This is a genomic window from Subtercola boreus (genome assembly GCF_006716115.1).
In the GTDB taxonomy this organism is placed as follows: domain Bacteria; phylum Actinomycetota; class Actinomycetes; order Actinomycetales; family Microbacteriaceae; genus Subtercola; species Subtercola boreus.
Window position 1 is genome coordinate 1,025,729 of record NZ_VFOO01000001.1, and the last position, 115,343, is coordinate 1,141,071.

Annotated in this window: 99 protein-coding genes, 5 tRNA genes and 1 other RNA gene (2 of these 105 running past the window's edge); 73 read left to right on the forward strand and 32 right to left on the reverse strand. The window is 67.8% G+C overall.

Features of this window, described 5'->3' with window-relative positions; translation table 11 throughout:
* Positions 1-2,505, reverse strand: the 5' portion of a protein-coding gene (gene aceE / locus FB464_RS04800; RefSeq protein WP_116416586.1) for a pyruvate dehydrogenase (acetyl-transferring), homodimeric type. Its footprint begins 225 nt before the window's first position; only the first 2,505 of its 2,730 coding nucleotides appear in the window; its start codon is at positions 2,503-2,505; its stop codon lies beyond the left edge, outside the window.
* Positions 2,506-2,703: 198 nt separating this feature from the next.
* Between aceE and FB464_RS04805 the strand changes: the two genes are divergently transcribed.
* Complete coding sequence (locus FB464_RS04805) at positions 2,704-3,177, forward strand: peroxiredoxin (protein WP_116414867.1); 474 nt, start codon at positions 2,704-2,706, stop codon at positions 3,175-3,177.
* 32 nt (positions 3,178-3,209) lie between these two features.
* Positions 3,210-3,282, forward strand: a tRNA-Val gene (locus FB464_RS04810).
* Here the strand turns inward: FB464_RS04810 and FB464_RS20565 are convergent.
* On the reverse strand, positions 3,242-4,288 hold the full coding sequence (locus FB464_RS20565; protein ID WP_211327470.1) for a DUF418 domain-containing protein: 1,047 nt from the start codon (positions 4,286-4,288) through the stop codon (positions 3,242-3,244). The two genes, FB464_RS04810 and FB464_RS20565, sit on opposite strands and share 41 nt — an antisense overlap.
* Positions 4,289-4,381: 93 nt before the next feature.
* Between FB464_RS20565 and FB464_RS04820 the strand changes: the two genes are divergently transcribed.
* The 6 genes from FB464_RS04820 to rnpB all read left to right on the forward strand — a co-directional run bounded on the left by FB464_RS04820 (position 4,382) and on the right by rnpB (position 9,362).
* Positions 4,382-5,560, forward strand: a complete 1,179-nt coding sequence (locus FB464_RS04820) for a class I SAM-dependent methyltransferase (RefSeq protein WP_116414866.1) — start codon at positions 4,382-4,384, stop codon at positions 5,558-5,560.
* A 103-nt stretch (positions 5,561-5,663) separates the two neighbouring features.
* Positions 5,664-6,326, forward strand: coding sequence for a SatD family protein (locus FB464_RS04825; RefSeq protein ID WP_211327369.1), 663 nt, complete (start codon positions 5,664-5,666; stop codon positions 6,324-6,326).
* Positions 6,320-7,126, forward strand: coding sequence for a hypothetical protein (locus tag FB464_RS04830; protein WP_116414865.1), 807 nt, complete (start codon positions 6,320-6,322; stop codon positions 7,124-7,126). Before FB464_RS04825 ends, FB464_RS04830 begins: the two co-directional genes overlap by 7 nt.
* A gap of 92 nt (positions 7,127-7,218) precedes the next feature.
* Positions 7,219-8,064: a Nif3-like dinuclear metal center hexameric protein gene (locus tag FB464_RS04835; RefSeq protein ID WP_116414864.1), complete on the forward strand. Its 846-nt coding sequence runs from the start codon at positions 7,219-7,221 to the stop codon at positions 8,062-8,064.
* A 67-nt stretch (positions 8,065-8,131) separates the two neighbouring features.
* Positions 8,132-8,866 carry a zinc ribbon domain-containing protein gene (locus FB464_RS04840; protein WP_116414863.1) on the forward strand — a complete coding sequence of 245 codons (735 nt, stop codon included), beginning with the start codon at positions 8,132-8,134 and terminating at the stop codon, positions 8,864-8,866.
* 92 nt (positions 8,867-8,958) lie between these two features.
* An RNA gene (rnpB, locus tag FB464_RS04845) (RNase P RNA component class A) lies at positions 8,959-9,362 on the forward strand.
* 15 nt (positions 9,363-9,377) lie between these two features.
* Here the strand turns inward: rnpB and ppgK are convergent.
* On the reverse strand, positions 9,378-10,205 hold the full coding sequence (ppgK, locus tag FB464_RS04850; RefSeq protein ID WP_116414862.1) for a polyphosphate--glucose phosphotransferase: 828 nt from the start codon (positions 10,203-10,205) through the stop codon (positions 9,378-9,380).
* A 52-nt stretch (positions 10,206-10,257) separates the two neighbouring features.
* On the reverse strand, positions 10,258-11,136 hold the full coding sequence (map, locus tag FB464_RS04855; protein ID WP_142206607.1) for a type I methionyl aminopeptidase: 879 nt from the start codon (positions 11,134-11,136) through the stop codon (positions 10,258-10,260).
* Positions 11,137-11,229: 93 nt separating this feature from the next.
* Here map and FB464_RS04860 point away from each other — a divergent pair, with 93 nt between their 5' ends.
* Positions 11,230-11,415, forward strand: a complete 186-nt coding sequence (locus tag FB464_RS04860) for an SPOR domain-containing protein (protein ID WP_116411417.1) — start codon at positions 11,230-11,232, stop codon at positions 11,413-11,415.
* Positions 11,416-11,502: 87 nt separating this feature from the next.
* Here the strand turns inward: FB464_RS04860 and panB are convergent, their stop codons facing one another.
* Both panB and FB464_RS04870 read right to left on the reverse strand, forming a co-directional pair.
* The gene (gene panB, locus FB464_RS04865; RefSeq protein WP_142206608.1) at positions 11,503-12,321 is read right to left on the reverse strand and encodes a 3-methyl-2-oxobutanoate hydroxymethyltransferase; all 819 of its coding nucleotides are present in this window, start codon (positions 12,319-12,321) and stop codon (positions 11,503-11,505) included.
* Positions 12,322-12,339: 18 nt separating this feature from the next.
* Entirely contained in the window at positions 12,340-14,088 is a 1,749-nt protein-coding gene (locus tag FB464_RS04870; RefSeq protein ID WP_142206609.1) for an NAD+ synthase, read from the reverse strand.
* 55 nt (positions 14,089-14,143) lie between these two features.
* Between FB464_RS04870 and FB464_RS04875 the strand changes: the two genes are divergently transcribed.
* The 4 genes from FB464_RS04875 to FB464_RS04890 all read left to right on the forward strand — a co-directional run bounded on the left by FB464_RS04875 (position 14,144) and on the right by FB464_RS04890 (position 20,014).
* Complete coding sequence (locus FB464_RS04875) at positions 14,144-15,481, forward strand: glutamine synthetase family protein (RefSeq protein WP_142206610.1); 1,338 nt, start codon at positions 14,144-14,146, stop codon at positions 15,479-15,481.
* A gap of 10 nt (positions 15,482-15,491) precedes the next feature.
* Complete coding sequence (locus tag FB464_RS04880; protein WP_116414861.1) at positions 15,492-18,533, forward strand: bifunctional [glutamine synthetase] adenylyltransferase/[glutamine synthetase]-adenylyl-L-tyrosine phosphorylase; 3,042 nt, start codon at positions 15,492-15,494, stop codon at positions 18,531-18,533.
* 36 nt (positions 18,534-18,569) lie between these two features.
* A complete protein-coding gene (locus FB464_RS04885) occupies positions 18,570-19,742 on the forward strand; it encodes a heavy metal-binding domain-containing protein (RefSeq protein WP_116414860.1) in 1,173 nt (390 codons plus the stop codon).
* 65 nt (positions 19,743-19,807) lie between these two features.
* Positions 19,808-20,014 carry a hypothetical protein gene (locus tag FB464_RS04890; protein WP_116414859.1) on the forward strand — a complete coding sequence of 69 codons (207 nt, stop codon included), beginning with the start codon at positions 19,808-19,810 and terminating at the stop codon, positions 20,012-20,014.
* Positions 20,015-20,109: 95 nt separating this feature from the next.
* Here the strand turns inward: FB464_RS04890 and glnA are convergent, their stop codons facing one another.
* A complete protein-coding gene (glnA, locus tag FB464_RS04895) occupies positions 20,110-21,534 on the reverse strand; it encodes a type I glutamate--ammonia ligase (RefSeq protein WP_116414858.1) in 1,425 nt (474 codons plus the stop codon).
* A gap of 162 nt (positions 21,535-21,696) precedes the next feature.
* Here glnA and FB464_RS04900 point away from each other — a divergent pair, with 162 nt between their 5' ends.
* A complete protein-coding gene (locus FB464_RS04900; RefSeq protein ID WP_116414857.1) occupies positions 21,697-22,122 on the forward strand; it encodes an RDD family protein in 426 nt (141 codons plus the stop codon).
* A gap of 16 nt (positions 22,123-22,138) precedes the next feature.
* Here the strand turns inward: FB464_RS04900 and FB464_RS04905 are convergent, their stop codons facing one another.
* Together FB464_RS04905 and FB464_RS04910 are read right to left on the reverse strand one after the other, a co-directional pair.
* Positions 22,139-24,313 (reverse strand): glutamine synthetase III family protein, encoded by a 2,175-nt coding sequence (locus tag FB464_RS04905; RefSeq protein WP_116414856.1) that lies wholly within the window; start codon positions 24,311-24,313, stop codon positions 22,139-22,141.
* A 169-nt stretch (positions 24,314-24,482) separates the two neighbouring features.
* On the reverse strand, positions 24,483-25,205 hold the full coding sequence (locus FB464_RS04910; protein ID WP_116414855.1) for a DUF4191 domain-containing protein: 723 nt from the start codon (positions 25,203-25,205) through the stop codon (positions 24,483-24,485).
* 143 nt (positions 25,206-25,348) lie between these two features.
* On the opposite strand from FB464_RS04910, the gene FB464_RS19705 reads away from it, so the two are divergent.
* Positions 25,349-26,830, forward strand: coding sequence for a hypothetical protein (locus tag FB464_RS19705; RefSeq protein WP_170151910.1), 1,482 nt, complete (start codon positions 25,349-25,351; stop codon positions 26,828-26,830).
* Positions 26,831-26,845: 15 nt separating this feature from the next.
* Here the strand turns inward: FB464_RS19705 and sucB are convergent, their stop codons facing one another.
* The 3 genes from sucB to FB464_RS04935 all read right to left on the reverse strand — a co-directional run bounded on the left by sucB (position 26,846) and on the right by FB464_RS04935 (position 31,451).
* Positions 26,846-28,345, reverse strand: coding sequence for a 2-oxoglutarate dehydrogenase, E2 component, dihydrolipoamide succinyltransferase (gene sucB / locus FB464_RS04925; RefSeq protein WP_116414853.1), 1,500 nt, complete (start codon positions 28,343-28,345; stop codon positions 26,846-26,848).
* Between the two features lie 125 nt (positions 28,346-28,470).
* Entirely contained in the window at positions 28,471-29,844 is a 1,374-nt protein-coding gene (lpdA, locus tag FB464_RS04930) for a dihydrolipoyl dehydrogenase (RefSeq protein ID WP_116414852.1), read from the reverse strand.
* Between the two features lie 101 nt (positions 29,845-29,945).
* Positions 29,946-31,451 carry a leucyl aminopeptidase gene (locus FB464_RS04935; RefSeq protein WP_116414851.1) on the reverse strand — a complete coding sequence of 502 codons (1,506 nt, stop codon included), beginning with the start codon at positions 31,449-31,451 and terminating at the stop codon, positions 29,946-29,948.
* Between the two features lie 105 nt (positions 31,452-31,556).
* On the opposite strand from FB464_RS04935, the gene FB464_RS04940 reads away from it, so the two are divergent.
* The 5 genes from FB464_RS04940 to FB464_RS04960 all read left to right on the forward strand — a co-directional run bounded on the left by FB464_RS04940 (position 31,557) and on the right by FB464_RS04960 (position 37,515).
* Positions 31,557-32,492, forward strand: coding sequence for a proteasome assembly chaperone family protein (locus FB464_RS04940; protein ID WP_116414850.1), 936 nt, complete (start codon positions 31,557-31,559; stop codon positions 32,490-32,492).
* 40 nt (positions 32,493-32,532) lie between these two features.
* The gene (locus FB464_RS04945) at positions 32,533-33,846 is read left to right on the forward strand and encodes an MFS transporter (RefSeq protein ID WP_116414849.1); all 1,314 of its coding nucleotides are present in this window, start codon (positions 32,533-32,535) and stop codon (positions 33,844-33,846) included.
* A 214-nt stretch (positions 33,847-34,060) separates the two neighbouring features.
* Positions 34,061-35,374 carry an RNA polymerase sigma factor gene (locus FB464_RS04950; protein WP_116414848.1) on the forward strand — a complete coding sequence of 438 codons (1,314 nt, stop codon included), beginning with the start codon at positions 34,061-34,063 and terminating at the stop codon, positions 35,372-35,374.
* Positions 35,375-35,377: 3 nt separating this feature from the next.
* Positions 35,378-36,661 (forward strand): MurT ligase domain-containing protein, encoded by a 1,284-nt coding sequence (locus tag FB464_RS04955; RefSeq protein WP_116414847.1) that lies wholly within the window; start codon positions 35,378-35,380, stop codon positions 36,659-36,661.
* Positions 36,658-37,515, forward strand: coding sequence for a type 1 glutamine amidotransferase (locus tag FB464_RS04960; protein ID WP_116414846.1), 858 nt, complete (start codon positions 36,658-36,660; stop codon positions 37,513-37,515). The genes FB464_RS04955 and FB464_RS04960 overlap by 4 nt, the downstream gene beginning before the upstream one ends.
* Before the next feature lie 133 nt (positions 37,516-37,648).
* Here the strand turns inward: FB464_RS04960 and FB464_RS04965 are convergent, their stop codons facing one another.
* Entirely contained in the window at positions 37,649-39,736 is a 2,088-nt protein-coding gene (locus FB464_RS04965; protein WP_116414845.1) for a DNA gyrase/topoisomerase IV subunit B, read from the reverse strand.
* Between the two features lie 229 nt (positions 39,737-39,965).
* Between FB464_RS04965 and FB464_RS04970 the strand changes: the two genes are divergently transcribed.
* Positions 39,966-40,196 carry a DUF7455 domain-containing protein gene (locus FB464_RS04970; protein WP_116414844.1) on the forward strand — a complete coding sequence of 77 codons (231 nt, stop codon included), beginning with the start codon at positions 39,966-39,968 and terminating at the stop codon, positions 40,194-40,196.
* Positions 40,197-40,287: 91 nt separating this feature from the next.
* Here FB464_RS04970 and FB464_RS04975 read toward each other — a convergent pair whose 3' ends face one another.
* Complete coding sequence (locus FB464_RS04975) at positions 40,288-42,891, reverse strand: DNA gyrase/topoisomerase IV subunit A (RefSeq protein WP_116414843.1); 2,604 nt, start codon at positions 42,889-42,891, stop codon at positions 40,288-40,290.
* A 27-nt stretch (positions 42,892-42,918) separates the two neighbouring features.
* Between FB464_RS04975 and FB464_RS04980 the strand changes: the two genes are divergently transcribed.
* On the forward strand, positions 42,919-44,067 hold the full coding sequence (locus FB464_RS04980) for an alkaline phosphatase family protein (protein WP_116414842.1): 1,149 nt from the start codon (positions 42,919-42,921) through the stop codon (positions 44,065-44,067).
* Here FB464_RS04980 and FB464_RS04985 read toward each other — a convergent pair.
* Together FB464_RS04985 and sepH are read right to left on the reverse strand one after the other, a co-directional pair.
* Positions 44,064-44,576, reverse strand: a complete 513-nt coding sequence (locus FB464_RS04985) for a GNAT family N-acetyltransferase (RefSeq protein ID WP_246092937.1) — start codon at positions 44,574-44,576, stop codon at positions 44,064-44,066. The genes FB464_RS04980 and FB464_RS04985 overlap by 4 nt on opposite strands.
* 47 nt (positions 44,577-44,623) lie before the next feature.
* Entirely contained in the window at positions 44,624-46,105 is a 1,482-nt protein-coding gene (gene sepH / locus FB464_RS20140; RefSeq protein WP_116414841.1) for a septation protein SepH, read from the reverse strand.
* A 202-nt stretch (positions 46,106-46,307) separates the two neighbouring features.
* On the opposite strand from sepH, the gene FB464_RS04995 reads away from it, so the two are divergent.
* Positions 46,308-46,601 (forward strand): DUF4193 domain-containing protein, encoded by a 294-nt coding sequence (locus tag FB464_RS04995; RefSeq protein ID WP_104244106.1) that lies wholly within the window; start codon positions 46,308-46,310, stop codon positions 46,599-46,601.
* Positions 46,602-46,611: 10 nt separating this feature from the next.
* On the opposite strand, the gene FB464_RS05000 is transcribed toward FB464_RS04995, so the two are convergent.
* Complete coding sequence (locus tag FB464_RS05000; protein WP_116414840.1) at positions 46,612-47,064, reverse strand: DUF3093 domain-containing protein; 453 nt, start codon at positions 47,062-47,064, stop codon at positions 46,612-46,614.
* A 51-nt stretch (positions 47,065-47,115) separates the two neighbouring features.
* Between FB464_RS05000 and dut the strand changes: the two genes are divergently transcribed.
* The 5 genes from dut to acnA all read left to right on the forward strand — a co-directional run bounded on the left by dut (position 47,116) and on the right by acnA (position 54,498).
* A complete protein-coding gene (gene dut / locus FB464_RS05005) occupies positions 47,116-47,568 on the forward strand; it encodes a dUTP diphosphatase (RefSeq protein ID WP_116414839.1) in 453 nt (150 codons plus the stop codon).
* 78 nt (positions 47,569-47,646) lie between these two features.
* The gene (locus FB464_RS05010) at positions 47,647-48,303 is read left to right on the forward strand and encodes a DUF3710 domain-containing protein (protein WP_116416581.1); all 657 of its coding nucleotides are present in this window, start codon (positions 47,647-47,649) and stop codon (positions 48,301-48,303) included.
* Positions 48,304-48,311: 8 nt separating this feature from the next.
* Complete coding sequence (locus FB464_RS05015; protein WP_116414838.1) at positions 48,312-49,142, forward strand: DUF3159 domain-containing protein; 831 nt, start codon at positions 48,312-48,314, stop codon at positions 49,140-49,142.
* Between the two features lie 22 nt (positions 49,143-49,164).
* A complete protein-coding gene (locus tag FB464_RS05020) occupies positions 49,165-51,564 on the forward strand; it encodes an HAD-IC family P-type ATPase (protein WP_116414837.1) in 2,400 nt (799 codons plus the stop codon).
* A 111-nt stretch (positions 51,565-51,675) separates the two neighbouring features.
* Complete coding sequence (acnA, locus tag FB464_RS05025) at positions 51,676-54,498, forward strand: aconitate hydratase AcnA (protein ID WP_116414836.1); 2,823 nt, start codon at positions 51,676-51,678, stop codon at positions 54,496-54,498.
* Between the two features lie 253 nt (positions 54,499-54,751).
* Here the strand turns inward: acnA and FB464_RS05030 are convergent, their stop codons facing one another.
* Entirely contained in the window at positions 54,752-56,452 is a 1,701-nt protein-coding gene (locus FB464_RS05030; protein WP_142206612.1) for a YncE family protein, read from the reverse strand.
* A gap of 145 nt (positions 56,453-56,597) precedes the next feature.
* On the opposite strand from FB464_RS05030, the gene FB464_RS05035 reads away from it, so the two are divergent.
* The gene (locus FB464_RS05035; RefSeq protein WP_116414834.1) at positions 56,598-57,872 is read left to right on the forward strand and encodes a virginiamycin B lyase family protein; all 1,275 of its coding nucleotides are present in this window, start codon (positions 56,598-56,600) and stop codon (positions 57,870-57,872) included.
* Positions 57,873-58,002: 130 nt separating this feature from the next.
* Positions 58,003-59,946: a 1-deoxy-D-xylulose-5-phosphate synthase gene (gene dxs, locus FB464_RS05040; RefSeq protein WP_142206613.1), complete on the forward strand. Its 1,944-nt coding sequence runs from the start codon at positions 58,003-58,005 to the stop codon at positions 59,944-59,946.
* A gap of 77 nt (positions 59,947-60,023) precedes the next feature.
* Here dxs and FB464_RS05045 read toward each other — a convergent pair whose 3' ends face one another.
* The 4 genes from FB464_RS05045 to FB464_RS05060 form a co-directional block, all read right to left on the reverse strand.
* Entirely contained in the window at positions 60,024-62,159 is a 2,136-nt protein-coding gene (locus FB464_RS05045; protein ID WP_116414833.1) for a 3-hydroxyacyl-CoA dehydrogenase NAD-binding domain-containing protein, read from the reverse strand.
* 16 nt (positions 62,160-62,175) lie between these two features.
* Positions 62,176-63,384, reverse strand: coding sequence for a thiolase family protein (locus FB464_RS05050; protein ID WP_116414832.1), 1,209 nt, complete (start codon positions 63,382-63,384; stop codon positions 62,176-62,178).
* A gap of 79 nt (positions 63,385-63,463) precedes the next feature.
* Complete coding sequence (locus tag FB464_RS05055; RefSeq protein ID WP_116414831.1) at positions 63,464-64,705, reverse strand: HRDC domain-containing protein; 1,242 nt, start codon at positions 64,703-64,705, stop codon at positions 63,464-63,466.
* Entirely contained in the window at positions 64,698-65,309 is a 612-nt protein-coding gene (locus FB464_RS05060; RefSeq protein WP_116414830.1) for a DUF3000 domain-containing protein, read from the reverse strand. Before FB464_RS05060 ends, FB464_RS05055 begins: the two co-directional genes overlap by 8 nt.
* Positions 65,310-65,396: 87 nt before the next feature.
* On the opposite strand from FB464_RS05060, the gene FB464_RS05065 reads away from it, so the two are divergent.
* The gene (locus FB464_RS05065) at positions 65,397-66,662 is read left to right on the forward strand and encodes an alpha/beta hydrolase family protein (RefSeq protein WP_116414829.1); all 1,266 of its coding nucleotides are present in this window, start codon (positions 65,397-65,399) and stop codon (positions 66,660-66,662) included.
* 119 nt (positions 66,663-66,781) lie between these two features.
* Here the strand turns inward: FB464_RS05065 and FB464_RS05070 are convergent, their stop codons facing one another.
* Both FB464_RS05070 and FB464_RS05075 read right to left on the reverse strand, forming a co-directional pair.
* Entirely contained in the window at positions 66,782-67,228 is a 447-nt protein-coding gene (locus FB464_RS05070) for a SufE family protein (RefSeq protein ID WP_116414828.1), read from the reverse strand.
* On the reverse strand, positions 67,225-68,130 hold the full coding sequence (locus tag FB464_RS05075; protein WP_116414827.1) for a sulfurtransferase: 906 nt from the start codon (positions 68,128-68,130) through the stop codon (positions 67,225-67,227). The genes FB464_RS05070 and FB464_RS05075 overlap by 4 nt, the downstream gene beginning before the upstream one ends.
* A 62-nt stretch (positions 68,131-68,192) precedes the next feature.
* Between FB464_RS05075 and zapE the strand changes: the two genes are divergently transcribed.
* Both zapE and FB464_RS05085 read left to right on the forward strand, forming a co-directional pair.
* Entirely contained in the window at positions 68,193-69,230 is a 1,038-nt protein-coding gene (gene zapE, locus FB464_RS05080) for a cell division protein ZapE (protein WP_116414826.1), read from the forward strand.
* Between the two features lie 235 nt (positions 69,231-69,465).
* Positions 69,466-70,773: an ammonium transporter gene (locus FB464_RS05085; protein WP_116414825.1), complete on the forward strand. Its 1,308-nt coding sequence runs from the start codon at positions 69,466-69,468 to the stop codon at positions 70,771-70,773.
* A 114-nt stretch (positions 70,774-70,887) separates the two neighbouring features.
* On the opposite strand, the gene FB464_RS05090 is transcribed toward FB464_RS05085, so the two are convergent.
* Positions 70,888-72,576: a long-chain-fatty-acid--CoA ligase gene (locus tag FB464_RS05090; RefSeq protein ID WP_116414824.1), complete on the reverse strand. Its 1,689-nt coding sequence runs from the start codon at positions 72,574-72,576 to the stop codon at positions 70,888-70,890.
* A gap of 165 nt (positions 72,577-72,741) precedes the next feature.
* Between FB464_RS05090 and FB464_RS05095 the strand changes: the two genes are divergently transcribed.
* From FB464_RS05095 to FB464_RS05105, 3 genes are all read left to right on the forward strand, one after another.
* Positions 72,742-72,936: a hypothetical protein gene (locus tag FB464_RS05095; protein ID WP_116414823.1), complete on the forward strand. Its 195-nt coding sequence runs from the start codon at positions 72,742-72,744 to the stop codon at positions 72,934-72,936.
* 117 nt (positions 72,937-73,053) lie between these two features.
* A complete protein-coding gene (locus FB464_RS05100) occupies positions 73,054-73,326 on the forward strand; it encodes a DUF3072 domain-containing protein (RefSeq protein ID WP_116414822.1) in 273 nt (90 codons plus the stop codon).
* Between the two features lie 36 nt (positions 73,327-73,362).
* On the forward strand, positions 73,363-73,926 hold the full coding sequence (locus FB464_RS05105) for a type II toxin-antitoxin system PemK/MazF family toxin (protein ID WP_246092939.1): 564 nt from the start codon (positions 73,363-73,365) through the stop codon (positions 73,924-73,926).
* Between the two features lie 28 nt (positions 73,927-73,954).
* Here FB464_RS05105 and FB464_RS05110 read toward each other — a convergent pair whose 3' ends face one another.
* Complete coding sequence (locus FB464_RS05110) at positions 73,955-75,118, reverse strand: type III PLP-dependent enzyme domain-containing protein (RefSeq protein WP_116414821.1); 1,164 nt, start codon at positions 75,116-75,118, stop codon at positions 73,955-73,957.
* An 88-nt stretch (positions 75,119-75,206) separates the two neighbouring features.
* A tRNA-Val gene (locus FB464_RS05115) sits at positions 75,207-75,279 on the reverse strand.
* A gap of 176 nt (positions 75,280-75,455) precedes the next feature.
* On the opposite strand from FB464_RS05115, the gene FB464_RS05120 reads away from it, so the two are divergent.
* The 4 genes from FB464_RS05120 (at position 75,456) to FB464_RS05135 (ending at position 76,157) form a co-directional block, all read left to right on the forward strand.
* Positions 75,456-75,527 (forward strand) — tRNA-Gly (locus FB464_RS05120).
* A 36-nt stretch (positions 75,528-75,563) separates the two neighbouring features.
* Positions 75,564-75,637: transfer RNA gene (locus FB464_RS05125), tRNA-Cys, on the forward strand.
* Positions 75,638-75,662: 25 nt separating this feature from the next.
* Positions 75,663-75,734: transfer RNA gene (locus FB464_RS05130), tRNA-Val, on the forward strand.
* 132 nt (positions 75,735-75,866) lie between these two features.
* Positions 75,867-76,157, forward strand: a complete 291-nt coding sequence (locus FB464_RS05135) for a putative quinol monooxygenase (protein ID WP_116414820.1) — start codon at positions 75,867-75,869, stop codon at positions 76,155-76,157.
* 19 nt (positions 76,158-76,176) lie between these two features.
* Here FB464_RS05135 and FB464_RS05140 read toward each other — a convergent pair whose 3' ends face one another.
* Positions 76,177-76,959 (reverse strand): pyrimidine reductase family protein, encoded by a 783-nt coding sequence (locus FB464_RS05140; protein WP_116414819.1) that lies wholly within the window; start codon positions 76,957-76,959, stop codon positions 76,177-76,179.
* A 31-nt stretch (positions 76,960-76,990) separates the two neighbouring features.
* Positions 76,991-77,890: a dihydropteroate synthase gene (gene folP / locus FB464_RS05145; RefSeq protein WP_116416579.1), complete on the reverse strand. Its 900-nt coding sequence runs from the start codon at positions 77,888-77,890 to the stop codon at positions 76,991-76,993.
* A gap of 146 nt (positions 77,891-78,036) precedes the next feature.
* On the opposite strand from folP, the gene thrS reads away from it, so the two are divergent.
* The 12 genes from thrS to FB464_RS05205 all read left to right on the forward strand — a co-directional run bounded on the left by thrS (position 78,037) and on the right by FB464_RS05205 (position 91,110).
* Positions 78,037-79,959, forward strand: coding sequence for a threonine--tRNA ligase (gene thrS / locus FB464_RS05150; RefSeq protein WP_246093163.1), 1,923 nt, complete (start codon positions 78,037-78,039; stop codon positions 79,957-79,959).
* The gene (locus FB464_RS05155) at positions 79,959-80,531 is read left to right on the forward strand and encodes an HIT family protein (RefSeq protein WP_116414817.1); all 573 of its coding nucleotides are present in this window, start codon (positions 79,959-79,961) and stop codon (positions 80,529-80,531) included. The genes thrS and FB464_RS05155 overlap by 1 nt, the downstream gene beginning before the upstream one ends.
* 85 nt (positions 80,532-80,616) lie before the next feature.
* Positions 80,617-81,516: a pyridoxal 5'-phosphate synthase lyase subunit PdxS gene (gene pdxS, locus FB464_RS05160; protein ID WP_116414816.1), complete on the forward strand. Its 900-nt coding sequence runs from the start codon at positions 80,617-80,619 to the stop codon at positions 81,514-81,516.
* Positions 81,506-82,147, forward strand: coding sequence for a pyridoxal 5'-phosphate synthase glutaminase subunit PdxT (gene pdxT / locus FB464_RS05165; protein ID WP_116414815.1), 642 nt, complete (start codon positions 81,506-81,508; stop codon positions 82,145-82,147). Before pdxS ends, pdxT begins: the two co-directional genes overlap by 11 nt.
* Before the next feature lie 67 nt (positions 82,148-82,214).
* Entirely contained in the window at positions 82,215-82,973 is a 759-nt protein-coding gene (locus tag FB464_RS05170) for a YebC/PmpR family DNA-binding transcriptional regulator (RefSeq protein ID WP_116414814.1), read from the forward strand.
* Positions 82,974-82,985: 12 nt separating this feature from the next.
* A complete protein-coding gene (ruvC, locus tag FB464_RS05175) occupies positions 82,986-83,636 on the forward strand; it encodes a crossover junction endodeoxyribonuclease RuvC (protein ID WP_116414813.1) in 651 nt (216 codons plus the stop codon).
* Positions 83,637-83,701: 65 nt separating this feature from the next.
* Positions 83,702-84,337 (forward strand): Holliday junction branch migration protein RuvA, encoded by a 636-nt coding sequence (gene ruvA, locus FB464_RS05180; RefSeq protein WP_116414812.1) that lies wholly within the window; start codon positions 83,702-83,704, stop codon positions 84,335-84,337.
* Positions 84,334-85,395 (forward strand): Holliday junction branch migration DNA helicase RuvB, encoded by a 1,062-nt coding sequence (gene ruvB / locus FB464_RS05185; protein WP_142206614.1) that lies wholly within the window; start codon positions 84,334-84,336, stop codon positions 85,393-85,395. Before ruvA ends, ruvB begins: the two co-directional genes overlap by 4 nt.
* Before the next feature lie 79 nt (positions 85,396-85,474).
* Positions 85,475-85,900: a preprotein translocase subunit YajC gene (locus tag FB464_RS05190; RefSeq protein WP_246092940.1), complete on the forward strand. Its 426-nt coding sequence runs from the start codon at positions 85,475-85,477 to the stop codon at positions 85,898-85,900.
* Positions 85,901-86,029: 129 nt separating this feature from the next.
* On the forward strand, positions 86,030-87,784 hold the full coding sequence (secD, locus tag FB464_RS05195) for a protein translocase subunit SecD (protein ID WP_116414810.1): 1,755 nt from the start codon (positions 86,030-86,032) through the stop codon (positions 87,782-87,784).
* The gene (secF, locus tag FB464_RS05200; protein WP_116414809.1) at positions 87,784-88,806 is read left to right on the forward strand and encodes a protein translocase subunit SecF; all 1,023 of its coding nucleotides are present in this window, start codon (positions 87,784-87,786) and stop codon (positions 88,804-88,806) included. The genes secD and secF overlap by 1 nt, the downstream gene beginning before the upstream one ends.
* Before the next feature lie 51 nt (positions 88,807-88,857).
* Entirely contained in the window at positions 88,858-91,110 is a 2,253-nt protein-coding gene (locus tag FB464_RS05205) for a RelA/SpoT family protein (RefSeq protein ID WP_142206615.1), read from the forward strand.
* Between the two features lie 60 nt (positions 91,111-91,170).
* Here the strand turns inward: FB464_RS05205 and FB464_RS05210 are convergent, their stop codons facing one another.
* From FB464_RS05210 to FB464_RS05220, 3 genes are all read right to left on the reverse strand, one after another.
* Entirely contained in the window at positions 91,171-91,725 is a 555-nt protein-coding gene (locus FB464_RS05210) for a hypothetical protein (protein WP_116414808.1), read from the reverse strand.
* Between the two features lie 165 nt (positions 91,726-91,890).
* Complete coding sequence (locus tag FB464_RS05215; RefSeq protein ID WP_425472399.1) at positions 91,891-93,120, reverse strand: DUF349 domain-containing protein; 1,230 nt, start codon at positions 93,118-93,120, stop codon at positions 91,891-91,893.
* Between the two features lie 26 nt (positions 93,121-93,146).
* On the reverse strand, positions 93,147-93,950 hold the full coding sequence (locus FB464_RS05220) for a peptidylprolyl isomerase (RefSeq protein ID WP_116414806.1): 804 nt from the start codon (positions 93,948-93,950) through the stop codon (positions 93,147-93,149).
* Positions 93,951-94,082: 132 nt separating this feature from the next.
* On the opposite strand from FB464_RS05220, the gene FB464_RS05225 reads away from it, so the two are divergent.
* The 21 genes from FB464_RS05225 to pyrF all read left to right on the forward strand — a co-directional run.
* Positions 94,083-95,417 (forward strand): replication-associated recombination protein A, encoded by a 1,335-nt coding sequence (locus FB464_RS05225; protein WP_116414805.1) that lies wholly within the window; start codon positions 94,083-94,085, stop codon positions 95,415-95,417.
* Positions 95,418-95,607: 190 nt separating this feature from the next.
* Positions 95,608-96,243 (forward strand): 30S ribosomal protein S4, encoded by a 636-nt coding sequence (gene rpsD / locus FB464_RS05230; RefSeq protein WP_211327368.1) that lies wholly within the window; start codon positions 95,608-95,610, stop codon positions 96,241-96,243.
* Between the two features lie 87 nt (positions 96,244-96,330).
* Positions 96,331-96,771, forward strand: coding sequence for a DUF948 domain-containing protein (locus FB464_RS05235; RefSeq protein ID WP_116414803.1), 441 nt, complete (start codon positions 96,331-96,333; stop codon positions 96,769-96,771).
* 53 nt (positions 96,772-96,824) lie between these two features.
* Positions 96,825-97,046, forward strand: a complete 222-nt coding sequence (locus FB464_RS05240; protein WP_116414802.1) for a hypothetical protein — start codon at positions 96,825-96,827, stop codon at positions 97,044-97,046.
* On the forward strand, positions 97,046-99,712 hold the full coding sequence (gene alaS / locus FB464_RS05245; RefSeq protein ID WP_116414801.1) for an alanine--tRNA ligase: 2,667 nt from the start codon (positions 97,046-97,048) through the stop codon (positions 99,710-99,712). Before FB464_RS05240 ends, alaS begins: the two co-directional genes overlap by 1 nt.
* A 34-nt stretch (positions 99,713-99,746) precedes the next feature.
* Positions 99,747-100,226, forward strand: a complete 480-nt coding sequence (gene ruvX / locus FB464_RS05250; protein ID WP_116414800.1) for a Holliday junction resolvase RuvX — start codon at positions 99,747-99,749, stop codon at positions 100,224-100,226.
* Positions 100,219-101,421, forward strand: a complete 1,203-nt coding sequence (gene mltG, locus FB464_RS05255) for an endolytic transglycosylase MltG (protein ID WP_246092941.1) — start codon at positions 100,219-100,221, stop codon at positions 101,419-101,421. Before ruvX ends, mltG begins: the two co-directional genes overlap by 8 nt.
* A complete protein-coding gene (locus FB464_RS05260; protein ID WP_116414799.1) occupies positions 101,418-102,305 on the forward strand; it encodes a shikimate dehydrogenase family protein in 888 nt (295 codons plus the stop codon). Before mltG ends, FB464_RS05260 begins: the two co-directional genes overlap by 4 nt.
* A 43-nt stretch (positions 102,306-102,348) precedes the next feature.
* Positions 102,349-103,734: a chorismate synthase gene (aroC, locus tag FB464_RS05265; RefSeq protein WP_116414798.1), complete on the forward strand. Its 1,386-nt coding sequence runs from the start codon at positions 102,349-102,351 to the stop codon at positions 103,732-103,734.
* Positions 103,731-104,231 (forward strand): shikimate kinase, encoded by a 501-nt coding sequence (locus FB464_RS05270; protein ID WP_116414797.1) that lies wholly within the window; start codon positions 103,731-103,733, stop codon positions 104,229-104,231. Before aroC ends, FB464_RS05270 begins: the two co-directional genes overlap by 4 nt.
* Positions 104,228-105,367 carry a 3-dehydroquinate synthase gene (gene aroB / locus FB464_RS05275; protein ID WP_116414796.1) on the forward strand — a complete coding sequence of 380 codons (1,140 nt, stop codon included), beginning with the start codon at positions 104,228-104,230 and terminating at the stop codon, positions 105,365-105,367. Before FB464_RS05270 ends, aroB begins: the two co-directional genes overlap by 4 nt.
* On the forward strand, positions 105,364-105,810 hold the full coding sequence (locus FB464_RS05280) for a type II 3-dehydroquinate dehydratase (protein WP_116414795.1): 447 nt from the start codon (positions 105,364-105,366) through the stop codon (positions 105,808-105,810). Before aroB ends, FB464_RS05280 begins: the two co-directional genes overlap by 4 nt.
* Positions 105,811-105,891: 81 nt before the next feature.
* Positions 105,892-106,455, forward strand: coding sequence for an elongation factor P (efp, locus tag FB464_RS05285; RefSeq protein ID WP_116283170.1), 564 nt, complete (start codon positions 105,892-105,894; stop codon positions 106,453-106,455).
* Between the two features lie 14 nt (positions 106,456-106,469).
* Complete coding sequence (gene nusB, locus FB464_RS05290) at positions 106,470-106,892, forward strand: transcription antitermination factor NusB (RefSeq protein WP_116414794.1); 423 nt, start codon at positions 106,470-106,472, stop codon at positions 106,890-106,892.
* Positions 106,893-107,083: 191 nt separating this feature from the next.
* The gene (gene pyrR, locus FB464_RS05295) at positions 107,084-107,713 is read left to right on the forward strand and encodes a bifunctional pyr operon transcriptional regulator/uracil phosphoribosyltransferase PyrR (RefSeq protein ID WP_116414793.1); all 630 of its coding nucleotides are present in this window, start codon (positions 107,084-107,086) and stop codon (positions 107,711-107,713) included.
* Positions 107,710-108,708: an aspartate carbamoyltransferase catalytic subunit gene (locus tag FB464_RS05300; RefSeq protein ID WP_116414792.1), complete on the forward strand. Its 999-nt coding sequence runs from the start codon at positions 107,710-107,712 to the stop codon at positions 108,706-108,708. The genes pyrR and FB464_RS05300 overlap by 4 nt, the downstream gene beginning before the upstream one ends.
* Entirely contained in the window at positions 108,705-110,060 is a 1,356-nt protein-coding gene (locus FB464_RS05305; RefSeq protein ID WP_116414791.1) for a dihydroorotase, read from the forward strand. The genes FB464_RS05300 and FB464_RS05305 overlap by 4 nt, the downstream gene beginning before the upstream one ends.
* Positions 110,057-110,701 (forward strand): PH-like domain-containing protein, encoded by a 645-nt coding sequence (locus FB464_RS05310; RefSeq protein ID WP_116414790.1) that lies wholly within the window; start codon positions 110,057-110,059, stop codon positions 110,699-110,701. Before FB464_RS05305 ends, FB464_RS05310 begins: the two co-directional genes overlap by 4 nt.
* On the forward strand, positions 110,698-111,867 hold the full coding sequence (carA, locus tag FB464_RS05315; RefSeq protein ID WP_246092942.1) for a glutamine-hydrolyzing carbamoyl-phosphate synthase small subunit: 1,170 nt from the start codon (positions 110,698-110,700) through the stop codon (positions 111,865-111,867). Before FB464_RS05310 ends, carA begins: the two co-directional genes overlap by 4 nt.
* Complete coding sequence (gene carB, locus FB464_RS05320; RefSeq protein ID WP_116414789.1) at positions 111,867-115,205, forward strand: carbamoyl-phosphate synthase large subunit; 3,339 nt, start codon at positions 111,867-111,869, stop codon at positions 115,203-115,205. The genes carA and carB overlap by 1 nt, the downstream gene beginning before the upstream one ends.
* Positions 115,202-115,343, forward strand: partial view of an orotidine-5'-phosphate decarboxylase gene (gene pyrF / locus FB464_RS05325; RefSeq protein ID WP_246092943.1) — the start only. Its footprint extends 755 nt past the window's final position; only the first 142 of its 897 coding nucleotides appear in the window; it begins with the start codon at positions 115,202-115,204; its stop codon lies beyond the right edge, outside the window. The genes carB and pyrF overlap by 4 nt, the downstream gene beginning before the upstream one ends.

A 115,343-nucleotide genomic window follows, 5' to 3' on the forward strand; every position in this document is an offset into this window, starting at 1 on the left:
GGGCACGAACTGCCGGATCTGGTCGGGGATCGCGTGCATGTAGTCGCTGACGGCGACGAACGGCCCGGCTGCGCCCGACAGCTTGTCGGTCAGGTACGGAACCTGCGGCTGCTCGCTCGGGTTCAGGAAGTTGTGCTCCTCAGCCCTGAGACCGTCACGGCGGAGCTCGGTCCAACTGGTGACCGACCAGACATCGGCGGAGACGCCCCAGTCGTCGGCGAGCAGCTGCTGGGCCTCGAGCGCCCACGGAACACCGACGCCCGACGCGAGCACGTTGGCCCGTGGGCCCCCGTCGACCCAGCCGGACTTCAGGTGGTGGATGCCCTTGACGATGCCCTCGACGTCGACGTTCTCCGGCTCGGCCGGCATCACCATGGGCTCGTTGTAGAGAGTGATGTAGTACATGACGTTCGGGTCGGTGTGGGTTCCGCCGTACATCCGCTCGAGGCCCGCGCGCACGATGTGCCCGATCTCGTAGCCGTACGCGGGGTCGTACGACACCACGGCCGGGTTCGTCGACGCCAGCAGGTGGCTGTGACCATCCGCGTGCTGCAGGCCCTCGCCGGTGAGCGTGGTGCGACCGGCGGTGGCGCCCATCACGAAACCACGCGCCATCTGGTCGCCGGCGGCCCAGAGGGCGTCGCCGGTGCGCTGGAAGCCGAACATCGAGTAGAAGACGTAGACCGGGATGAGCGGCTCGCCCTGCGTCGAATACGAGGTGCCGGCCGCGGTGAACGCCGCGAGGGCGCCCGCCTCGTTGATGCCGACATGCACGATCTGGCCCTGCGGGCTCTCCTTGTAGGCGAGCAGCAGGTCGCGGTCGACGCTCGTGTAGTGCTGGCCGTTCGGGTTGTAGATCTTCGCGCTCGGGAAGAACGCGTCCATGCCGAACGTGCGCGCCTCGTCGGGGATGACCGGAACCACCCGGTTGCCGAAGTCCTTCGACCGCGTCATCTCCTTCAGCAGGCGCACGAACGCCATGGTGGTGGCGATCTCCTGCGTTCCGGAGCCCTTCTTCATGATCGCGTAGGCGGAATCCTCCGGCAGCGTGATCGCGGTGTGCTTCGTGCGGCGCTCGGGCAGGTACCCACCCAGCGCGCGGCGGCGCTCGTGCATGTACTCGATCGCCTCGTCGCCCTCACCCGGGTTGTAGTACGGGGGAAGGTACGGGTTCTCCTCGAGCTTGGCGTTCGTGATCGGGATGTGCATCTCGTCGCGGAACTGCTTGAGGTTGTCGAGCGTCATCTTCTTCATCTGGTGGGTCGCGTTCCGACCCTCGAAGCTCTTGCCGAGACCGTAGCCCTTGATGGTGTGGGCGAGGATGACCGTGGGCTGGCCCTTGTGCTCACTCGCAGCCTTGAACGCCGCGTACACCTTGCGGTAGTCGTGGCCGCCGCGCTTCAGGCCCCAGACCTGGTCGTCGCTGTAGTTCTCGATCAGCTTCAGGGCGCGCGGGTCGCGGCCGAAGAAGTTGTCGCGCACGTACCCGCCGTCTTCGGTCTTGTACGTCTGGAAATCGCCATCCGGAGTCGTGTTCATCAGGTTCAGCAGGGCGCCGTCGGTGTCGTTCTCGAGCAGCGAGTCCCACTCGCGACCCCAGATGACCTTGATGACGTTCCAGCCGGCGCCGCGGAAGAAGCTCTCGAGCTCCTGGATGATCTTGCCGTTGCCGCGCACCGGGCCGTCGAGGCGCTGCAGGTTGCAGTTGATCACGAAGTTGAGGTTGTCGAGGCCCTCGTTGGCAGCGACCTGCAGCTGCCCGCGGCTCTCGACCTCGTCCATCTCGCCGTCGCCGAGGAAGGCCCAGACCTGCTGGTCGCTGGCGTCCTTGATGCCGCGGTTGGTGAGGTACTTGTTCGACTGCGCCTGGTAGATCGCGTTGATCGGGCCGAGGCCCATCGAGACGGTCGGGAACTGCCAGAACTCCGGCATGAGGCGCGGGTGCGGGTAGGAGCTGAGCCCGCCACCGGCGTGCGACTTCTCCTGGCGGAAGCCGTCGAGCTTGTTCTCGTCGAGCCGGCCCTCGAGGAAGGCCCGGGCGTAGGTGCCGGGGGAGGCGTGGCCCTGGATGAAGATCTGGTCTCCGCCGCCCGGGTGGTCCTGGCCGCGGAAGAAGTGGTTGAAGCCGACCTCGTAGAGGCTGGCGCTCGACGCGTACGTCGAGATGTGGCCGCCGACGGCGATGCCGGGGCGCTGGGCGCGATGCACCAGCATTGCGGCGTTCCAGCGGATCCAGGCACGGTACCGGCGCTCGATGTCCTCGTTGCCCGGGAAGTCCGGTTCGTTCTCCGCGGCGATCGTGTTGATGTAGTCGGTGGTCGGAACCATCGGAACACCGAGGTGGAGCTCCTTGCTGCGCTTCAGCAGGCTGAGCATGATCTCCCTGGCGCGACCGTGGCCGCGAGCCGCGACCAGTGCATCGAGGGATTCCGACCATTCGGCGGTTTCATCGGGATCTGCATCGATGTTGGTCACCGAATACGGGTCTTGATCGTTGACAGTCAACGTCAACCTCTCTCTTCTGGGTTGTAGAGATCATTCAGAGGCGCTGGCTCCGGTTCACGGAATCCACACCGTCCTCAAGCCTACTGAATCCCGACCGGCCCACACGCCCTCGCCTGGGGGTTGCAGGCGGATTGGAGGGAATAGACTGGTGGACTGGGTCTGGCAGGCAAATTACCCGCCACCGGAAGGATCGCCGTCATGGCACTCGAAAACGACACATTCGCTCCCGACTTCGAACTGTCGAACCAGTTCGGCGAGAAGGTGCGTCTGAGCCAGTTCCGCGGTGTGAAGCCCGTGGTGATCGTGTTCTTCCCCCTCGCCTACTCGGGTGTCTGCACCAGCGAGCTCTGCACGCTGGAGGACAACATCGCGATGTTCCGCGACAACAGCGTCGAGCTGCTCGGCATCTCGGTCGACTCGAAGTCGGCACTCCGCGCGTGGAGCGAGGAGAAGGGGTTCGACTTCAACCTCCTCGCCGACTTCTGGCCGCACGGCGAGGTCGCCAAGGAGTACGGAGTCTTCCTCGAGGGCAAGGGCTTCTCGAACAGGGCCACCTTCGTGATCGACACCCACGGCATCATCCGTGCCAGCTTCATCACCGCTCCCGGCGAGGCCCGCTCGATCGAGGCCTACCGTGCTGCGTTGGAGGAGCTCGAGCCTGCCGGAGTGTAGGCTCGCCGAACCCTGTAGGATTTTGGCACCACGCGCCTTTAGCTCAGCTGGTAGAGCGCCACGTTTACACCGTGGATGTCATCGGTTCGATCCCGGTAGGGCGCACATTCTTCTGTCTGCTCCCGTCGAGCGCCCGTAGTGCGCGCTCCAGGGGCCCCTGCCCGAGCAGCAGGCGCCAGAGCGTCGCGAAGACGAGACTGCCGAGCGTCAGCAGGATCCATACCGTCTGGTCCTTGACCGGTTGCGTCGGGTCGAGCGCGTAGCGGAGCGCGAGGATGAGCACGTGCCCGGTGTAGATCGTGAGCGGCATCATCCCGACCGAGCCGAGCGGATACAGGATGATCGACACGACCTTCGACGCACTGATGAGGCAGAGCCCGCCGACGAGCGCGACAGCGACTCCGATCGCGGAGAGGTGGGCCGAGATCTCGGCCGCGAACGACGGGGCTCCGAACAGGGCTTTGAGGGCCAGTTGCGCGGCGACGGCGACGACGAGACCGCTGCCGAGCATCCAGAGCTGTGTGCGGCGTGCGGTGATGTCGAGGCGGCCCAGCACATAGCCGACCCCGAGGAAGGACACCCAGATCAGCAGGGGGTAGCTTCCCCAGACGAACCAGTCGAGCGGCTGCACGAAGAGGGTGTTCGGCAGGCGGAGGAGAGGGCTCCAGGTGTCGCTCGAGCGCTCGAGAGCCACGCCGACGGGAAGCGCAACGGCGGCGAGACCGATGAGCCAGCGGGACGGCACACGAAGGAGAGGGACGAAGAAGAGGAACAGCAGGCCCCAGGTGTCGAGCACGATCGAGACTCCGCTGTACATCGTCTGGAGGAAGAGGCCGAGAGCGACGAGCGCGACGCCGCGCACAGCGACGGTGCGGCGGATGCGCACGGCGTCGGCGTCCGTGCGCCGGGCGAGGCTCCGGACGAAGAGCGCCAGGGAGATGCCGCCGACGACCGCAAACAGGGTGCGGGGGCGTTCGCCGTTGGCCAGCCCGACCAGGATGTGGGAGAACGCCGTGTCGGACGAGGGCCAGGCGTGGGCGACGAACATGCCGAGCACCGCGATTCCCCGCGCGATGTCGAGGCCGGCGAGCCGGCCGGATCGATCTGCCATGTGCTGTCCCCCCGAGGTCGAGTCTGACGACGATACCCCACCCGGGCGGCCGGCGGGGAGGCAGGGTCGGTGGTGTGGGCCAGACTGGGAGGCATGGACGAACTGTTCGGCACGCTTCGGCGGGCCCCCGACATCGAGGCGCCGAACCTCTTCGCGAGCGACGCGAGCGACCGGCTTGTGCTTGACGAGGCCGCCGAGGTGCTGGCGGACTCCGGCAGCGGCGACGTGGTCGTGATCGGCGACCGCTACGGAGCGCTCACCCTCGGTGCAGCCGCGCGATTCGGGCTGGCGGGCATCCGGAGCCACCAGGACAGGCTGGTCGGCGAGCAGGCGCTCGCCCGGAATGCCGCCACGCTGGGGCTGGTCGACCGGTACGTCTCGCTTCCGCTGTCGGCAGAGCTCCTGGCGGGCGCACGCGTGGTGCTTCTGCAGGTGTCGCGGGGGCTCGCGGAGCTCGACGAGATCGCCGACGCGATCGCCCGGTATGCCGATGAGAACGTTGTCGTCTTCGGCGGCGGGCGCATCAAACACCTGTCGCGTGCCATGAATGAGACGCTCGGCGCGCACTTCTCCGAGGTGCGCGCGTCGCTCGCCCGGCAGAAGTCGCGCGTGCTGGTGGCGCGCGGTCCGCTCCGGCCGACGGATGCTCCGCCCTACCCGAAGCTCGACCGGAATGCCGAACTGGGGCTGACGATCGCCGCGCACGGGGGTGTGTTCGCGGGCTCCGGGCTCGACATCGGCACCCGGTTCGTGCTGGAGTACCTCGACCACGCTGTCGGGGAGGCCGAGGCGGGCACGGTGGATTCTCGGCCCGCGGGCGGTGCGGGTGCGGCCCTCTCGGCCATCGACCTCGGCTGCGGCACCGGGATCATCGCGGCCGCGCTCGCGCGGAGCTTCCCGCTGCTCGTGGTGACCGCGACAGACCAGTCGGCAGCGGCGTGCGCATCGGCGCGGGCGACGATGCGAGCCAACGGATTCGATGACGTGCGGGTGGTGCGCGACGACGGACTGTCGCTGCAGCCGGATTCTTCCGCAGACCTGATTGTCTGCAACCCGCCGTTCCATGTCGGCAGTTCGGTGCACACCGGTGTGGCCCTGGGACTCTTCCGTGACGCGGGGCGGGTTCTCCGCCCGGGCGGAGTGCTGCTCACGGTCTTCAACTCGCCGCTCGCCTACCAACCCGACCTGCGGCGACTGGTCGGTCCCACCCGGGTGTGGGGGCAGAACGCGAAGTTCACGGTGACGGCCAGCACGAAGCCGGTGGACCGGTGACGTCGTCGGGCGGGCGACGAGAAGATCATCAGCAGGGGGCTTATATTCGCCGAATATCAGCCAGATGCTTATATTTACAAAATATCAGCCGTAGGCTTATGCAATGACATCCGAGATGAGAGTGGCAGTGATCGTGGATCTGGTCGACTCACGTCGGATCGCCGATCGAGCCGCCGTCCAGCACCTGCTCGAACGAGCCTTCGCAACCGTGAACAGGGCCGTCGGCCACGTCGAGCCCTTCGCCGCGACCCTGGGGGACGAGTTCCAGGCCGTCTTCGCCTCGGTGACCGACGCCCTGGAGGCGACACTGCTCGCCCGGCTCGCGATGCCCGAGGGGCTCGACTGCCGGTTCGGTCTCGGGCGTGGTGAGATCCGGGCGGTCGGCACGGGTCTCACCGGTGTGCTGCAGGACGGTTCCGCCTGGTGGGCCGCACGTGCGGCGATCGACGAGGCGCACCGCCGGGCAGACGGCCAGACCGTGACCCTTCGAAGCTGGTACCGGGGCGACGGCGAGACGTCCTTCACGGACGCGGCCATCAACGCCTACCTGCTCGGCCGCGACTACATCGTCGGCGGAATGAGCGACCGTGAGCGGCGGTTGGCGCTCGGGAGCTGGCTCGGCCGGTCACAGTCTGTGCTCGCGGAGCAGGAGCAGATCTCGCAGTCGGCTGTGTCGCAGTCTCTCCGGCGTGCCGGTGTCACCGCCCTCCGGGCCGGTATCGGGGAGTTCCGCGAAGCCGCGACGCAGTCGGGAGTGCCATGCTGACCGCCATCCTGCTGGCCGCCATCGGCTCGGCAGACCTGCTGCGACGGCAGTTCCGGGCACGTGCCGGGCGTCGTCCGACGCTCGGCGCCGTCCTGTCGGTCGCCGTGGGCTGGTTGCTGCTCGCGGTGCTGGCCACCACCGGCCTCGGTGTTCCGCCCGGCTGGGTCGCACTCTGCCTTGTGGCGGCCGGTGCCTGGCTCGCCCTGACGACATCGCACGAACACGCGACGGGGCCGGCCGGCCGCGCGGCGGTCGTCGGTCTCATCGTTGCGGTGGTCGTGCTGCTGCTCTCCGACCGCACGGCGCTGGATCTGTCGGGCTACCTCGTCGACGGGCACCGGGATGCCGCGGCGGCAGCCGTCCGCGACACGCCGTTGCCCGTGGTGGTGCTCTTCATCGGCGTCGGGCTGTTCCTCGTCGAGAGCGCGAACATCGTCGTACGCATTGCGCTGCAGACGCGGGTGGAGGTGCCGGAGCTTCCTGAGCAGTCGGACGACGTCGAAACCTCTGAGCCAACAGATGAGGCTCGCACCGATCTCACCCGTTCCGACCTCAAGGGCGGCCGACTGATCGGCCCGCTCGAACGGCTGCTCATCGTCGCCATCGTGCTGGCCGGGCTCTCACCCATCGCGGCCGCCCTGGTCGCCGCCAAAGGCATCGTCCGCTTCCCGGAGATCGCTGAAGATGTGAAGGGCGGCGACGGTCTCTCGGGCACCAAAGCCGAGTACTTCCTCGTCGGCAGCCTGGTGAGCTGGGCGACCGCTGCCGCCGCCATCGCCCTGTTGGTGGCTGCGCGCTGACCATCCGTCCAGGGCTGACATTCGGCGAGGAGAAGCCCCGGGCTTCCGTCCGGATCGGGGCGCCCGGTGACGGTGGCCGTACAATCGTTCCCGTGGTCACCCCGGTTCCCCCCTTCACCCTCCAGCAGGCCAACGCCGTCATCGAGGGTCTCTGGCCGCTGGCGAACGCCGAGAGTTGGGATGCACCGGGGCTGCTGAGCGGTGCCGTCGAGGCGGAGGTCACGAGCATCCACCTCGCCGTCGACGCCGTCGCCGAGACCGTCGACGAAGCGCTCAGCCTCGGGGCCGACCTGCTGCTCGTGCACCACCCGCTGCTGCTCCGCGGGGTGACGACGGTCGCCGAGACCACCTACAAGGGTGCTCTGCTCGCCCGGCTCATCCGCGGCGGCTGTGCGCTCGTGGCCGCGCACACGAACGCCGACATCGTCGAGAACGGCGTCTCGGCGGTCATCGCCCAGCGCCTGGGGCTTCCGGATGCCGTGGCCATCGTTCCGGCCAGCGGACCCTCGGCCGTGCCGGGCACCGGCATCGGGCGCGTCGGCACGCTCGCCGAGCCGACCACGCTCGGTCGCCTTGCCCGCCAGCTCGCGGAACTGCTGCCCGCGACCGCGACGGGAATCCGGGTCGCGGGGGCCTACGACCAGCCCGTCTCGCGCATCGCCCTCTGCGGCGGGGCGGGCGACTCGCTGCTCAGGGAACCCGCCGTACGGGGCGCCGACGTCTACATCACGTCGGATCTCCGGCACCATCCCGCGTCGGAGGCGAGGGAACAGGCCACGCTCGGAACCGGCCCCGCACTCATCGACGTGTCACACTGGGCGAGCGAGTGGTTGTGGCTCGACGTCGCGGCAGCCCAGCTGCGGAGCGCCCTGCCGGGTGTCACCGTCACGGTGAGCGACCTCCGCACCGACCCGTGGGACTTCGTCGTGACGCAGTAGGCCCCGGCGGGCATCCACTCACGGGACATTTCGCAGAACTCCATACAGAACCGAAGGAACACCCCACATGAAAGCACCTGTCTCAGAGCAACGGTCGCTGCTCGACCTGCAGGCCGCCGACACGCGCCTCAGCCAGCTCGGGCACCAGGCGAAGACCCTCCCGGAACTGAAACGGCTCGCTGAGCTCACCAACGACATCGGAACCGTCTCGCACCGGCTCGCCTCGGTTCGCGGCGAGCTCGAAGACGCCGAGCTCGAGATCTCCCGGGTCGAATCGGACGTGCAGATCGTGACGACGCGCATGGAACGGGACCGCACCCGCCTGCAGACCAGCACCTCGACGAAGGACATCTCAGGCCTCGAACACGAGATCGCCTCGCTGCTGAAGCGCCGGAGTGATCTCGAAGACATCGAGCTCGCCGTGATGGAGCGCATCGAGGAGATCAACGGTCGCCTCGCGGTGGTCACCGAGGAGATGGGTGCGCTGACGGCGGAACAGGATGCCCTCCGCACCAGTCGCGACGCGTCGCTGCTGACGCTCGACTCCGAGCGGAAGGGCGTGCAGCTGAACCGCGACCTGATCGCGGGGGCGATCGGCGACGAACTGCTCGCGCTCTACGACCGGCAGCGGGCCCGCTACGGCATCGGCGCGGCCCTGCTCACCCGCGGTGTGTCGATGGGCAGCAACGTGAAGCTGCACGAGAGCGACCTCGCCAAGATCCGCCTGGCGGCCCCCGACGACGTCGTGCTCGACCCCGACAGCTCGTGCATCCTCGTGCGCACGGAGGAGTCCGGCCTCTGACCGGATCGACTCGGGAGTCACGGTCGCTCAGGGGCCGGCGAAGCGACGGAAACTCCCGAGTCGATCGGGCGCGATAGAGTGGGGCCTGCGAAAGGGTCGGCAAGACGGTCGCGTCGGCTCGAGCATCCGTTCTGCGGATGCGACAGCCGCCGAGGAACGTCCGGGCTCCGTAGAGCAGGGCGGTGGGTAACACCCACCCGGGGCAACCCGAGAGAACAGTGCCACAGAGAACAGACCGCCACGGGCGCCGCATGCGGGGCCCGCGGCAAGGGTGAAACGGTGGTGTAAGAGACCACCAGCAGCCATGGTGACATGGCCGGCTCGGTAAACCTCGCCCGGAGCAAGGTCAGACAGAAGGCGATACGGCTGCTCGCCGTGCCTTCGGGTAGACCGCTGGAGGCGTGCGGCAACGTACGTCGTAGATAGATGGCCGTCCATGGGTCGAGCCGCGAGGCCCGACCCAAGACAGAACCCGGCGTAGTAGTCGGCCCTTTCGCGCTCAGCCTCGCGCTTACGTCAGAGAGACGGCACTCTCGCCGGGCTCGCCGACCAGCTGGTTCGCGTTCGGCAGCACCTTCGGCTCGAGGGCCAGCGAGGCGGCGCCCAGGATCCCCGCGTTGTTGCGGAGGGTCGCCGGAACCATCGGGGTGTTGATCGAGATCTTCGGCAGGAACTCCTGGTAGCTCTTCGACACTCCGCCGCCGACGATGAACAGGTCGGGCCAGAGCAGCTTCTCGAGCTCTGCGTAGTACGTCTGCAAGCGTGCAGCCCACTGCACCCAGTTGAGGTCGTCGCGCTCCTTGGCCGCATACGAGGCCTTGTGCTCGTAGTCGCCGCCGTCGATCTGGATGTGCCCGAGTTCAGCGTTCGGGATGAGCACACCGTTGTAGATGATGGCTGTTCCGATGCCCGTGCCGAGCGTCGTCATGATGATGAGGCCGTTCTTGCCCTTGGCGGCGCCGTAACGCACCTCGGCGTAGCCCGCGGCATCCGCGTCGTTCACGAAGGTGATGTCGCGCTGCAGGGCGTCTTCGAAGAGTTTCTCAGCCTCCAGCCCGATCCACTTCTTCGAGACGTTCGCGGCCGACATGGTCTTGCCGTTCTGCACCACCGCGGGAAAGTCGATGCCGATGGGGGCGTCGGCCGGGGCATCCGTGAGCTGTGCGAGCAGTTTCTCGACGGTACCGACGACATCCTTCGGCTTGCCGCCCTCGGGGGTGTCGAGCTTGATGCGGTCGCTCAGCAGCTCGCCGGTCTCCGTGTTGACGATGGCACCCTTGATGCCCGTCCCGCCGATGTCGATGCCGATGGCGATCGAAGAGTCTGTGCTGCCAGTCATCGTGTTCCCTCGTTCTCTGTCTCGGCCGTGAGACACGGCCGGCGGTCTGTCTCTATTCTGTCGGGTCGGGGAGGGTCAGAACTTCGGCGCCGCGCTCGGTGACCACAAGTGTGTGTTCGAACTGGGCGCTCAGCGACCGGTCGCGGGTGACGACCGTCCAGTCGTCGCTCCACAGCTCGTTGTCCTGGGACCCGAGCGTGAGCATGGGCTCGATCGTGAACACCATGCCGACCTCGATCACGTCGTCGAACCGGGGTGCGGCGTCGTAGTGCGGGATGATCAGGCCCGAGTGGAACTGCTCGCCGACACCGTGCCCTGTGTAGTCGCGCACGACCCCGTAGCCGAACCTTTTCGCGTACGACTCGATGGCCCGCCCGATCACGTTGACCTGACGACCGGGGGCCACCGCCTTGATGCCGCGGTTCATCGCCTCGCGGGTGCGTTCGACCAGGAGGCGCGCCTCCTCGCTCGGCTCTCCGGCGAAGAATGTGGCGTTCGTGTCGCCGTGCACGCCGTCCTTGTAGGCGGTGATGTCGATGTTCACGAGATCGCCGTCATCCAGAACGGTGTTGTCGGGGATCCCGTGGCAGACGACCTCGTTGACACTGGTGCAGAGCGACTTCGGAAAGCCGCGATAGCCGAGGGTCGACGGGTAGGCACCGTGTTCGATGAGGTAGGCGTGGCCGAGGGCATCCAACTCGTCTGTCGTGACCCCCGGCCTGACGTGGGCTCCCACATGCGCGAGGGCGTTCGCGGCGATGCGCGAGGACTTCCGGATGCTCTGCAGCCGTTCGCCGGTGTAGACGTCGCTGCCGCCGCCCTCGTCGGGGTCACGCCGACCGACGTACTCGGGTCGTTCGATGTCGGCCGGGACGGCGCGGAGAGGGGAGATCCGGCCCGGAAGGAGGTGGCCGGCGGAGTCCTTGGGCATAGGATCTATCGTAGTTCAGGCCCGGCGGCAGAGCCCGCCCCGGGCGGCACTCGATCGCCCGGGACACCCGGGTCACGACCACTTGGAGCACTCATGTCAGGCGACCCGTCGAAGCAGTACTGGTACAACACGAACACGGGTGACGTCGAGTTCGGTTATGTGTCACCGGCGCCCGACAGGGTCGGCCCGTTCGAGACGAAGGCCGAAGCCGAGCACGCTCTCGAGACGCTCCGCGCCAACTCGGCGAAGTGGGCCGAGGAAGACGCCGCGAACGACTGAGGAGCGCCGCCGGCGTCTAGCCCTCGTACGCGAGCGCGGCGTGCGCCCTGAACGGGCGCCCGCTCCAAGCGCGGCGCAACGCGACGTCTAGCCTTCGTATTCGTGCTCGGGGGCCGGGTAGGCGCCCGAGGCCACGTCGGCGCGGAACGCGGTGACGGCATCCGTCAGCACCTGGGTGAGGTTCGCGTACTGCTTCACGAAGCGGGGGGTGCGGCCCTGTGAGAAGCCGGCGAAGTCGGTCCAGACGAGCAGCTGGCCGTCGGTGTTCGGGCCTGCGCCGACGCTGATGGTCGGGATGCGGAGTTCCTTCGTGACGCGGCCCGCGATGTCGCTCGGAACCATCTCGAGCACCACGGCGAAGGCGCCGGCGTCTTCCACGGCGTGGGCGTCGGCGAGCAGTGCCTCAGCACCGTCGCCCCGGCCCTGGATGATGTGCCCGCCGAGCCCGTGCTCGCTCTGCGGGGTGAAGCCGATGTGGCCCATGACGGGAACGCCCGCATCCACGATGCGCCGGATCTGCGCCGCGCTCCGCACGCCGCCCTCGAGCTTCACGGCGTGCGCGTTCGCCTCCTTCATGAACCGCACGGCGGTGCGGAGCGCGTCGTCGGGGCCGCCCTCGTAAGAGCCGAACGGCATGTCTGCGACGACGAGCGCCCTCTTGGCAGCACCGGCCACAGCCCGCGTCAGGGGGATCAGCTGGTCGACGGTCACCGAGAGGGTGGTCTCGTTGCCGAAGACGTTGTTGCCCGCGGAGTCGCCGACGAGCAGGAAGTCGATGTCTGCGGCATCGAAGATGGCGGCGGACAGCATGTCGTAGGACGTCAGCCCCACAATCGGGATGCCGTTCTCCTTCGCGTTCTGGAAGTGCCGGGTGCGAACGCGCTTGCGGGGGGACTGCTCTGTCATGTGCTGATCCTACCGGCGTCAGTTGACCGCCGTCGGGCGGTAGGTGATCGGCAGGCGACGGTCGCGGCCGAAGGCGGTGCGGGAGATCTTGGTGCCGATCGCGCTCTGCCGGCGCTTCCACTCCGAGTGGTCGACGAGCGAGATGATGCGGTCGACGGTCTCGGCGTCGAACCCGCGGGCGACGAGTTCGTCACGGCCGAACCCGCCGTTGATGTAATCCTCCAGCAGGGCATCCAGGATCTCGTACTCGGGGAGCGAGTCCTGATCGGTCTGGTCGGGGCGGAGTTCGGCCGACGGCGGCTTCGAGATCGAGTTCTCGGGGATCGGCGGCGTCTCGCCGCGCCGCGCCGCAAAGGCGTTCCGCCAGCGGGCGAGCTCCCAGACGAGCATCTTCGGAACATCCTTCAGCGGTGCGAACCCGCCGACCGAGTCACCGTAGATGGTCGAGTAGCCCACGGCGAGCTCGCTCTTGTTCCCCGTCGTCAGCACGAGGTGGCCCTTCTGGTTCGAGAGCCCCATCAGGATGATGCCCCGGATGCGCGCCTGCAGGTTCTCGGCCGCGACCCCGTCGAGGGCGAGCTGCGTCTCGACGGGCTGCACGAGGTCGGCGATGGCCTGGGTCTCGTAGTGCACGCCGATGCGGTCGGCGAGGTCGTCGGCGTCGGAACGCGAGTGGTCGGACGACCAGCGGCTCGGCATCGAGACGCCGTAGACCTGGGAAGCCCCGATCGCGTCGGCGGCGAGCACGGCGCAGACCGCCGAGTCGATCCCGCCCGAGAGCCCGAGCACCACCGAACGGAACCCGTTCTTCCGCACATAGTCGCCGAGGCCGAGCACGAGGGCGTTCCAGACCTGCTCGAGTTCGTCGGGCACGACCGCGATGTCGGCGGTCAGGGCGGTCTGGGGCGTCACCGAGCCCGACTCCGGCAGGTCGAGTGACACGCGCGCGACATCCGCCGGCAGGTCGTCGAGCGTCGCTGCTTCGGGGTCGATGTCGACCACCAGCAGGTGCGGCTGGAACTGGGGCGCGCGCGCCATGATCGTTCCGGCCGCCGACACCACCACGCTGTCGCCGTCGAAGAGGAGGTCGTCCTGGCCTCCGACGATGTTCACGTAGGCGACGATGGTGTCGTTCTCGACGGCGCGCCGCACGACGAGCGGCAGGCGCACCTCGTTCTTGTCGCGCTCGTACGGCGAGGCGTTGATCACGAGCAGTACTCCGGCGTCGGCCGAAGCGACGCGGTTGACGGGCCCGCCATCACGCCAGAGGTCTTCGCAGATGATGAGCGCGACGTCGACCCCGCGCATCCGCAGCACCAGCAGTTCGTCGCCGGCGATGAAGATGCGGTACTCGTCGAACACCGAGTAGTTCGGCAGGTGGTGCTTCGCGTAGCGCGCCTTGATCTCCCCGTTCTGGATGATCGAGGCCACGTTCTGGGCGATCGCCGTCGGCGCGTTCGTGGTCGTGAAGGAGCGGGGCTCGAACGGACCGTCGGGGTGCCCGACCACCACCACGATGTCGCCGAGGCCGGCCTCGTCGAGCTCTGTCGCGAGCGCTTCGGCCCGCGCGCGGCAGGCAGCGAGGAACGACGGCCGGGACGCCAGGTCTTCGATGGGGTAGCCCGAGAGGGCCATCTCCCCGAAGGCGACCAGGTCGGCACCCGCGTCACGGGCGCGTCGCACGGCGGCGACGATCCCGGCAGAGTTGCCTTCGAGGTCTCCGACAATCGGGTTGGTCTGGGCCAGCGCTAAGCGAAGTCTCGGCATAGCCACTAGCCTAATAGCGGCAGAACCACGTGCCGGAAAGAGGTAACAGCCGTCGATGGATAAGCAGCGCGACTTCGTTCTTCGTACCATTGAAGAACGCGGTGTCAAGTTCGTTCGGCTGTGGTTCACCGACGTGGTCGGCACCCTCAAATCCGTCGCCATCGCGCCGGCCGAGGTCGAGGGGGCGTTCGCCGAGGGCCTCGGTTTCGACGGCAGCGCCATCGAGGGCCTGACCCGGTCGTTCGAGGCGGATGTGCTCGCACATCCCGATCCCACCACCTTCCAGATCCTGCCGTGGCGGGGCGAGGTCGACCCGACCGCCCGCATGTTCTGCGACATCACGACGCCCGACGGCCAGCCCGCCGTGGCCGACCCGCGGAATGTGCTGAAGCGCACGCTGGCGAAGGCCGGCGACCGCGGCTTCTCGTTCTACACGCACCCCGAGATCGAGTTCTACCTGCTGAAGTCGTCGCAGTACGGGCCCGACGGCCCCGAGCCGGTCGACAAGGCGGGCTACTTCGACAACGTTCCGGGTGGCACGGCGCACGACTTCCGTCGCCGGTCGGTGCGGATGCTCGAAGACCTCGGCATCTCGGTGGAGTTCAGCCACCACGAGGCGGGCCCCGGCCAGAACGAGATCGACCTCCGTTACGCCGACGCTCTGACGACGGCCGACAACATCATGACCTTCCGCACCGTCGTCAAGGAGGTCGCGATCGAGCAGGGCGTCTACGCCACGTTCATGCCGAAACCGCTCTCCGGGCATCCGGGTTCGGGGATGCACACCCACATGTCCCTCTTCGAGGGCGACTCGAACGCCTTCTTCGAGGCCGGCGCCGAGTACCAGCTGTCGAAGATCGGCCGCCAGTTCATCGCCGGCCTCCTGAAGCATGCCCCCGAGATCACGGCCGTCACGAACCAGTTCGTGAACTCCTACAAGCGGCTCTGGGGCGGCGACGAGGCGCCGAGCTTCGTCTGCTGGGGCCACAACAACCGCTCCGCACTTGTTCGGGTTCCGCTCTACAAGCCGAACAAGGGGCAGTCGTCGCGGGTCGAGTACCGTGCGATCGACTCCGCTGCGAACCCGTATCTCGCGTATTCGCTGCTTCTCGCCGCGGGCCTCAAGGGCATCGAGGAGGGCTATGAGCTCCCGGCCGAGGCCGAGGACAACGTCTGGAGCCTCAGCGACACCGAACGCCGCGCCCTGGGCTACAACGCCCTGCCGGCGAGCCTCGACCAGGCGATCGGCGAGATGGAGAAATCCGAGCTCGTCGCCGAGACCCTCGGTGAGCACGTCTTCAACTACGTGCTGCTGAACAAGCGCCAGGAGTGGGCGGCGTACCGCGACCAGGTCACGCCGTTCGAGTTGAAGAGCAACCTGGAGATGCTCTAAGAGCCCACCGATGGCACGCATCTCCGGGCCGCTGAGCCTCACTGAACTGGCCAGGGTCGGCTTCTCCGAGTTGGGGGAGGCGACAGAGCGGCTCGAACTCGCCAGTGAACTGGGTTCGGTTGGCCTCGAGGATCTGCTCGCCTCGTTCCGGCTGACCGCCGACCCCGACCAGGCTCTCTCCTTCCTCGTGCGGCTGCTACGCCTGCCGGCCACCCCGTCCGTCTCGCTGCTGGCCGAGGAGCCCACCCGCACGCGCCTGCTGCGGGTGTTCGGCGCCTCCGCCGGGTTCGGCGACTTCTTCCTGAGGCACCCCGAGGAGCTCGGCTGCCTCAGCTCCCGAATCGACCGCCTGCCGACGGCCGCAGAGCTGCAGGATGACCTCCTGAACTCGGTGGCGTCGGTGGACGGATTCGCGACCATCGGCGGTGGCAGTGCTGGTGCGGCCGGTGCCGGTTCCGGTGCCCTCGACGGCGACTGGACCCTGCTCCGCGTGCGGTACCGACGCGTGCTGGCGCAGATCACGGCGTACGACCTCGAACAGTCCGACCCCGTCGGCGGGGTGGACGGTATCGCTCGCACCCTCGCCGATCTGGCGGCGGCCGCGCTCGACGCCTCGCTGGCGTGCGCGCGCAGCCGCGCATCCACTCCCGGACGGAGCCGCTGGTCGTTCGGGCGCGACGAGGTCGCCGCAACCTGCCTCGCCATCATCGGCATGGGCAAGTCGGGTGCTCATGAACTGAACTACGTGAGCGATGTCGATGTGATCTTCGTGGGGGAGGGCGACGATGAAGCGGGCCTCGAGACCGGACGAGCGATCGACATCGCGACCGCCCTCGCCATGCTGACCATGCACGGCATCATGGAACCCACGATGGAGCCGAGCCTCTGGGAGGTCGACCCGAACCTCCGCCCCGAGGGCATGGCGGGAGCCCTGGTGCGTTCGCTCGCCTCCCATCTCGCCTACTACGAGCGGTGGGCGAAGAGCTGGGAGTTCCAGGCGCTGCTGAAGGCGCGGCCGCTCGCCGGCGACATGTCGCTCGGCCAGCGCTATGCGGACGCGGTCGGGCCGATGGTCTGGACGAGTGCGTCCCGCGACGGCTTCGTCGAGTCGGTGCAGAAGATGCGCCAGCGGGTCACCGACCACATTCCCGCCGACGAGGTCGACTGGCAGCTGAAACTCGGGCCGGGCGGGCTCCGCGACATCGAGTTCACCGTGCAGCTGCTGCAACTCGTGCACGGACAGAACGACCCTCTCGTCCGCCACGCGGGGACACTGCCGGCTCTGGCGGCGCTGGCCGACCAGGGTTACATCGGGCGTGTCGAGGGGCAGGAGTTCTCGCACGACTACCGGGTGCTCCGGCTGATGGAACACCGCCTGCAACTGCGGAACCTCCGGCGCACCCACCTGGTTCCGCGCGACGAGTTCGCCCAGCGTGTGCTCGCCCGTGCCACCGAGCTCGCCCCGAGCGCCCCCGCGCTGCTGGAGGTCTGGAATGCGATCAAACTCCGGGTGCGCACGCTCCACGAACGACTGTTCTACCGCCCCCTGCTGGCTGCGGTGGCCGCGCTCAGTCCCGACGAGATCAGCATCACCAGCGAGCAGGCGGTGGCACGCCTCGCGGCGATCGGCTTCCGCGACCCGAAAGGCGCGCTCGGCCACATCCGGGCGATGACTGCAGGCGTCTCCCGGCGGGCCGCGATCCAGAGGCACCTGCTGCCCGTGATGCTGCAGTGGTTCGCGAACGGCGCCGACCCCGACTACGGGCTGCTCGCCTTCCGCCGGCTGAGCGACACCCTGGGGGAGACCTACTGGTTCCTCCGGATGCTCCGCGACTCGTCGGGCGCCGCTTCCCGCCTCACCCAGGTGCTCTCCGGATCCCGCTTCGCCGCCGAGTTGCTCGAACGCATCCCCGAATCCGCCGCCTGGCTCGAGAACGACCACGAGCTGCGCCCCCGCCCGTTCGATGTCCTGAGAGCTGAGACCGCGGCCACGATCGCCCGGCACGACACCCCCGATGCCGTGGCCGCAGCGCTCCGTACCGCCCGTCGCCGGGAGGTGCTGCGCCTCGCGTGCGCCGCCATCCTCGGGCTGGTGACCGTGCAGGAGCTCGCCAAGGGCCTCACCGACGTGACGACCGTGTTCCTGCAGGGCACGCTCGACGCGATCCGTGGATCGGCGGCCCTCGCCCGCGGTGACGGAATCGAGTTCGCGGTCATCGGCATGGGCCGGTACGGCGGACGTGAGATCGGTTTCGGCTCCGACACCGACGTGCTCTACGTCTACCGTGCCGTCTCGGTCGACGGCGAGACGGCCCAGTCGGTCGCCCGCTTCATCGTGAACGAACTGGTGCGGCTCACCGAAGACCACCGGCTGCCGCTCGAACTCGACAACGACCTCCGACCCGAGGGCAAGAACGGCATCGTCGTGCGCTCGCTCGACAGCTACCGCGCCTACTATGAGCGCTGGTCGTTGACCTGGGAGGCCCAGGCTCTGCTCCGTGCGCGCGGAGTGGCGGGCGACGTGTCACTGATGCGCGATTTCGAGGCTGTAGCGAACACCGTGCGGTATCCGACATCCATCGAGGAGAAGGCTGTGCGCGAGGTGAAGCGCATCAAGGCCCGCGTCGAGAAGGAACGGCTGCCGCAGGGCGCCGACCCGGCCAGGCACCTGAAACTCGGTCGGGGGTCGCTGAGCGATGTCGAGTGGTACGTGCAACTGCTCCAGCTCGAGCACGGGGCAGAGCATCCGTCGTTCCGGACGACGTCGACCCTGGATGCCCTCGAGGCCGAGGTGCAGGCGGGCTACGTCGACGAGGCGGATGCCGCGCGGCTCCGCGAGGCCTGGATCTTCGCGTCGCGGGCCCGCTCCGCGATGACCCTCTGGACGAACCGCACGGCCGATGTGCTGCCCTCCGACCGGCAACAGCTGGAGGGCGTCGCCCGGCTGCTCGAGTACCCGCCCGGCTCGGCCACCGCGCTCGAAGAGGACTATCTCGCCGTCACCCGGCGTGCCCGCGCGATCTTCGAACGGGACTTCTACGGCGCGTTGTAGGGTGATTGACGCTCATGTTTCTCGGAAGGAATCTCGATGACCGACCCCGGCTCCACTCCTCTCAGGAAGTCCGTGCTGAGCGGCCTGTCCGGCAACGAGATGTACTGCGTCGACCTGCTCGGCTACCATCCCGGCAACCTGCTGGTGGGCAACAGCGTCTTCTCGCGAGGGCTTCTCGGTTCGCTCAGTTCGGGTTTCCGAGGCATGGTCGGGGGTGAGATCACCGCGATCACCAACATGATCACCCAGGGGCGGCACCTGTCGATGCAGCGGCTCATTGCGGAGATGCAGCAGAGCCAGGGGCACGGCGCGACCAGTGTGACGACCGAGTTGATCTTCCACGCCCAGAACATCGAGTTCCTGTCGGTGGCGTCCACGGTGCACCAGAAAGAGGGCGTGCCCTCTGTCGCCTTCACGACCTCCAGCGACGGCCAGGAACTGTTCTGCCAGATGGATGCCGGCTACCAGCCGGTCTCGTTCGTCATGGGCAACGTCGCCTACTCCATCGGGGTCGGCCGGGGCATCACGGGAGCGTTCCGCCAGCTCGCCAAGGGCGAGGTCACGGAGTACAGCGACCTGTTCTCGCGCACCCGCAACCTCGCGCTGCAGCGGATCGTGGCCGAGGCCCAGTCGGTCGGGGCCAATGCGGTCGTGGGCATCACCACGAACATCCTTCCGTTCGGCGGCACGGCGGTGCAGGAGATGCTGATGGTGGGAACGGCGTCGCGGCACGACATGTCCGATCCGGCTCTCGAAGCGGTGGGGGTGGTGACCAGCGACCTCACTGCCGAGGAGATGTGGAGTCTCGCGCGCATCGGCTACGCGCCACTGAAGCTCGTGATGGGTACCTCGGTGTACTCGCTCGGCTTCGTCGGGGGCATCACCTCCGCCTTCAAGAACTTCGTCAAGGGTGAGATCAGTGAGCTGACCCAGCTCATCTACGGAGCGCGCGAGGAGTCGCTTGCCAAGGTGCAGCAGCAGGCCACCGCCGTCGGGGCAGACGATGTCATCGGCATCAAGACGTATGTGTACGACCTCGGCGGCGGGCTCATCGAGTTCCTGGCCATCGGCACTGCCGTGAAGCGCTCGACGGTCGCCTCGACACGCTCGCAGCAGCTTCCGCCGCAGGCCATCGTGCGCGACCGCGACACCTTCTTCAACAGCGCCGAGGCGTCCTACGGGGTCACGCTCACTCGGAACCAGCAGTAGTGGACCTTCGAAGAGTTCGGCGTTCACAGCAAACCGACCTTCGAGGTGCTCCGAACAACTCTCTTGTGAAAGCCGTCAGACTCCTGAAGATCCACCGCCGTGCCCAGAAGCTTGTCGAGACGGAAGCTGAAGCCTCAGTGAAACGGGATGTCGAGCACGGCTTTTGCGAACTCGGCCGGCTGCGCCGTCGGGGCACCATCACCGAGACCGAATTCGTGACCCGACGGGCCGCGCTGCTCCTGCCGGTGGTGCAGCGGCCCGTGCTCGACTAGCCTCGCCCGCTGAAGAGAAGCGAAACATTCGGGGACAGAAAACGGGGCTGCACCTTCCTGGGAAGATGCAGCCCCGTCAATGGGTGACTGCGTGACTAGACGCCGTAGTAGAGCTCGAACTCGAACGGGTGCGGGCGCTGGGCGATCGGCTTGATCTCGTTCTCGCGCTTGTACTCGATCCAGGTCTCGATCAGGTCCTGCGTGAACACGCCGCCCTTGGTCAGGAACTCGTTGTCCGCTTCGAGGGCCAAGAGGGCCTCGCCGAGCGATGCGGGAACCTGGGGGATGTTCTTCGCTTCCTCGGGCGGCAACTCGTAGAGGTCCTTGTCGACGGGCTCGTGCGGCTCGATCCGGTTCTGGATTCCGTCGAGGCCCGCCATGAGCTGCGCCGCGAAGGCGAGATACGGGTTGCCCGAGGCATCCGGTGCACGGAACTCGATGCGCTTGGCCTTCGGGTTCGTTCCGGTGATGGGGATGCGGATCGACGCCGACCGGTTGCCGGCCGAGTAGACCAGGTTCACCGGAGCTTCGAAGCCCGGCACCAGGCGGTGGTACGAGTTGACGGTCGGGTTCGTGAAGGCGAGCACCGCGGGGGCGTGCTTCAGGAGGCCGCCGATGTACCAGCGGGCGATGTCGCTGAGCCCGCCGTAGCCGGCCTCGTCGTAGAACAGCGGGTTGCCGTCGTTCCAGAGCGACTGGTGGGTGTGCATGCCCGATCCGTTGTCGCCGAAGAGCGGCTTCGGCATGAAGGTCGCGGTCTTGCCCCACTGGGAAGCCGTGTTCTTCACGATGTACTTGAACTTCAGGATGTCGTCTGCCGCGTGCACCATGGTGTCGAAACGGTAGTTGATCTCACCCTGGCCGGCGGTGCCGACCTCGTGGTGGGCGCGCTCGAGGATGAGCCCTGAGTCGATCAGCTTCAGCGAGATGTCGTCGCGGAGATCTGCGTGCTGGTCGACGGGGCTGACCGGGAAGTACCCGCCCTTGAAGGGGGTCTTGTTGGCGAGGTTGCCGCCCTCTTCTTCGCGGCCCGAGTTCCAGGCGCCTTCGCTGGAGTCGACGGAGTAGAAGCTCTTGTTCTGCTTCACTTCGTAGCGCACGTCGTCGAAGATGTAGAACTCGGCCTCAGGGGCGAAGAACGCGGTGTCGGCGATGCCGGTCGAGGCGAGGTACTTCTCCGCCTTCTTGGCGACCTGGCGCGGGTCGCGCGAGTAGATCTCGCCGTTCCGCGGGTTGTAGATGTCGAAGATGACGATCAGCGTGCGCTCGACGCGGAAGGGGTCGATGTAGGCGGTCGACACGTCCGGGATGAGCTGCATGTCGGACTCGTGGATCGATGCGAATCCACGGATCGACGAGCCGTCGAACATCTGGCCGACGGAGAAGAAGTCCTCGTCGACGGTTGAGGCGGGGATGTTGAAGTGCTGCTGCACGCCGGGAAGGTCGGTGAAGCGGATATCAAGGAACTTGACGTCGGTGTCCTTGATGAACTTGAGCACCTCGGAAGAATCACTGAACATTTGAGAGACTCCAAATGGCTTGGTACTGAATGGCTTGGCAGTGCTCAGTTGTGAACACAACTTCCGTCAGGGTACCGCGAACCGATTACTCGGCCGTGTCGCAAATGTTTCAGGCATGTTACGTGCAGGGTCATCAAAGTGGCGTGACCTAGACTCGCACTCGTGTCGAATGCAAAGCCTCCGTCCCGCTGGTCTGGCGCTGCACCGAGCACGTGGCCCGGTGAGCGGCTCGGTTTCCCTGAAGAGGGTCGCGGCTCTGTCGGTCGGCCCGGGCGACGCATCGGTGCGCTCCTGATCGACTGGGCCGCCTGTTTCGTCGTCTACGCTGCTTTCTTCTTCGGGAACGCCTGGGCTGCGACCATCATCTTCATGATCGAGCAGATCGTGCTGATGGCCTTCACCGGGGGCGGCTTCGGCCACCTGCTGCTGGGCCTCCGGGTGGTGAAGGTCGACGGCACCTTCGCGGGCTGGTGGCGGCCGATCATCCGCACCGCCCTGCTCGTGCTCACGATCCCCGCGCTGATCTGGGATTCAGACCAGCGCGGGCTCCATGACGTCTTTGCGGGAACGGTGCTCGTGCGGCGATAGTGCCCGCACCGTCGGTCTACAGGATGAAGAGCATCTCCTGGTAGGTCGGCAGCGCCCAGAGGTCGTCGGCGACGATCTCCTCGAGCGTGTCCGCCGCGGTGCGAACCGCCGCCATGGCCGGCAGCAGGGCGTTCCGGGCGTGTTCGGCCTCGGCCAGCGCCTCGTGGTGACCGTCGTCGTCGAGCGCGCTCTTCAGCACGACGAGAGCCGCGCGGAGTTCGGCGAGCGGCACGGAGACCGTCTCGAGCGTCGACGTGTCGGTCTCGACGCCGGCGGCCTTGAGCGCACCGATGTTGAGCGCGAGCTCGGTCTGGTGACGCACGGCCGCGGGAAGCACGACGGTCGTTCCGAGTTCAAGGGTCAGCCGTGCCTCGACACCGATGGTGAGCGTGTACTGCTCGAGCCCGATCTCGTACCGGCTGTGCATCTCACGGTGGTTGAAGACCTTGTACTTCTCGAACAGGTCCATGGCGGGCTCGGTGATCAGTTCGGGCAGCGCGTCGAGCGTGGTCTTGAGGTTCGCCAGTCCACGCTTCTCGGCTTCGATCGGCCACGCGTCGGCGTAACCGTCACCGTTGAACACGACGGATCCGTGTTCGTTGATGATCTCGGTGAGGATCGTCTGCACCGCCTGGTCGAAGTCCGTTCCGTCGGCCACCGCGGCCTCGAGGTTGGTGGCGATGTAGTCGAGCGAGTCGGCCATGATCGTGTTGATCGTGGTCATCGGGCCGGCGACGGACTGCATCGAGCCCGGCGCGCGGAACTCGAACCGGTTGCCCGTGAAGGCGAACGGGCTGGTGCGGTTGCGGTCGCCCGGGTCGGTGGGCAGCACCGGCAGCGTGTCGACGCCGATGACCATCTTGCCTTTGCCCTTCGAGCTCGTGGCCGGCCCCTTGGCGATCTGTTCGAAAACGTCGGCGAGCTGGTCGCCGAGGAAGATCGAGATGATCGCCGGGGGAGCCTCGTTGGCACCGAGGCGGTGGTCGTTGGTGGCGCTGGCGACGGAAGCCCGGAGGAGACCAGCGTATTTGTGCACTGCGCGGATGACCGCCGCGCAGAAGACCAGGAACTGAGCGTTCTCGTGGGGCGTGTCGCCGGGCACGAACACGCTGCCGACCTCGGAGTTTCCGAGGCTGAAGTTCACGTGCTTACCCGATCCGTTGACGCCCTGGAACGGCTTCTCGTGGAACAGGCACTCCATGCCATGCTTCTTGGCGATGGTCTTGAATGTCGTCATCAGCAGCTGCTGGTGGTCGGCCGCGAGGTTCGCCTTCTCGAACATCGGGGCGATCTCGAACTGGCCGGGGGCGACCTCGTTGTGGCGGGTCTTGGCGGGGATGCCGAGCTTGAAGAGCTCACGCTCGGTGTCCATCATGAAGCCGAGAACACGCTCGGGGATCGCGCCGAAGTAGTGGTCGTCGAACTCCTGGCCCTTGGGCGGCTTGGCGCCGAACAGGGTCCGTCCGGCGTTCAGCAGGTCGGGGCGAGCGAGGAAGAAGTGCCGGTCGACGAGGAAGTACTCCTGCTCAGGGCCGCAGTACGACACCACGTGCTCGGGATCCGTGTGCCCGAACAGCTTCAGCACGCGCTCGGCGTGCGTGCCCATCGCCTGCTGCGAGCGGAGCAGCGGCGTCTTGTGGTCGAGGGCCTCACCCGTCATCGACACGAAGACGGTCGGGATGCACAGGGTGTTGCCGTTCGGGTTCTCGAGCACATAGGCAGGGCTCGTGACATCCCAGCCCGTGTAGCCGCGGGCTTCGAACGTGTTGCGGAGCCCGCCGTTCGGGAAGCTGGACGCATCAGGCTCACCCTGCGTCAGGGTCTTGCCAGCGAACTCGGCGAGGGCCGTTCCGTCGCCGATCGGCTCGAAGAAGCTGTCGTGCTTCTCCGCCGTGAGACCGGTGAGCGGGTAGAAGACGTGTGCGTAGTGGGTGGCGCCCTTTTCGAGCGCCCAGTCCTTCATCGCACTTGCCACGGCGTCGGCGATGGCAGGGTCGAGCATCGCGCCGTGCTCGATGGTCGCCATGACCGACTTGTAGACCGACTTCGGCAGGCGCTTCTGCATGACGACCTGGTTGAAGACGTTCTCGCCGAAGATCTCGCCCGGCGCCTCCGAGTCGATGAAGCTGACCGCGGGAGGCACATAGGCCTCAACGTCGCGGACAGCCTGCAAACGGACCTTGTTGCTCATGTGTACCCCTTGTGTGCGCGGAGTTCGTCCGCAGGGCGGCTGTATCCGGTGGGGCAAATCTAGGGAGCGGTTGTCTCAGGGATGTTTCGGGCGCGTGACGGTCTGTGACAGGGTGGTGCTGGCGGGTCCGCGGGATTCCGCGGATGTGACCCGTCTGGGGGCCGCCGGATCAGCGTCCGCGCTGGGGGCGTGCTTTCATCGGGTCGACACCCTTCGGGATCGGCAGGTTGCCCGAGCCGAGAGACGTGAGCCGGTTGCTGACGGCCAGCACCTCGGGCTTGGTCAGGTTCGGCTTGATTCGGTTGAGCTTCGCCGGGATCTTGTGGAGCGGCACCGCGTCATCGTCAGGGCCGACGGAGAGGAACGTGACCGGCACGTTCGGCAGCACCCGCAGGACCTTGCGGCGTTCGTCTTCGAGCATGCGCGTGGTGCGTGACTTCGGGCCCTCGCTGATGAGCACCACCCCGCCCCGGCCGACGGCGCGGTAGACAGCGTCCTGCGTCTTGCCGTTGACGGCGACGGGCATCTCACTGCCCCGCCAGCTGCGCTTCAGCGAGCTGCGGAGCACAGCGCCCACAGCACCGGGCTGGCCGGCGATCTGGCCGTAGGCGGCGGCCTCGGCGCGCCTGCCGAGCACGATCAGGGCGATGAGGACGCCCGCGAGCACACCGGCGACGATCCACATGGCGATGACAAAACCGTTGCCGTCGCTCAGCAGCAGTGCGAGAACGAGGCCGATGGCCACGGGTACCAGGATGCTCAGCACCAGCAGCAGCACGATGTTTTTGTCGTACCGGCGGGTCATCTGGAAGACCTGCCACATCTGCTTGATGCGACCGTCTTCCTTCGGCTTCTTGGGAGCCTTCGGGGCTTTCTCTTTGCTGCGTGCCATACGACCATGGTACCGAGTCGGAGGGTCGTCGGATGCTCGGTGGGGTGCATCTCCTCGTCCACTTGTGGCGCTGTGGGCGAACTGTCCACAGATGCTGGTATCCGGATGCCCGGCGGCACCGTGACGCAGCACGCTCGTGTTCCATGACCCGTACCACCCTCGCCGCCCTTCTGGCCGAACGTGCTCCCACACCGGGGGAGGCCGTGACCGTGCTCGTCCCCGTGCTCCAGACCCTCGATGACCTGCACACGCTGGACTGCACGCACGGCGCGGTCTCCGTACGAACGGTGTTCTTCGACGACACGGGAAAGGCCACGCTCGACGGTTGGGCGAGGTGCGTCGAGCACCGGCGGGGCGAGGTGCTGGATGCGGGGTTCCGGGCGGCGATGGTCGCGGACTGCCGTGCCTTCGTGGAACTCGCGCGGCAGGTTGTGCCGGGGGATACTGGGCCGCGCGAGGCCATGTCGCTTGGGGGCGGGAAGGTTGGGGCCGGGAGGGTTGGGGCCGGGTCGGTTGCGGCCGGGCCGGTTCCGGGAGCGAAGGCGAGGCTCCGCGCGACTCCGTTCCTCGCTGAAGAACTGGCGAGGTTGGAGCGCGGCCGGCGGGAGACCTTCGTCAGGGAGTGTGAGGATCGGCTGTTCGAGCTGGCGACGCCGGAGGCTGTGACTCTGCCGGGATCGACCGCCGGTGATGACAGCTCCGGCGATGACAGCTCTGGCTACGACAGCTCCGGCTACGACTGGGAGTCGGAGACCGCTGGGGTGCTGGCCGGGATCACGGCCGAGGTCGACGAAGTGACCCGGGGCGACGTCGAAGCGGCGCGGCCGCGGGCGAGGCTCCGGTCATGGGTGGCTGACGTGGGTGCGGTAATACGTCGTGCCCCGGCGGCGATTGCGGCGTGGGGGCAGCTGCGGCGGGGCGAGGGGCGGCGTGTGCGTGCCCGCACCCTGCTGGTGGCAGCGGTGGTGTGTGTTGCGGCCGTTGTCGGTGCCTTGGTCAGCCTGCCGGCAGCCGGGTCGCCGGATCCCGTCGCTGCCGGGAAACAGGCACCCGCTCCGGCTTCCGCTCCGCCGACCACTCCCGAGCCGTCGGCTGGCGCCACCACCGAGGCGGACGCACTCATCGCAGGAGACGATCCGGCGGCGGCAGCGGGTGCCCTTCTGGTGCTTCGCGAGAGGTGTCTGGCGGCTCGGTCGCTCCCGTGCCTGGAACGGGTCGACCAACCGGATTCCGCCGCTCGCACGGCGGACAGGGCCGCGGTGTCGCAGAGTCCTCCGTCGCAGAGTCCCGCACAGACCGCGCCGGGCGCCTCGGCCACGGCGGGGGCACCGACCGCGCCGGGCGCATCGGCCACGGCGGGCACACCGCCCACGGCGGGCACACCGCCCTCGCCGGTGACACCGACCGCGCCCCCCGCGCCGGGCGCAGCGGGCGCTCCCGCCACAGGGCCTACACCCGAAGGTGCGGGAGCGCCGGCCCGGCGCTACCGGCTGGTCCAGGCGGTGGGAGCGTCGGCGTTGGTGGAGGTGGTCGGGGGAGGCGCCCAACGCCAACCGGCCTCGCTCCTTCTGGTGAAGGGCGAGGCCGGTTGGCGCATCAGGGAACTGTTCGGTGGTGGGCCGTGAGGCTCACCGGTGTCGTCAGATGCCGAGGACGCCCGCGAAGTTGCCCTCTTCGAGGCGGTTCTTGACCGCGACGAGGAAGCGGGCGGCGTCGGCTCCGTCGACGATGCGGTGATCGTAGCTCAGGGCCAGGTAGACCGTCGAGCGGATCGCGATCGCGTCACTGCCGTCGACCGTCACGACGACCGGCTTCTTCGCAACGATGCCGGTGCCGAGGATGGCGACCTGCGGGAGGAACACGATCGGGGTGTCGAACAGCGCGCCACGAGAACCGGTGTTGGTCAGCGTGAACGTGCCGCCACCGAGCTCGTCGGGCTTCAGCTTGTTGTCGCGGGTGCGCGCTGCGAGATCGGCGATCTCCTTGGCAAGGCCGGCGAGGTCGAGCTCGCCCGCGTTCCGCACGACGGGCGTGAGGAGACCACGCTCGGTGTCGACGGCAATGCTGATGTTCTCGTGGTCCGGGTAGACGATCGAGTCACCGTCGATGGTGGCGTTGATGATCGGGTACGCCTTCAGGGCCTCAGCAGCAGCCAGGGCGAAGAACGGGAGGAACGACAGCTTGGTGCCGGTCTTCTCCGCGAACTGGTCCTTCACCTTGGTGCGGAAGGCGGCGACCTTGGTCACGTCGACCTCGACCACCGACGTGAGCTGGGCACTGGTCTGCATCGAGATGACGGCGCGCTCTGCGACGACCTTGCGGAGGCGTGACATCGGAACGGTCGAACCGCGGAGCGGCGACGTCTCGAGCTTCACCGGTGCGGCAGCGGCAGCGGGTGCCGAAGCAGGAGCTGCGGACGACTTCGCCTCGACGGCGGCAAGCACGTCCTCCTTGCGGATGCGGCCCCCCACGCCCGATCCGGTGACCGTGGAGAGGTCGATGCTGTTGTCGTGCGCGAGCTTACGCACGAGCGGCGTCACGTAACCGGCGTTGCTGCCCGCAGCGTCGGCGGCCGGAGCCGTTGCGGCAGGGGCCGGAGCGGCGGCGGCAGCGGCGGGGGCCTGAGCGGCAGCGGCTGCGGCAGGGGCCGGAGCGGCAGCAGCCGGAGCGGGAACTGCAGCGGGAGCAGCAGCAGCAGCCGGAGCGGGAGCAGCGGCAGCGGGCGCAGGCTCCGGAGCGGGCGCCGGTGCCGGGGCCTCGGCCTCGGTCGGGGCATCCACCGAGGGGACCTCGGCAGCGGGAGCCTCTTCGGCCGGAGCAGCCGGAGCTGCTTCTGCCGGCGCTGCCTCAGCGGGAGCGGGCTCTGCGGCGGGGACCTCGGGCTCAGCCGCGGCCGCACCCGACCCGTCGCCGATGGTGACGAGCGGAGTACCGACCTCGACGGTCTCGTCTTCCTGCACCAGGATCTGCTCGATGACGCCTGAGATCGGGGAGGGGATCTCCGTGTCGACCTTGTCGGTCGACACCTCGAGTAGGGGCTCGTCGACTTCGACGTGGTCGCCCACGTTCTTGAGCCAGCGGGTGACCGTTCCCTCGGTCACACTCTCACCGAGTGCCGGAAGGTTGACGGATTCGCTCATCGGTAGGTCTCCTCTTTCGCAAAACGTTCAGTGCTGCGTGTTCAGTGCTGCGTGTTCAGTGTGTCAGGTCGTGCAGTGTGTCAGTTCGTACAGGCAGGCAGTACGAGTTTAGGTGGATCGGGATGTCACATCGCGTGGAGCGGTTTGCCGGCCAGGGCGAGGTGCGCCTCACCGAGGGCCTCGTTCTGCGTGGGGTGCGCGTGCACGAGCGAGGCGACGTCTTCGGGGTACGCCTCCCAGTTCACGATGAGCTGGCCCTCGCCGATGAGCTCGCCGACGCGGGCGCCGATCATGTGGATGCCGACGACGGGGCCGTCGTTCACCCGCACGACCTTCACCGAACCGGAGGTTCCGATGATGTGGCTCTTGCCGTTGCCGGCCAGGTTGTAGTCGTAGGACGAGACCTTGTCGGCGCCGAACTTCTCGGCGGCCTTCGCCTCGGTGTAGCCCACCGACGCGACCTCGGGGTCGGAGTAGGTGACCTTGGGGATGTTGACGTCTTCGACGACCTGCGGGTTCAGACCGGCGATCTCCTCGGCGACGAAGATGCCCTGCTGGAACCCGCGGTGCGCGAGCTGGAGGCCGGGAACGATGTCGCCGACGGCGTAGACGCCCTCGAGGTTGGTCTGCAGACGCTCGTTCGTGATGACGAAGCCGCGGTCGATGGTGACGCCGGCCTCCTCGAAGCCGAGGCCCGCCGTCGACGGTCCGCGGCCCACGGCCACGAGCAGCAGGTCGGCCTCGACCGTGGTGCCGTTCTCCAGCGTCACGACGACACCCTGGTCGTTCTGGGTGACGCTCTGGAAGCGGATGCCGAGCGAGAACTCGATGCCGCGCTTGCGGTAGGCGCGCTCGAACTGCTTCGACACGGACTCCTCCTCGTTCGGAACGAGGTGGGGGAGCGCCTCGATGATCGAGACGTCGGCGCCGAACGACTTCCAGACGCTGGCGAACTCGACACCGATGACGCCGCCGCCGAGGATCGCGACCTTCTTCGGGATGTAGTCGAGCGCGAGAGCGGTCTCGCTCGTGATGACGCGACCACCGATCTCGAGGCCGGGGAGCGTGCGGGAGTAGGACCCCGTGGCGAGGACCATGTTCTTGCCGGTGTAGAGGTCGTCGCCGACCTGCACGGTCTTCGGCGCGACGAGCTTGCCCTCACCGCGGACGACGGTGATCTTCCGGGCCTTGATCAGGCCCTCGAGGCCCTTGAACTTGCTCGTGACGATGCCTTCGCGGTACGCGGTCACCGCAGCGATGTCGATGCCGTTGAACGTGGTGTTCACGCCGTACTTGGCGGATTCACGCGACACGTCTGCGACCTCGGCGGAGTGCAGGAGCGCTTTCGTGGGGATGCACCCGCGGTGCAGGCACGTGCCGCCGAGTTTGTCCTTCTCCACCAGTGCGACCGTGAAGCCGAGCTGCACGGCGCGGAGGGCGGCCGCGTAGCCACCACTTCCTCCACCGAGAACGACGATGTCAAAATTGGTTTCCGACACTTGAGAGACTCCCTTATGCATCGAGCATGGTGACTGCACCCGCGCCTCCGCAGGTGTCTTGACGACGAGTTATTTTTTCGCCCAACTGAGCCTACTACGAGTCACTCAGCGCTCATCCTTTCGGCCAGGTCGATCAGCGTGCGCACGGTCACGCCGGTCGGACCCTTGCCCGTGAAGCCGTATCCTTCCCCGCCGTTCATCGCTGGTCCCGCGATGTCGAGGTGGGTCCAGGGGATCGGCCCGCTGCCGTCGGCCTTCTGGCCGACGAACTCCCTCAGGAAGATGCCCGCGATGAGCATGCCGCCCGCCGTGTTGCCGGGCTTGATGTTCTGGAGGTCTGCGATGTCCGAGTTCAGCAGCGGCCTCAGCTCTGCGGGCAACGGCATGTGCCAGAGCGTCTCCGCCGAGGCCGCAGCCGACGCGAGCACCGACGCGACCAGGTCGTTCTCGCCCATGACGCCCACATAGCGGTTGCCGAGAGCGGTGACCTGCGCCCCGGTCAGGGTGGCGACGTCGATGATGGCGTCGGGGTGCTCCGCGCTGGCCGCGACGAGTCCGTCCGCCAGCACGAGCCGTCCTTCGGCGTCGGTGTTCAGAACCTCGACGGTCTTGCCGCCGTGGATCGTGAGCACGTCGCCGGGGCGGATGGCGGAGCCCGAGGGCATGTTCTCCGCAATGCAGAGCCACGCCGTGATCCGCACCGGCAGGGCTAGGGCGGCGGCCGCGAGGGCCACGGCGAGCACCGTCGCGGCTCCCGTCATGTCGTCCTTCATGCCGATCATCGACGCCGGCGGCTTCAGCGACAGTCCGCCGGAGTCGAAGGTGATGCCCTTGCCGACGAGCGCAAGGTGTCTGGATGCCCCGCTCGGCTGGTAGGCGACCTTGACCAGTCGCGGGCCTCTCGTCGACCCCTGTCCGACACCCAGGATCCCGCCGAAGCCGTCGGCGAGGAGGTCTGCCTCCTCCCAGACCGTCAGCTCGACGGGCAGGCCCTCGGCTGCGGCGCGCGCCTTCTCCACGAGGGTCGCCGGGTAGAGGTCGAGCGGCGCCGCGTTGACGAGGTCACGCACGAGCGCCACGGCCCGGGCCGTCTCGCGGGCGGGCTCCACCGCAGCGTCGACGCCGTCGAGCGTCGAACTCAGGATGAGGCTGCCCGCGGCGGCGGAGCGGCCCTCCAGCGTCGAGAAGCGGTACTCGGTGTAGTCGTAGGCACCGATCGCCGCACCCTCGAGCACCGCCCGGGCATCCGCGGCCGACCCGACGGGCAGGCCGAGCGCGACGGTCTCGAAGCCCCGCACGCGCCGGGTTGCCGCTCCGGCCGCGTACCGGAGCGCATCCGGTGTCGCTTCGGGAACACCGAGCCCGACGAGGATCACGACAGGGGAGTGGATGCCCGTGACCGGCCCGACCCGTTGCACCTCGTCTCGCTTGCCGCCGAAGCCGAGGCCCGCGAACATCGCCTCGAGGGCGGTCACGGAGTCGGCGGGCAGCGTGTCGCCGGCCAGGACGACGACACGGTCATCCACCTGGGCGACGCCGAGCACCAGGGCATCGGCGGCGATCTCTGCGGCGGGTTGGGAGGTGATGGAAATATCGGGGAGGCTCATGTGCTTAACCCTAGCTACGCCGATGTGTCACCACGGTGCCCTGCGTTCGCCACGGGCGGATCGCTCCCAGAGGGTGCCGGGCGGTGACCGGATTAGAGTGGGTACATGAAGGATCCGACTGAGTTGTTCGAATTGGCAGACGAGGTCGACCTGATCCCCGAGGGCCTGCCCCTGGTGGCGGCCCTCACCGGTTTCACCGACGCCGGAGCGGCTGTCAGCCAGTTCGGTGAGTACATGCTCGACACGCTGAACAATCGCGTGGTCGCCGAGTTCGATCCCGACATCCTGCTCGACTACCGGGCCCGCCGGCCGATCGTCGACTTCGACCAGGACCACCTGAGCGACTACCAGCCGCAGACCCTCCGCCTGTATCTCGTCAGTGACGAGCTAGGCCAGCAGTTCCTGTTCCTGCACGGATTCGAGCCCGACTTCCGCTGGGAGCAGTTCACGGCCGCGGTACTCCACCTCGTCGACCGGTTCCAGGTCAAGACCACGACGTGGGTGCACGCGATCCCGATGCCGGTGCCCCACACCCGCTCGATCGGTGTGACAGTCAGTGGCAACCGGGTCGAACTGACCGACGCGATGTCGGTGTGGCGGCCGCACACGCAGGTTCCGGCGAACGTGCTGCACCTGGCCGAGTACCGGTTGCAGCAGCTGGGCCACCCCATCGCGGGGTTCGTGCTGCTCATCCCGCACTACCTCGCCGACACCGAGTACCCGCTCGCCGCTGTCGCCTCGCTCGAGAGCATCAGCGCCGCGACCGGGCTCATCTTCCCGACCGACAGGCTGCGTGAAGAGGGTCGTGAGTTCCTGACGAAGATCGACCAGCAGGTCAAGGCGAACACCGAGCTCGAGAAGCTCGTGGGCACGCTCGAGGAACGCCACGACAGCTATATGCAGAACGCGGGGCTCCGGTCACCGCTCACCGATGAAGACGGGGAGCTGCCGTCGGCCGACGAGATCGCGGCAGAGCTCGAGAACTTCCTGGCGATCAAGCGGCGCGGCGATGACTCGGGGCCGGGGTTCGGCGGGCTGTAGCTCGCGAGACTCGGCCTGGCTGCGCCGGTAAACTTGACCGGTGAATTCAAAACGGTCGTGGTTCATCTTCGGGATCGCCGCCCTGGCCTATGTGTCGGCGGTGCTCCAGCGAACCACGCTCGGGGTCGCGGGAGTCTCTGCGGCTGAACGCTTCGACACCTCGGCGGCCATCCTGTCGAGCCTGGCCGTCGTACAGCTGATCGTCTACGCGGCGCTGCAGATCCCGAACGGCGTGCTGATCGACAGGGTCGGGCCGAAGGCGTTGATCGTGATCGGCACCGTCGTGATGGTGGCCGGGCAGCTCACCCTGGCCTTCTCGACAGACATCGGTATCGCGATCCTCGGTCGCATCCTGGTCGGCGCAGGCGACTCGGCGGTCTTCATCTCCGTGATCCGGCTGGTGAACTCCTGGTTCTCCGGGCGGATCGTGCCGCAGCTGTCGCAGTGGATGGGCAACATCGGGGCGATCGGCCAGATCCTGTCCGCCGTGCCGTTCGCGATCGTGCTGCACGCGGCCGGCTGGACGACGGCGTTCGCCTCGGCGGCTTCCGTGGGGGTGCTGGCGTTCATCCTGAGCCTCGTGGTGCTCGCCGATCGTCCGGCCGACGCCCCGGTCGCGACGCAGCCGACGCTCCGGGCGGTGATGGCGCGCCTCGGCCCGACCCTCCGCCGGCCCGGAACGCAACTCGGGTTCTGGTCGCACTTCGTGACCCAGTCGTCTGGCACGGTGTTCACCCTGTTCTGGGGTTTCCCGTTCATGGTCTCGGCCCTCGGCTACAGCCCCGCACTCGCCTCTGGCCTGCTGGTCGTCATCGTGCTGGTCGGGCTGGTGTCCGGCCCGATCCTCGGTGTGCTCACCGCCCGCTTCCCGCTCCGCCGGTCGAACCTGGTGATCGGGATCGTCGTGGTGCTCGGCATCGTCTGGACGGCGGTGCTCGTCTGGCCCGTCGCACCGCCGTTCTGGCTGATCGTGCTCCTCGTGGTCGCGATGGGCGCGGGCGGTCCGGGTTCGCTGATCGGGTTCGATTTCGCCCGCACGTTCAACCCGCCGCACACCCTCGGCTCCGCGAACGGTGTGGTCAATGTGGGCGGTTTCACGGCGAGTTTCGTGATGCTGTTCCTGATCGGCGTGGTGCTGGATGCGCTCCACGGTGCGGGCTTCAGTGCGAACCTCTATGACGTGGGCGCGTTCCGGATCGCCTTCTGCGTGCAGTACGTCATCATCGGGGCCGGCGTGCTCTTCCTTCTGAACGCCCGGCGGCGGGCGCGCCTTCAGTTAGAAGAGGACGAGGGAATATCTGTGGGGCCGCTGTGGGTTGCACTGTCTGCGGCCTGGTCCCGAAAGCGGACTTGACAAAAGCGCCATCTGTCAGCCAAGGTTCGCGATCCGTGCAATAATTGTCAGCAGAGACCCGTTCTTGTCCTGGGGTGGTCCGCATGTCGGCCCACGCGAAATCCCAGCACTTGACATGGGTCTTAGTAATGTCAAAAAACAACTCTGGTTGACAGTGGCGCGGGGGCGCAGTTCCGTCCCGACGCAACCTCCGCCAGTGTGAAAGGTGATCCATATGGCCACCACGAAGGCTCCCGCGGCAAAAGCCGCAGCCCCGAAGACCTCCTCTGCCGCGAAGGCGGCAGTCAAGACCCCCGCCAAGACGGCGGCCCCCAAGGCCACCAAGACAGCTGCCCGCGGCAAAGCGACGGCCAGCAAGGCGAAGGCCGATCCCGACACCGAAGACGAGGATGCGGAGGGCGTCGACGACGCCGCCGAACTCGAGACCGACACGACCGACGAGGTGGTTGCCGTCGTCGCCGACGGTGACGCCGCGCCCGAAACTGCCGCGAACGACGATGACTCCGACGACGACAGCTCGAAGGGCGCAGCGTCCGAAGCGCTCCCGACGGGTGCGCTGGTGCTGTCGCTCGTCGACGACGACGACGATGTGCCGGTCTACTCGAGCGCCATCACCGGCGCGACAGCAGACCCGGTCAAGGACTACCTGAAGCAGATCGGAAAGGTCGCCCTGCTGAACGCGGCCGAAGAGGTCGAGCTCGCCATGCGCATCGAGGCCGGACTGTTCGCCGAGGACAAGCTCGCGAACTCCGAGGGCCTCAGCCCCTCGGCCAAGCGCGAACTGCAGTGGGTCGCCAAAGACGGCCAGCGCGCGAAGAGCCACCTGCTCGGCGCCAACCTCCGGCTCGTCGTGTCCCTCGCGAAGCGTTACACCGGTCGCGGAATGCAGTTCCTCGACCTCATCCAGGAGGGCAACCTCGGCCTCATCCGTGCGGTCGAGAAGTTCGACTACACCAAGGGCTTCAAGTTCTCGACCTACGCGACCTGGTGGATCCGCCAGGCCATCACCCGCGCCATGGCCGACCAGGCCCGCACCATCCGCATCCCGGTGCACATGGTCGAGGTCATCAACAAACTCGCCCGCGTGCAGCGCCAGATGCTCCAGGACCTCGGCCGCGAGCCCACGCCCGAGGAACTCAGCCGTGAACTCGACATGACGCCCGAGAAGGTCGTCGAGGTGCAGAAGTACGGCCGCGAACCCATTTCGCTCCACACTCCGCTCGGTGAAGACGGCGACAGCGAATTCGGTGACCTCATCGAGGACACCGAGGCCGTCGTCCCCGCCGACGCTGTGGGCTTCACGATGCTGCAGAAGCAGCTCGAGTCGCTGCTCGATTCGCTCTCCGAACGCGAGGCGGGCGTGATCCGCATGCGCTTCGGCCTCGGTGACGGTATGCCGAAGACCCTCGACCAGATCGGCGACACGTTCGGTGTGACGCGCGAGCGCATCCGCCAGATCGAGTCGAAGACCATGGCCAAGCTCCGTCACCCGTCGCGGTCGCAGTCCCTGCGCGACTACCTCGAATAAACCGTGGGAGTTCGCACCAGCGCGGCCGTCGCAGTCGGTCGGGCTGTCCGGGTCGCCGCGCGTCTGCGTGGCGGTGGCTCGGCCATCCCGGGCACCGTCGCTCTTCGCATCGCACCCCGTTTTCTCGAAGACACCATCTCGGCCATCCCCCGCGGGGTGGTCGCGGTGTCGGGTTCCAACGGCAAGTCGACCACCACGAACATGTTGGCGGCCATCCTCCGTGAACACGGCCTGAAGGTGTTCACGAACCCCTCGGGAGGCAATCTCCCGCAGGGCATCGCGTCGTCCGTGCTGTCGCAGGTGTCTGTGGGCGGCCGGCTCGACGCCGACATCGCGATCCTCGAGGTGGATGAGGGCTACGGCCCCAAGCTCGCGAAGCTGCTGAAGCCCCGTACAGTTCTGCTGCTGAACATCCAGATCGACCAGCTGAACCGGTACCACGAGCCGGACCGGGTGGTGCGGATGCTCGAACAGGTCGCCCTGACAGCGACCACCTCGCTCATCCTGAACCGGGACGACAACCATCTCGTCGATCTCGACACGCGCATCCCGGGCTCGCGTGAGGTGTCGTTCTTCGGTGCCAGCCCCGAGCTGATCTCGGGTGCCGCTCATGGGGTGGCGTCGGCCGACCGGTTCGGCGACGTGCACGCTGAGGCCGGCGGCCGCGAAGCTGCGGTCACAGTCACGGCTCTCGGCGACTCGAGTGCGACGCTCAGTGTCGACGGTACACAGATCGAGGTGCGGCTCCCCGCACGCGGGTTGCACTACGCCCTGGATGCCGCGGGCGCTGCCGCCACGGCCCGATCCGTTCTCGGAGCCGACTTCCGCCCCGAGAAGGTCACAGCTGCCCTCGGCGGTCTCTCGACGGTCTACGGTCGCGGCGAGCTCCTGGAGGTGGGCGGCGAGAGCATCGAGATCATCATGATGAAGAACCCCGCGAGCCTGCAGCTGAACCTCGACTCGCTGGCGACAGAGCCCGAGCAGGTGTTCATGGCGATCGACGAGGGGACGCCGGATCCGTCGTGGATCTACGACATCGACCTCTCCGCCCTCTCGCACGTCGATGTGATCACCGGGTCGAAGGCGTGGCAGTTCGCTGTGCGGCTCGGCTATGCGGGTATCCCGGTCGGCTCCGTCGACCTCGACGTGCGCGCGGCGCTCCGCCAGTTCCTTGCGCTCCCGCGCCCCACGAACGGTCGCAAGACGATGATTCTCAACTACGAACAGATGATGGGGATTCGCAAGATCCTCGGATTCAAGGAACTGGAAGGCGGCGGCCAGGCATGAGCGAGCTCCCCACCGCTTCCCGGCCCGAGGCACCCGCGTCGGAGCGGTTGAACATCCTGCATCTCTTCCCGCGCACGCTCGGGATGAACGGTGAGAACGGCAACGTCGACATCCTCGTGCACCGGGCCGAGGCCCGCGGACTCAGCGTGACGGTGAAGCGGTACGAAGACGGCGACTCCCTGCCCGCCGCGGTGGACCTGGTGTTCATCGGCAGCGGACCGGTCTCCGCCCAGCTCGAGACGCACCCGTACCTGAGCGTGGTGGCGCCGCCGCTTCGTGCGCTGGCTGCGCACGACGTGCCGATCCTCGCGGTCGGCGCCGGATTCCAGCTGCTCGGGGAGTCGGTGACGCTCGCCGACGGCAGCGTCCTCACGGGCGCTGGCGTGTTCCCGGTGACGACGGTCGTGGCCGGTGAGCGCGTCGTGGGTGACTTCGTCGTGTCGTCACCCGTGCTCGGCACGGTGGTCGGGTTCGAGAACCGCGGATCGTACGTCGACATCGGCGATGCAACGCCGATCGGTCATGTCGTGTACGGTCGCGGGAATGTGGCCGCAAACGGTCCCGGCGCGTCTGCGGGTGCGGCGGCGATCGCTGCCTCGGGGGCGACCGCCGAAGGCACCGTGCGGGTGGCTCCGGATGACCGTGTCGAGGGTTACTGGGTCGGCAACCTGGTCGGCACCCACCTCCACGGTCCGGTGCTCGCGAACAACCCCGCCCTCGCAGACTGGTTGCTCACCGCAGCGCTCGCCCGCCGCGGTGACACGCTCCCCGCGGCGCCTGCCTCGCTCGCCGAGATCGACCGCCGCGCCGCCAAGGCCCGCGACACCATCGCCGCCGCCCCCCTCTCCGAGTAAGTGAGCGCGGCGGGCGGCCTGAACGGCCGTCCGCTCCCAGCGCGGCACGAAGCGCGGTGCCATCCAATCGACTGGGGAGTTTCGGTCGTTCTGGCCGTGACATGACGACTGAAACTCCCGACTGGGGGGCCACTCAGGTGTCGATGCGGTCCTTCGACATGGTGTCGCTGCCGGCGATGATGAACTCTTTGCGGGGGGCCACGTCGTCACCCATGAGGAGCTCGAAGGTGCGCTCGGCGGCGGCCGCGTCATCCACCCGCACCCGGCGGAGCATGCGGTGCGCCTTGTCCATCGTGGTGAGCGCGAGCTGGTCGGCATCCATCTCGCCGAGGCCCTTGTAGCGCTGGATCGGGTCCTGGTACTTCTTGTTGCTCTTCTTCAGGCCCGCGAGCACGCCGTTCAGTTCAGCCTCGGAGTACGTGTAGATCGTCTCGTTCGGCTTCGTACCGGGGTTCATCACCACGACGCGGTGCAGCGGCGGCACGGCCGCGAAGACCCGCCCGGCGTCGATCATCGGCCGCATGTAGCGGAAGAACAGCGTCAGCAGCAGGGTGCGGATGTGCGCCCCGTCGACGTCGGCGTCGCTCATCAGGATGATCTTGCCGTACCGCGCGGCCGAGAGGTCGAACGTGCGGCCCGATCCGGCTCCGATCACCTGGATCATCGACGCGCACTCGGCGTTCGAGAGCATGTCGCTGACCGAGGCCTTCTGCACGTTCAGGATCTTGCCGCGGATCGGCAACAGCGCCTGGAACTCACTGTTGCGCGCCTGCTTGGCCGTGCCGAGGGCTGAGTCGCCCTCCACGATGAACAGTTCGCTGCCGGTCACGTCGCTCGACCGGCAGTCGACCAGTTTTGCCGGGAGCGACGAGCTCTCGAGCGCGTTCTTGCGGCGCTGGGTCTCTTTGTGCGCCCGAGCGGAGATGCGCGACTTCATCTCGGCCACGACCTTGTCGAGCACGAGGGCCGTCTGCGTCTTGTCATCGCGTTTCGTCGACGCAAACCGTTCGGTGAGCGTCTTCGTGATCACATTCGTGACGATGCCGCGCACGGAGGGCGTGCCGAGGATCTCTTTCGTCTGCCCTTCGAACTGCGGTTCGGGGAGGCGCACGGTGAGCACGGCGGTCAGACCGGCGAGCACGTCTTCTTTGTCGAGCTTGTCGTTGCCGACCTTCAGGCGGCGCGCATTGTCTTCCACGGTCTTCCGGAGGAAGCGCAGAAGCCCCGCCTCGAAGCCGGCGAGGTGGGTGCCGCCCTTCGGGGTGGAGATGATGTTCACGAAGGTCTTCACCTCCGTCTCGTAGCCGGTTCCCCAACGGAGGGCGATGTCCACGGCGCAATCGCGGGTGAGCTCGGTGGGAACCATCGCGCCGGCCTCGCTCAGCACGGGAACGGTCTCCGTGAAGGTGCCCGAACCCTCGAGGCGCCAGGTGTCGGTCAACGGGGCATCCGGAGCCAGGAAGTCGACGAACTCGGCCAGCCCGCCCTCGTACTTGAACGACTCGTGCAGCGGCACCTCGCCGCGATTGTCGGTGATGTCGAGGGCGAGCCCCGAGACGAGGAAGGCGGTCTGGCGGGCACGGTCCACCAGCTCCGAGGTCTGGAACTCGGTCGTCTCCGTGAAGATCTGCGGGTCGGCCCAGTAGCGGATGCGCGTTCCCGTCACTCCGCGCTTCACCTTGCCGATCACCCGCAGTTCGCTCTGCTTCTCGAACGGAGTGAACGGTGCGCTCGGGGACGGGGCTGCGCCTGGGGCATCGGCGAAGTTGCCGGGCTCGCCGCGGTGGAACGACATGGCATAGGTCTTGCCGTCACGGTCGACCTCCACATCGAGTCGCTCGCTCAACGCATTGACCACCGAGGCGCCGACGCCGTGCAGGCCACCGGATGCGGCGTACGATCCCGAACCGAACTTGCCGCCGGCATGCAGTTTGGTGAAGACGACCTCGACACCGCTGAGGCCGGTGCGCGGCTCGATGTCGACCGGGATGCCTCTGGCCCGGTCGCGCACCTCGACACTGTTGTCGGCGTGCAGGGTGATCGAGATCTCGTCGCCGTGCCCGCCGAGCGCCTCGTCGACCGAGTTGTCGATGATTTCCCAGAGGCAGTGCATCAACCCTTTCGGGCCGGTCGATCCGATGTACATGCCGGGCCGCTTCCGCACTGCCTCGAGACCCTCCAGAACCGACAGGTGCCTGGCCGAGTAGTCGGACGATGCCAAGGGTGCTCCTAGCTGGGACGTGACTGAAGATGACGGGTGAAGGGCGCGGAAGCCGTTCAGACGACTTAGCCTAGTGAGGTCAACCGTCATCCACCCCGATGACACGCAGCTGTCAACCCTCCGCTACGCGCAGAGCGAAACTCAGCCGAATGTAACATCGAGGGAACATACTCATGCTTGTATGGGTTCTACAGATTGTCTGAGGTAACGACCCGTGAGGAGCCAGAAGATGCAATCAATTGCAACAGAGACCAACGTGGTGGGCGATCTGCATGCGAGCCGCCAGTTGACCGGCGCAGACCGCTGCGATAGCTGCGGTGCGCAGGCGTACATCCGTGTCGAGATGAACAGCGGTGACCTGCTGTTCTGCGCACACCACGGCCGTGAGGTGCACGCCAAGCTGTTCCCGATCGCGAAGAGCTGGCACGACGAGTCCGACCGACTGCTCGAGCAGCGCTAGGTCGAACTCCCCGAAAGCCTGAAGCGGCCCCGCTCGTCCACCGGACGGCGGGGCCGCTTTCTCGTGCCCGGGCTGGCGTGCCCGGGCCGGGTCAGTCGAGGGTGGCGGCGGAGCCGACCGAGCCGACGGCGGCCGCCAGGGGAGTGCCGGAGGCGTCGCGCTTCGCGCCGGGATCGGGAAGCGTGCGCACAGCACCGTCCGAGCCCACGGCGAGGGCGGGAGCGGGGCCCACCCAGGCGAGCTGCAGCGCATCCTCGCCGCGGAGGAACCGGTGCGCACGCACACCACCCGTGGCGCGCCCCTTCGGGGGGAACTCAGCGAACTCCGAGACCTTCGCTGAGCCTGCATCGGTGCCGGGCAGTGTTCCCGAGCTCGACGCCACCGTCACGACCACCACGCGGGCTGCGGATGTCTCGGCGAGCTCGCCCGCGATGGGCTCCGCCGCGCCAGCTGCTGCACCGTCCGAAGCACCCGGCGCGACCGCGGCCGCCGCCTCCACCGCGCTGAACGCGATGACGGTTGCGCCCGAACCGAGGCTGATCCCCGCCATGCCGCCGGCGAGACGGCCCTGGGGGCGCACGGCGGAGGCCGGGAAGTGCAGCAGCTGGGCATCCGACGCCACGAAGACGAGGTTCGACGACTCGCCGGGCTGTGCCGCACCGACCACCTCGTCGCCTGCCTTCAGCGTGACCAGCTCGAAGTCGGGCCGGTTCGGCCAGTCGCCCGGGGTCACGCGCTTGACGGTGCCGAGCTTCGTGCCGAGCGCGATCGGCACCTCCGAGGTGAGCGAGACCAGCGCGATCACGCGTTCCCGCTTGGCGTCGAGCGTCAGGTAGTCGGCGATGCGCACACCGGCTCCGAGCTGCACCGAGTTCGCCGGCGCAACGGGCAGGTCGAGCACGCTCATCCGGAGCACGCGGCCGAGGTTCGTGACGGCACCGATCTCGGTGCGGGTCGAGGTGTCGACGACCGAGCGAACAGCATCGTGCTTGCTGCGGCGCGGGAGCGCGCCCGAGGCGCGGGCCGGTGCCGGTGAGGCGGGGGAGGGAAGCTCGCCGCCGCCGGAGACGACCTCGGCCGGTGTCGGCAGGTCGACCCTCATGGTGCGCCCGGTGGTCGAGAGGAACACGCGGCACGGCACGTCGGCCAGCTCGAGGGAGACCTGGGCCTTCCGGGCGGCGGCCGTCGACGCCGGAGCGGGGCGGGCTTCTGTCAGGAGGGTTCGGCGGGGTGTTCCGAGGGCGTCGGCGACCTCATCCAACTCCTCGGAGACGGTCTGCCGGATGAGAGCCTTGCTGCCCAGCAGAGCCTCGAGGTGCTCGATCTCCTTCAACAGCTGGTCGCGTTCGGTCTCCAGCTCGATGCGCGAGAACCGCGTCAGCCGTCGGAGGCGCAATTCGAGGATGTAGTCGGCCTGCAGCGTGTCGAGGTCGAAGACATCGATCAGCCGGGTGCGGGCCTGTTCGGTGTCGTCGGAGTTGCGGATGACCTGGATGACCTCGTCGATGTCGAGGATCGCGATCAGCAGCCCGAGCAGCAGATGCAGCCGCTCCCGCCGCTTCGTCAGCCGGTACTGCGTGCGCCTCGTCGTCACCTGGATGCGGTGGTCGACGTAGACCTGCAGCAGTTGCTTCAACCCGAGCGTCTGCGGGCTGCCGTTCACCAGAGCGACGTTGTTGATGTTGAAGGAGTCCTCGAGCGGAGTCTGGCGGTAGAGCTGCTCGAGCACCGCCTCTGGGCTGAACCCGGTCTTGATGCCGATCACGAGCCGCAGTCCGTTGACCCGGTCGGTGAGGTCGGTCACATCGGAGATGCCCTGCAGCTTCTTCGAGTTCACGCCGTCTTTGATCTTCGAGATGACCTTCTCTGCGCCGACGAGGTAGGGCAGCTCAGTGACGACCAGGCCGACCTTGCGTGCGGTCAGCGTCTCGACGCTCACCTTTGCGCGGGTCTTGAAGGCGCCGCGACCGGTGGCGTAGGCGTCACGGATGCCCGCGAGACCCACGATCGTGCCGCCGCCCGGGAGGTCGGGGCCCGGGATGAACTGCATCAGGTCATCCACCGTCGCCTCGGGATGCGTGATCAGGTACCGGGCACCGGCCACCACCTCGATGAGATTGTGCGGGGCCATGTTCGTTGCCATGCCGACGGCGATGCCACTCGCACCGTTCACCAGCAGGTTCGGATAGGCCGCGGGCAGCACATCCGGTTGCACTTCGGTGTTGTCGTAGTTGGGGATGAAGTCGACGACGTCTTCATCGAGGCCGTCGGTCATGTAGAGGGCGGCGGGGGCGGGCCGCGCCTCGGTGTACCGCGACGCGGCGGGGCCGTCGTCGAGCGAGCCGAAGTTGCCGTGGCCGTCGACGAGCGGGAGACGGAGGGTCCAGCTCTGGGCGAGGCGCACCAGGGCGTCGTAGATGGAGGCGTCACCGTGCGGGTGGAGCTTGCCCATCACGTCGCCGACGACCCGCGCCGACTTCACGTGGCCGCGGTCGGGGCGGAGGCCCATCACGCTCATCTGGTAGATGATGCGGCGTTGAACCGGCTTCAGGCCGTCACGGGCATCCGGGAGCGCGCGCGAGTAGATGACCGAGTAGGCATATTCGAGAAAGGAGCCCTGCATCTCGCTCGACACATCGATGTCTTCGATGTTCTCGACAATGTCGGGGGCGGGCTCGGGTGGTCTCGGCGTCATACCTGCTGTTTCAATAGACTGAACGGAATGCCCACCATGCTACCGGCCCTCGATTCCCGTGCCCCGCACCTCGTCGACGTGTTTCCGAGTTGCCTGGCGGCCCTCGACGGCCAGCCCAATACGCTCGACCTGCCGGCCGTCTCCCGCGTGGTCGTCGTGCTGGTCGACGGACTCGGCGTCTCGTCGCTCCGGGCGCGGAGCGGGCACGCGCGGCACCTGATGGCGGCGCTCACGAAGAAAGCGAAGCTGCAGAGCGGCTTCCCCACCACCACGGCCGCAGCCCTGGCTTCGCTCACAACCGGCACCTCGCCCGGAACACACGGCATCGTCGGTTACACCGCACTCGTCCCCTCGCACGATGTCGTGGTGAAGCAGTTGAGCGGCTGGGGGCCGCAGATGGTTCCCCGTGAGTGGCAGGCGCAGCCGACACTGTTCGAACGTGCGTCGGCGGCGGGCATCGGATGCTCAGCCATCGGTGCTCCGCGCTACGCGACGAGCGGCTTCACCGAAGCGGTTCTGCGAGGGGCCCGTTACCTCGCCGGCAAGAGCATCGCCGACCGTTTCGCCGCCGCCCGCAGCGCTCTCGATGCCGGTGGACGCCAGCTCGTCTACGTCTACATCCCCGAGCTCGACATGGCTTCGCACGCCCACGGCTGGCAGAGCGACCAGTTCATCGCCGCGCTCGAGGCGGTGGACGCCTCTGTCGCCTCGTTCTCCGCGTCGCTCCGAGCCGGGGAAGGGATGCTGCTCACCGCCGACCACGGCATGGTCGACGTCCCCACCACCTCCCACGTGCTCTTCGACACCGTGCCCGCGTTGGTCGAAGGTGTGCGGCATGTGGCCGGCGACCCCCGCTGCCTGCAGCTGCACCTCGAACCGGGGCTGCCGGCGGGTGCTGCGGATGCCCTCGCCGAAGCCTGGCGTGAGGTGGAGGGCTCGCGCGCGTGGGTCGCGACCAGGGACGAGGCGATCGACGCCGGCTGGTTCGGGGAGGTGCTGCCGGGCATCCGGAACCGTATCGGCGACGTCCTGGTGGCAGCACGCAAGAACGTGGCCTACTACGACTCGAGGCGCACCCCTGCCGCCAAGCGCACGATGATCGGGCAGCACGGATCGTGGAGCGACGACGAGCTGTATGTGCCACTGCTGCGCTTCGGGGCGTTCGCGCAGGTTTAGCGGCGATCACTCTCCCAGCGGCGTTCGCCGTCGACTGCGGTGTCGGTGGGGTGCAGGCCGAGGTGGCGGGCGACGGCTTCCGAGCCAGCGTGGTCGGGGTGGATGTGCGCCGCGAACACGGTGACGCCGGCCGCGTCGCGGAGCCACGACAGCATTGCGCCGGCCGCTTCTGTCGCGATGCCCCGGCCCTGATGGGCGGGAGAGACGAGCCAGGCGAGCTCGGCGGCCGAAGCGGGCCCGCCCCCTCCGGTCACCGTCGCCTGAACGAAGCCGAGTGCGCCGGCGGCGTGGTCGCACACGATCCAGTTCAGCCACTGCTCCCGGCCGTCGGATGACCGGCCCTCGACCTGGCGCTCGTAGCGCGACGTCAGCTGCTGGATGCTCGGCGGCTCACCCCCGGTGAAGCGGTAGAGCGCCGGATCGGCCAGCACGTCGACCATCTGCTCCGCGTCGGCGACGCGGAGGGGCTGCAGGAACAGTCGCGGGGTGGTCAGGTGGATGGCGCGCACGACACGACTCCGCTCAGCACGCCCGGCCCAGCCCGACTCAGCCTGCGTCAGCTCAGGTCGTCGTCGCTTCGCGCGCCGAAGACGATCTCATCCCAGCTCGGCATCGAGGCACGGGTCTTCCGACGGGCCTGCGGGCCGGTCTGGCGTTGGCCGCGCGCGGCCTGGTCAGGTGACGCATCGGCGGGTTCGAGGCCGGCGAGTGGCACGTCGGCGACGCTGTCGTTCTGCGACGACGCGGGCTGCCCCGACTCATCCGGAGAAGCAGTATCGGTGCCGTGCCCCGTGCTGGGTGTGAGTGTCGGAGCGAGGTGCGCCACCGGGCGACTGCCACCCGGCAGACCCTTCGAGCCGCGGGTGAACATGCCGGCGTGCGCGTGCTGGGAGGGATGCTCCGCGCGGCCGTCGTCGAGGCTGTCGAGATCGTCATCGTCGCCCGTGAAGGTGGCCGACTCCCGTTCGCCGCGACGGCGGCGCAGCGCCTCCAGGAGGTCGGCGGTCTCGTTGTGCGCCGCGGGGGCCGGCGTGGCCCGGTTGACAGCCGCCGCTGCGGCGCGGGCCGAGGACTCCTGGTCGGTGCGGGTCGCGGGGCGGGCGAAGGGGGACGGTTCGACGATCACCGGGGGAGCGGTAGGACCGCGGCCGGGTTCGCGGCTCGAGGTGTCCGGTGCCGACCGGGCGACGGAGCCCCAGATCGACCGGGCCGCCGGGCTCTCCGTGCGCTCGGCAGTCGCTGGGGTGGCTGGGCGGGTGGTGTCGCCAGACACGTCCGGCTGGTCCTCGCCGGAGCGGCCCTGGCGGCCAGGATCGTCGTCGCTCTCGTCGACGCCGAGCGCGACATCCAGTTCCTCGAGGCCGAGCCCGGCCTTCGCGGTGCGCTGGATGCCGGGCGGCGCCGGCACCGTCTCGACACCGTTCAGGTCGACAGCGCGGAGGCGCGGGATCAGCCCGTCGGAGAGTTCGCCGTGCTGCGAGAGGGTTATCGCTCCCGAGTTCAGGGGCGTGAGCGAGTGGCGCTTCGGTTCGTACTGCCAGCGCGCGTCGTGGTCGATCTCGCTGGCGGTGAAGGTGAGCTTGACGATCCAGCCCGACTCTTCCTTCCAGCTGGCCCAGCGCAGGTCGGTCGCCCCGAGGCCTTCGAGGCGTTCGTCGATGACCTCGCCGAAGGTGGACGACTGTTCGTCGCTCAGCGGATCGCCGCGCAGCGGATCGTTCGACGATGCCACCTTCACGGCGACCTTGAGCGCGGAGGACACGATGTGCAGGCGCTCGGCCACCACGGGGCCCTCGAAGCGCTCTACGTACTCCAGGGAGGCCCCGGTGGCCCGGGCGACGTCTTCAGCGCTCATCCCGGCGCGGATCTGCGACTGGATCTCGCGCGGCGAGACCTTCACTCCCGTGGCGACGGTCGAGGTGCTCTGCCGCAGTCTCGACTGGAGTACCTCGTCGATGGCCACGCGGTAACGCTCGCCGGTCTCCGAGGAGACGAGGAGTGCCCCGTTCTCGATGCCGATGACTGTGAGATCTTGCATGGTTTCTGGCCCCGTCTTGGTCTGGAGTTCCCTGCAAGGATGCCATGACGAACCGCCGGATCCCGGGAATGTTCGGGGCGTGCCGTAAGTTGCTACGGGCATGGGTGATAGTGGCCGCAGAGGCGGTTTGCTATTCCTCACTGGATGATGCAAACTAACGCCGCCGATTTTGTTTCAGCTGGCGTATGAGAAGTGGATAAGCATGGCAACCGATTACGACGCTCCGCGCAAGACCGACGACGATTCCGACTCGATCGAGGCACTCAAGGAGCGGGTCCCAGACAAGATGTCTGGTGTCGTGGACGTTGACGACGCCGACAATCCCGGTGGCTTCGAACTGCCTGGAGCAGATCTCTCAGACCTCGACCTCGACGTGGTGGTTCTTCCGCCGCAGGCAGACGAGTTCACCTGTGTGAGCTGTTTCCTGGTGAAGCACCGGTCGCAGATAGATCACCAGACGAAGCTCGGGCCCGTCTGCATCGAATGCGAGATGTAGAAACCAACGTCTACGAACTGAGCTCGTGGTCAGCCTGTTGCAGGGCGGCCACGAGCTCTTTTGGGTTGCGGGACGAGATGAGCCAGTAGGGCACCGGGTCTTCGGGGTCGTGGATCGTCACCTTCACCACCGGCTGGATCCAGCCCCGGATGCAGAGCCACGCCCGCGCGTCGAGCCGCTGCCCCCTCGCCATCGTGGCCGCCGCCCCCGTCATCGCCTCGGGTTCGCCCACCAGCGACAGCGGGATGCGTGCCTTGCCGGCCACGAGCATCCCGTCACCCACGCTGACAACCGGTGAGAGAACCAACAGGGTGATCACGCTGCCGCCGTAGAGCACCACGGCGCAGATGATCCCTGCGAGCATGTTGATCGGTGCGAAGACGAGGATGCTCGCCGGGATCAGCAGGACCAGATAGAGGTAGATCCGGCCGCTGGGGCTGAGTCTCTCGCGATACGTCGACATACCTCTATTCGATCAGAGTTTCGTCGGAGCAAACTGCACTACCCTCGACTCGTGACTGAATCCGCCGAAGTTCTCATCCAGGCTGAGCACATTCCCAGCTACGCCCACCCGGGTGACGCCGGAGCCGACCTCACCTCGACCGAAGCGCTGACCCTCGCCCCCGGCGAGCGACGCACCGTGGGCACGGGCGTCTCCATCGCCCTGCCCGACGGATTCGCTGCGTTCGTGGTTCCGCGGAGCGGCCTCGCCAGCAAGCACGGCATCACCATCGTGAACTCCCCGGGAACGGTCGACGCCGGTTACCGGGGCGAGATCAAGGTGGCCCTGCTGAACACCGACACCTCGGTGGCGTACGATATCGCCGTCGGGGACAGGATCGCCCAACTCATCGTCATGCCGGTGACACGGGCCGTCTTCGTTCCCGTCGAACACCTCCCGGGCAGTGCCCGGGGCGTCGGGGGCTTCGGCTCGACCGGCACCACCACCCTCCCCTCAGGAAGCTGATTGAACGTGTCAGACAACGCAGAGAGCACCACCCCGGCCGGCAAGCGCGCCAAGGGGAGACGGTTTCGCGCCACCGACATCGAGGTCGCCGACGAGGGCTCCACAGACCTCGAAGCGGTTTCGAGCGAGGCCGAATCGTCGGATGTCGCGGCCACCGCGCCCGCAGACGCCAAGTCGGCCCCGGAGAACCGTGCCACCGACGGCCCCTTCGACTCCGACGAGGCCAATCCGGCACGCCCGTACGTCGACCTCGGCGGGGTGAAGATCCTGCCCCGGGAGGGTCTCCAGCTTCGACTCGAGGTCGAGGAGGGCACCCAGCGCGTCGTGGCGGTCGGGCTGGACTTCGCCGGGTCGACGCTGCAGGTGCAGGCCTTCGCCGCTCCGCGCTCCACGGGCCTCTGGAACGACATCCGTGCCCAGATCCGCGACCAGATCACCGGCCAGGGCGGCACGCTCGTCGAGCAGGTGGGTGTCTTCGGCCCCGAACTCGTCGCCGAGGTGCCCGCACCCGGCCCCGACGGTACGCCGGTGCTGCGGCTCGCCCGCTTCGTCGGCGTCGACGGGCCGCGCTGGTTCCTCCGCGGGGTCATCGCAGGCGACGCCATGCAGAACGAGGCGTCGCGTGCAGCCGTCGAGGAGCTGTTCCGCAGCGTCGTCGTGGTGCGGGGCGGATCGCCGATGCCGCCGCGCGATCTCATCCCGCTGACCATTCCCAAGTCGAGCGCGGCGATCTGAGCCGCAGGATGCCCGAGACCCACGGTTCCGCCGAGACACCCGATCCGGCGGTCCGAGCAGAAGCCACCGAACGCCCCGCCTCGTTCTCCGACGCCTTCGCGGCGGCGGCCCGGCGCTCGGGTATCGGCCAGGTGGCCCCCGGCGAGACCCCGACCGCACAGTCGCTGATCCGCGCGATCGGCGGCGTGCGCGGCCTCATCGAGTCGATCCTGCCGGGGCTCGCGTTCCTCGTCATCTACACGTTCACGAAAGACCTGGCGCCGAGCGTGCTGGCTCCTCTCGCGGTCTCTGCCGTCTTCATCGTGGTGCGTCTCGTCACCCGCAGCCCGGTGATGCCGGCGATCGCGGGGCTCATCGGTGTCGCGATCTCCGCAGCCCTCGCCCTGTTCACGGGCCGGGCGGAGGACAACTTCCTTCCCGGGCTCATCATCAACGCCGTCTCCATCGTGGTGCTGCTCGTGTCGATCATCGTGCGGTGGCCGCTGATCGGGCTCATCGTGGGCGTGCTCACCGGAGACATGACGGGGTGGCGTGCCGACCCGGCGAAGTTCCGCGTGGTGCTGATCGCCTCGTGGTGCTGGGTCGGGCTGTTCGCCCTGCGGCTCGGCGTCGAGGGGCCCCTCTACCTCGCCGGCGAGGCGGGAGCCCTCGCGTCGGTCAAGCTGCTGCTCGGGGTGCCGCTCTATGCGGCCATGCTCTGGGTGACGTGGCTGCTCGTGCGGGCAGCCTTCGGGCACCAGAAGCCGGGAGTCGGCTCGGCCGCGTCGGAACCGGCCGCCGATCCCGCCGTCGGCCCTGCCTCAGCCCCCGTCGAAGACCCCGCCACAGACCGCCCGTAACGACCAGGAGAGCGAGCGCGGCATGACCCAGGAGAAGGTGGCGACCGATCCCGGCCTGTCGCGTGCCGAGGTCGAGGCCCGCGTCGCGGCCGGACAGGTCAACGTCACCCGCACGCCGACCTCGCGGCCGGTGAAGAGCATCCTCGCCGAGAACGTCTTCACTCTCTTCAACGGCATCCTCACGGTCTGCTTCATCGTGGTGTGCCTGCTGGGGGACCTCCGGGACGGCTTCTTCTTCGGGGTCGTCGTCTTCAATGCGGCCATCGGCATCGTGCAGGAGCTCCGGGCGAAGCGTGCCCTCGACCGGCTCGCGCTCCTGGCGTCACCCGAGACGGCGGTGCGCCGGGAGGGAGTGCTGGCGGTCATCCGCCCGGAAGAGGTGGTGCTCGGCGACCTGGTGATCGCGCGGCCGGGCGACCAGATCACGGCCGACTGCGTGGTCGAGTCCACGATCGCCCTCTTCCTCGACGAGTCGATGCTCACGGGGGAGTCGGACCCGATCCCGAAGAAGGCCGGGGACACTCTGATGTCGGGCTCCCTCGTCTCGTCGGGCACGGGCGAGGCCCGGGTGGTCGCCGTCGGCGCCGACTCCTACGCCAGCAGGCTGACCGCGGAGATCAAGCGCCACAGCCTCGTGCACTCCGAACTCCGGGCCGCTACGAACCGCATCCTCGTCTACCTGTCGTGGATCCTGGTGCCGCTCATCGTCATCATCCTGCTGGGCAGGATCGGTGCCTACGGCGGTTTCGCGGCCCTCTTCGACCCGAACGACCAGAGCTACCGCCAGGCGTTGATCGATGCCGTCGCGAGCGTGGTCGGCATCATCCCGGAGGGTCTGGTGCTGCTCACCAGCCTTGCTTTCGGTGTCGCAGCCATTCAACTCACCCGGCAGCGCGTGCTGGTCCAAGAGCTCGCGGCGGTCGAGGTGCTCGCGCGCGTCGACGTGCTCTGTCTCGACAAGACGGGCACGCTCACCACCGGGGCGATCGGCTTCCACGGTCTGCAGCAGCTGCCGGGCCGGGACGACGACCTGGTCGGGGCGACGCGGGCGCTGGCCGCGCTCTCGACCGACGACGCCGGCAATGCGACGTCGCGGGCGCTGTCGAACAGGTTCGAGCTCGGCGACGCGGTCGTGGGGGAGCGGCTCGCGTTCAGTTCGCTGCGGGGATTCAGCGCCGTGAGTCTGAGCGCGGCCGGCGCGGGTGACACCTCCACCACGTGGCTGCTCGGTGCGCCCGAGCGGCTGCTCGCCGGGCATCCGGAATCCCTGGCCGAGGCGCACGCCATCGCAGCGACCGGCCGTCGCACCCTGGCGCTCGCCCGGTCGACGGATGCCCCCTCCACCCTGCTCGACGACCCCGCGCTCGTGGAGCGAGCCGAGCCGGCGTGCTTCGTCATCCTCGAGGAGACCCTCCGGCCCGAGGCGAAGGGCACGCTCGGCTACTTCGCCGAGGAGGGCGTGCGGGTGATCATCCTCTCCGGGGACAACCCACACACGGTCGGATCGATCGCCCGTCAGCTGGGGCTCGGCTACGAGGCAGTGGACGCCAGCACGCTCGAGAGTGACGAGGATCTCGCCGAGGCCCTGGCGAACGGCAGCGTCTTCGGCCGGGTGGCACCCGAACAGAAGCGCCGCATCGTGAAGACCCTGCAGGCCCAGGGCCGGTCGGTCGCGATGACGGGCGACGGCGTGAACGACGCGATGGCCATCAAGGATGCCGACCTCGGCATCGCGATGGGCAACGCCACACCGGCCACGCGCGCTGTCTCGCGGCTGGTGCTGCTCGACAGCCGGTTCGACCGTCTGCCCGAGGTGCTGCTGCTCGGCCGGCGGGTCATTGCGAACGTCGAGCGGGTGTCGAACCTCTTTCTCTCGAAGACCGTCTACGGCATCGTGCTGGCTCTGGTGACGGCGGCGACGGCGTGGGAGTTCCCCTTCCTGCCCCGGCAGCTGACGCTCGTGTCGACGCTGGCCATCGGCATCCCCTCGTTCTTCCTTGCCCTCGCACCCAACCGGAGACGGTATCGGTCCGGCGTGTTGCCCCGGGTGCTCAAGTTCTCCCTGCCGACCGGCCTGATCGCAGCGGCCACGTGCCTCATCGCCTACGCGCCGCTCCGGGTGGCGCTGCCTCAGTCCGAGGCACGCAGCCTCACGACGATCGCGCTGTTCACGGTGTCGCTCTGGATCGTCTCCGTGCTGGCGCGGCCGCTGTCGAGGCCCCGGGTCATCCTCGTGGCCTCCGTCACCGCGGCGTTCGTGCTGTCGTTCGTCATTACCTTCACGCGGGACTTCTTCATGCTCTCGTTCAGCCTCACCCCGTGGCTGGCCTACGTGGTCGTCATCGGGGCGGTGGGGGCATCCGGGATCGAGCTCTACTACCGGTTCGCGAAACGCAGGGGACTGGTCGTCGACCGGGCCTGATCGGAGTGGTAAAGTTATCTCGACGTCAAGATACTTTGGTAAGGGGACCCTTGCTAGCCACTGTTGTCCCAGACGAACAAGATTGACGTAGTCAGCGAAGGAGAAGACGCCGTGTCTGCAGTAAACAGTTTTGGGTCGAAAGACACCCTCACCGTGGGAGACAAAGGGTATGAGGTCTACCGCCTCGACACCGTTCCCGGGTTCGAGAAGCTCCCGTTCAGCCTGAAGATCCTGCTCGAGAACCTGCTGCGTACCGAAGACGGTGCGAACATCACGGCAGACCACATCAAGGCCCTCGGCTCGTGGCAGCCGACCGCTGAGCCCGACACCGAGATCCAGTTCACGCCCGCCCGTGTCGTGATGCAGGACTTCACCGGCGTTCCCTGCATCGTCGACCTCGCCACCATGCGCGAAGCGGTCGGCACGCTCGGCGGCGACCCCACCAAGATCAACCCTCTGGCACCGGCCGAGCTCGTCATCGACCACTCGGTCATTGCCGACCTCTTCGGCAGCGAGAACGCGCTCGAGCGGAACGTCGACATCGAGTACGAGCGGAACGGCGAGCGGTACCAGTTCCTCCGCTGGGGCCAGACGGCGTTCGACGACTTCAAGGTCGTGCCGCCCGGAACCGGCATCGTGCACCAGGTGAACATCGAGTACCTGGCGCGCGTCATCTTCACGCGCGAGGTCGGCGGGGTTCTCCGCGCCTACCCCGACACCTGCGTCGGAACCGACTCGCACACCACGATGGTCAACGGCCTCGGCGTGCTCGGCTGGGGCGTCGGCGGCATCGAGGCCGAGGCGGCCATGCTCGGCCAGCCCGTCTCCATGCTCATCCCGAAGGTCGTGGGCTTCAAGCTCTCCGGCACGATCCCGGCGGGCGTCACCGCCACCGACGTCGTGCTCACCATCACCCAGATGGTGCGGAAGCACGGCGTCGTCGGCAAGTTCGTCGAGTTCTACGGAGAGGGCGTCACCGCCGTTCCGCTTGCGAACCGCGCCACCATCGGCAACATGAGCCCCGAGTTCGGCTCGACCGCCGCGATGTTCCCGATCGACGAAGTGACCCTCGACTACCTGCGCCTGACCGGCCGGAGCGACGAGCAGGTCGCGCTGGTCGAGGCCTACGCGAAGCTCCAGCACCTCTGGCACGACGCGTCCGTCGAGCCCTCGTTCAGCGAGTACCTCGAACTCGACCTCTCGACGGTCGTGCCGTCGATCGCGGGTCCGAAGCGCCCGCAGGACAGGGTCGAGCTCAGCCGTGCCAAGTCGCAGTTCGAACTCGACCTCAACGACTACGCCACGCAGGACCTCTCGCGGGTCGACGCGGCGCTCGAGGGATCGTTCCCTGCCTCCGACCCGAACGGGTTCACCGCGCAGGACGAGGACCGCGCCCACGAGGTCTCCCACAGCCACGTGTCGCACGCGCCCGGCAGCGTCTCGAAGCCGACCGCTGTGCACACGTCGGCCGGCGACTACACGCTCGACCACGGAGCCGTCGCGGTCGCCGCGATCACCTCCTGCACCAACACCTCCAACCCGAGCGTCATGCTCGCGGCCGGACTGCTCGCCCGCAACGCCGTGAAGAAGGGCCTGAAGTCGAAGCCGTGGGTCAAGACGACCCTGGCTCCCGGCTCGAAGGTCGTCACCGACTACTACGAGAAGGCCGGTCTCACCGGTGACCTCGAAGCGCTCGGCTTCTACACCGTCGGCTACGGCTGCACCGTCTGCATCGGCAACACCGGCCCGCTGATCGAAGAGGTCACCGACGCGATCAACAAGAACGACCTCGCCGTCACCGCCGTGCTCTCGGGCAACCGCAACTTCGAGGGTCGCATCAGCCCCGACGTGAAGATGAACTACCTCGCGTCCCCGCCACTGGTCATTGCGTACGCCCTCGCCGGGTCGATGAACTTCGACTTCGAGGTCGACCCGCTCGGCCAGGACACCGACGGCAACGATGTCTTCCTGAAGGACATCTGGCCCGACGCCGCCGAGGTGCAGGAGACGATCGACACGTCGATCAACACCGGCATGTTCACCCACGAGTACTCGAGCGTGTTCGACGGTGACGAGCGCTGGCGTTCGCTGCCGACGCCGACCGGCCCGACCTTCGAGTGGGATGCCGAGTCGACCTACGTGCGGAAGCCCCCGTACTTCGACGGCATGACCATCGAGACCACGCCTGTGTCGTCGATCGTGGATGCCCGGGTGCTCGCCAAGCTCGGCGACTCCGTCACCACCGACCACATCAGCCCCGCCGGCAACATCAAGGCCGACAGCCCTGCCGGCAAGTATCTCGACGCGCATGGTGTCGACCGCAAGGACTACAACTCCTACGGTTCGCGTCGAGGCAACCACGAGATCATGATCCGCGGCACGTTCGCGAACATCCGCCTGCGCAACCAGCTGCTGGACAACGTCGAGGGCGGCTACACCCGCGACTTCACGCAGCCGGATGCTCCCCAGGCCTTCATCTACGACGCGTCGCAGAACTACCAGGAGGCCGGCACCCCGCTCGTCATCCTGGGCGGCAAGGAGTACGGATCGGGTTCCTCCCGCGACTGGGCGGCGAAGGGCACCTCGCTTCTCGGCGTGAAGGCCGTCATCGTCGAGAGCTTCGAGCGCATCCACCGCTCGAACCTGATCGGCATGGGCGTGCTGCCGCTGCAGTTCCCCGCCGGTGAGAGCTGGGCGTCGCTCGGTCTCGACGGCACCGAGGTCATCAGCATCTCGGGCGTCGAGGAACTGAACGAGGGACGCACCCCGAAGACGCTCCACGTCACCGCGGTGCCGTCGGCGAACTCGCCCGAGGGCAAGGCGCCGATCGAGTTCGACGCCGTGCTCCGCATCGACACCCCCGGCGAGGCGGACTACTACCGCAACGGCGGCATCCTGCAGTACGTGCTGCGTTCGCTGGTCACGGCGGCGTAACGTCCGGTCGCTTCCGCCGAAACGGCCCTCTCCTTTATGGAGAGGGCCGTTTCGCTGTTCCGGCTGCCCGGTGCCCGTCGGGCAGTGGTTCGCGTCGCGGAATTCGCGGAACGGGCGCCCCTGGCGGCATCCGCCGCGCTATCGGCCGGGGATCCGGCTGTGGCCGCCGGTTCGGTGAATGACGCGGCCCGGATCTCATCGCGCGGGCGGTGGACCGGGTCCCGCGAACGAAAGGCGCGACACTGTCGTTGTCTCAGCGCCTGCGGCGGACGGGGTGGGTGTGGGCGGCAGCGTGGACGCGCCTCCGGGCCAACCGTGTCGCGGCCACGCCGATGATCATCGCCGCCAGGGCGGCCGTCACGGCAGTCAGCACGGCGCTGGTGTCGGATCCCGTCGAAGCCAGGTGTCGCACCTCCGCACCCGATCCGCTGGCAGCCAACGATCCGGTGCTACTGCCGCCACCACCGATGCCGGGGCCGCGAGGCCCGCCGGAGCCTGCCGCACCGCTGCCTGCGGCGCCACCGCCGACGGTGCCACCGGGGGCGGGCGGGTCGATCGGGGGCGTCGGCGGCGTTGTGGGCGGCGGTGGGGCGGGCTGTACGACGAGCGAATAGGTCGCTGTCGCTGCGGGGTCGACACCGTTCGAGGCCGTCACCATGAACGGAGCGGGTGAGACGGGCAGCGACGTCGGTGTGCCGCTGATGGTGCCGGTTCCGCTGCCGGGCACGGCGGTGAAGGCGAGGCCGGGCGGGAGAGCACCCGTGATCGCGAGCGTCGGCAGCGGCGTTCCGCTGGCGGTGATCGTGAAGGTGTAGGGCACGCCGATGGCGGCGGCAGGCGGGGCGCCGCTGGTGATCGTGGGGCTCGTCTGGCGGCTGATCACCGACAACCGGTCGGTGCCGAAGTCGGCGACGATGGCCGTGCCGAGGGAGGGGTCGACCACGATCTGCCGGGCATCCGAACCCACAGGCACCGTCTGCGTGAGGATCGATTCGCCGTCGATGACGGAGACGTTCTGCGAGGTGTTGTTCACGACGTAGGCCCTATGGGTCACGCTGTCGACCGCGATCGCGTCGGGGTCGGCATTCACACTCACGGAGCGCAGCACCGCACCGCCCCGGACCTCGGTGACGTTCGTCGACTGCGCGTTCAGCACGTAGGCCGTGTGCGTCGCGGTGTCGACGGCGACCGCGAGCGGATTCGCACCGACCGGCACAGTTGCCGCCACGATTCCGGTCCCGACGATGATCGAGACGTTCTGCGAGGTGTTGTTGACGACATACGCCGTGTGCGTAATGCTGTCGACGGCGATCGCGTTCGGGTCTGCATTGACGCTCACGGTTCGCACGACGGCAGTGCCGACGATCTCGGAGACGTTGGTCGACAGCGTGTTCACCGCATAGGCCGTGTGTGTTGAGGTGTCGACAGCGACGGCCACGGGCGTGTTGCCCACCGCGACGGTCGTCGCAGCGAACGCACCCGGTGCCGGCTCACGGATGATCGACACCGTGTTGCTCAGACGGTTGCCGACGTACGCGGTTCCCGTCGTGTCATCCACGGCGACGGAGGTGGGCGCTGTGCCGACCCCGACCGTCGCGACCACCGCATCCGCACGGATCACCGTGACGTTGCCCGAGCCCGCATTGGTGATGTACGCCGTGTGCGTGGTGCTGTCGACCGCTACGGCGGTCGCGTCGGCACCGATGCTCAGCGCGCGAACGAAGACACCCCCGCGGAAGACGGTCACCGTCGATCCGGTGCTGTTGACGGCGTAGAGAGTGTGGTCGACGGTGTCGACGCCCACGGTGAGGGGATCCTGCACCGTCAGTGTGGAGGTGACGACGAAGACCGTCGTCACCGCGGCGGCACTGCCGGGCATCCCGGCCAGGGCGAAGGGGAGAAGGGCCGCCAGCGCGAAGACGGAGCGGTGCGGGGAGTGGTGCGTTCGGAGCATGCTGACCACAGTAGATGACTTTCTGTCATGAAGTACATACACGGGAGGTCGAAAGACCAGTGGTGGATATTCTTTGCCGAGAGTGAGAGAATCTCAGTACGGGGGGACTGCCGGGCATCCGCGCCCGACCCCCGAAAGGATTCCTGTGAAGCCGATCATCCGCCGCCGTGCCGTCGCCCTCGCGGTCACCATCGTCACCGGCTCACTCGCGCTGGCGCTGACAGGGATCACCCCCACCTCTGCCGACGCGAAGCCACTCGACGCCCTCGTCGCCGACCTCGGCCCCTCGGCCAAACCCGTCGCCGCGGTGACGGATGCCGCCGGCACCATCTTCGTGCTGAACGAAGGTGACGCCACTGTCTCGAAGGTCACCCCGACCGGCGTGCTCACCCGGGTCTTCGCCTCGCTCGGTACGGCGGCCCGGCCCCAGGCGATGACGATCGACCCGAAGGGCTACCTCTTCGTGGCCTGCGCTGGCACCGACTCGGTCACCCGCATCTCGCCGACCGGCATCGCCATCCCCTACTGGGCGTACGACGGTGTCGGGGCGATGCCGCGCGGCATCACGTCCGACCCGGCAGGGAACGTGTTCGCCGCCAACTGGGGCACCTCGACCATCACGAAGATCGCCGCGACCGGCGCCGTGACGCCCGTCTTCGCGCGCCTCGACCCCGCCGACCGGCCGCTCGGGCTCACTGCAGACGCGGCAGGCAGTCTCTACGTGGCCGACACCCAGACCGATCGGATCTCGAAGGTCTCCGCCTCCGGCGCTGTGCGCGAGGTCTTCGCCGCGCTGCCGAAGGGCCCGGGCCTGCCCACTGGTCCGTTCGGAGTGGCCGTCGATCCCTGGGGCACCGTCGTCGTCACCTCCTCCAGCGGGGCCGTCTCGACGTTCGCTTCCGACGGTTCCGTGCTGAAGGCGAACGCCGCCCTGCCGGCCGGCCCGCATCACCCGACAGGGGTGCTGCTCGATGCGTTCGGCGACGCGTTCGTGGGTGACGAACTCTCCCACGGGGTCACTGTGCTCGATGCGACCGGCAGCCCCGCGACATCCATCGCCGATCTCGGCCCCGGATCGCTCATACGCGCTGTGACGCTGTCGGGCAGCGCCCTCTTCGCAGCCGACTACGTCTCCGGCGCCGTCAGGAAGGTCGAGCTGGCTCCCACGCTGCCTTCCCCGGCTCTGAATTCCACAGTGCGGCGCGGTCTGCCGGCGGCCCTGGATGTCGCGACCACCGGTCTCGCCACGAAACTCATCGTGAGTGTCGGGGTGCTGCCGCCGGGCCTGACCCTCGACGAATCGACCGGCCATCTCACCGGAACACCGACGGTGCCCGGCACCTATGCCTTCGACGTCGTGGCCGCGAACCACTGGGGAGTGACGCCCCCGCAGCACGAGGTGCTGACCGTCGTGCGCTGAGCCCTGGCGTATCGTGGCGGGCGGCACGCGGTGTCAAGCTCGTGCCAGCCTTCGGGGGTTCTCATGAACCACTTATAGACTCGTGGGACGCCCTCTTCCGGGCGACGAGAACTCGAAAGGTGGGCAACACGTGACACTTCTCGAACGGATCCACGGGCCACGCGACCTCGACGCCCTGACTGCGGAGCAGTTGGTGCAGCTGGCAGCAGAGGTTCGGCACTTCCTCATCGCCGAGGTTTCGAAGACCGGCGGCCACCTCGGCCCGAACCTGGGCGTGGTCGAGCTCACCATCGCCATCCACCGGGTCTTCCACTCGCCCCACGACGCGATCGTGTTCGACACCGGCCACCAGTCCTATGTGCACAAGCTCCTCACCGGGCGGCAGGACTTCAGCCGCCTCCGCGAGAAGGGTGGCCTCGCCGGCTACCCGCAGCGTTCGGAGAGCGAGCACGACGTCGTCGAGAGCTCCCACGCGTCGAGCTCCCTGAGCTGGGCCGACGGTATCTCCCGCGCCTTCACCATGACCGGGCAGGCGGACCGGCACGTCGTGGCGGTGGTGGGCGATGGCGCCCTGACCGGTGGAATGACCTGGGAGGCGCTGAACAACATCAGCGACGACAACGACCGCAACCTCGTCATCGTGGTGAACGACAACGGGCGCTCCTACGCACCGACGATCGGTGGTATGGCGCGTTACCTCAACTCGGTGCGCACCAAGGCCGGCTACCGCGACCTGCACCACTCGAGCGAGCGACTGTTCGGGCACTTCGGTGCGGCCGGCCGCGCGATCTACCGCGGAGCCCGGGGCGGAATGCACGGTTTCCTGGCCCGCCTGACCAACAACGAAGCGCTCTACTCGAACCTCGAGATCAAGTACATCGGCCCCGTCGACGGGCACGACCTCGCCGCGGTGGAAGAGGCGATGCACCAGGCCAAGGAGTACCACGGCCCCGTCATCGTTCACGCCATCACCGAGAAGGGCCGCGGCTACGAGCCCGCCCGGAACGATGAGGCCGACCAGTTCCACGCCGTCGGACAGATCGATCCCGAGACGGGCGAGCCCATCGGCGGCGCGTCGTCCGGCCCGTCGTGGACGAGCGTGTTCTCCGACGAGATCGCAAAGCTCGCGGCATCCAACGACCGGATTGTCGGCATCACCGCTGCCATGCTCCGGCCCACCGGGCTCCACGCCATGGCCGAACGCTTTCCGAACCGGGTGCTGGATGTCGGAATCGCCGAGCAACACGCCGTGACCAGTGCCGCGGGCCTCGCCTTCGGCGGTCTCCATCCGGTGGTCGCCCTCTACGCGACGTTCATCAACCGTGCGTTCGACCAGGTGCTGATGGATGTCGGGCTGCACAAGGCCGGCGTCACGTTCGTGCTCGACCGTGCCGGCGTCACCGGCCCCGACGGCCCGAGCCACCACGGCATGTGGGACCTGGCCATCCTGCAGGTCGTGCCGCACATCCGGCTCGCCGCCCCCCGCGATGCCGAGCGCCTGCGCGAGGAACTCGCCGAGGCGATCGCTGTGGATGACGCACCCACCGTCGTGCGTTTCCCGAAGGGCCCGGCGAGTGCGACGATCGATGCCGTCGGGCGCCTGGCCGACGGAGTGGATGTGCTGCGGCACGCCCCCCAGAAGGATGTGCTCATCGTGACCGTCGGCCCGTTCGCGGCCATGGGTCTCGAGGTGGCCGAGCGTCTCGCAGCCCAGGGGATTGGAGCGACTGTCGTCGATCCGCGCTGGGTCGTGCCCGTGGCGAAGAGCCTCATCGACCTCGCCGCCGAACACCGTCTCGTGGTCACCCTCGAGGACGGCATCCGGGTCGGCGGTGTCGGAACGCGCATCCGCCAGGATCTCCGCGCGGCCGGCGTCGACACGGCGCTGACCGAGCTGGGACTGCCCGACGAGTTCCTCGACCACGCGTCACGCAGCGAGATCCTCGAACGGGCCGGACTCACCCCGCAGCACATCGCCCGCGACATCGTGGCCCAGGTCATCGGCAGCAAGATCCCGCACGCCCGCCCTCTGCCCGACGACGCCGACTCGTCCCGTCAGCTCGACTCCCACTAGCCCGGGAAAGCGCCCCTGTTTGTCGCTTCCGCGCCTGCGCGCGCACGCGCAGAAGCGACAAACAGGCGCGTATCGTTTTAGGCGACGCCCGCGATGCGCGGGTGATGGAACGTGTCCCCGAAGACGCGCTCCGAGGCACCGACACGGTCGAGGTACGGCGTGACGCCGCCCATCTGGAACGGCCAGCCGGCTCCGAGGATGACGCAGAGGTCGATGTCCTCGGCCGCGTGAACCACGTCGTCCTCGAGCATGCGGTGGATCTCGTCGGCCAGGCCGTCTTCGACGCGCCGCAGGATCTCGTCGCCCGTCATCGGCGTTGTGCCGCCCGAGACGATCTTCACCGCGGTCTTGTCGAAGCCCTTGATCCTGCCCTTGGCATCGCGTTCGAAGATCTTCCCGTGTTCGGCGAGCTTGTGCAGGTTCTCGCTCTCGAAGAACCGGTCAGGGAACGCCGCATGGTGCGTGTCGAGCACGTGCGCACCGACCTTCAGGCCCACGAGTTCGAGCAGCTCGAACGAGGACATCGGCAGCCCGAAGGGATCCAGAGCCGTGTTGACGACGTCGAACGGGGTTCCGGTGTCGACGGCGTGCATCGCTTCACCGAGCAGCTTGGCGAGGATGCGGTTCACGACGAACCCGGGGGTGTCGCGGGTGATGACTGCGTTCTTCCGCAGTGCTGCTGCGGTCACCATCGCGGTCGACAGCGTCGCCTCATCGGTGAGCGGTGTGTTCACGACCTCCACCAGCGGCATCACAGCCACCGGGTTGAAGAAGTGGAAGCCGACGACGCGCTCCGGATGCGCAAGCTTCGCCGAGATGGCTTCGACCGAGAGCGACGAGGTGTTCGTCGCCAGCACAGCCGTCTCGGAGATGTACTGCTCGATGTCGGCGAAGACGTCCTGTTTGACGCCGAGCTCCTCGAAGACGGCCTCGATGACCCAGTCCGCGTCGGCGAAGTCGGCCTTGTCGGTGGTGCCCGAGATGAGGTGGTTGAGGCGGTTCGATTCGTCGGGGGAGATGCGCTTCTTCGACAGCAGCGTGGCGATCTCGCCGCGGATGTAGTCGAGCCCCTTGTCGACACGGGCCTGGTCGAGGTCGGTGATGATCACCGGCACCTTCAGGCGACGAACGAACAGGAGAGCGAACTGCGAGGCCATCAGGCCCGCGCCGATGACGCCGACCTTCGTGACCTTCTTGGCGAGGGCCTTGTCGGGTGCGCCGGCCGGCTTCTTGGCCCGCTTCTGCACGAGGTTGAAGGCGTAGATGCTCGCGCGGAACTGATCCCCGGCCACGAGATCGGCCAGCGCCTCATCCTCGCGCTCGAACGCCTCCTCGCGGGTGCCCGACTTCGCTGCCTTGAGCAGGTCGAGGGCGACGTACGGCGACTTCGCCACCGTGCCGATCCGGCCTTCGAGCATCTTGCGGGCGATGCCGATCGCGGCATCCCACTTGACCATGCGCTCGACACGACCGGGCTCGTTGGCCCGCTTGACCGTGATGCGACCGGTGAGCACGCCGTCGGCCCAGACGAGCGACTCCTCGAGGAAGTTCGCCGAGCTGAAGATCGCATCCGCCATGCCGAGGTCGAAGACATCCTGCCCCTTGAGGGTGCGGTTGTTCTTCAACGGGTTCTCGACGATCACCTTGAGGGCGTTCTCGATGCCGATCAGGTTCGGCAGCAGGTAGGCGCCGCCCCAGCCGGGGATGATGCCGAGGAAGACCTCGGGCAGCGCAGCGGCCGCGATTCCGGAGTCGACGGTGCGGTAGTCGCCGTTCAGGCCGATCTCGACCCCGCCACCGAGGGCGAGCCCGTTGATGAACGTGAACGAGGGCACGCCGACCGAGCCGAGTTTCGACAGCGTGTGGTGGCCGAGCTGGGCCATCTTCTTGGCCAGGTCCCGGGAGGAGACCTCACCGACCTTGCTGAGGTCGGCTCCGGCGGCGAGGATGAACGGCTTGCCGGTCACACCCACGGCATGGATCTCGCCGGCGGCCGCACGGAGGGCAAGAGCATCCAGAGTCTGCCCGTATTCGAGGAGGGTGACCGGCCCGAGCGTCGACGGGCGCGTGTGGTCCCGGCCGTTGTCGAGGGTCACGAGGGCGAGCACCTTGCCGCTCGGCAACGGGATGTCGCGCACATACGAGTGCGTGACGACCTCGTCGGCGGAGAATTCGAGCAGATCGGTGAAATCGATGTCAGCGTAGTTCGTCATGATGAGGATCGCCGCGTCAGCGCGACTTCTTCGCCTTCCGGTCGTAGTTCGGGTTCTCCCAGATGACGGTGCCGCCCTGGCCGAGTCCCACGCACATCGCGGTGATGCCGTAGCGCACGTCGGGGTGCTCGGAGAACTGGCGGGCCAGCTGGTTCATCAGGCGCACACCGGACGAGGCGAGCGGATGCCCGATGGCGATCGCTCCACCGTATTCGTTCACGCGCGGGTCGTCGTCGTCGATGCCGAAGTGGTCGAGGAACGACAGAACCTGGATCGCGAATGCCTCATTGAGCTCGAAGAGCCCGATGTCGGTGATCGAGAGGCCCGCCTTCTTCAGCGCCTTCTCGGTCGACGGCACGGGGCCGATGCCCATGATCTCGGGCTCGACACCGGCGAACGCGAAGCTCACCATGCGCATCTTGGTCGTGAGGCCCAACTCCTTGGCGACCGCCCCGCTGGCGAGCAGACTCGCGGTCGCGCCGTCGTTGAGGCCGGAGGAGTTGCCGGCGGTGACGCGGCCGTGCGGCCGGAACGGCGTGCGGAGGCTTGCGAGCCCCTCCATCGTGGTCTCGGGCCGGGGGGCCTCGTCACGGGTGGCGAGCCCCCAGCCGCTCTCGCTCCGGGTGGCGACCGGGATGAGGTCGGGCTGGATCTTGTTGGCCTCGTAGGCGGCAGCGACCTTCTGCTGGCTGCGGAGCGCGTAACGGTCCGAGCGTTCCTTCGTGAGGGCCGGGAAGCGGTCGTGGATGCGTTCGGCCGTCATTCCCATGTTCAGGGCTTCGGAGCCGACGATCTTCTCCGAGAGAAACCGGGGGTTCGGGTCGGCCCCGAAACCCATCGGGTGCCGACCCATGTGTTCGACACCGCCCGCGATGACGAGATCGTAGGCACCGAAACCGATACCGCTGCCGAGAGTGGTGACCGACGTCATGGCGCCGGCGCACATCCGGTCGATCGCAAAGCCGGGCACCGACTTCGGCAGGCCGGCGAGCAGTGCTGCGGTTCGTCCCAGCGTCAGGCCCTGGTCACCCTGCTGCGTGGTCGCGGCGATCGCGACCTCGTCGATGCGGTCGTGCGGGACGTTCGGGTTTCGCTCGAGCAGGCCCAGCATCGCCTTGACGACCAGGTCGTCGGCGCGCGTGTTCCAGTACATTCCTTTTTCGCCGGCACGCCCGAAGGGGGTGCGGACTCCATCAACAAAGACGACTTCAGATATTTCGGCCACTGTGCCTCATGCCTTTCAGGTATTCAGGTTCTTTCAGCCTATGCACGCCTGATTTTGGCCCGAAATCGGTTGTTGCTTCCTACGGCGCGCTCTCCGCGTCATCCCGAAGCTTTTGGTGGGCTTCTACAAAGGCTTGGGCGATTGGCTGTGCGGTTAGCTCAATCTGCCACGGCCGCGCCCCGGCTTTCTGCAGCGCTTCGCCGATCGTCTCGGTCGTCACCGGTGCCGGCGGGGTCCACGCCGCGCGTCGCAGCAGCTCGGGGGTCAGCAGGTTCTCGAGCGGGATGTTGCGCTCCTCACCGACCTCGACGAGGGCCTGGCGAGCAGCCTTCAGGCGCACATCCGCCTCGGGGTTGCGGTCGGACCAGCTGCGAGGCGGCGGCAGCGTGTCACCGTTCCGGGTGGCCTGTGGCGGTTCCGTGGAGGCCCGACCGACCTCGATCGCGTTCCACCAGCGGTCGAGCTCCGAGCGGGAGGCCCGCCCGGTGAAGTCGCGCATGGCCGCCAGATCGCGTTTCGACGCGGGGAGGGCCCGCGCGGCCGCTGTGAGAGAGAGGTCGGGAACGAGCCGTCCCGGCGAGACGTCCAGCTCCTGGGCGAGCGCATCCCGCGCGAGCCAGAGCTCCCGGGCCGCCGACAGATTCTGCGCCCCGCGGAGCGAGTGCACCCCCGAGAGCCGCCGCCACGGCTCTGCGGCCGGCGGCTTGGCCTCTTTGTCGAGAGTGGCCTGGAACTCCTGCGCCGCAATCTCCGTCTTCTGCTGTTGCTCGAGCAGGTCGACCATCACGTCGCGCACATCGATCAGCAACTCGACGTCGAGCGCCGCGTACTCGAGCCAGGTCGCGGGCAGCGGGCGAGTCGACCAGTCGGCCGCGGAATGCTCCTTGGCGAGATGGATGCCCAGCAACTCCTCCACGACGGTACCGAGGCCGACGCGCGGGAGGCCGAGCAGCCGCGCGGCCAGTTCGGTGTCGAAGATGCGGGTCGGCTCCAGTCCGACCTCGCGAAGGCAGGCCAGGTCCTGGCTGGCGGCGTGCAGCACCCACTCCTCGTCGGCGATGAGCTCGGAGAGTTCGGCGAACGAGCCGATCGGAGGCGGATCGAAGAGGAAGGTGCCGGCCCCCCGCCGATAGAGCTGGATCAGGTAGGCGCGCTGCGAGTACTTGAAGCCGGATGCCCGCTCAGCGTCGATCGCAAGTGGACCCGTGCCAGCGGCGATCCGTTCGACCGCCGCGAGGTACCCTTCGCGCGTGTCGATGACGTCACGCGGTGTGGCGGGCTCGCTGGACGGTGGAGTGGGGGTGGAGGCCGGCTCAGTCACGCGCCTGGCGCCTCGCCTGGAGAAGGCTCACTCCCTCGGGCACGGGAGGCAGCCCCGCCAGCATGCAGAGCAGTTCACCCCACCCTTCGACGTGCGCCTTCATCTGTTCGTCTCCCGGTGTCCACGATGCCCGCAGTTCGATCTGGGCTCCGTCGCCCTGCACTGCGAGTTCCCCGAAGCCCGACGAGATGATCTTCGTCGCCGTTCCGGATGCATGGGAATAGTCTGCACCCTTCGTGTCGAGCGCATCGATCAACCACGACCAGGTGACATCGGCCAGGAACGGGTCGAGCCCGATCTCCGTCTCGAGGGGCGCCTGCACGAAGCACACCACGCGGAACGCCCCGCCCCAGGCCTCGGGCTCTTCCGGGTCATGCAGCAGGATGAAACGGCCGGTGCCGAGATCACTGTCCGATCCGTGCCGGAGGGGCGTGGCACCCGTCTGCCGCACATCGGCGCTGAGGGCCAGGGAGTACGGCGCCAGGTTGGCCGGCGAAGCGATCTCGTTGATCACGAGTTCGGGCCGGGCGACCGCCTGGCGGAGTGAACCGAGAGCCGCAGTGAAAGCCGCCGGCAGAGCAGGGCTGAAGGGAGAATCGGACACGTCGCCAGACTAGAGTTTTTTCGTGTGTCTGCTGGGAGGCACGCCGTCGGTCGCCCGCCACTCGGCGGGCTGTGGAAAGGTGGTCGAATGTCGCTCGAACAGGCACAGGTGAAGACCCAGGCTCCCGGGGGAGCACCGCAGCGCGGGGGAGCACAGCGGCGTGGGGAAGCACAGCAGCGCGGGGGAGTGCCCGCGTGGGCGATCACGGCCATTGCCGTCGGCTCCGTGGCGACGCTGGCCACGGCCGGGCTGGCCTTCGTCACCGCGAAGTTCTCGCGCTCCGTCGTGATCCCCACCGACTCGGCAGAGGAGACGCTCCGCATCCACGCGGTCGACCTCGAGGCGCGAACGATCACGCTCGGCGTCTCGGCGGACTCGCTGGTGCCCGGCCGCTACAGCCTCTGGTTCGCGAACGGCACCGGGCACGCCCGCATCGGCGACATCGTGCGGGTCGGCGGCGGCCGCGTCATCCGGAGCCTGGAACGGGTCGACTACGGCCAGCTGCAGGATGCCCGTTGGGGCCGTCTCGGCAGCTGGTACTACCTCGATCCGCGCGAGCTCGGGCTGCCCGTCGAAGACGTGGTCGTCGAGACCGAACTCGGCCCGGCGCCGGCCTGGCTCGTGCGGCCCGATGCGGAAGCGCCGGGTGCACGGCCCGGTCGCTGGGTGATCGCCGTGCACGGGCGGGGGGTGCGCCGGGCCGAGACGATCCGCGCGCTGCCGCTGCTGCACGAACTCGGCTTCACCGCGCTGCAGGTCTCCTACCGCAACGACGGCGAGGCGCCGCGGAGCTCGGACGGCCGCTACGCGCTCGGGGACACCGAGTGGCACGACGTCGACGCGGCAATCCAGTACGCGACCTCGCACGGCGCCACGAGCATCACCCTCTTCGGCTGGTCGATGGGCGGGGCGACCGTGCTGCAGGCCGCGACACGGTCGGAGTTCCGGGACCGGATCGACGCGGTCATCCTCGACTCGCCGGTGGTCGCGTGGAGTGACACGATCGTGTTCCAGGGGCACCTCAACCACCTGCCCGAACCCATCTCGCAGGCCGTGATGGCCACGATCGGCAATGCCGTCGGCAAGGTCGTCACCGGGCAGCAGCAGCCGATCGACTTCAAGCGACTCGACTTCGTGGCGCGCGCCTCGGAGATCTCGTTCCCGGTGCTCATCCTGCACAGCGACGACGACGGGTTCGTGCCGTCGACCGCCTCGCGGAAGCTGGCCGAGGCGCGCCCCGACCTCGTCACGCTCGTGCCGTTCTCGATCGCCAAGCACGTTCGCCTCTGGAACTACGACCCGGCCCGTTACACCGCCGCCATCCGCACCTGGATCACGTCCCGCGCCCTCTGACCCCCCGTCCCCCAGGCAATCGAGTGGGCAGTTTGGGCCCCAAAACACGTGTTTTGGGGCCCAAATCGCCCACTCGATGTAACCGGGGCGGGATGCGACGGGGGCGGGATGCGACGGGGTCAGGTGGCGGCGTGCATCCGTTCGCGCACCTGGCGCTTCGTGCGGCCGAGCATCGCGGTCATGCCGCGCACCCGGAGGGGTGAGACCGCCTCCATCAGGCCGATCATCTGCGGGAAGTCGTCGGGAACCGCCAGAACCTCGTCGGCGGTCATGCCGGCGAGGCCCTGCGCGAGGATCGACGCGAAACCGCGCGTGGTCGGCGATTCCTTCGGTGCGGTCGCGTGCAGGTGCACCACGTCGCTCCCGTCGACCTCCACGAAGATGAACACCGGTGACTGGCACTCCTCGACACGCTCGAAGAGGTCCGGATGCTCGGCATACCGCGCAGGCAGTTCGGGCAGCTCGTTCGAGAACTCGAGCAGCAGTTGCAGCCGCTCCTTCAGCGTGAGGGCGAGGAAGTCGTCGCGGATCTCCGCGAGGGAGTCGGGCAGTTCGGCACCGCTCACGCCGTCGGCACCTCGCCGCGCTCAGCGCCCTTCACGATCGGCACCCGCACGGCGGAACCCCACTCGGTCCACGAGCCGTCGTAGTTGCGAACACCCTCGAAGCCGAGCAGGTGGGTGAGCACGAACCACGTGTGACTCGAACGCTCGCCGATCCGGCAGTAGGCGATCACGTCGTCGTCGTCGGTGAGGCCGAGGCCTTCGCGGTAGATCGTGTTGAGGTCGGCGAGCGGCTTGAAGGTACCGTCCTCAGCGGCTGCCTTCGCCCACGGCACATTGTGGGCGCTCGGAATGTGGCCGGCCCGGAGCGCGCCCTCGTCGGGGTAGGCCGGGGCCGTGGTGCGCTCACCGCTGTACTCCTCGGGAGAGCGCACGTCGATCAGCTTGCCGCCCACGTCGAGGTGGTCGAGCACGTCGTCCTTGAAGGCGCGGATCTCGACGTCGCTCCGCTCGGAGACCGGGTACTCCTTCGGGATGATCGCGGGTTCGTCGGTCGTCACGTCGCGGCCCTCGGCGATCCACTTGTCGCGGCCGCCGTCGAGCAGGCGCACGTCTTCGTGGCCGAAGAGGCTGAACACCCACAGTGTGTACGCCGCCCACCAGTTGCTCTTGTCGCCGTAGATGACCACGGTCGAGTTGCGGTCGATGCCGCGGGAGCCGGCCAGCACGGCGAACTGCTCGCCGAAGATGTAGTCGCGGGTGACCGGGTCGTTCAGGTCGGTGTGCCAGTCGATCTTGACGGCCCCGGGGATGTGGCCCGTCTCGTAGAGCAGCACGTCTTCGTCGCTCTCCACGACCACCAGATCGGTATCGCCCAGATGCGAGGCGAGCCACTCTGTGCTGACCAGCCGGTCGGGGTGGGCGTATTCGGCGAACTTCGGTGTGGTGTCGGTTTCGACAGCCATGGTGTGACCTCCAGTAACGGCCGTGCGGCCGGACGTTCCTCATTGCGCTTTAATACTCAGTGATGACAACTGACAGCGGCAGTACAACTATTCCTTTGCACCTCGTCGATCTCCGCCCGACACTCTCGGGCGCCGAGATGGCGGCGGTGCTCGTGCCGCCCCGCCAGTTTGACACGGCATCCTTCGAGTCCTACAGGCCCGACCGGGATTACCCGTCACAGGGCGAAACACTGCACCGGATGCGCGACTTCGCAGCATCGTGGGCTCCGGCGAAGGGCGGGGGGTTCTTCTCCCGCGCGAAGAAGCTGCCCGCCGCGAAGCCCGGCATCTACCTCGACGGCGGATTCGGCGTCGGCAAGACCCATCTGCTCGCCGCCCTCTGGCATGCCGCCCCGGGGCCGAAGTACTTCGGCACCTTCATCGAATTCACGGCGCTCGTCGGCGCCCTCGGCTACCTCGAGACGGTGAACCTGCTGAAGGGTTCCAAGCTCATCGCCATCGACGAGTTCGAGCTCGACGATCCGGGCGACACCATGATGATGACACGGCTGCTGGGCGACCTCGTCGCCACGGGCACGAAGATCGCCGCGACATCCAACACGCCGCCGAACGCGCTCGGCGAGGGGCGGTTCGCGGCCCAGGACTTCCTCCGCGAGATCCAGGCGCTGGCCGACCGGTTCGAGATCATCCGCATCGACGGCACCGACTACCGCCGCCGCGACATCGAGGGACATGCGAAGACGTTCCCGGCCGAGGAGCTGGAGGTCGAGGTCGGCCGTCTGGCTGCCGCCGGGCGGACCTTCACTGCTGACGGCTTCTCGGAGGTCATCCGGTTCCTCGGTTCCCTGCACCCGTCGAAGTACGTGAAGCTGCTCGACTCGCTCGACGCCCTGGTGCTGACCGATGTCGTGGAGTTGACGAACCAGACCGACGCCCTGCGCTTCGTGGCCTTCATCGACCGCGTCTACGACGCCCAGCTGCCCATTCTCGCCTCCGGCGTGCCCCTGGACGGTGTCTTCGCCGGCGACATGATGAACGGTGGCTACCGCAAGAAGTACCTGCGCTCCGTCTCCCGTCTGATCGCCTCGACGCAGAGGTAACACCCTCTCATCCGTTCCCCCAAAGCGGGGGCCACAAACCTCAATCGAACTGTCGGCTCGGTGAAACATGTTTGTTACAAAGGGTCTGATCGCGTTACCTGCACGAAACATACTTTCACCTCAGCCGAAACCTCAACCCGCGATAGTGATGGCGTAACCGAGGCGAATGCAGACCCGACAGTGGGGGAATCTGCGCACCGGTGCAACAACTCGGTTCGAGAGAGGTAACTTTTCGATGGATCCCACAATTGGAGACCTGACCACCACGATCAACGCGCTGTGGCTTCTTGTCGCAGCAGCACTCGTTCTGATCATGACTCCCGGCGTAGCGTTCTTCTACGGCGGCATGGTCAAGGCGAAGAGCGTTGTCAGCATGATGATGATGAGTTTCGGGGCCATGGGTCTCGTCGGCGTCCTCTGGGTGCTCTACGGCTACGGATTCGCCTTCGGCACCGTCGCAGGCGACACCTCGAACGACCTGATCAAGGGCGTTCTCGGAAACCCGAGCGGCCAGTTCCTGCTCGGTGACCTGGTCTCCGCGCCCGACGGCTCTGGCCCGAACCTGTACGGACTCGCATTCGCCGGCTTCCAGGCGACCTTCGCGATCATCACCGTCGCCCTGATCTCGGGCGCCATCGCCGACCGTGCGAAGTTCGGCTCCTGGATGCTCTTCGCCTTCCTCTGGGTGACGATCGTCTACTTCCCGGTCGCGCACTGGGTGTTCAACTTCACGCTCACCGACGGTGCAACGTCAGACGGCGGCTGGATCGTCTTCGGCCTTGGGGTGAACGACTTCGCCGGTGGTACAGCGGTGCACATCAACGCCGGTGCCGCGGGTCTCGCTCTCGCTCTCGTTCTCGGCAAGCGCATCGGCTTCCAGAAGGGCATCCAGAAGCCGCACAACGTGCCGCTGACCCTCCTCGGCGCTGCGCTCCTCTGGTTCGGCTGGTTCGGCTTCAACGCCGGTTCCGAAGCCGGAGTCGACGGCGTCGCCGCCCTGGCCTGGATCAACACCCTCGCGGCTCCCGCAGCGGCCATCCTCGGCTGGCTGATCGTCGAGAAGATCAAGGACGGCAAGCCGACCTCGATCGGTGCGGCATCCGGAGCGGTCTCGGGCCTCGTCGCCATCACCCCGGCCTGTAACATCCTGACGCCCGGCTGGGGCATGGTGCTCGGCCTCATCACCGGTGCCGTCTGCTGCCTCGCGATCGAGCTGAAGTTCAAGCTCGGCTTCGATGACTCGCTCGACGTCGTGGGCATCCACCTCGTCGGCGGCATCATCGGCACGCTCTACATCGGTATCTTCGGTACCGGCATCGGCCTGATCGACCGGATCGCCAACGGCGACGCCACCCCGCTCAGCCAGCTGGGCGCCCAGGCGGTCGGTGCCGGCGCCGTGCTCGTGTTCTCCTTCGTGATCGCCTGGCTGCTCGGCACGGCGATCCAGAAGACCATCGGCTTCCGTATCAGCACGGAAGACGAAGTCGCCGGCGTCGACACCGTGGTCCACGGCGAAGAGAGCTACGCGCTCGACCCCGCCTGATCCCACCACCTGCACCACAGGTTCTGCACAGAAGCCGGGCGTCTCTCCTTCGGGAGGGGCGCCCGGCTTCTGTGTTGTCGACCGCGCTGTCAGCCTGGGTTGTCGACCGTGCTCTCAGTCCTTGCCGAGCAGGTCGTCGCGGACCTTCCGGCGCAGCACCTTGCCGATGAGCGAGGTGGGCAGGGCATCCAGAACCACAATGCGCTTCGGTACCTTGTAGGCCGTCAGCGCCTCGCGGCAGAAGTCGCGGAGGGCCTTCTCGTCGAACGACGCGCCCTCAGCGAGAACGACGGCCGCGACCACATCCTCGCCGCCGTTGCTGCCCGGCAGGCCGACCACAGCGGCATCCTTGACGCTCCGGTGCTGGCGGAGCGCGTCCTCGACCTCGCTCGGCGACACATTGAAGCCGCCCGTGATGATCAGTTCCTTGATCCGGTCGACCACCGTCACGAAGCCGTCCGTGTCGATCGAGACGATGTCGCCGGTGCGGAACCAGCCGTCGTCGAGCAGCACCTCCCGGGTCTGGTCGGGCTTCCGCCAGTAGCCCTGGAAGACCTGCGGGCCCCGGATGAGCAGCTCCCCGGCCTCGCCCGTCGGGCGTTCGCTCGTCACATCGTCGGGGTCGACGACCTTCACCTCCGTGCTCGGGAACGGCACGCCGATGGTGCCTGCCCGGCGGGTCGGTCCGACCGGGTTGCCGAGCGCCACGGGGGAGGTCTCAGTGAGCCCGTAGCCCTCCACGAGCAGTCCGCCGGTGACCCGCTCCCACAGCTCCACGGTCGCCGGGGGCAGGTTCATCGCGCCCGAGATGGCGAACCGGATGCCCGACAGGTCGGTCCCGCGCTTCTCTGCTGCTTCGGCGAGCCGCTGGTAGATCGGGGGAACGGCCGGCAGGAAGGTCGGTGGATGCTTCTTCGCCGCGTCGAGCACCAGGTCGACGTCGAAGCGGGGGAGGAGCACCAGCCGCGCGCCGGCGCTCATCGCGAACGTGAGGCAGAGCGTCAGGCCGTAGGCGTGGAACATCGGGAGCACTCCGTAGACGACCTCGCTGCCCTCCTCGAGCCCCGGCAGCCACGCGCGACCCTGCAGCGCATTCGCGTGCAGGTTGAGGTGCGTGAGCATGGCGCCCTTCGGCGTGCCAGTGGTGCCGCTCGTGTACTGCAACAGGGCGATGTCGTCGACGCCCGGGCGCGGGTGGGACGTGCGGATGCGCCGGTTCTCGAGCAGCGACCGCCAGTCGATCGTGCGACGCACTCTGGCGTGCAGGGCAGTCCGGGCATCCCGTGCCTTCTTCACCGGGAGGCGGAGCGCGATGCGCGTGCGCAGCGGCATCGCGCGGGTGAGGTCGACCGAGACGATGTGCTCGAAGGCGACGTCGTCGGGCATCCTCTGGATCGTGTCGACCACCTTGTCCCAGGCGATCACCACGGTGGCGCCGTGGTCCTCGAACTGGTGCCGGAGTTCCCGCGGGGTGTAGAGCGGGTTGTGCTCGATCACGATCGCCCCGAGCCGCAGCACCGCGTAGAAGGCGGCGATGTGCTGGGGGCAGTTCGGCAGCACGAGCGCCACGCGGTCGCCCTTGCCCACGCCGAGCTTCCGAAGACCCTCCGCGGCGCGCGCGATCTGGTCGCCGAGCTCCCGGTAGCTGGTCTCGGCTCCGAAGAACACCAGCGCCGGCTTCTTCGCGAAGCGCTTCACCGAGCCCTCGATGAGATCGACGAGCGACCCCTCGGGAAGGTCGATGTCGTGCGGTACGCCGTCTGCGTAGCTGCTGAGCCAGGGCCTCGAACTGGTGCTGGTCATGGTTTCTGCTGCCTCTCGTCGGCCTCGTCGCCTCCTCCTCATTATGTTGCCTTAGCACGGGCCGTGAATGCCTGCCAATGGCTTGGGAGTGCCGCTCCCGCTTCACTACGCTGAGAATAAGATGTGCCGCAGAGCCGGCACCGACGAAGAGATGGAGCGGAAGACATGGGACTTCTTGACAACGCCAAAGAAGCAGCAGAAGCGGCCGGCGAGAAGCTGAGCCGTGCATTCGAAGACACCAAGGGTCGTATCTCCGACAAGGCCGACGAAGCCAAAGCCGACGCAGAGGTGAAGAAGGCGGAGCAGAACCGCGACGCCACCGAGGCGAAGAACGAGTTCAAAGAGAACCTGCGCGACTAGGAGCTGCGAGGCGGGATCTCTCGCCAGCCGAGGGCCTTGGCTCTGCACCTGCGGGTGCGGTGTCAAGGCCCTCCGCGTTTTTGTGGCAGTGTCGGCCGGCTGATTTACTCTGGCGTCATGACTGACACGAACGACAGCACTGAACCCAACGAGACCGAACCGACCGGCGAGACCCTCGGCGGCGACCGGCCCGACCCCAGCACGAGCGCCAGCAAAGACCCGAGCGACTGGGTCACCGGCGACGAGCCGATGACCGGCCCGCAGCGCAGCTACCTCGACACGCTCGCTCACGAGGCGGGGGAGACGCTCTCCGCCGACCTCACCAAGGCGGAGGCCTCGGAGCAGATCGACCGCCTGCAGCAGGAGACGGGTCGCGGGCAGCAGAGCTGAGACCCGGGGAGGGCCCGGTCACGTACATTGGTGTCCGTGCCTTCCTTCTCGCATCTGCTCAGCACCGTCCTGCGGTCGATCGCCTCCGGACTGACGAGCCGCCGGGCCCCGTCGGAGCGCACCTCCACCCGGGGCTCGGGCACCCGGCCTGCGCCACGATCGCCGGGCAGCACGCGCACACCACCCCAGCCGTCGAACGGCGCGCGCACCGTCGAGATCGATTCGCGGACGCTCGGCCACCAGCGTCTGGGCTACTCCCCGCAGCGCGACGCGCGGCCCGATCCCGGCGAGGTCGTCTGGACCTGGGTTCCCTACGAGGAGAACGACGGCCGCGGAAAAGACAGACCCGTTCTCGTGCTCGCGCGACTCAGCGCGAACTCGGTTCTGGCCGTGCAGCTCACGAGCAAGGCGCATCCCGACGACCGGGGCGCGCTGGAACTCGGTGCCGGTCCCTGGGATCCCTCCGGACGCCCGTCGTGGGTGCGCCTCGACCGGCTGTTCCGCGTGACGGACGGCGGCATGCGCCGCGAAGGCTCCGCTCTGGATGCCCCGACCTACGCCCGCGTCGCCGAAGCCCTGCAGCAGCGCTACCGCTTCTGAGCTGCGGATTCTGCGTTGGGGGCGGCGCTCAGAGCGCGGGGGTGAGCTCGCCGATCACCGCGTCGTGCTCGTCCACGAGCGGGATGCTGCGCCACCGGTCGAAGGCGCCGCACGGGTGGCCGATGCCGAAGCGCAGCACCGTGCCCGGGGCCACCCGGGTATCCGTCGGCACCCGGAGGTAGGCGTGGTGGTCGTTGACGCCCGTCACCGTCCACCCCGAGGTGTCAAGCACGCCGGACAGGTCGCCCAGGACGGCCGGCAGCCGGTCATCCGTCGGTACCTCCCGTCGACCGAAGCCGACGATCACCCGGCCGGGCTCCGGCGTCGACAACACGCTCGCCTGCAGTTCGAAGGCCGCCTGGAAGCCGGCGTCCGGGCCGAGGATCCCCGACCGCAGCTCTGCTCCGAACGGCGACGTGCGCTCGTACACACCGTGGTCGTGCGTGAGGTAGCAGCCGCTCCGCAGCACCGGGAGCACCTCGAAACCGAAGTTCTGCGGCCCGAGCTCCGCAGCCACGAGGTCGAAGTACGAGCTGCCACCCGCCGTCACCACGGGCGTGCCGGCGAACAGACCCTGCTCGTGGAAGTATGTGGCGAGCCGCCGGATGCCCGCCAGAAGTTCGGGCGCAGCATCCGGGAACACCCCATCGCCCTGCGGCATCAGGCCCTCGTAGCCCGCCACGCCGGCGAGTTCCAGCCGGTTCGACGCGGCGACGGCGTGACCGAGCTGCCGGGCATCCGATTCGCTCCGAACGCCCGTGCGGCCACCGGTGAACCCTAGTTCGACGAGCACCCGCAGCGTTCGGGCCGGGGCGAGCGTCTCCAGTCGGCGCTCGAGCAGCTGGAGTCCGGCCGCACTGTCGACGTAACAGAGGTACTCGACCGCCCGGTCGGCGGCGAGGAAGGTCGACGCAACGAAGTCGATGGCCGCGGCATCCACCAGCAGGTTGGCGTGCAGGATGCGCGGCGCGCCGAACGCGACCAGAGTCCGAACCTGCGAGGTCGTGGCGGCCGTCAGGCCCCAGGCACCCGCCGCCCGCTGGCGGTCGCACAGCTCCTTCGACAGGTGCGTCTTCGCGTGGGGAGCGAGCAGCATGCCCGAGCTCTCGCAGAACGCGGCCATCAGGGCAATGTTGTTCTCGATGGCCGCATCGTGCAGCACCATACGGGGCAGGTCGTCGGATGTGGCCACGGCAGAACCTCCGGTAAGACGGTGTGCGGGGGGAACGAAACAACCCCCGAAACTCACGCCGGACGGCGGAGTGTCGGGGGTTGAAGTGTGGGCGATACCGGACTCGAACCGATGACCTCTTCGGTGTGAACGAAGCGCGCTACCAACTGCGCCAATCGCCCGAGAGTGTCGGAGCAGCCTCGGCCACCCCATCTCGTGCTCGTCGATCTTAGCCGACAGCGGGCCCCGAACGCACATCGGGACGACGTGACGACACGCGCTCCGGCCGGTTTTGTTTTGTGCGGAGGCTTCCGGTAGAGTCTTCCGAGCACGCAGTAATGCGAGCAAGAAGTGAAATGCGGATGTGGCGCAGTGGTAGCGCACAACCTTGCCAAGGTTGGGGTCGCGAGTTCGAATCTCGTCATCCGCTCGAGTGAAGATGTACCTTTGGGGCAAACCTCCATATGGTGGCGTGGCCGAGAGGCGAGGCAGCGGCCTGCAAAGCCGTCCACACGGGTTCAAATCCCGTCGCCACCTCCACTCCGACAGAAAAATGCAACACAATGGGCGGTTGGCGCAGCGGTAGCGCGCTTCCCTGACACGGAAGAGGTCGCTGGTTCGATCCCAGTACCGCCCACCGTAGAAATGGCCCCGATACGTTCGGGGCCATTTCTGTCTCCGCCAACGATCAGAAGCCTGTCGCGGCCACGGGCCGGCGTGTTAGCCTCGCGGGACCCGGCAGCGTCGCCGGCCAGGGAAACGAGAGACCATGCCAGATCTGAACGTCGTCGCCATCCTGAAGGCGAAGCCGGGCTCCGAGCAGATCGTCGGGGATGCTCTCCGCGCACTGGTCGAACCGACCCGGGCGGAGGAGGGCTGCCTCAGCTACGAGCTCTTCGTGTCGGCGGCGAACCCGTCCACCTTCATCACGATCGAGAAGTGGCGTTCCGGGGACGACCTCGACGGGCACATGAAGACCCCGCACATTGCGACAGCACTCGGCATCGCCAGCGAGCACCTCGCTGAGGCTCCCGACATCAACCCGCTCATTCCTGCCTGACCGTCCGCGACGCGCCGTCTCAGCGCGCGCGGGAGTACTGCGACAGCAGCATGCTTCCGGAGAGCAGCAGGTGGTCGAGCGTCATCGCTCGAAGCGGCACCGGCTCACCGGCGTGCACGATGCGCGGCCCGTCGCCGCCTTCGAGCGCCGGACTCGTTGTGAGGCACAGGGCGTCGAGGGCATCAGCTGCGATGAGCGATCCGAGCAGTGACGGCCCGCCCTCGCAGTGCACCTGCAGCAGCCCCCGGGCCTCGAGGGCGGCCAGCAGCGGCCCGACCTCGACGGTCGATGCGCCGCAGTCGACGACGTCGGCGACCTCGGCGAGCGCCGCACGCTTGTCGGCGGGCGCCGCACGCTTGTCGGCGGGCGCAGACGAGACCGTCAGCACCAGGGGGCGCACCGGGGCCTTTGCGAAGACGTCGCTCGACGGGTCGAGGTCGAGGCGGCCGCTCACGATGGCGAACACCGGATGCTCGGGGAGCCCGTTGCGCGAGCGCCAGTCCGCAGCATCCGGTGCCAGGCGCATCGCGCCGTAACCTTCCGAACGAACGGTTCCTGCGCCCACCAGCACCACATCGGAGAGCTGCCGGAGCAGGTCGAACACCCGCTTGTCGGCGGGACCGCCAAGCGCACCCGACAGCCCGGAGGCCGTCGCCGAACCGTCGATGCTCGAGACGAAGTTGGCGCGCACGTGACGCTCAGCGCGCGACGCGGGCGCATACAGGGCGAGCAGCTGCGCATCGGTGAGGGCCGACGGAGGGTGACCTGCCACAGGGTGGAGCTGGATGATGTCATCACTCATCGGTCATGCCTTTCGCGGGCGGTTCAGTCGCTCAGAGGTTGTGCCGGGGGTCGACGGGCTGCCGCCAGCCGAGGATGGCTTCGAGCATCCGCATGGCGTCAACCGAAGCGGCGACCTCGTGCATCCGTACGATGCGTGCCCCGAGCAGCACGCTCGCCGTGGCGGCCGCAAGGGTGCCGGCGAGACGTTCCGGTTTCGGCTTGTCGAGGGTCTCGCCGATGAAGTCCTTGTTCGAGACGGCGGCCAGCACGGGGAACCCGAGGGCGGCGATCTCGGGCAGCCGGCGCGTCAACTCGAGTGTCTGCATGGTGTTCTTGTTGAGGTCGTGGCCCGGGTCGACGATGATGCGCGACGCCGGCACGCCACGGCTGAGGGCCAGCTCCACCCGGGACGCCAGGAATCCGGCGACCTCGCCCGCGACATCCGCGTACTGCGGCCGTGGGAAAAGCTGCCGCGGTTTCGCCCGCGAGTGCGTGATGACGAGGGTCGCGTCGCTGTCGGCGACCACCTCGGCGAGCCGGGGGTCGTGGATTCCCGTGGTGTCGTTGATCACCGAGGCCCCCGCCGCGATCGCCGCCGCCGCGACCTCGGGCCGGAACGTGTCGACCGAGATGACGACGTCCGACGACGCGGCGAGCGCCTCGATTACGGGAAGCACCCGCTCGGCCTCCTCAGCCGCGGGCAGTTCGGGGCCGGGCGCGAAGGGCACGCCGCCGATGTCGACCCAGTCCGCTCCCTCAGCGCCGGCCCGGACGGCCGCGGCGACGGCCCGGTCGAGCGCGAACGTTCGTCCCTGGTCATAGAACGAGTCAGGCGTGCGGTTCACGATCGCCATCACCGCGATCTGCCTCGAAAAGTCGAATCGACGCCTGCCGATCATCCTCACCGGCTCGGCGATCGGCGGCAGGTAGAGGCCCGATGCTTCGGTCATGGCTCCATCTTCGCAGCACTAAAGTTGACAGCACGCATCGCCCGAAGAACAGCTATACCGAGGAGCCCCCGTACGTGAGTGACATCATCCAGGTCGAGAACGCCAGCACCGGATTCGAACTGTTCACCGAGCGAACGATCGTGGCCATGAAGGTGAACGGCGAACTGCGGGACCTCGCGGCGACCGCAGCGCCCGGCGACTACGTCGAGGGTGTCGAGATCTCGTCGCCCGACGGCCTGAACATCCTGCGGCACTCGGCCACCCATGTGATGGCGCAGGCCGTGCAGTCGATCAACCCGGAGGCGAAGCTCGGGATCGGCCCGCCCGTCACCGACGGGTTCTACTACGACTTCGACGTCACCACCGCGTTCACCCCCGACGACCTGAAGTCGCTCGAGAAGGCGATGGAGCGCATCATCCGCCAGGGCCAGCGGTTCATGCGCCGGGTCGTCACCGAAGACGAGGCGCGCGCGGAGCTGGCGAACGAGCCGTACAAGCTCGAGCTGATCGGCATCAAGGGCGGTTCTGCGGCCGAAGACGAGTCGGTCGAGGTGGGCGGCACGGAACTCACCATCTACGACAACGTCGACCCGAAGACCGGCGAGACGGTCTGGAGCGACCTCTGCCGAGGCCCGCACCTGCCGAACACCCGGATGATCGGCAACGGTTTCGCGCTCACCCGCCTGGCCGCCGCCTACTGGCGCGGGTCGGAGAAGAACCCGCAGCTGCAGCGCATCTACGGCACCGCCTGGCCCTCGAAAGACGAGTTGCGCGCCCACCAGGCACGCCTCGAGGAGGCCGCCAAGCGCGACCACCGCCGCATCGGTGCCGAGCTCGACCTGTTCTCGTTCCCCGAGGAGATCGGATCGGGTCTCGCGGTGTTCCACCCCAAGGGCGGAATCATCCGCCAGGAGCTCGAGAACTACTCGCGGAAGCGGCACATCGAGGCAGGGTACGACTTCGTCAATACCCCGCACATCACCAAGGCGAACCTCTTCATGACCAGCGGCCACCTGCAGTGGTACGCCGACGGGATGTTCCCGCCGATGCACCTCGATGAGGAGCGCGACGCCGACGGCAACATCACCCGCCAGGGCCAGGACTACTACCTGAAGCCGATGAACTGCCCGTACCACAACCTCATCTTCCGGGCGCGGGGTCGAAGCTACCGCGAGCTCCCGCTCCGCATGTTCGAGTTCGGCTCCGTGTACCGCTACGAGAAGAGCGGCACGCTGCAGGGTCTCACCCGCGTGCGCGGCATGACGCAGGACGACGCGCACATCTACGTCACCCCCGAGCTCGTGAAGCCCGAGCTCACGTCGACGCTGCAGTTCGTGCTCGACCTGCTGAAGGACTACGGCCTCGACGACTTCTACCTCGAGCTCTCGACCCGCGACGCCACGAACCCGAAGTTCATCGGGGCCGACGACCTCTGGGAGAGCGCGACGGAGACCCTCCGCGAGGTCGCGCTCGAGTCGGGCCTCGAACTCGTACCCGATCCCGGCGGAGCGGCGTTCTACGGCCCGAAGATCTCGGTGCAGGCCCGCGATGCGATCGGCCGCACCTGGCAGATGTCGACCATCCAGCTCGACTTCAACCAGCCCGAGCGCTTCGAGCTGGAGTACACCGCCAGCGACGGCACCCGCCAGCAGCCGATCATGATCCACCGTGCCCTGTTCGGGTCGATCGAGCGCTTCTTCGCCATCCTCACCGAGCACTACGCCGGAGCGTTCCCCGTCTGGCTCTCGCCCGTGCAGGTGGTGGGTATCCCGATCGCCGAACAGTACGAGGAGTACCTAGGCGAGGTCATCCATCAGCTGAAGCTGAAGGGTGTGCGGGCCAAGCTCGACCGCTCGGACGACAGGATGCAGAAGAAGATCCGCACCCACACGAAAGAGAAAGTGCCCTTCCTGCTGATCGTCGGTGAGGATGACCGGGCGGCCGGCACCGTCAGCTTCCGGTTCCGCGACGGCAGCCAGGAGAACGCCGTGCCCATCGCCGACGCGGTGGACCGCATCGTGGCGGCGATCGAGAACAAGGTGCAGGTCACCACGGCCGGGGAGGCCTGATGCCAGGCGGCGACGACGTGCCCGTCGATTTCGACGGCGTCGAGATCACGGATTCGAGCACGATGGCCGGCGTGCCCGACGAGTTCCAGCGTCTCTGGACCCCGCACCGCATGGTCTACATCCAGAACGGCACCCAGCCGGGCGAGGCGGAGTGCCCGTTCTGCATCGCTCCGACTCTGGATGACGAACAGTCGCTGATCGTCGCCCGGGGCACGCACGCGTATGTGTTGCTCAACCTCTTCCCGTACAACAGCGGTCACCTGCTGGTCTGTCCCTACCGCCACATCCCGCTCTACGACGAGGCGAGCACGGAGGAGACCGCGGAGATCGCGAGCCTCACCCAGACGGCGATGCGGGTGCTCCGCACGGTGTCGCGGTGCGACGGCTTCAACCTCGGCATGAACCAGGGCCGCATCGCCGGGGCCGGCATCGCCGACCATTTGCACCAGCACATCGTTCCGCGGTGGGCGACCGACGCGAACTTCTTCCCGATCATCGCCAAGACCAAGGCGCTGCCCCAACTCCTTGGAGAGGTACGCGCGGCCGTCGCCGCGGCGTGGCCGACAGCCTGACAGGCGACCATAGATTCTACTCTGTGTAGAACTCGTGTGACACCGGCCGGACGGACTGTCTGTGCCCGAATAGAATAGAAGCATTATGACTGACTCCTCCTCGTCCTCTGTCGGCAGCGACCGCGTCAAACGCGGACTCGCGGAAATGCTGAAGGGCGGCGTCATCATGGACGTCGTGAACGCCGACCAGGCGCGCATCGCCGAAGATGCCGGTGCCGTGGCCGTGATGGCCCTCGAGCGTGTGCCCGCCGACATCCGTTCCCAGGGCGGCGTGGCCCGCACCAGTGACCCCGACCTGATCGAGGGCATCCAGAAGGCCGTCTCGATTCCCGTGATGGCGAAGGCGCGCATCGGGCACTTCGTCGAGGCGCAGATCCTCCAGGCACTCGATGTGGACTACATCGACGAGTCCGAGGTGCTCTCGCCCGCGGACTACGTGAACCACATCGACAAGTGGAACTTCACGATCCCCTTCGTCTGCGGTGCCACCAACCTCGGTGAGGCGCTCCGCCGCATCAACGAGGGTGCGGCGATGATCCGGTCGAAGGGCGAGGCCGGCACGGGCGACGTCTCGGAGGCCACGAAGCACATCCGCAAGATCCTCGGCGAAGTGCGTGCCCTGACCGCGCTCGCCCCCGACGAGCTCTACGTTGCCGCGAAGGAGCTCCAGGCTCCGTACGCACTGGTCGCGGAGATCGCGTCGACCGGCAAGCTCCCCGTCGTGCTGTTCACCGCTGGTGGTGTCGCGACGCCGGCCGATGCAGCCATGATGATGCAGCTCGGCGCCGATGGCGTCTTCGTCGGATCCGGCGTGTTCAAGTCGGGCGACCCGGCCAAGCGTGCCGCCGCGATCGTGAAGGCGACCACGTTCTACGACGACCCCCAGGTCATCCTCGAAGCCTCCCGCGGCCTTGGCGAGGCAATGGTCGGCATCAACGTGAGCGACATCCCCGCGCCCCACCGCCTCGCGGAACGTGGCTGGTAGCCCGGTCGCCGACTCGCCCGCAGTGCGCCCGGGGCCCGGCCCCGTCGGCGTGCTGGCCCTGCAGGGTGACTACCGCGAGCATGCCGCGGTGCTGGAGTCCTTCGGGGCCGAGGTCATCACGGTACGCCGCCCCGAAGAACTCGCCCGCGTATCCGGGCTGGTCATTCCCGGCGGCGAATCGAGCGTGATGGACAAGCTGTCCCGGATGTTCGGGCTCGCCGGGCCCCTGAAGCAGGCGATCGCAGCCGGACTCCCGGTCTACGGCACCTGCGCTGGGCTGATCATGCTTGCCGACCGGATGATCGACGGTATCGCCGGGCAGCAGAGCCTCGGCGGGCTCGACATCGCCGTGCGTCGGAACGCCTTCGGGCGCCAGCGTGAGTCGTTCGAGGTCGACGTGCACGTTCCAGAGCTCGGCGACCCGCCTGTGCACGCGGTCTTCATCCGCGCGCCCGTGGTCGAGGAGGTGGGGGAGCGGGCATCCGTTCTGGCCGCTCTCAGCGACGGGCGAGTGATCGCCGTCGAGCAGGGCAACCTTCTCGGCACCTCGTTCCACCCCGAGATGACGTCCGACTTCCGCTTCCATCGACGTTTCCACAATCGGGTTCTCGAGGTCGGTTTCCACAGTTAGGCCTGTTCTCCACGGCACCGGGAGCTGCCGTGTTTTAGACTGGGTGAGAATTTTTTAGGAGAGCACTGTGTCAGGACATTCCAAGTGGGCGACCACCAAGCACCAGAAGGCCGTCACTGACGCCCGGCGGGCGAAGTCGTTCGCGAAGCTGATCAAGAACATCGAAGTCGCTGCGCGCCAGGGCGGTGCAGACCTGTCGGGCAACCCGACGCTGGTCGATGCCATCCAGAAGGCGAAGAAGACCTCTGTGCCGAAGGACCTCATCGACCGGGCCGTCAAGCGCGGTGCGGGCATCGGCAGTGAAGCGGTCGACTACCAGACCATCATCTACGAGGGCTACGGTCCGAACGGCGTGGCCATGCTCATCGAGTGCCTCACCGAGAACAAGAACCGCGCGGCCGCCGACGTGCGCACGGTGATGACCCGCAACGGCGGCACGATGGGCGATCCCGGCAGCGTGGCCTACAACTTCCACCGCAAGGGTGTCATCACGGTCGCGCACACCGACGGTCTGAGCGAAGACGACGTACTCGTCGCTGTGATGGACGCGGGGGCCGAGGAGGTCATCGACCACGGGCAGTCTTTCGAGGTGCTCACCGAGGCATCCGACCTGGTGGCGAACCGCACCGCCCTGCAGGAGGCCGGAATCGACTACGAATCGGCAGACATCGAGTTCGTGCCGAGCCTGAAGGTCGAAGTGGACGCCGACACGGCACGCAAGGTGTTCAAGCTGATCGATGCGCTGGAAGACAATGATGATGTGCAGAACGTCTACAGCAACTTCGACCTGACCTCCGACGTGCGCGCCGAGCTCGAGAACGACTAGCGACAGACGGCCGTGCGGATCCTCGGGATCGATCCCGGCCTGACACGCTGCGGCGTGGGAATCGTCGATGTGTCCGAGAGCCGGCGCGCGACGCTCGTGCATGTCACGGTCATCCGCACGGCACCCGGAACGCTCCACGAGAGTCGGCTGCTGGCCATCAGCACGGCCATGGACTCCCTGCTCGACGAGTACCGGCCCGCCCGGGTGGCTCTCGAGCGGGTCTTCGCCGACACCAACGTCAGTACGGTGATGGGCACGGCGCAGGTGAGCGGTATCGCCATGGTCGCCGCAGCCCGTCGCGGGCTTCCTGTCGGCATGCACACCCCGACCGAGGTGAAAGCGGCGGTCACCGGGTACGGCCAGGCCGACAAGAAGCAGGTCGGCGCGATGGTGGCGAAGATCCTGCGCCTCGAAGCTGTGCCGAAGCCGGCGGATGCCGCCGACGCCCTCGCCCTGGCGATTTGCCACGCGTGGCGGTCGCCCCTCGGGGCACTGGCCTCGGGAACGCCCCCCGCCGCGGGTGACCTGCACGGCGGTGCCTCCCCCCGAACCGCCGCCGGTTCCGGGGGAGTGCGCGCCCTCACCGGTGCCCAGGCCGCCTGGTTCGCCGCCGAGCAGGCCGCGAAGGCCGCCAGCCCCGAACGGCGCGGGCTCCGCCGCTGAGCCCGGTACCGTGCCCTGCCGAGTGTCGCAGGTTCGAAAGTGTGTACGAGTAATAGGCTGGGGCCGTGATATCCAGTCTTCGTGGCACCGTGCTCCAGGCGGTCGGCTCCTCCGTCGTGATCGAGGTCGGCGGCGTCGGCTTCGCCGTGCAGGTGACGCCCGCGCATGCTCTCTCGCTCCGGGTCGGGCAGGAGGCGTTCGTGCTCACGACGATGATCGTGCGGGAGGATTCGCTCTCGCTCTTCGGTTTCGCCGACCCGGAGTCGCTCGAGATCTTCTCCCTGCTCGTCGCGGTCACCGGGGTCGGCCCGAAGTCGGCTCTCGGCGTGCTCGCCGCGCTGGCTCCTGCGGAGATCGCCCGGGCCGTCACGAACGACGACGACTCGGTCTTCCGCAGGGTCTCGGGCATCGGGCCGAAGACCGCCAAACTCATCGTCGTGTCGCTGACCGGGAAGGTGTCTGCCCTGAGCGTTGCGACGAGCGCAGCACACGTGCCGTCGTTCGTCGGGGCGACGTCGATCCACGACGACGTGCTGGTCGCGCTGGTCGGCCTGGGCTGGAATGAGCGGAACGCCTCCGAGGCTCTCGACCGGGTGGTCGCCGTAGCGAACGACGACGTCGACACGATGAGCGTGCAGTCGCTGCTCCGCCTCGCCCTCACCGAACTCGGCCCGCGCCAGGGTTCGGCGGGCCCGCGATGAGCGCGGAGGGAAGGAACGCCGACGAACTGCTGCAGCCGGAGCTCGGCTCCGAAGCGGAGGTCGCGTTCGAGGGCGCGCTCCGCCCCAAGAGCCTCGCCGAGTTCGTGGGTCAACAGCGGGTGCGCGGACAGTTGCAGCTGCTTCTGGATGCTGCGACCATCCAGAACCGCACCCCCGACCACATCCTGCTGGCCGGCCCGCCCGGTCTCGGCAAGACCACCCTCGCGATGATCGTCGCCCACGAGAGCGGGCGGCCCCTCCGGATGTCGAGCGGACCGGCCATCCAGCATGCGGGTGACCTCGCCGCCGTGCTGTCGTCGCTGGTGCCGGGCGAGGTCCTGTTCGTCGATGAGATCCACCGGATGGCGAGGTCGGCCGAAGAGCTGCTGTACCTCGCGATGGAGGACTTCCGCATCGACATCATGGTGGGAAAGGGTGCCGGGGCGACATCCATCCCGCTCGACCTGGCCCCGTTCACGCTCGTGGGAGCAACGACCCGTTCCGGTCTGCTTCCGAATCCGCTCCGCGACAGGTTCGGTTTCACCGCCCACCTCGAGTTCTACGACCCGGAAGAACTCGTGCACGTGCTGCGGCGAGCAGCGGTGATGCTCGAGCTGTCGATCGAGGAGTCGGCGCTGATCGAGATCGCCGGCCGATCGCGGGGAACACCCCGGATCGCGAACCGACTGCTCCGCCGGGTGCGCGACTATGCGCTGGTGCACGGGGGAGAGGCGACCCGCGCAGTCGTGCGGTCGGCGCTCGAACTCTACGATGTCGACGAGCGCGGTCTCGACCGGCTCGACCGCGCGGTCATGATGATCCTCCTCACCCGGTTCAACGGCGGGCCCGTGGGCCTCAACACCCTCGCGGTCAGCGTCGGTGAGGAGTCGGAGACCATCGAGTCGGTGGTCGAACCGTTCCTGGTGCGGATCGGGTTGATCGTGCGCACGCCGCGCGGGCGAGTGGCGACCCGCGAGGGCTGGCAGCACTTCGGTCTCACACCCCAGGCCGACACCTCGCCGGGCCGCAGCCAGCCCCTCTTCGGCGATGATCTATAATTCAAGCTGGCGCTCAGCCCCGATCAGTACACTGGGGCCGTCAATCCCCCCCCACCTCTTGGAAGGCTCTCCCTTTTACATGGATCCGTTGAATCTGGTCATCCTGGCCGTCCTGGCCGTTCTCATCATCTTCATGGTGCGGAACAGCCGCAAACGCAAGCGTGAGACCGAAGAGCTGAGCCAGAAGATCATCGAGGGCGCCTACGTGATGACGAACTTCGGCGTGTACGGCACGATCCTCTCGATCGATGCCGAGAACAACCAGATCTTCCTCGAGTCGACCCCCGGCACGGTGCTGAAGGTGCACCGCCAGACGGTGACCCGCGTCGTGCCGACCGAGGACGCCGTCGCCATCGACGACGCCGAGACGTCGGGCGCTCAGGGCGAGCCCGAGTTCGGTGAGCGTGTGAGCCCGTCGCTCGAGAAGACCTCGACCGATGACGGTACGATTCTGAACGGGGTTCCCCTCGACGAGAACGGCAATCCGCGTAAGTCGGCTGAGTAACACCCAACCGTTCACGAGTTCGCGGCACGCTGTCTGCGCGGGCGCACGATCATCCCGGCACGCATGCCGTATGATCGTGCGTCGGCAGCACTCTGCCGCGGGGGCGTTATAGAAAGCTGAGTTTCGCAGGTGGCAAAATCTACTGCCGTCAAGAGGGCCAGACGCACACTGGTGTGGCTCCTTGTCATCTTCATCGCCCTCGCCGGCGTCAACACCGCCGGTGCCATCTGGGGCGGGGGCACGTTCACCCCGAAACTCGCACTCGACCTCGAGGGCGGCACCGAGATCATCCTCGCCCCGAAGACCGGGGGAGCGGCCGTCTCAGACGAGCAGGTCTCGCAGGCCGTGGCGATCATCCGCCAGCGGGTCGACGCCAGTGGCGTCTCCGAGGCGCAGATCTCCACGCAGGGCGGCCAGAACATCGTCGTATCGATTCCCGGCACCCCGGATGACGCGACGCTCGCCCGCATCGAGGCCTCCGCGAAGCTCGACTTCCGTGCCGTGCTGGTGGCGACGACGGCCGACGTGCCCACCACCACGCCGACGCCGGGCCTCGATGCGACACCGACCGTCGCTCCGACCAACGCCAGCGACCTGAATTACATCACGCCGGCCCTGACGGACCAGTTCCTGAACATCGACTGCACCTCGACGGCAGCCACGGATGCGGGTCAGGCTCCGGCCGACCAGCCCCTCGTGGCCTGCGGCGAAGATGGAGCGAAGTACATCCTCGGCCCCGTCGAGGTTGCGGGAGACACCATCTCCAATGCGACGAGTGGTGTCGCCCAGACGAGTTCAGGCGCCTCCACCGGCCAGTACGTCGTCAACATCTTCTTCAACGACCAGGGCACGACGGAGTTCGCGAGCGTCACGACCCGCCTGTCCGGCCTCACCGGAGCGCAGAACCAGTTCGCGATCGTGCTCGACGGCAAGGTCATCTCGGCCCCCCGCACCCTCGCCGTGATCACCAACGGCCAGCCGCAGATCTCCGGCAACTTCGATGCAGCGTCATCGAAGACCCTCGCCGACCAGCTGAAGTTCGGTGCGCTGCCGATCAGCTTCACGGTGCAGAGCCAGAACACGATCTCGGCGACCCTCGGCTCGACCCAGCTCATCAGCGGCCTGATCGCCGGCCTCATCGGACTCATCCTGGTGGTGCTCTACTCGATTGCGCAGTACCGGGTGCTCGGAGCCGTCACGATCGCCTCTCTCGTGGTCGCCGCGGCGGCCACCTACTTGGTCGTCGATCTCCTCTCCTGGCGCGCGGGCTACCGCCTGTCCCTCGCCGGGGTGGCAGGTCTCATCGTGGCCATCGGTATCACCGCGGACTCGTTCATCGTCTACTTCGAACGAATACGAGACGAACTGCGCGACGGCAGAGGTCTCGAATCATCCGTGCAGGCGGGCTGGAAGCGGGCGATCCGCACCATCTTCGCCTCGGACATCATCAACCTGATGGCAGCCGTGGTGCTCTACATCGTGGCGGTCGGCAGCGTGAAGGGCTTCGCTCTCACCCTCGGGCTGACGACGATCATCGACATCGTGGTCGTCATGATGTTCACCCACCCGGTGATGACGCTGCTCGCGGAACTCCCCTACTTCCGCGACGGGCACAAGACGAGTGGGCTCGATCCGCGTCAGCTCGGCGCGGTCTATCGCGGGCGGGCACAGTTCAAGACGCCGACCGCCGCGGTTCCCCGTTCCAAGCAGGAGTCGGCCAGCCGTGAGGCTGCCCGGCGCCAGACCATCGCCGAACGGAAGGCCGCCGGTTCGACCACACTGGTGATCGATCCACCTGTCGAGGCGGAAACGCCCAGCACCAGCACGGACGCCTCGAACAAGGCCACGGGCACCTCCAGCCAGAGCAAGGGAAAGAAGCGCTGATGGCCTCGTTCAGTGATCTAGGAAACGACCTCTACACCGGAAAGCGTTCCGTCGACATCGTCGGGCGACGGAAGCTCTGGTACGCCATCGCGATCGCGCTGATCGTCATCTCGGCCGTGGGCCCGTTCCTCCGGGGCGGCTTCGTGTTCGGGATCGAGTTCAGCGGCGGGTCGCAGTTCTCGATCTCCCAGGTCTCGGATGCCTCGCAGCAGGCCGGTATCGATGCAGTGAAGTCGGTCGACCCCGCCGTCGTCCCCCTCGTCTCGACTCTCGGCCAGAGCGGCATCCGCATCCAGACCGACCAGCTCGACGATGCCGAGAGCAGCAAGGTGCGTGACGCCCTGGCGACCGCCTACAACGTGCAGCCGTCGGATGTGACGATCAACTTCATCGGCCCGACCTGGGGTGCGGACATCACCGGCCAGGCGATCCGGGGCCTCCTGATCTTCATCGCCCTCGCCGCCGTCTTCATGGCGATCTACTTCAGAACGTGGAAGATCGCCCTCTCCGCGATGATCGCCCTTCTGCACGACCTGGTGATCACCGCGGGCATCTACGGAATCACGGGGTTCGAGATCACGCCGGCCGCGGTGATCGGATTCCTCACCATTCTCGGATATTCGCTGTACGACACCGTGGTGGTGTTCGACAAGATCCGGGAGAACACCGTCGAGTGGGGCGAGAAGTCCACCCGTACCTTCGGCGAGACCGTGAACCTCGCGGTCAACCAGACGTTGGTGCGCTCCATCAACACCTCGGTGGTCGCGATGCTGCCCGTTGCCTCCATCCTCGTGATCGGTGCCTTCGTGCTGGGAGCGGGAACCCTGCGGGACATCTCCCTCGCGCTCCTCATCGGTATCTTCGTGGGCACCTACTCCACGATCTTCATCGCCGCGCCTCTCTACGCCCAGTTCCGGCAGGGCGAGCCGAAGGTGAAGAAGATCGACCAGCGGGTGCTGAGCCAGCGCGCCAACCGCGACAGGACCGTCGAGGCCGCACCGGCGGATCAGCTCAAAGCGTAGAGCGGCTGAGCAGCGCGGGCTTCGTGGGATAATGGTTGCGGAGGCCCCTTCATGACCGAAACCACTGCGCCGACAAACGCGTCGCTGCGGCGGCTCGTTCCACGCCTCTTCTCCCGCGCCCAGCCTGCTGGCGCAGTCGACACGCTGATCCGCACGGTTCGGGCGAATCATCCGAAGGCCGACCTCAGCATCATCGAGCGGGCCTACACGGTCGCAGAACGCGCACACGACGGGCAGAAGCGTCGGAGCGGGGAGCCGTACATCACGCACCCCGTCGCGGTGGCCCAGATCCTCGCCGAGCTGGGTATCGGCACGAAGACCATCGCTGCGGCCCTCCTTCACGACACCGTCGAAGACACGGCGTACTCGCTCGACGAGCTTCGCGCGGAGTTCGGCGACGAGGTGGCCATGCTCGTCGATGGCGTGACCAAGCTCGACAAGGTCAAGTACGGCGAGAGCGCGCAGGCCGAGACGGTGCGAAAGATGATCGTCGCGATGTCGAAGGACATCCGGGTGCTGATCATCAAGCTCGCCGACCGGCTGCACAATGCACGCACCTGGGGCTTCGTCTCGCCCGAGTCCTCCACGCGGAAGGCGCAGGAGACGCTCGAGATCTACGCGCCCCTCGCCCACCGGCTGGGCATCCAGGCGATCAAGTGGGAGCTCGAAGACCTGTCGTTCGCCGTGCTGTCGCCGAAACTCTACGTCGAGATCGAGAATCTGGTGCGGCAGCGCACCCCGCAGCGTGAAGAATATGTGCAGCAGGTCATCGACATGGTCAGCGACGACCTGAAGACGTCGAAGATCCGGGGCAAGGTCGCCGGCCGGCCCAAGCAGTACTACTCGATCTACCAGAAGATGATCGTGCGCGGCCGCGAGTTCGACGAGATCTACGACCTCGTGGGCATCCGTGTGCTGGTGAACTCGGTGCGGGACTGTTACGCGGTGCTCGGTTCGATCCACGCCCGCTGGACGCCGATGCCGGGCCGTTTCAAGGACTACATCGCCACCCCGAAGTTCAACCTCTACCAGTCCCTGCACACCACGGTCGTCGGGCCCGGCGGCCGTGCTGTCGAGATCCAGATCCGCACCAACGAGATGCACCAGCGTGCCGAGTTCGGTGTCGCCGCCCACTGGAAGTACAAGGAGCGCATGAATGCCGGCCGCGCCGGCACGTCGGACGACCGTGGTGACACGGACATGGCGTGGCTCGCCCGCATCTCCGACTGGCAGGCGGAGACGGTCGACCCGGGAGAGTTCCTCGACTCGCTCCGCTTCGAGATCGGCGCCAAAGAGGTCTACGTCTTCACGCCGAAGGGCCGGGTGATCGGTCTGCCGGCCGGCGCCACCCCGGTGGACTTCGCCTACGCTGTGCACACCGAGGTCGGCCACCGCACGATGGGCGCGAAGGTCAACGGTCGCCTGGTGCCGCTGGAGAGCAGCCTGACGACCGGAGACGTGGTCGAGGTCTTCACCTCGAAGAATCCCGACTCGGGCCCGAGCCAGGACTGGCTCTCGTTCGTGCAGAGCCCCCGGGCGCGCAACAAGATCCGCCAGTGGTTCACGAAGGAACGCCGCGACGAAGCGATCGAACAGGGTCGGGACTCGATTGCCCGTGCGATGCGCAAGCAGAACCTCCCCCTGCAGAAACTGATGAGCCAGGACTCGTTCACCGAGGTCGCCTCCCAGCTGAGCTACAACAACGTCGAAGCGCTGTACGCGGCCATCGGCGAGGGGCACGTCTCCACGCAGTCGGTCATCGAGAAGGTGCTGCAGTCGCTTCAGACAGAGGTCGAGAGCGACGACAGCGAGATCGACGTCGGCGTCGGACGACGACCGCGATCGACGCACAGCGAGTCCGGTGTGCTCGTGCGCGGCGCTCCCGACATCCTTGTGAAGCTCGCGAAGTGCTGCACCCCCGTGCCGGGCGACGAGATCGTGGGCTTCGTCACCCGCGGCGCCGGAGTCTCGGTTCACCAGTCCGACTGCCACAACGTGAAGTCGCTGCTGATGGAGCCCGAGCGGATGATCGAGGTCGACTGGGCACCCTCCTCGAAGAGTGTCTTCCTGGTTCAGATCCAGGTCGAGGCTCTCGATCGTTCGGGCCTGCTCTCCGACGTCACCCGCGTTCTGTCGGAGCACCACGTCAACATCCTCTCGGCGACCGTCAGCACGTCCCGTGACCGCCTGGCGATCAGCCGCTTCGTCTTCGAGATGGGCGACACCACCCATCTCGACCGGGTGCTGAATGCTGTTCGGCGGATCGATGCCGTGTACGACGTCTACCGGGTCAGCGGCGGCTGAGCCGCCAGCGCTTCAGTCGGCCATCGCCTCAGCCAACCAGCGCCTCAGTCGGCCAGCGCCTCAGTCGGCCAGCGCCTCAGTGAGCCGCACCATGGCACGTCTCTTGTTCGGCATGCTGCGGCACCTGTCGAGCATCGCCGTCGCCTCGGGAAGTGTCACATGCGAGGCGACCAGGATCTCTCTCAGTCGGCCGCGCTCGACATCGTCGACCCGCGGCAGTGACCGCGCGAGGTCGACCGCTGTTCGGAGCAGCGATGTCACGGGCACGCCGTAACGCGTGACGATGTCGTCTTCTGCGAGCACCACCTCGCGCACCTGCAGTCGGACGGAGCCGGGCACCCGGCGACCGACACCCGCATGCACGCAGGCCTGGTGTCGAAGCGGTGGGTAGGGCCGGAAACCGTAGGCCCACAACGCGCTCTGCCGCTCGACGATCGCCGATTCGGGAAGCAGGGGAGCTAAAGCCCGGAGCCTCAGCTCCACCGTCGACGGACAGTCGAGCGGAGCGAACCCGGCATCGACGGCAGTCAGTTCACCGTCGAGTCGTGCGGCGTGGAGTTCGGCGATGCTGAAGTCGGCGGAGGGGAAGAGGAGATCGGGGAGGAGTCGAGGCATGGATCCATCGTGCCGCCCCAGCGACGCACGAACAGGCCCGGAAGCCGCATCTGTGGAGAACCCGGCATCGCACGCTCCTGTGGGGGAGCGGGCGATGCCGGGTGTCGGGGGTTCGACGGGGAGACGCTTCCGGTGGATCAGCTCGACGCGATCACGCCGGGCGGCCTAACCCAGTGCGTCGAGCCAGACCTTCCGGGCATCCAGAGCCTCTTGCAGCTCCGTCACCTTCGCCGCGTCCCCGGCAGCCTTCGCCGCGTCGATCTCGCCCTGAAGCTTCGCGATCGCGTCGGTCAGCTGGCCGGCGAGGCCTTCGGCGCGGGCCTTCTTCTCGGGGTTGTTCTTCTGCCAGAAGTCGTCGTCCAGCTTGCGGACGGCTGCCTCGACCTTGCGGAGACGCTCGTCGACGGCCCGGACCTGGTCGCGCGGGACCTTGCCGATCTCGTCCCAGCGACGCTGGATCGAGGTGAGACGTTCCCGGGCGACAGTACGGTCGGTCTCGGTGAGGAGCGGCTCGGCCTCGGTCAGCAGGTCGAGTTTCAGCGTCAAGTTTCCCGCGAACTCCTCGTCGTCTTTCGCGACGACCTCGGTGCGGGCGGCGTAGATGAGGTCGCCCGCGGCCTTGAACTTGTCCCACAGGGTGTCGTCGACGCGCTTTCCGGCGCGGCCCGCGTTCTTCCACTCCGTCAGGAGGTCGCGATAGGCGTTGACGGCGTCGGCGCCCTTCGGGATCAGGGCCTCAGCTCGTTCGACGAGCTGCTGCTTCTTCGTGCGGGCGTCGCGGTGAGTGCTGTCGAGCTCGGCGAAGAACGCCTTGCGATGCCCCTCGACGATCGTGCGGGCGTCGCGGAACCGCTTCCACAGTTCACCGGCCTCGGTGCGGGGGAGCCGCGGCCCCTCCTGCTGGTGCTTCTGCCAGCGAGCGAACATGTCGTCGAGGCGGGCTGTGACCTGCTTCCACTGCGCCTTGGCGGGGTCTTCGGCGGCAAGGGCCTCGACCTCCTCGACGATCGCCGTGCGCACGGCGATGGCGTCGGTCAGCTGCGCCTTGGATTCCTCGTTCTGCTTCTCGGTGAGCGACGAGACGACCTCGGTGAGAGCATCCACCCGCCGCTTCAGCGAGGCGAGGTCACCGATCGCATTGGCCGTCTCGATGGCACTGGAGAGGGATGACACGGCCTTACTCACATCGGAGGCGGACGCGCCACGCTTCACCCGCTGTTCGAGCAGGGTCACCTGGCCGGCGAGGTCGGTGTACTTGCGCTCGAAATAGGCGAGCGCCTCCTCGGGTGTGCCGTCGGGAAACTGGCCGACGACACGCTCTCCGGACGGCTCGCGAAGATAGACCGTTCCGGTCTCGTCAACGCGGCCCCAGGGCTGTTGGTCACTACTCATCACGAAATTCACCCTACTGCACGGTGACGTTACTGCACGGTGACGTCGGTGATAGTGGTCGGAACGGCCGGGGTCTCCGTACCGCCCGTCACGCCTGCCGCGATGACGCCGCTCTGCAGCTGGTCGAGCCCACCGGTGATCCGGCCGAGCACGGTGTAGCCACCGGCGGTGTCCGACGGGATGGTGGAGTCGGCGTAGACGATGAAGAACTGGCTGCCGTTGCTGTAGCCGTTGTTGCCCTGCCGCGCCATGGCGAGCGTGCCGGCGGGGTAGACATTGTCGGCCGGGGCGTTCTCGACGGGACCGTAGGAGTAGCCGGGACCGCCGCTGCCGTCGCCGTTCGGGTCGCCGCACTGCAGCACGAAGATGCCGGTGGTGGTCAGCCGGTGGCAGGTGAGGCCGGTGTAGAACCCGGCCTGCACGAGGGAGATGAACGAGGAGACGGCCTGCGGGGCTGCGACACCGTCGAGGGAGAGCGCGAGCGGGATCTCGTTGATCGTCATCGTGCCGGTCCAGTCGCGGCCCTCGGCCACGGAGGTCGGCGGCACGTCACCGGTGTTCTCCGTCGAACTCGGAGAGGCCGACGGGGATGCCGTGGGCTCAGGGGTTGCCGAGGAGGACGGTGAGGGCACGGGAGCGCCGGGGCCACCGGAGAAGTAGAAGACCTGCACGACGATTGCGACGATGACCACGACGATGACGACGATCACCGAGACGAGGTTGTCGCGGCGTCGCCTCGTCACCTGCGACGCATGCACGGTCTGCCGGGCCTGGTAGTTGCGGAGCCGCTGCTTCGACTCCCGTGCTTCACGCTCAGAATTGCTCGGTGCCACGAATCCTCCGTCAACGACTGTTCTGGCGCCGAAGAAGCGACAGACCCCCCGAGAACTTTACGGTGAATCCTCCACGGAGCTCAAAAGCACCGGCAGAATCGCGGTGTCGGTGGGTCGGACTACCCTGAGGGAATGGTCTCGACACAGCAGGGGCTCCACTCGGGAGCCGTTCCTCTCGCTGTCCGCATGCGCCCGCGGAGCCTCGACGAGGTCGCCGGCCAGAAGCACCTGCTCCGGCCCGGTTCACCCCTGGTCAACCTCGCCTCAGACACGGGCGGTACGCAGGGGTCGGTGTCGATCATCCTGTGGGGCCCGCCCGGTACGGGCAAGACCACGCTGGCCCAGGCCATCGCCCACAGCTCGAACCGCAAGTTCGTGGAGCTCTCTGCCGTGACGGCGGGGGTCCGCGATGTGCGGCAGGTGATGGAGGAGGCGTTCACCAGCCGCGACCTCTACGGCGTCTCGACGGTGCTCTTCCTCGATGAGATCCACCGCTTCACGAAGGCCCAGCAGGATGCCCTGCTGCCCGGTGTCGAGAACGGCTGGGTCATCCTTGTGGCTGCGACCACCGAGAATCCGTCCTTCTCCGTGATCTCGCCGCTGCTCTCCCGTTCTCTCCTCCTCACGCTCGAGCCGCTCAGCGACGACGACCTGGGTCTGCTCGTCGACAGGGCGGTGGTGGATGCCCGGGGGCTCGCCGGGCGGGTCAGCCTGTCACCCGAGGGCAGGGCCACGATCATCCGTCTCGCGTCGGGAGACGCCCGGCGGGCACTGACGGCGCTGGAGGCGGCGGGTACCAGCGCACTGGCCGGCGTCGGCGATGCCGGCGGCGTGCCGGAGGTCACCGACGAGACCGTGGCCCAGGCTGTCGATCGCGCGCTGCTCCGCTACGACCGGAACGGTGACGAGCACTACGACGTGATCAGCGCGTTCATCAAGTCGGTACGTGGCTCCGACGTCGATGCTGCGATCCACTACCTGGCGCGGATGATCGAGGCGGGCGAGGATCCGCGGTTCATCGCGCGCCGCATCATCATCTCGGCAGCCGAAGACATCGGAATGGCCGACCCACAGGCGCTGGTCATCGCGACGGCTGCAGCCGATGCCGTGCAGTTCATCGGCATGCCGGAGGGGCGCATCCCGCTCGCCGAGGCGGTCGTCTACCTTGCGACCGCACCGAAGTCGAACGCGTCCCACCTCGCGATCGACAAGGCGATCGCCGACGTGCGGGCCGGAAAGATCGGCCGGGTGCCGAAACCTCTGCGGGACGCCCACTATCCGGGCGCGAAACGGCTCGGCCACGGCAAGGGCTACAAGTACCCGCACGACGCCGACCTCGGTGTGGTGACCCAGCAGTACCTGCCCGACGAGCTGAAGAGCACAGAGTACTACCGTCCGACGGAGCACGGCAACGAGCGGGACGTCGCGGCGCGGCTGGAGAAGATCCGCAGGATCACGCGCGGCTGAGCCACTCCCGGCTGCTCTGCTGTGGTAATCTTCTCAAGGCCTACTTCTGGGTGTCTTTAGCGCGGCTGCGAGAGACCCCCACCTCAGGAAAAGCGCGTTCTGTAGCCGAAGCGCCTGGTCCATCCCTCGATTTCCCCGGGCATCCATGTGCCCGAGGGTCAACAACTCAACCGTATTTACTTTTTGAAGGATGTTTGTGTCTACCAAGTCACGTACCCGCAGCAAGACCCGCCTTTCCCGGGCCCTCGGCATTCCGCTGACCCCGAAGGCCGCCAAGTACCTCGAGAAGCGTCCCTACGCTCCGGGTGAGCACGGCCGCACCAAGCGCAAGACCGACTCCGACTACGCGGTGCGTCTTCGCGAGAAGCAGCGCCTGCGCGCCCAGTACGGCATCCGCGAGGCCCAGCTGAAGATCGTCTTCCAGGAAGCCCGTCGCCAGGGTGGCCTGACCGGTGAGAACCTGGTCGAGCTGCTCGAGATGCGTCTCGACGCGCTCGTGCTCCGTGCCGGCTTCGCCCGCACCACGGCCCAGGCCCGCCAGCTGATCGTGCACCGCCACATCCTGGTCGACGGCGCCCGCGTGGACCGCCCGTCGTTCCGCGTCAAGCCCGGCCAGATGATCCACGTGCACGCCCGCTCGGAGGCCCTGCCCCCGTTCCAGGTCGCCGCAGCCGGTGGCCACGTCGACGTGCTGCCCAAGGTTCCGGGCTACCTGTCGGTCGAGATCGACAAGCTGCAGGCGCGCCTCGAGCGTCGCCCGAAGCGCGCAGAGGTCCCCGTGACCTGTGAAGTGCAGCTCGTCGTCGAGTACTACGCGGCCCGCTAGGCCCCGCTGTCATAACAGCTACGCTGAGGGCGGTCCACTTCCGAGTGGGCCGCCCTTTCGTGTTCCTCAAGTTGTAAGGAGTCGCCCATGTCGGGTGGAGACATCGCCGGGTTGATCGCTGCGGGAGTGTTCGCGGTACTGGTCGTGTTCCTCGCACTTCCCCTGATCAAGCTGGGCAAGGTCTTCGACGAGACCACCCTCGCGATCCGGGACGTCAGCAAGGGGATCACCCCGATCCTCGAGGAGACCACCGTCACCGTGCAGGAGGCGAACAAGCAACTCGCCCGTGTCGACTCGATCACCTCGAACGTCGCGGAGGTGACCGGCAACGTCAATTCGCTGGTCGCCCTCTTCGCCGCCTCCATCGGCGGCCCGCTGATCAAGATCGCTGGCTTCAGTGCGGCGGTGCGCGCGGCGATCCGGGGCGGTCGTGACGTGGCCGCCGACTCCTCCTCAGCCTCCTCCTCCACAGGAAGGACTTCGACGAAGAAGTCCACCGGAAGACGTGCCCGCAAATCGGATTACTGAGAGCCACTAAACTGGCCACAGCTTAAAATCGAACCCTCACGAAGGAGCCCGCCTTGAAGAAAGTCCTGTGGTTTGCAGCCGGAATCGCCGTCGGCGTGGTCGCTGCCCACCAGCTCAACCAGACGGCCCAGGGCAAGAAGTTCTTCGCCGAACTCGATGCGAAGATCAAAGACTTCTCCGGGGCCCTTTCGGATGGGTACCACGAGCGCGAGAACGAGCTGCGTGCCGCCATCGGCGACGCGGGAGACGCCGTGAAGAAGGCTGCACAGAAGTAGTGCAGACCGCAGACATCCGCCGTCGCTGGCTCGAGTTCTTCGGCGACCGCGGCCACACCGTCGTTCCCTCGGCCTCCCTGGTGAGCGACGACCCCACGCTGCTGTTCACCGTCGCAGGCATGGTGCCGTTCATCCCCTACATGTCGGGCCTGGTGCCGGCGCCGTTCCCGCGGGCGACGAGCGTGCAGAAGTGCATTCGTACCCTCGACATCGAAGAGGTCGGCAAGACCACCCGGCACGGCACGTTCTTCCAGATGAACGGCAACTTCTCGTTCGGCGACTACTTCAAAGAGACCGCCATCGAATATGCCTGGGAGCTCCTGACCACGAGTGAGGCCGACGGCGGGCTCGGCTTCGCCGAGAAAGACCTCTGGGTCACCGTCTACGAAGACGACGACGAAGCCATCGGCATGTGGAAGAAGACGGCGGGTCTTCCCGACCACCGTATCCAGCGACTCGGCAAAGAAGACAACTACTGGTCCACCGGCCAGCCGGGACCTGCGGGGCCCTGCTCGGAGATCTACTTCGACCGCGGACCCGCGTACGGCGCCGAAGGTGGCCCGATCGCCGACGAGAACCGCTACATCGAGATCTGGAACCTCGTGTTCATGCAGTACCTGATCGGGAATGTGAAGTCGAAGGTCGACTTCGACATCCTCGGCGAACTGCCGCGCAAGAACATCGACACCGGCATGGGCCTCGAACGTGTGGCGTTCATCAAGCAGAACGTCGAGAACCTCTACGAGATCGACCAGGTGCGCCCGGTGCTCGACCGGGCATCCGAACTCTCCGGTCGCCGCTACGGTGCCGACCATGAAGACGACGTGCGCATGCGCGTCGTCGCCGACCACGTGCGTTCCGCACTGATGCTGATGTCCGACGGCGTCACGCCCTCGAACGAGGGCCGCGGCTACGTGCTCCGGCGGCTGCTTCGCCGCACCGTCCGCAGCATGCGCCTGCTCGGGGTCGACCGCTCCACCTTCCCCGAGCTCTTCCCGGCCTCGCGTGACGCGATGGCCACGGCCTACCCGGAGGTCTCCGCCGACTACGAGCGCATCTCACGTACGGCCTACGCCGAGGAGGAAGCATTCCTCCGTACCCTCAGCGGAGGAACGACGATCCTCGACCTCGCGGTGCTGAAGACGAAGGAGCAGGGTGCCCCGGCCCTCGCGGGTGACACCGCCTTCCAGCTGCACGACACCTACGGCTTCCCGATCGACCTGACCGTCGAGATCGCCGAGGAGGCCGGCCTCGCCGTCGACCGCGGCGCGTTCGAACGCCTGATGACGGAGCAGAAGCAGCGCGCCAAAGCGGATGCGAAGTCGAAGAAGCTCGGCAACGCCGACCTCAGTGCCTTCGCCGCCTTCCGCGCCCAGGGCGAGACCGTCTTCACCGGCTACACCGAACTCGAGACCGAGTCCCGCGTGCTCGGCCTGATCATCGACTCCCAGTCGGTCAACACCGCCGTCTCGGGCGAACTCGTCGAGGTGATCCTTGCCGAGACCAGCCTGTACGCCGAGTCCGGCGGCCAGGAGGCCGACTCCGGCACGATCGTCGGCGACGGCTTCGTGCTCGAAGTGCTCGACGTGCAGAAACCCGTCAAGGGCCTGGTCAGCCACCGCTCCCGGGTGACGAGCGGGCAGGTCGCTGTCGGCGACGCCGCCCGCAGTGTCGTCGCCAGCGACTGGCGGAAGGGCGCCACCCAGGCGCACTCTGCGACGCACATCGTGCACGCGGCCCTCCGCGAGATCCTCGGCAGCACGGCTCACCAGTCGGGGTCGTACAACAAGGCCGGGTACCTGCGCCTCGACTTCACCTGGAGCCAGCCGCTCTCGACCGAGACGAAGTCCGAGATCGAGGAGATCTCGAACACCGCGGTGCGGGCCGACTTCGAGGTGCTCACCCGCGAAATGGCTGTCGATGACGCGAAGGCGCTCGGTGCCATGGCCCTGTTCGGCGAGAAGTACGGCGACGTCGTCCGCATGGTGGAGATCGGCGGCCCGTGGTCGCGCGAACTCTGCGGCGGCACGCACGTCGTGCACACGTCGGAGATCGGTCTGATCAACCTGCTGGGCGAATCGTCGATCGGCTCGACCAACAGGCGCGTGGAGTCCCTCGTGGGGGCGGACGCCTTCCGCGAGTTCGCCACCGAGCGAGCGATCGTGTCCCAGTTGACCTCGTCGCTGAAGGCTCCGCGCGACGAGCTCACGAACCGCATCGCCGACCTCGTCGCCAACCTCAGGACGGCCGAGAAGAAGATCGCCGCCTACGAGACGAGTGCGCTGTCGTCCCGGGTCCCTGCCCTGGTGGAATCCGCTGAGCGGTTCGGCGGAGTCTCCGTCGTGACGGCGAACGTGGGCGAGCTCCGCTCGAGCGACGACCTCCGGATGCTCGTCACCAGCGTTCGCGAGAGGCTCGGCAGCGGGCCCGCCGTGGTGGCGCTGGCAGCCTCGGTCGCCGACAAGCCGGTGGTCATCGCAGCCACGAACGACGCCGCGCGGGCAGAGTCCCTGCGCGCCGGCGGCCTGGTGAAGATCGCCTCCTCCGTGCTCGGGGGCGGCGGCGGCGGCAAAGACGACCTGGCACAGGGCGGTGGAACGAAGGTCTCGGCCATCGACGATGCCCTGCTGGCCATCCGGTCGGCTGTGGGCGACGGGCGAGCGTGAGTCTGTCCGCCCTCGCGCCGACACGCCCTGCCTCATGAGGCAGGGCGTGCGACTCGGCATCGACGTCGGGAAGGCCAGGGTCGGTGTGGCGCGCTCCGACCTGCACGGCATCCTCGCCACGCCGGTGGAGACCGTCGCCCGCGCCCACACGGGCGAGGCCGATGTCGAACGCATCCTGGCGATCGCCGCGGAGGTCGGCGCCACGGAGTTCGTCGTCGGTCTGCCGCTGTCGATGTCGGGCGGCAGCACTCAGTCGACGGAGGATGCGAATTCGTTCGCCCTGCGACTCGCCCGCGCGGGCGAGCATCCGGTGCGCATGATCGACGAACGCCTGACAACGGTGTCCGCCCAGGCCGCCCTTCACCGAACAGGACGGGACACCAGGAACTCGCGTCCAGTGATTGACCAAGTAGCCGCCGTTATACTTCTGCAACACGCCCTCGACGTCGAGCGCTCCATGGGTAAACCCCCTGGGCTCCCGGTCGACCCGAACCAAGGATCACACCGTGACTGACCCCCAGCCACCCGAAAACCACCCCTTTGCCGAGTTCTTCCGCGAATCGCCCCCGAGCGACAGCCGACGAGCCGCGCGCCGCGAGCAGCACACCGCACGGTCGGGCCGCTCGGGCGGCCCTCGCAGACGCGGGCCTGTCCGTGTCATCGTGACGGTCGTCGTCGCCCTGGTCCTGGTCGGCGGACTCGCGACTGCCGCGACCGCGGTCATCCCCCCGCTCCTGCCGGGAATCGAGAAGGTGTTCGGCTCGAAGGACACCGGCGCCGACTATTCCGGTACCGGCACCGGGGAGAAGGTCGACTTCGTCATCAACGACGGTGACGTCGGTGAGATCATCGGAGACAATCTCGAGAGCCAGGGCATCGTCAAGTCCTCCGCGGCGTTCTACAACCTGCTGCTCACCCAGCCGAACCTCGTCTTCCAGCCGGGAACCTACACGCTGTCGAAGGAGATGAGTGCGCAGTCCGCTCTCACCGCCCTCGAAGACCCGGCCAACCATGTCACCGTGCAGGTGGTCATCCCTGAGGGCACTCTCGCGGCCGACGTGCTCACGACGCTCTCCACCGACACGGGTGTTCCCCTCACCGACCTGCAGGCCGAAGCGGCCAACTTCACCCAGTTCGGCATCGATGCCTCCGCACCGAACATCGAGGGCTACCTCTTCCCCGCGACCTACACCTTCGAGCCGAACACCTCGGCGAAGGCGCTGCTCCAGACCATGGTCGACCGCACCTTTCAGTCCCTCGACACGGCCGGTGTGCCTGCCGCCGACCGGGAGAGGATCCTGACGCTCGCCTCCGTCGTGCAGAAAGAGGCTCGCCTGACGCCGGACTTCTACAAGGTGGCCCGGGTGTTCACGAACCGCATTGCCGACGACATGCCCCTGCAGTCCGACGCGACGGTCGCCTACGGCACCGGCGAGAAGCGAGTCGACACGACGGATGCCGAACGGAACGACGAGTCGAATCCGTACAACACCTACGCCCGCACCGGGCTCCCGGCCGGACCGATCTCGAACCCCGGCGACACGGCCATCGACGCGGCCATGCACCCGGCGGACGGCACCTGGCTCTACTTCGTGACGATCAACCTCGACACCGGCGAGACCGTCTTCTCGACCTCCTACGACGACCACCTGAAGGCCGTCGATCAGTACCAGGCCTGGTCGGCGGCCAACCCCGGCGCCGGGGGATGACCGGCGGCGGGGCTCCCGGGGCGTCGCGACCGCAGCTCGCGGTGCTCGGGTCGCCGATCGCGCACTCGCAGTCGCCCGCCCTGCACTCCGCGGCCTACCGCGTGCTGGGTTTTGACGCGGACTACGGTTCCGTCGAGGTGACGTCGGGCGGGCTCCGCGCCTTCGTCGACGGTCTCTCCGGAGACTGGCGCGGCCTCTCCTTGACGATGCCGCTGAAGGAAGAGGTGCTGCCGCTCCTTGCCACGGCAGACCGGATGGCGACTCTCACCGGAGCCGCGAACACGGTGCTGTTCGAGGAGCGGGCCGGGAATCGTCGTCTCCAGGGATTCAACACCGACGTTGCCGGCATCGTCGGGGCACTGGCGAGTGTCGGCGTGTCCCGGGCCCGCAAGGTGCTCGTGCTCGGTGCGGGCGCGACGGCGCGCTCCGCGATCGTTGCCGCCGCGCAGCTCGGTGCCGAACACGTGACCGTTGCGGCCCGGAACCCCGGGCGGGCATCCACCGCTGTCGCGGTCGGCCGGTCGGCGGGGCTGGCGGTGACGGTCATCCGGATGCCCGAGGCACTCGGCCGCGTCGACGCCGACGTCACCATCAGCACTCTGCCCGGGGGCACGTTGACGGCCGACGACGTCGCCCGCGTCTCACCGGCACCCGGCGCGGTGCTGCTCGACGTCGCCTATGCGCCGTGGCCGAGCCTCCTCGGAACGGCCTGGGCGGCAGGCGCGCACAAAGGCTCCGGCGTCGTCGTCTCCGGCCTGCTGATGCTGGTGCACCAGGCCCTCATGCAGGTGCGGGTGTTCGTCAACCGCGACCCGGCGGTCGAACTGCCGGGCGAACCCGACGTCCTGGCCGCGATGCTCGACGCCGTCGGACTGGAGGCGTGACGCACGACGCGGCACCCGTCCATCCTGTGGGAGGATTTCAAGCATGCTCCGTTGGCTCACAGCCGGCGAATCCCACGGCCCCGAACTCATCGCCATCCTTGAGGGCCTGCCGTCTGGAATCCCGGTTTCCGTAGAAAACATCCAAACCGATCTCGCGCGCCGCAAACTCGGCTACGGCCGGGGTGCGCGCATGAAGTTCGAACAGGACGAGGTGTCGCTCTCCGGTGGCATCGTGCACGGGTTCACGCTCGGCAGCCCCGTCGCGATCCGCGTCGGCAACACCGAATGGCCGAAGTGGACAGAGGTCATGGGAGCAGCACCCGTCGAGGGCGACGCGAAGACGACGGGCCGCGGCGCCCCGCTCACCCGGCCCCGCCCGGGTCACGCTGATCTCGTGGGCATGCAGAAGTACGGTTTCGACGAGGCCCGCCCGATCCTCGAGCGCGCGAGCGCCCGGGAGACCGCCGCCCGCGTCGCGCTCGGCGCTGTCGCACGGAACTTCCTGGCCGAACTCGGAATCACGCTCGTCAGCCACACGCTCTCCATCGGGCCGGTCCGGGTGCCCGAGGGGTCCCCTCTGCCGCGACCGAGCGATGTCGACACGCTCGACGCCGATCCTCTCCGCTGCTTCGACCCTGCGACGTCAGCCCTGATGGTGGCTGAGGTCGACGACGCCCACAAGGAGGGCGACACGCTCGGCGGCGTCGTCGAGGTGCTCGCCTACGGCCTGCCGCCGGGGCTCGGATCGCACGTGCACTGGGACCGGCGCCTCGACTCGCAGCTCGCCGCAGCGCTGATGGGCATCCAGGCGATCAAGGGTGTCGAGGTGGGCGACGGGTTCCTCACAACGACCCGCCGTGGGTCCAGGGCCCACGACGAACTCTTCGAGGTCGACGGTGAGATCGGGCGCTCGAGCGACCGGGCGGGCGGCACCGAGGGCGGCATGAGCACCGGCACAGTACTGCGCGTACGCGCCGGCATGAAGCCGATCGCCACCGTTCCGCATTCGCTTCGCACGGTGGATGTCCAGACCGGCGGTGCGGCGGCAGCGAACCACCAGCGCTCCGACGTCTGCGCCGTTCCCGCAGCGGGCGTCGTCGCCGAGGCGATGGTGGCGCTCGTGCTCGCGAATGCGGTCCAGGAGAAGTTCGGCGGCGACTCGGTGCGCGAGACGAAACGGAACCTCGACAGCTACCTCGCCGCGATCCCCGCGTCGCTCCGGAGCGGGCACGAGACGGTCCAGGCGCCCGAGCGGGACGACGAGGCCCCGGGCGAGCGGAGCGACGGCACGAGTGCAGCGCCCGTGCGCGAGGGGTTCGATGCGGGCACGTCCGGCGACGGCAGGACGCCCGGCGACAGCCCGGCTCCTGGCGACAGCCCGGCTCCCGGCGACAGCGCGGCGCCCGGCGACACCCCGGGCATCCGGTGACCGTCGTCATCATCGGCCCGCCGGCCGCCGGCAAGACCCGGATCGGCCGCCGCGTCGCGAAACTGCTCGACATGACCTTCACCGACACCGACAAGCAGATCCAGGCCGGCCACGGGCCGATCCCGGCCATCTTCGAGACGCAGGGCGAGGCGCGGTTCCGCGAGATCGAGCGCACCGAGGTCGTGCAGGCGCTGAAAGAGGGCGGCGTCGTCTCGTTCGGCGGGGGTGCCGTGCTGAACCCGGCCACCCAGCGCGACCTCGACGGCTGCCTCGTGGTGCTCTTCACCTGCACCGCCGAGGCCGTCAGTGCACGCCTCGGCAACGCGAAGAGGCCGCTCGTTCCCGACGTCGAAGCCTGGCAGAAGGTGGTGGATGCCCGGCGGGAGCTCTACGACGAACTCGCCGACTTCAGTGTCGACACCTCGCACCACCGGGCCGACGACATCGCCGAAGAGGTCGCCGCCTGGATCCGCACCCAGCTGGGAGAGCACGTATGAGCACCGAAGACACCACCACCACCGACACCGCAAGCACCGACACCACCGGCACCACGGGCACGGACACCCCGACCGTGATCACCGTGCCGGGCACCGCGCCCTATGACGTGATCGTCGGGCGCGGCGTGCTCGCCGGCCTCGGGGCCTCCCTCGCGCCCGGGGTGCGGAAGATCCTGATCGTGCACGCCCCCCAGCTCGCCGACTGGGCCTCGTCCCTCCGCGACGGGCTGAAGTCCGACTACGAGGTGCTGCTCGCCGAGATCCCCGACGGCGAAGGCGCGAAACGCGTCGAAGTCGCGTCGTTCCTCTGGCAGATCCTCGGCCAGGCCGACTTCACGCGCTCCGACGCCATCGTCGGCTTCGGCGGCGGTGCCACCACCGACCTCGCCGGATTCGTGGCGGCGACCTGGCTGCGCGGAGTGCAGCTCATCCAGGCCCCGACCACCCTGCTCGGCATGGTGGATGCGGCCGTCGGCGGCAAGACCGGCATCAACACCGCGGAGGGCAAGAACCTCGTCGGAGCGTTCTACGCACCCACCGCCGTCATCGCCGACCTCGACACCCTGGCCAGCCTGCCCCGGAACGACCTGCTGGCCGGTTTCGCCGAGGTCGCCAAGGCGGGCTTCATCGCCGAGCCCGAGATCCTCGACATCCTCGAACGGGACGTGGATGTCGCCACCGACCCGACCTCGCCCGAATTCCGTCGGCTCGTCGAACTGTCGATCGCCCTCAAGGCGAGGGTCGTCGGCGAAGACTTCAGGGAGTCGGGCCTCCGCGAGATCCTGAACTACGGCCACACCCTCGGCCACGCGATCGAGCACACCGAGCGCTACCAGTGGCGCCACGGGGCAGCCGTCGCGGTCGGCATGATGTTCGCGGCCGAGCTCGGCCGGCTCACCGGCTCGCTCTCGGACGATGCCGTCGACCGGCACCGGCGCATCCTCGAGTCGTTGACGCTGCCCACCAGCTACCCCGTCGGCCGCTGGAACACGCTGCTCGCGGCGATGCAGCGCGACAAGAAGGCGCGGGGGAGCATGCTGCGCTTCATCGTGCTCGACGACATCGCGAAGCCCACCGTGCTGCAGGGGCCGGAGACCGCGTTGCTGTTCGCGGCCTACCAGGAGATCGGCTCATGACCCGCGTTCTGGTGCTCAACGGCCCGAACCTCGGCCGCCTCGGCAGCCGGGAGCCCGACGTCTACGGCCACCAGGATCTGGATGCCCTCCGGCAGTTGCTCGAGACGAATGCGCCCGACGGCTTCGATGTCGACGTGCGGCAGACCGACGACGAGTCGGAGCTGATCGGCTGGCTCCATGCCGCCGTGGATGCCCGCACCCCGGTCATCCTGAACCCCGCCGCCTTCACGCACTACTCCTACGGGCTCCGCGACGCCGCCGCCCTCGTGACGAAGGCGGGGGTGCCGCTCATCGAGGTGCACATCTCGAACCCGCACGCCCGCGAGACGTTCCGGCACACCAGCGTGATCTCCGGCATTGCGACCGGCGTCATCGCGGGCTTCGGATTCGACGGCTACCGGCTGGCCCTCGACCACCTCTCCCGCATCTCGACTACACTTTGATGTCGGGCTGAAAAGGCCCCGCAACTCTCCGCATGATTCACAGGCGTGCACGTCTCCCAACCGAATGGATCCACCTCTCCCATGGCTTCGACAAGCGACATCCGTAACGGCGTAGTGATGAAGATCGACGGCCAGCTCTGGGCTGTCATCGAGTTCCAGCACGTCAAGCCCGGCAAGGGTGGCGCCTTCGTGCGCACCAAGATCAAGAACGTGCTCTCGGGCAAGGTCGTCGACCGCACCTTCAACGCTGGCGCGAAGATCGAGACGGCCAACGTCGACCGCCGCGACTACACCTACTCCTACAACGACGGCCAGGACTTCGTGTTCATGGACAACGACACCTACGAGCAGCTCAGCGTGACCGACAAGGTCGTCGGCGACGCGAAGAACTACATGCTCGAGAACCAGCCCGTCACCATCGCGCTGCACGAGGACGCCCCCCTCTACGTCGAGTTGCCGGCATCCGTGATCCTCGAGATCACCTACACCGAGCCGGGCCTCCAGGGCGACCGCTCGACCGGCGGCACCAAGCCCGCCACCGTCGAGACCGGGCACGAGATCCAGGTGCCGCTGTTCCTCGAGCAGGGCACGAAGGTCAAGGTCGACACCCGTACGGGCGACTACCTCGGCCGCGTCAGCGACTAGGGCCGCCTTCCTCCATGAGTGCACGCACGAAGGCCCGCAAGCGGGCGCTCGACATCCTGTACGCGGCGGATGTCCGCCAGATCTCCATCAACGAATCCCTCGGGGCGGAGGCGGCCAGGGCCCTCACGGAGCCCGCCCGTGAGGCCTCGTGGGAGTACGCGCGCGAGATCGTCGACGGGGTCGTCGCGCACGGCTACGAGATCGACGAGCTCATCGAGACCTACGCCGTCGGCTGGACCCTCGGCCGCATGCCGCACGTCGACCGCGCGCTCCTCCGCATCGGCATCTGGGAGATCCTCTACAACGACGGCGTGCCGGATGCCGTGGCCATCGCCGAGGCGGTCGAAGCCGCCCAGTCGATGTCGACCGACGACTCCGCCGGCTTCATCAACGGCATCCTGGCCAAGATCGCCCAGACCAAGGGCGTCGCCCACTAGCGTCGGGTGAGGCGCTCGCTCCCTCGCCGTAGCGTGCAAACGGACGAGGGCGGGCGGAGACGACGCTCTATACGAGGGCACGTCGGCTGAGCGACGCCCGTTAGAACCGGGACTGTGGGCGGCTGGTAGGGTGGGGGGAACACGACAACCTTTAAGAGCCGTACTGTGAGACGGAGAAGGGAGTCCGAGTCATGGCGCGCACTGTGCTGTCTCAGGCTGACATTTCGCGGGCGCTGACCCGCATCTCGCACGAGATCCTCGAGTCCAACCGGGGGGCCGGCGGTCTCGTGATTCTCGGGGTCCCGACGCGGGGCGTGTTCCTCGCCCGGCGCATCGCGGCGATCATCCAGCGCATCGAACCTGACGCCCCGGCGTCGCTGGTGGGCGCGCTCGACGCGACGATGTACCGCGACGACCTGGCTCGGAACATCACCCGCACCCCGCAGCCGACGGACATTCCGGCCGGGGGAGTCGACGGGAAGACCGTGGTGCTGGTCGACGATGTGCTGTACTCGGGGCGCACGATCCGCGCGGCTCTGGATGCGCTGAGTGACATCGGCAGGCCCCGTGTGGTGCGGCTCGCCGTGCTGGTCGACCGGGGGCACCGTGAGCTGCCGATCCGCGCCGACTTCGTGGGCAAGAACCTGCCGACGTCGACCGATGAGCGGATCAACGTGCGGCTGAGCGAGGTGGATGAGCTCGAAGAGGTCAGCATCGAAGGGCCTCGCGACGAGACACGAGTGACCGGCGACGCCGCACCGCGCGTCTTCCACGACGCGTTCGACGAGGGCAGCGACGAGCCCGACGGAGGCACCCGGTGAGGCACCTCCTGTCGACGAAATCGCTCAGCCGCGACGAGGCGCTGCAGATCCTCGACGTCGCCGAGGACATGGCGACCGTCAACGACCGCGAGGTCAGGAAGCTGCCCGCGCTCCGCGGCAAGACTGTCGTCAACCTCTTCTTCGAGGACTCCACCCGCACGCGCATCTCGTTCGAGGCGGCCGCGAAGCGCCTGAGCGCCGACGTGATCAACTTCACCGCCAAGGGCTCCAGCGTCTCGAAGGGCGAGAGCCTGAAGGACACCGCGCAGACGCTCGCAGCGATGGGCGCCGACGGGGTGGTCATCCGCCACCACGCGAGCGGCGCACCTCTGCTGCTCGCCGAGAGCGGCTGGATCGATGCCCCTGTCATCAACGCGGGCGACGGCACCCACGAGCATCCGACCCAGGCCCTGCTCGACGCGTTCACGATGAGGCGGCGACTCTACGGAGGGGCCAGCCGTGGCCGCGACCTGAACGGGGTGAGCGTCGTGATCGTGGGCGACATCCTGCACTCCCGGGTCGCCCGCTCGAACCTGTGGCTGCTCGAGACCCTCGGTGCGCACGTCACGTTCGTGGCTCCGGCGACGCTCATCCCCTTCGGAGCGGACGGGGCGCGAGGCGCAGGACAGGCACCCGCCTGGCCGGCCACCATCAGCTACGACCTCGACGCCACGATCCGCGACGCCCAGCCTGACGTCGTCATGATGCTGCGCATCCAGAGCGAGAGGATGAACGCCGCCTTCTTCCCCAACGCCCGCGAGTACTCGCGCATCTGGGGGCTCGACGACGCGCGGCTGGCCAGCCTCGGCCCCGATACCATTGTCATGCACCCCGGACCGATGAACCGTGGCCTCGAGATCTCCGCGGGCGCCGCCGATTCCCCCCGGTCGACGGTGCTCGAACAGGTCGCCAACGGGGTCTCGATCCGCATGGCCGTTCTGTACCTGTTGATGTCCGGCCAGTCACCATCGGTCGAACGAAAGGAAGCATCGTGAGCACGCCGACACACCTGATTGTGGGTGCCACCCTCCCGACGGGGGAACGCGCCGACCTGCTGGTTCAGGATGGCCGGCTCCTCCGCATCGTGAGAGGCGCGGAAAGCGCCAGCACGAAGGGTGCGATCCGTATCGACGCCGACGGCCTCATCGCGCTGCCCGGCCTCGTCGACCTGCACACGCACCTCCGCGAGCCCGGCTTCGAGCAGAGCGAGACGGTGCTGACCGGTACCCGGGCCGCTGCCGCCGGTGGATTCACCGCGGTGTTCCCGATGGCGAACACTCTCCCCGTCTCCGACACGGCCGGCGTGGTCGAGCAGGTCATGACCCTCGGCGACGACGCGGGCTACGCCACGGTGCGTCCGATCGGCGCTGTCACGGTCGGTCTCGCCGGGGAGCGGCTCAGCGAGATCGGCGCGATGGCACACTCGAAGGCTCGCGTGCGGGTCTTCTCCGATGACGGCAAGTGTGTGCACGACTCCCTGCTGATGCGCCGCGCCCTCGAATACGTGAAGACGTTCGACGGTGTCGTTGCACAGCACGCACAGGATCCGCGGCTCACCAAGAACGCCCAGATGAACGAGGGCGCCCTCTCCAGCGAGCTCGGCCTGAAGGGGTGGCCGGCCGTCGCCGAGGAGTCGATCATCGCCCGTGATGTGCTGCTCGCCGAGCACGTCGGCGCGAGACTCCACGTCTGCCACATCTCCACCGCGGGATCGGTCGACGTCATCCGCTGGGCCAAGGCGCGCGGCATCGTCGTGACGGCCGAAGCGACGCCGCACCACCTCCTGCTGACGGAAGACCTGATCCGGAGCTACGACGCCCGCTACAAGGTGAACCCCCCGCTTCGCCGCGATGAGGATGTGCGGGCCCTCCGGGAGGGTCTGGCCGACGGCACGATCGACATCATCGCGACCGACCACGCCCCGCATCCGACGGAGTCGAAGGAGGCGGAGTGGGATGCCGCGAGCTTCGGCATGGTCGGGCTCGAGTCCGCGCTGAGCGTCGCCCAGACGGCCCTTGTCGACACCGGCCTGCTCGGGTGGGACGACATCGCCCGGGTGCTCTCCCGCACCCCCGCGGAGATCGGCCGCCTCGCCGGCCACAGTCATACCTTCGAGACCGGCGCTCCCGCGAACTTCACGCTGCACGACCCGAGTGCGTCGAGCACCTTCGAGCTCGACCGGCTGGCCGGCAAGAGCCACAACTCCCCGTTCCTCGGCCGCACACTCTCGGGCCGTGTTCAGCACACGTTCCACCACGGGTACCCGACGGTGCAGGGCACCCGGGTGCTCGAAAGCGACATCGTCGCAGCTTCGGCTGCGACCCAGAAAGCAGGTACAGCACTGTGAACACCCTGGTTCTCGCCCTCCCGGTGATCGCCCTCCTGGTCGTCCTCTACCTCGCCATGGTGCTCGGCTGGCGCGCCCGCAAGAAGCGCCAGGCCGGTTTCGCCGCAGCCGCGGTCACCCCGGAGGACGCCGGTGCCCTGCTGCTCGAGGCGCCGATGCTCTACGTGGCGACGACGCCCGCGAACAAGCCCCTCGAGCGGCTCGTGCTGCCGGGGCTCGCGTTCCGGGGCCGTGGCACGTTCATCGTCTGGGAGAAGGGCGTGACCCTCTCGATCAACGGTGAGCCAGACGTCTACGTTCCGTACGGCAACATCCGGTCCATCGGAACCTCGACCTTCACCATCGACCGCGTCGTCGAGTCGGGTGGCCTCGTGCGCCTCGACTGGACCACGCCGCTGGTCGGCGACGAGAAGGCCCGCACCGTGGCCGCGACCGCGGGTGCCACGCGCCGCGAGAAGCAGGTCATCCTCGCCGCCGCAGCTGCGGGCGACCGCCCCTCGAACGCCGACATCGAGTCGTACGTGCGCATCCTCGACCAGGCCGACAGCGTGCGCGTGCTCAGCACCGTACAGTCGCACCTCCCGAGCCGACACCCCGGCAACCCCACTGACACCCCGAAACAGGAAGGCCAGGTCGCGTGATCGCCACCGAACCGGCAGTATTCGTTCTCGAAGACGGCACCCGCTACACCGGCAGGGCGTACGGCGCCCGCGGGCGTACCTTCGGTGAAGCCGTCTTCGCCACCGGCATGACCGGCTACCAGGAGACCCTGACCGACCCGTCGTACGCCGGCCAGATCGTCATGATGACGGCCCCGCACATCGGCAACACAGGCACCAACGACGAAGACCTCGAGTCGAGCCGCATCTGGGTCTCCGGCTTCGTCGTGCGGGATCCCTCCCGCATCGTGTCGAACTTCCGCGCGACCCGCTCGCTCGACGATGACCTCGTGCGTGACGAGGTGGTCGGCATCAGCGGTATCGACACGCGTGCCGTCACCCGCCACATCCGTTCCGCCGGGGCCATGCGCGCCGGCATCTTCTCGGGCCCCGACTTCGAGCTGTCACCGGATGCCCAGCTGAAGCTCGTGCGGGAGGGCGCCGAGATGGCGGGCCAGAACCTCTCGAGCCGCGTCTCGACCGCCGAGCGCTACACCGTGCCGGCGGTCGGCGAACGGATCGGGTCCGTCGCCGTGCTCGACCTCGGCGTGAAGAAGTCGACGCTGAACTATCTCGCCGACCGCGGATTCGACGTCGAGGTGCTCCCCGAGTCGATCTCGTCGGCGGAGGTGCTCGCGCTCGAACCCAGCGCGCTGTTCTACTCGAACGGGCCGGGCGACCCTGAGGCATCCGAAGGTCACGTGCAGGTGCTCCGCGACGTGCTGCGCGCCGGCGTGCCGTATTTCGGCATCTGTTTCGGCAACCAGCTGCTCGGCCGCGCCCTCGGCTTCGGCACCTACAAGCTGCCGTTCGGGCACCGCGGCATCAACCAGCCGGTGCTCGACCGCACCACCGGCCGCGTCGAGATCACCAGCCAGAACCACGGTTTCGCAGTCGACGCACCCCGCGAGGGCGTCACCGACAGCCCCGAAGGCTTCGGCCGGGTCGAGGTGAGCCACATCAGCCTCAACGACGACGTGGTGGAGGGCATCCGGTGCCTCGACATCAACGCCTTCAGCGTGCAGTACCACCCGGAGGCGGCCGCGGGGCCGCACGACTCCATGTACCTGTTCGACCGGTTCCGGGAGATGGTGCTGACCGGCTCCCTCGACACAGCGAATGCCGAGATCAGTAAGGAAGGCAACTGATGCCCAAGAGAGAAGACATCAAGAGCGTCCTGGTCATCGGATCGGGGCCCATCGTCATCGGCCAGGCGTGCGAGTTCGACTACTCGGGCACGCAGGCCTGCCGGGTGCTGCGTGAGGAGGGGGTGCGCGTCATCCTCGTCAACTCGAACCCCGCCACGATCATGACCGACCCCGACTTCGCCGATGCGACGTACATCGAGCCCATCACCTGGCAGGTCATCGAGAGCATCATCAAGAAGGAGAAGCCCGACGCGATCCTGCCGACCCTCGGCGGCCAGACGGCGCTGAACGCGGCGATCGACCTGCACAAGAACGGCATCCTCGAGAAGTACGACGTCGAGCTGATCGGCGCGAACTTCGAGGCGATCAACAAGGGCGAGGATCGCCAGATCTTCAAGGAGCTGGTGCTCGAGTGCGGTGCGGATGTCGCGCGCTCGTTCATCGCGCACACCGTCGAGGAGGCGGTGACCTACGCCGAAGACCTCGGCTACCCGCTGGTCGTCCGCCCCTCGTTCACCATGGGCGGACTCGGATCGGGTTTCGCGTACACCGAGCAGGAGCTCCGGCGCATCGTCGGCGACGGCCTGCACCAGAGCCCGACAACCGAGGTGCTGCTCGAGGAGAGCATCCTCGGCTGGAAGGAGTACGAGCTGGAGCTCATGCGCGACACGGCCGACAACACCGTGGTCGTCTGTTCGATCGAGAACGTGGATCCGGTCGGGGTGCACACCGGCGATTCGATCACGGTCGCGCCCGCCCTCACGCTGACCGACCGCGAATACCAGAACCTCCGCAACATCGGCATCGACATCATCCGCGCCGTCGGCGTGGACACGGGTGGCTGCAACATCCAGTTCGCCATCGACCCGGCCAACGGGCGCGTGATCGTCATCGAGATGAACCCTCGCGTGTCGCGGTCGTCGGCGCTGGCATCGAAGGCCACCGGCTTCCCGATCGCGAAGATCGCGGCCAAGCTGGCGATCGGCTACCGGCTCGACGAGATCCCGAACGACATCACCAAGGTCACGCCGGCGTCGTTCGAGCCGACGCTCGACTACGTCGTCGTGAAGGTGCCGCGCTTCGCGTTCGAGAAGTTCCCGGCGGCGGATGCCACGCTCACGACCACCATGAAGTCGGTCGGCGAGGCGATGGCCATCGGCCGCAACTACTCGACCGCCCTGCAGAAGGCGCTCCGGTCGCTCGAGAAGCGCGGATCCTCGTTCCACTGGGACGGGAATGCCGACGACCTGTCGAAGGAGGAACTGCTGGCGATCGCCGCGGTGCCGACCGACGGCCGCATCGTGACGGTGCAGCAGGCGTTCCGCGCGGGCGCAACCCTCGAGGAGGTCTTCGAGGCCACCAAGATCGACCCGTGGTTCCTCGACCAGATCGTGTTGATCAACGAGGTCGCCGACGCGATCGCGGCCGCTCCGCTGGCCGACGAGGCGACACTGCGGCTCGCGAAGGACCACGGTTTCTCCGACGTGCAGATCGCCGCGCTCCGCGGCGTCTCCGAGGAGGAGATCCGCGACACCCGCTACGGGCTCGGTGTCCGCCCGGTCTACAAGACGGTCGACACCTGCGCGGGGGAGTTCCCCGCCCTCACGCCGTACCACTACTCCTCGTACGACTCCGAGACCGAGGTGACTCCGTCGGAGCGCCGCAAGGTCGTCATCCTGGGCTCCGGCCCGAACCGCATCGGGCAGGGCGTCGAGTTCGACTACTCCTGCGTGCATGCGTCGTTCGCGCTGTCCGACGCCGGCTACGAGACCATCATGATCAACTGCAACCCCGAGACGGTCTCGACCGACTACGACACCAGCGACCGGCTCTACTTCGAACCGCTGACGCTCGAAGACGTGCTGGAGGTCATCCATGCCGAGCGCCAGAGCGGCGAGCTCGTCGGTGTCGTCGTGCAGCTGGGCGGCCAGACCGCGCTCGGGCTCGCGAAGGGCCTGAAGGCCGCGGGCGTGCCGATTCTCGGAACCACACCCGAGGCGATCGACCTCGCCGAGGAGCGCGGGCTGTTCGCCGGGATCCTGGATGCCGCGGGCCTCCTCGCGCCGAAGAACGGCACGGCCTTCGACTACGACTCGGCTGTCACCGTCGCCGAGGAGATCGGCTACCCCGTGCTGGTGCGCCCGTCGTACGTGCTCGGCGGCCGCGGCATGGAGATCGTCTACGACAGCCCCTCGCTCGAGGACTACTTCGAGCGGGTCGCCGGCCAGGGGATCGTCGGGCCGTCGCATCCGCTGCTCGTCGACCGCTTCCTCGACGACGCGATCGAGATCGACGTCGACGCGCTCTACGACGGCGAAGAGCTCTACATCGGCGGGATCATGGAGCACATCGAGGAGGCCGGCATCCATTCCGGCGACTCGTCGTGCACCCTTCCTCCCGTCACGCTCGGGCAGGACGTCATCGCCCGCGTCAAGGTGGCGACGCTCGGCATCGCGTCGGGGATCGGCGTGCGGGGACTGCTGAACGTACAGTTCGCGGTGGGAGCGGGCATCCTGTACGTGCTCGAGGCGAACCCCCGGGCATCCAGAACCGTGCCGTTCGTGTCGAAGGCGCTCGGTATCCCGCTCGCCAAGGCCGCGTCGCGCATCATGGTGGGCGACTCGATCGCGTCGCTCAAGGCCGAGGGCATGCTGCCGGTCATCGACGGCTCGATCGTGCCTTTCGACGCGCCGGTGTCGGTGAAGGAGGCCGTGCTGCCGTTCAAGCGGTTCCGCACCAAGGAGGGCCTGGTCGTCGACTCGGTGCTCGGCCCGGAGATGCGCTCGACCGGTGAGGTCATGGGCATCGACCGCGACTTCCCCCGAGCGTTCGCGAAGAGCCAGGAGGCCGCGTACGGCGGACTGCCGCTCTCGGGTTCGGTGTTCGTGTCGGTCAGCGACCGCGACAAGCGCGCGATCGTGCTGCCGGTGCTGCGGCTGCAGCAGTTGGGCTTCGAGATCCTCGCGACGGCCGGTACCGCCGAGGTGCTGAACCGCAACGGCATCAAGGCGCGCATCGTCCGGAAGTACAGCCAGGGAGCGGATGCCGCGACAGCCGAGCCGACGATCGTCGACCTGATCAACCGCAACGAGGTCGACATCGTGATCAACACGCCCTCGGGGCGCTCGGCACGGGCGGACGGGTATGAGATCCGCGCGGCGGCAGTGGCGGCCGACAAGCCGCTGTTCACCACGATCGCGCAACTCGGTGCCGCCGTGGCCTCCTTCGACGGCATGAAGGAGGGCTTCACCGTGACGAGCCTGCAGGAGTACGCGTGGGAACGCGCCGAGGCCCTCGAACGGGCCGAGGTGCTCGCGCTGGCGAACGCAGCGCAGTGAAAGAGGGAATCACCCCGTTCGGCGAGCGGCTGGCCGGCGTCTTCGCGACGCTCGGCCAGCTGTGCGTCGGCATCGACCCGCACGACTACCTGCTCGACGCGTGGGGGCTGCCCCGTTCGGCCGCCGGAGTGCGCGAGT

Bases quoted from the DNA above. Each gene is read 5' to 3' on its own strand.
- FB464_RS04910 (WP_116414855.1), bottom strand. From the start codon at position 25,205: ATGGCACGCAGCAAAGAGAAAGCCCCGAAGGCTCCCAAGAAGCCGAAG.
- FB464_RS05075 (WP_116414827.1), bottom strand. From the start codon at position 68,130: ATGGCTGTCGAAACCGACACCACACCGAAGTTCGCCGAATACGCCCAC.
- pyrR (WP_116414793.1), top strand. From the start codon at position 107,084: ATGGCGCGCACTGTGCTGTCTCAGGCTGACATTTCGCGGGCGCTGACC.
- FB464_RS20565 (WP_211327470.1), bottom strand. From the start codon at position 4,288: ATGGCAGATCGATCCGGCCGGCTCGCCGGCCTCGACATCGCGCGGGGA.
- nusB (WP_116414794.1), top strand. From the start codon at position 106,470: ATGAGTGCACGCACGAAGGCCCGCAAGCGGGCGCTCGACATCCTGTAC.
- aroC (WP_116414798.1), top strand. From the start codon at position 102,349: ATGCTCCGTTGGCTCACAGCCGGCGAATCCCACGGCCCCGAACTCATC.
- FB464_RS04875 (WP_142206610.1), top strand. From the start codon at position 14,144: ATGGATAAGCAGCGCGACTTCGTTCTTCGTACCATTGAAGAACGCGGT.
- FB464_RS04805 (WP_116414867.1), top strand. From the start codon at position 2,704: ATGGCACTCGAAAACGACACATTCGCTCCCGACTTCGAACTGTCGAAC.
- sepH (WP_116414841.1), bottom strand. From the start codon at position 46,105: ATGCAAGATCTCACAGTCATCGGCATCGAGAACGGGGCACTCCTCGTC.
- FB464_RS04820 (WP_116414866.1), top strand. From the start codon at position 4,382: ATGGACGAACTGTTCGGCACGCTTCGGCGGGCCCCCGACATCGAGGCG.
- FB464_RS04870 (WP_142206609.1), bottom strand. From the start codon at position 14,088: ATGCCGAGACTTCGCTTAGCGCTGGCCCAGACCAACCCGATTGTCGGA.
- ruvX (WP_116414800.1), top strand. From the start codon at position 99,747: ATGAGGCAGGGCGTGCGACTCGGCATCGACGTCGGGAAGGCCAGGGTC.
- FB464_RS05015 (WP_116414838.1), top strand. From the start codon at position 48,312: ATGCCCGAGACCCACGGTTCCGCCGAGACACCCGATCCGGCGGTCCGA.
- folP (WP_116416579.1), bottom strand. From the start codon at position 77,890: ATGACCGAAGCATCGGGCCTCTACCTGCCGCCGATCGCCGAGCCGGTG.
- FB464_RS04880 (WP_116414861.1), top strand. From the start codon at position 15,492: ATGGCACGCATCTCCGGGCCGCTGAGCCTCACTGAACTGGCCAGGGTC.
- FB464_RS04885 (WP_116414860.1), top strand. From the start codon at position 18,570: ATGACCGACCCCGGCTCCACTCCTCTCAGGAAGTCCGTGCTGAGCGGC.
- efp (WP_116283170.1), top strand. From the start codon at position 105,892: ATGGCTTCGACAAGCGACATCCGTAACGGCGTAGTGATGAAGATCGAC.
- FB464_RS04935 (WP_116414851.1), bottom strand. From the start codon at position 31,451: ATGAGCCTCCCCGATATTTCCATCACCTCCCAACCCGCCGCAGAGATC.
- rpsD (WP_211327368.1), top strand. From the start codon at position 95,608: ATGTTTGTGTCTACCAAGTCACGTACCCGCAGCAAGACCCGCCTTTCC.
- FB464_RS04860 (WP_116411417.1), top strand. From the start codon at position 11,230: ATGTCAGGCGACCCGTCGAAGCAGTACTGGTACAACACGAACACGGGT.
- secF (WP_116414809.1), top strand. From the start codon at position 87,784: ATGGCCTCGTTCAGTGATCTAGGAAACGACCTCTACACCGGAAAGCGT.
- FB464_RS05280 (WP_116414795.1), top strand. From the start codon at position 105,364: ATGACCCGCGTTCTGGTGCTCAACGGCCCGAACCTCGGCCGCCTCGGC.
- FB464_RS05140 (WP_116414819.1), bottom strand. From the start codon at position 76,959: ATGAGTGATGACATCATCCAGCTCCACCCTGTGGCAGGTCACCCTCCG.
- FB464_RS04905 (WP_116414856.1), bottom strand. From the start codon at position 24,313: ATGAGCAACAAGGTCCGTTTGCAGGCTGTCCGCGACGTTGAGGCCTAT.
- ruvB (WP_142206614.1), top strand. From the start codon at position 84,334: ATGAGCGCGGAGGGAAGGAACGCCGACGAACTGCTGCAGCCGGAGCTC.
- FB464_RS05260 (WP_116414799.1), top strand. From the start codon at position 101,418: ATGACCGGCGGCGGGGCTCCCGGGGCGTCGCGACCGCAGCTCGCGGTG.
- FB464_RS05135 (WP_116414820.1), top strand. From the start codon at position 75,867: ATGCCAGATCTGAACGTCGTCGCCATCCTGAAGGCGAAGCCGGGCTCC.
- FB464_RS05030 (WP_142206612.1), bottom strand. From the start codon at position 56,452: ATGCTCCGAACGCACCACTCCCCGCACCGCTCCGTCTTCGCGCTGGCG.
- FB464_RS19705 (WP_170151910.1), top strand. From the start codon at position 25,349: ATGACCCGTACCACCCTCGCCGCCCTTCTGGCCGAACGTGCTCCCACA.
- FB464_RS05225 (WP_116414805.1), top strand. From the start codon at position 94,083: ATGGTCTCGACACAGCAGGGGCTCCACTCGGGAGCCGTTCCTCTCGCT.
- FB464_RS04940 (WP_116414850.1), top strand. From the start codon at position 31,557: ATGAAGGATCCGACTGAGTTGTTCGAATTGGCAGACGAGGTCGACCTG.
- FB464_RS04975 (WP_116414843.1), bottom strand. From the start codon at position 42,891: ATGACGCCGAGACCACCCGAGCCCGCCCCCGACATTGTCGAGAACATC.
- carB (WP_116414789.1), top strand. From the start codon at position 111,867: ATGCCCAAGAGAGAAGACATCAAGAGCGTCCTGGTCATCGGATCGGGG.
- thrS (WP_246093163.1), top strand. From the start codon at position 78,037: ATGAAGGTGAACGGCGAACTGCGGGACCTCGCGGCGACCGCAGCGCCC.
- FB464_RS05190 (WP_246092940.1), top strand. From the start codon at position 85,475: ATGGATCCGTTGAATCTGGTCATCCTGGCCGTCCTGGCCGTTCTCATC.
- map (WP_142206607.1), bottom strand. From the start codon at position 11,136: ATGCCCAAGGACTCCGCCGGCCACCTCCTTCCGGGCCGGATCTCCCCT.
- FB464_RS04950 (WP_116414848.1), top strand. From the start codon at position 34,061: ATGGCCACCACGAAGGCTCCCGCGGCAAAAGCCGCAGCCCCGAAGACC.
- FB464_RS04840 (WP_116414863.1), top strand. From the start codon at position 8,132: ATGAAAGCACCTGTCTCAGAGCAACGGTCGCTGCTCGACCTGCAGGCC.
- FB464_RS05090 (WP_116414824.1), bottom strand. From the start codon at position 72,576: ATGACCAGCACCAGTTCGAGGCCCTGGCTCAGCAGCTACGCAGACGGC.
- FB464_RS05045 (WP_116414833.1), bottom strand. From the start codon at position 62,159: ATGACGAACTACGCTGACATCGATTTCACCGATCTGCTCGAATTCTCC.
- FB464_RS04960 (WP_116414846.1), top strand. From the start codon at position 36,658: ATGAGCGAGCTCCCCACCGCTTCCCGGCCCGAGGCACCCGCGTCGGAG.
- glnA (WP_116414858.1), bottom strand. From the start codon at position 21,534: ATGTTCAGTGATTCTTCCGAGGTGCTCAAGTTCATCAAGGACACCGAC.
- FB464_RS05065 (WP_116414829.1), top strand. From the start codon at position 65,397: ATGTCGCTCGAACAGGCACAGGTGAAGACCCAGGCTCCCGGGGGAGCA.
- FB464_RS04980 (WP_116414842.1), top strand. From the start codon at position 42,919: ATGCCCACCATGCTACCGGCCCTCGATTCCCGTGCCCCGCACCTCGTC.
- FB464_RS05000 (WP_116414840.1), bottom strand. From the start codon at position 47,064: ATGTCGACGTATCGCGAGAGACTCAGCCCCAGCGGCCGGATCTACCTC.
- FB464_RS04970 (WP_116414844.1), top strand. From the start codon at position 39,966: ATGCAATCAATTGCAACAGAGACCAACGTGGTGGGCGATCTGCATGCG.
- ppgK (WP_116414862.1), bottom strand. From the start codon at position 10,205: ATGACTGGCAGCACAGACTCTTCGATCGCCATCGGCATCGACATCGGC.
- FB464_RS05155 (WP_116414817.1), top strand. From the start codon at position 79,959: ATGCCAGGCGGCGACGACGTGCCCGTCGATTTCGACGGCGTCGAGATC.
- FB464_RS05100 (WP_116414822.1), top strand. From the start codon at position 73,054: ATGACTGACACGAACGACAGCACTGAACCCAACGAGACCGAACCGACC.
- FB464_RS05205 (WP_142206615.1), top strand. From the start codon at position 88,858: ATGACCGAAACCACTGCGCCGACAAACGCGTCGCTGCGGCGGCTCGTT.
- FB464_RS04830 (WP_116414865.1), top strand. From the start codon at position 6,320: ATGCTGACCGCCATCCTGCTGGCCGCCATCGGCTCGGCAGACCTGCTG.
- FB464_RS05235 (WP_116414803.1), top strand. From the start codon at position 96,331: ATGTCGGGTGGAGACATCGCCGGGTTGATCGCTGCGGGAGTGTTCGCG.
- FB464_RS04995 (WP_104244106.1), top strand. From the start codon at position 46,308: ATGGCAACCGATTACGACGCTCCGCGCAAGACCGACGACGATTCCGAC.
- FB464_RS04825 (WP_211327369.1), top strand. From the start codon at position 5,664: ATGACATCCGAGATGAGAGTGGCAGTGATCGTGGATCTGGTCGACTCA.
- FB464_RS05095 (WP_116414823.1), top strand. From the start codon at position 72,742: ATGGGACTTCTTGACAACGCCAAAGAAGCAGCAGAAGCGGCCGGCGAG.
- aroB (WP_116414796.1), top strand. From the start codon at position 104,228: ATGAGCACCGAAGACACCACCACCACCGACACCGCAAGCACCGACACC.
- FB464_RS05020 (WP_116414837.1), top strand. From the start codon at position 49,165: ATGACCCAGGAGAAGGTGGCGACCGATCCCGGCCTGTCGCGTGCCGAG.
- FB464_RS05085 (WP_116414825.1), top strand. From the start codon at position 69,466: ATGGATCCCACAATTGGAGACCTGACCACCACGATCAACGCGCTGTGG.
- FB464_RS05210 (WP_116414808.1), bottom strand. From the start codon at position 91,725: ATGCCTCGACTCCTCCCCGATCTCCTCTTCCCCTCCGCCGACTTCAGC.
- pdxS (WP_116414816.1), top strand. From the start codon at position 80,617: ATGACTGACTCCTCCTCGTCCTCTGTCGGCAGCGACCGCGTCAAACGC.
- panB (WP_142206608.1), bottom strand. From the start codon at position 12,321: ATGACAGAGCAGTCCCCCCGCAAGCGCGTTCGCACCCGGCACTTCCAG.
- zapE (WP_116414826.1), top strand. From the start codon at position 68,193: ATGACAACTGACAGCGGCAGTACAACTATTCCTTTGCACCTCGTCGAT.
- sucB (WP_116414853.1), bottom strand. From the start codon at position 28,345: ATGAGCGAATCCGTCAACCTTCCGGCACTCGGTGAGAGTGTGACCGAG.